We start from the raw sequence: 114,838 nt of genomic DNA on the forward strand, positions 1-114,838 counted from the left end.
ATCAATGAAAGCGAGGGCGAACACGGCGGCTTTAAGGAAATGATTGCCCTCGTGGCTGGCACCGGTGTGTACGGTGCGCTGAAGTTCGAGTCCGGCGCACATCGGGTACAGCGGGTGCCGGAAACCGAGTCCCAGGGCCGCATCCACACATCGGCGTGTACCGTCGCCGTTATGCCGGAAGCGGACGAAGCCGAGGCCGTCGAGATCAACAAGGCGGACCTGCGGGTCGATACGTTCCGCTCCTCCGGGGCGGGTGGTCAGCACGTCAACAAGACCGATTCGGCTATCCGCATCACCCATTTGCCGACGGGCATTGTGGTGGAGTGCCAGGAAGAGCGTTCGCAGCATAAGAACCGCGCCAAGGCCATGAGCCTGCTGGCCTCGCGGCTGCAGAATGACGAAATTGAGCGCCAACAGAAATCCCGGGCGGAAACCCGCAAGAGCCTGGTGGGCAGTGGTGATCGCTCCGAACGTATCCGCACCTACAACTTCCCCCAGGGCCGGGTGACCGACCACCGTATCAACCTGACGCTGTACAAGTTGAATGAAGTGATTTCCGGTGATCTGGACGCTGTAGTGGTGCCCCTGCAACAGGAGCACCAGGCCGAATTGCTGGCGACGTTGTCCGATGAGTGAACCATCGCTTACCTGTGACTCGTTGCTGCGAAAGGCAACCATCTCCATCGCCGGGGAGTCGCCGCGGCTGGACGCCGAATTGTTGCTTGGCCAGGTTACCGGTTTGTCCCGCACCAGTTTCCGGGCCTGGCCGGAACGGCAGGTTACCGCCACCGAAGCGAGGCGCTTCGAAGCGCTGGTTCAGTTGCGCGCTATCGGGCACCCGGTCGCCCACCTGTTGGGTGAGCAGGAGTTCTGGTCGCTTCCTTTAAAAGTAAATGCGTCAACGCTGATTCCCCGGCCGGATACCGAGTGCCTGGTAGAGGCGGTGCTGGGGTTGGCTGTAACGGATACGGCGCGAGTGCTGGATCTCGGAACCGGCACCGGTGCCATTGCTCTGGCACTGGCCAATGAGCGCCGTGGTTGGCAAATATTGGCGTGCGATGCCGAGGCATCGGCGGTGGAGCTTGCCACTGACAACGCGCTGCGCCTGAATCTGCCGGTGACCCTGGTGCTGAGCGAGTGGTTTGACCAGCTGCCGGCTGGCCGGTTTGATGTGATTGTTTCCAACCCACCGTATATTGCCAGTGACGATCACCACCTGGGTGAGGGCGATGTGCGGTTTGAACCGGCGTCTGCACTGATTTCCGGAGAAGAGGGTCTGGACGATATCCGGGTGATCGTGGCGGCCAGTCCGACGTGGCTGAACGCCGGTGGCTGGCTGGTGATTGAGCACGGTTATGATCAGGGTGACGCGGTGCGCCGGCTGTTCGGACAGGCGGGTTTGGTCGCGGTTGAAACCCGCAGGGATTATGGCGACCGCGACCGGTTAACGCTGGGGCAGTGGCCGGCTTGAATGCTCGGAGATCAGCGACGTGAAAGGGAGATAGGCTATGCTCAGCGATGAAGAGCTGATGCGGTACAGCCGGCAGATTCTGATGCCGGCGTTTGATATCGCCGGGCAGGAAAAACTGAAATCTGCCCGCGTGCTGGTGGTCGGTGCCGGTGGCCTGGGATGCCCCGTCGCGCTTTACCTTGGAGCCGCCGGAGTGGGGCATCTCACGCTGGTAGACGATGACGCCATTGAGCTGGCCAATCTTCAGCGCCAGATTGCCTTTAGTCAGGATCAGCTTGGCGAGCGAAAGGCGGAGCGCTTGGCGGATCGGGTAGGGTGTGTGAATCCGCAGGTGTCGGTGGAGGCGCTTGCTTATCGCCTGGAGAGCGAGGCGCTGGTTCGGCAGGTGGGCGAGTCGAGCCTGGTGGTGGATTGCACGGACAATTTCAGTACCCGTTTCGCTTTGAACCGGGCCTGTGTGGCGGCGAGGGTGCCGCTGGTGTCTGGCGCGGCGATTCGCGGTGAGGGGCAGTTGTCGGTCTTTGATTCCCGTGATCCGGAAAGCCCTTGTTATCACTGTTTGTACCCGGAGCAGGGCAATGAGGATCTGTCCTGTTCGGAGGCGGGTGTGATCGGGCCTTTGGTGGGTATGATCGGGGCGAGTCAGGCGATGGAGGCGGTGAAGGTGATTTCCGGGGTTGGTCGTTCTCTGGTGGGGCGGTTGTTGATTCTGGATGCCTGGCGGATGGAGTGGCGGGAGATGAAGCTGGCGCGGGACCCTGGCTGTCCTGTGTGTTCTTGCCCCTGACTCTGCAGCTTTGGAGTAGGGCGTAGCCGTCAACCAGTCCCTGCCCAAAACACGCCGTGGATACATCCCTGTAGGCTCCGCTCCGCCATCCCTGGCTCCGCAGGGTTTTGGGCAGGGACTGGCCGAAGGCTACTCTCGACTTTTAAGTCAGTCCTTTAATGCCTGGAACTTGGCGATGGCCTCCTTTCTGCTTTCCTTTAGATCCACAATCGGTCGTGGATAACCCTTTGGAATTACGCCACCTTTGCCGCCGGGGTCGTGGATGCGTTTGTTGTCCAGCTTCCGCAGCTCCGGTACCCATTCGCGGATGAACTCGCCTTTCGGATCAAATCGCTCACTCTGGGTCACCGGGTTGAACACGCGGAAGTAGGGGGCGGAGTCGGTGCCGGTGGAGGCGCTCCATTGCCAGCCGCCGTTGTTGGACGCCAGGAAGCCGTCGACCAGTCTGGACATGAAGTAGGCTTCGCCGAGACGCCAGTCGATGAACAGGTTTTTGGTCAGGAACATGGCGGTGACCATGCGCAGGCGGTTGTGCATCCAGCCGGTCTGGTTGAGTTGGCGCATAGCCGCGTCGACGATGGGGATGCCGGCGTGGCCGGTTTTCCAGGCCTGGAAGTGGTCGCCTGGGCTGTTCCAGTCGAGGTGTTCGGTTTCGGGTTTGAAGGCACGGTGCATGCTGACCCGGGGGTAGTGGTAAAGAATGTGGATGTAGAAGTCGCGCCAGGCAATTTCGTTGACCCAGGTGCTCAGGCCTTCCTGGTTACCGCCGCCTCCCTGCGCCTGGCGGGCGGCGATCAGGCATTGCCGGCCGGAGAGGACGCCGTTGGCCAGGTACGGTGAGAGCTGGCTGGTGCCGTCGAGGGCGGGGAAGTCACGTTGTTCTTTGTAGTGGCCGCCGTGTTCGCCCAGGAAGGCGTCGAGTTGGTCGTGGGCCGCGTTTTCTCCGGTTTCAACCAGGGCCGGGGGTGCGTCAGTGAAGCCCTCTGGGAGGGTGTGGTACTGCTCGGGTTTTACGGCCTTGTCTTGGGGCTCGGGAATCGGGAAGACGCTGGGTTGGGTCTCTTCCACCCAGCTGTGCCAGCGGCGGGAGAAGGGGGTGAAAACCGAGTAGGGTTCCTGCTGCTGCGTGAGGATGTCGCCGACCGGGGCCACGGTCTGATCGCGGTATTTGTTGACCTTGATGTCATTGGCGGTCAGTCGTTCCCTGATGGCTTTGTCCCGGTGGCGCTCGTTGATGCCGTACTCTTCATTGAAGTGCAGCGCGGTTATGCCGTTGTCGCGGCAATGGTCGGCGAGTGAATCAATGCTGTCGCTGAATGTGTGAGCGTCAATAAAGGTCAGCGGTATGCCGAGCTTGGCGAGTTCAGTGGCCAGGGCATTGGCGTGGGCGATGACGAAATGTACCCGGGCGGGGGACCAGTCGTGTTCCTGCCATTGGTGGGGGGTGACGATAAAGCAGGCCTTCACGGCCCCGCCGGCCTTGCAGGCCGCAGTCAGGGCTGGGTTGTCGGCGAGGCGGAGGTCGTTACGGAACCATACAAGCTGGGTCATGGGGCGTCCTTTGCAAAGCAGGTCTGGCCGGCGTAGGGGGAATGATACGCCGGCCAACGGTAAATTCATTACCAGGGATATTCGCTGGAAGACATTGATTGGATTATAGTTAAAACTGTTTTACTGCGAGAATGTTCAGGGTCGAACTGCTTCGGCCGCAAAGCTCTACCGAAAAGGAATTGCCTGATGTCAGCGAAAACGGATAAGTCCGCGAATTCGCCCGAATACCCGGCAGTGGAGGGTAGAATCAATCTTGGCTGGCGGGAATGGGTTGCTTTGCCGGATCTGGATATCGCACGGCTCAAGGCTAAAGTGGATACCGGGGCCCGCACGTCCTGTCTGCATACTTTTCGCACTGAGCCCTATACCCATAACGGAGAACGCCGGGTTCGTTTCTGGGTACACCCGGTTCAGAATAATCTGCATCAGGTTGTGGAGTGCGATGCCCTGATACTGGATGAACGAAATGTGTGTGACTCTGGCGGCCACCGCGAATTGCGGCTGGTGATCCAGACCCGGCTGGTGATCGGCGACGCCGTCTGGCCGGTTGAAATGACATTGACCAATCGGGACTCAATGCGGTTCCGTATGCTACTGGGGCGTACCGCCATGGCGGGGCGCTCTGCTGTTTATCCTGAAGCTTCTTACCTTGCCGGTGAGCCGGCCCTAAGGACCCTTAAATGAAGATTGCGATTCTGTCGCGCAACCGCCACCTCTACTCTACCCGCCGCCTGGTTGAGGAGGGCATCAACCGTGGGCACGAAGTCCGGGTCATCGACGGCCTTCATTGTTCCATGAATATTACGTCGTCCAATCCCCAGATCCATTACCACGAGGAAGTGCTGGAGGATTTCGATGTGGTGATACCTCGAATCGGCGCATCGGTGACTTTTTACGGCACGGCGGTATTGCGTCAGTTCGAGATGATGGGCGTTTTCCCGGTTAACGAGTCGGTGGCCATTACCCGCTCCCGGGATAAACTGCGTTCGTTGCAGCTGCTGGCGCGCAAGGGCGTGGGCATGCCGGTGACCGGTTTCGCCAACAAACCGGATAACGTGCCGGAACTGCTGAAAATGGTGGGCGGCGCGCCGGTGGTGATCAAACTGTTGCAAGGCACCCAGGGCATCGGTGTGGTGCTGGCGGAGACCCGCAAGGCGGCAGAAAGCGTGATTGAGGCCTTTATGGGCCTGAAAGCGGACATTCTGGTGCAGGAATTTATCAAGGAAGCCGGCGGTGCTGACATCCGCTGCTTTGTCATTGGTGACAAAGTGATCGCGGCGATGAAACGTCAGGGTGCGGACGGCGAGTTTCGTTCCAACCTGCACCGTGGCGGTACCGCCTCACTGGTGCGGATCACGCCGGAGGAGCGTCGCACGGCGATCACCGCCGCCAAGGCCATGGGGCTGAATGTTGCCGGTGTCGACTTGCTGCGCTCCAGCCGCGGGCCGCTGGTGATGGAGGTGAATTCGTCACCGGGGCTGGAAGGCATTGAGAACGCCACCGGCAAAAACGTGGCGGGCATGATCGTCAACTGGATCGAAAAAAACCAGAAGCCCTGGAAAACCGGCACCAAAGGAGGCCGGGGCTGATATGGCGCGCGCTCCGTTCGTTATCGCGGGTACCGAAATCAAGGCCGGTACCCGGCAGACCGTGGAAGTTCCGGTCGCCAAGCTTTACACCCACACACCGCTGCATATCCCCGTTGAGGTGGTGCATGGCCGCCGGGACGGTCCGGTACTGATGGTCTGCGGTGCCATTCACGGGGATGAAATCAACGGCGTGGAAATTGTACGCCGGGTGCTGACCAACTCTTCGCTCCGACATCTCCGGGGCACCCTGGTCGCGGTGCCGATCGTCAACATTTTCGGATTTGTACAACGTACGCGTTATCTGCCGGACCGGCGTGACCTTAACCGCTGTTTCCCCGGTAGTGAGACCGGGTCGTTGGGCGGGCGCATTGCTTACCTGTTACGCACGTTGATTATGGAAAAGGTCACCCACATTATTGACCTGCACACCGGCGCGATTCACCGTTTCAACCTGCCGCAGATCCGTGCGGAGCTGAAAAACCCGGAAACCACCCGCATGGCGGAAGCCTTCGGTGCCCCCATCATCATCAACGCCAGCTTGCGGGAGGGCAGCTTGCGTGCCTATGCGGATTCTCAGGATATCCCCGTGGTCACCTTCGAGGGCGGAGAGGCCCTGCGTTTTGATGATGTGGTGATCAGCAGTGGCGTAAAAGGGGTTATCCGGGTGATGCGTGAGCTGGAAATGGTACCGGCCAAAAAAGGCCCCAAGGCACCCCGAAAACGCTCGGAAATCGCCGCCAACTCCCAGTGGGTGCGGACCGATACGGATGGCATCATGCGGCCAGTGGCCAGCCTGGGCCAGAAAGTTCGCAAGGGCCAGAAGCTGGCCATGGTGGCAGACCCGTTTGGCGAGTCGGAAACGGCCGTGCTTTCGCCCTGCTCCGGCATTGTCATCTGCGTGAATAACCTGCCGCTGGTCAATGAAGGCGAGGCGATCTATCACATCGCACGGTTCGACGAACTTGGTCAGGCGGAAAAAGCCATGGATTATTTCCGCAGCAGCTACGAGGGGGACGTAGGTGATGAGGTGGTACCCGTGCACCCTTGGGATGATCGGCAGAAATAACCGCGAGGAACCATCATGATCTGGGATCAGACCTTTATTGAACTGGCACCTCTGCCAAGGGGAGTCCACCTGGTGACCAATGAGGTTCTGGCCCAGGCACCGGATCTGAAGAACTGCGAAGTGGGTCTGCTGCATCTGTTTATCCAGCACACCTCTGCGTCACTGGCGCTCAATGAGAACGCCGACCCGGATATGCCTGCCCACGTAAAAAACGTGTTGATCGGTGCCTCCCTGACCCTCCCGGTAGCGAACGGCCACCTGGCGCTGGGAACCGGGCAGGGCATCTACCTGTGTGAAGACCGGGACAGCGCCGGAGGACGGCGAATTGTGGCGACGTTGCAGGGGCGCTGGTGAGTCTTTTTGACCGCAGCGGTGTCTGGGCTGCCAGGGCTCTGAATGATCCTTTTGGGGGTTAGGCTCAATGTTTTTCTCCCGTTTGTCGCGCCCCTCACGGGGTCGAATCGACAAGCCGTCGCTCCTTGGCAGTATCTGGAATATTTTGTGGAAGTTAACCTGAGAAAAAACACAAAAACCGTCTTTCTTCCAACTGTGCCTCATGCAATGTCGTCGCCTTGAACCGCAACCTGGTTCCAGGTGGCCTCTGGGCCAGGGCGTCCAGGCTTCGCGGCGTTACGGCACCCAGTTTCGGATAGCCGCCGATGGTTTGCCTGTCGTTAAGCAGGATGATGGGTTGGCCGTCGGCGGGTACCTGAATGGCACCCAGGCTGGTACCTTCTGAAATCAACGATGAGCCATGTATTTCCAGAGCTGGGCCCTTCAGTCGGGCACCCATGCGGTCTGTTTGTGGGGATAGGGTGTAGTCATCGGTGAAAAACGTGTGCAGAGCCGGGGCGGGGAATCGTTCGATCTGGGCGCAGGGGATGACCGAGAGGGTGAGTTCCCGTTTGTAATCCGGTTGCCAGTGTTCGGGCACTTTCCGGCTCGGAATGGCGCGCTGGCCGGTCATGCAGGGCAGGCGGTCGCGTTCTTTCAGTGGGCGGCCATCCCCCGTTACGCCACCGATGCCTTCTCGCACAAAGTTGGCACTGCTGCCGCCCAGGCCTGCTTTTATCTGGAATCCACCCAGCACCGCCAGGTAGGAGCGAATGCCTGTTTTGGGGGCTCCGATGGAGACGGTATCGCCGGTTTTAACGTGGAGCGTGGACCAGAGCGGTTGCGGTTCGCCATTGATGGCGCAAGGGGCGCTGGCACCGGTGAGGGCAATCCAGGTGTCTAGCTCGCTGGTGAACTCAATGCTGCCGAAGGTTATTTCCAGGGAGGGTGAACCATAGGGGTTGCCCAGAAGCCGGTTTGCCCAGGCCCAGGCATGGCGATCCATGGCACCTCCGCCGGCCAGACCCATGTGCATAACCCCTCGGCGTCCGCCATCCTGGAGCAGGCTGAGAAAGCCCGGTTTGCTGAAAACGAAGCCGGCTTGTGTGGTCATCTGGCGTCTCCGGATTGTTGTTCGGTTCGGTCCTCTTCCCAGGGCAAATCGTCAAGTCGCCCGCCCAGCTGGAGATATTCTTCGCGCCCTATGGAGCGGAATCGAACCCGTTGGCCGGCCTCCAGCAGCGAGGGCTGGTCACGTTTGGGGTCAAACAGAGTCAAGGGCGTGCGGCCGATCAAGTTCCAGCCTCCGGGCGAATCCAGCGGGTAAATGGCGGTCTGGGTGTCGGCAATGCCCAGTGTTCCCGCAGGTACTTTGGCCCGTGGTGTGGCTTGCCGGGGCGTGTTCAGTTCGCCGGGCACCTGCCCCAGATAAGCGAACCCGGGTGCAAACCCGATGGCAAACACGTTGTAGGTTTCCCGGCTGTGCTGCTCAATCACCTGTTCTACAGAAAGACCCGCGCGGGTGGCGATAGCACTCAGATCCGGGCCGACACTGGGGTGGTAGAACACCGGAATCTCGATGGTCTCGCTGTCGGCACTTTCGGCGATCGCATCCGGCAGGTCTGCGAGGGTCTCGGTTACCGTGGCAATCAGGGAGGACAGGTCGTCGTGCGCCAGGTCGTAGCGGAGCAGCAGTGTGGTGTAGGAAGGAACGGTGTCGATCAGCCGCCCGGCCAGCGGGCCCTTGAGTGCTTCCGCTGCCCGATGAATCCGCTCAACCAGCTGAATATCGATGCGTTCTCCAAAATGCAGGGTAACGGTATCTACGCCGGTAATTTCGTAACGCCAGAACATCAGCCCCTTGCTCCCAATGCTTTCCGGATGGCTTTGACGGCCGCGACGGAGTCTGCGTTATCGCCGTGTACGCATAGGGTGTCCGCCTCAAGGTGAAGCTGGGTGCCGTCTACTGTCCGGATGGTTTTGCCTTCTGACAGGTTTTTGGCTTGTTCAACGATGATCTGCTGATCTTTGTGCACGGCACCGGGCTGGCTGCGGGCAACAATATAGCCGTTCTGATCGTAGGCCCGGTCGGCAAAGGCTTCCAGCATCAGCGCCACGCCGTGCTTGTGGCAGGCGGTTTTTAAGGGTTGGTTATCGGCGGTGGTCATGGCCATCAGCGCCAGCGGCTGAGGCGAGCTCTGGACTGCGACCAGAACGGCATCGAGAATCGCCTCGTTGCGCATCATGTCGTTGTACAGTGCCCCGTGAGGCTTCACGTATCTGAGAGAGCCGCCCTCCGAGGCGGCAATCTCGCATAGGGCGCCCACCTGATACCGGATGAGCGCGCTGATTTCTTCGGTGCTGAATGCGATAGAGCGTCGGCCGAAACCTTGTAGGTCAGGATAGGCCGGGTGGGCACCGAGTGTGACGCCGTGCGCCAGCGCAAGGCGCACCGTTTTATGCATGGTCATCGGGTCCCCGGCGTGAAAGCCGCAGGCGATGTTGGCCTGGTCTATGTAGGGCATGACCTGTTCGTCCATGCCCATGGTCCAGGCTCCAAAACTTTCTCCCAGATCGCAATTCAATAACATAACCGCCTCCGTTTGTTCTTGTGAGACAGGTGGTCGCTGCCTGAAAAACACTCAATACAAACAAATTATAGATAAAATGAGGATAAATCAATGTAAAAATACGGATAGATTTTATGCAAAATGTTTGACACGAATTATTTCCGGCGCTAATTTGGTTAAATAAAGCACACATTTTCATTGTGTGCTTGTCAGTCGTTAGTCGTTTGATCGTGGTTTTTGAGCTTACAAGAACAATCATCAGTGATTCGCCCGGGGTTACGATCTCGCGGCACGGGAGGAAGCTATGAAGGTATCAATGAAACACCTGGCAGCGGTTGCTTTGTCTGTGGTGGTGGCCAATGTGCAGGCAGAAACCAAGTGGGATATGCCGACGCCGTATGGTGACTCCAATTTCCACACCGTTAATATCAGAGAGTTTGCAGAGGACGTTGGTGACGCCACTGACGGTGAGTTGAACATCGTCGTTCACAGCGGTGGTTCACTGATTAAACACCCCGAAATCAAAAACTCGGTTCGCCGTGGGCTGGTGCCCATCGGGGAACTGATCATGTCGCGTTTGGCAAATGAAGATCCGCTTTTTGAGGTGGACTCGGTACCCTATCTGGCCAGTAACTACGATGAAGCCTGGGAGCTCTGGCTAGCCTCCCGCGACCTGCTGGCACAACGCCTTGAGCGCCAGCGGCTGAAGCTGTTGTTTGCTGTGCCCTGGCCGCCACAGGGCATTTACACCAGCTTTCCGGTAGAAACCGGCAAGGAACTGCGGGGTGTGAAAATGCGCGCCTACAACAAGTCCAGTGAGCAGCTCGCAGAACTGTTTGGTGCCGTGCCAACTCAGGTAGAGGTGCCGGATATTCCCACGGCGTTCGGAACCGGCCGTGTCGATGCCATGATCACCTCTCCGTCCACCGGTGCGAACACAAGGGCCTGGGATTACCTGACGCATTTCAATCATGCGCAGTTGTGGTTGCCCAAGAACATGGTGGTGGTGAATGCCCGAGCGTTCGAGCGTCTTCCCGAGTCGGTTCAGAATGCCATTGAAACGGCGGCTGTCGAGGCTGAAAAACGTGGCTGGGAGGCCAGCAAAGCTGAAACCGAAGCCAAGATCGCCATCATGGAAGAGAACGGCATTGTGGTGTCTGAGCCCAGCGAGGCGCTGGTACAGCGGCTGCAAGAGGTGGGCGCGACCATGGAAAAAGACTGGCTGGAGCGTGCCGGCAGCGACGGTAAAGCGCTTGTTGAAGCCTACCGCGCACGCTGATTGTTGATGGTGCCACACGAATAACAACACGGGAGCATTCCCATGCGTAGGTTTCTGGACTCTTTGTACCGCCTTGGCGGCTATCTTGCGGCGTTACAGCTGACAGTCATCATGGTCATGGTGGTGCTCCAGGTGTTGGGTCGAATTCTTGACAAGGCCCTGCTGACGCTGGGGATGGATTCGCTGGGCCTTCAGGTGCCCGGGCTGGCGGAGCTGGCAGGTTTCCTGTTGCTGGGGGCTACTTTTACCGGTTTGTCCTACACCTTGACGGTGGGCGGCCACATCCGGGTTGATCTGTTACACAGAACTTTGCCCGCAGCGGTTCGTCGGGGGCTGGACGTTCTGGTGGCGCTTGTGGCACTGGCCATCACTGGCTTTGCCATCTGGTTTAGCGTTTTGCTGGCCTATGACAGCTACGATTTTGGCGATGTTTCGATTGGTATGGTTCCGGTGCCGCTGTGGATTCCGCAAGCGGTCATGGTAGCGGGGTTGGTGCTGCTTGCGATTGCCTTACTTGATGTGATGATCGGGCTGCTGACCGGTCGCCTCAACCAAATCAAAGACGAAGCCCCCCAGGAGTAAACCATGGATATGATCTGGATGAGCCTGCTGCTCCTGACCGGTCTTCTGATTCTTCTCGGCGCGGGGCTCTGGGTTGCCTTTGCTCTGACGGCCACCGGCCTTGCGGCTTTGCATTTTTTAAGCAGTATTCCGGTGGGGGACAGCCTGTCGACATCGTTTTTCAGTGCCAGTGCTTCCTGGGAGCTGGCGGCCCTGCCGATGTTTATCTGGATGGGGGAGGTGTTGTTCCGCTCCCGTCTGTCTGAACAGATGTTCAGTGGTATTGCTCCGTGGGTTGGCCGCATTCCGGGCAGGCTGCTGCATACCAATATTATAGGCTGCGGTATTTTTGCCGCGATTTCCGGATCGTCGGCTGCGACTGCGGCCACCATCGGGAAAATGTCGGTCCCTGAGCTGACCCAGCGCGGTTACGACCGTAAGCAGATTCTTGGCACCTTGGCGGGGTCTGCCACACTGGGATTGTTGATTCCCCCCTCCATTATTTTGATCGTTTACGGGGTCGCCACGGAGCAGTCCATCGCCCGACTGTTCGTGGCGGGCATTTTGCCCGGCTTACTGCTGATGCTGATGTTTGCAGTCTATGTGGGCATCTGGTCGAAATTGAACCCCTCTGGCGTGCCGGCTGATGAAGAAGAGGCGTTGCCATTGGCCGAAAAAATCCGTCGCAGTAAACCGCTGATTCCGGTGGTGTTACTGATCGTGGGTGTGATCGGCTCCATTTATGCCGGGCTGGCCTCGCCCACGGAATCCGCGGCCATTGGCGTGGCACTGGCGCACCTGTTGTCCTGGCGTAGTGGCTCACTGAGCAGGGAGACCTTTGGTCAGGCTCTGATGGGCACGGTGAAAACTTCGACCATGATCGCCTTTATCCTTGCCGGCGCGCACTTCCTGACGGTCTCCATGGGCTTTACCGGTATTCCACGGGATCTGGCGACCTGGATCAATACGCTGTCGCTGTCGCCTTACGTTCTGCTGTTGGCGCTGACGGTGTTTTTTGTTCTTCTTGGTTGTTTCCTGGATGGTATTTCGGTGGTGGTACTGACTACGTCGGTGGTTCTGCCGATGGTCCAGGCGGCGGGCATCGATCCGCTCTGGTTTGGTATTTATCTGGTGATCGTGGTTGAAATGAGCCAGATAACGCCGCCGGTGGGGTTCAACCTGTTCGTTATTCAGGGGCTGACCGGAGATAACATTATCCGGGTGGCACTGGCGGCGCTGCCGTATTTCCTGTTGCTGCTCGCCGGCGTGGTGCTGATCACTCTGTTTCCGGACATTGTCACCTACCTCCCCAATCAGATGGGTAATTGATAGACTCACGGCCCGCCGGAAAAGCCCGGCGGGTTACCCGTTTTCCAACAGTAGAGTTGTGGTGAGGCTATGAGCAAAATCGCAGACGAGAACCAGGTCGCGCAGGGTGGTGAATTGCCTCAGGCAAGAAAAACGGTGGGGCCGATTGTGTCTTCGGCTCATCTGTCTGGCCGGGCAGCGGAGCTCTCCGAGCTCGAATTCGGTCTGATAGTTGCGGGCAATGCCTTCAATCGCTGGATGGTGCGGTGCATGAATGCCACTGGGCTGCCCGACCTGAGCCCATTGGATATTCTGGTGTTGCACAGCGTCAATCACCGGGGCCGTTCAAAGAAAGCCGGGGATATCTGCCTGGTGCTGAACGTGGAGGATACCCACACGGTCACCTATGCACTCAAAAAACTGTTGAAGCACGAGGTAGTGGCGTCGGAGCGCAGAGGTAAGGAAACGTTCTATTCGATCACAGAGCAGGGCGAGGCGGTGTGTAAGGCTTATGCCGAAATCCGTGAGAACTGCCTGGTAGACTCGCTGCGCACGCTCGGATTTTCGAACACCGACCTTGGCTCCGTTGCCAGTTTTTTGCGGGGTATTTCGGGACTGTATGATCAGGCAGCCCGATCGGCTGCGTCGTTGTAATGGCTGCGCTGACGGAGGTTCGGGAATCCCTCCGCCAGCCCCTGGCGAAGGGAGATATCCTAGTTTTGCCCAATCGATGCCAGTTGTGCCTGGCCGTCGGAGGTCAGAATCGGCAGTGCGACTTCGCCGGAAACCTGAACCGTTGAGACCACAAGATCCCGTGAGAAGGCACCGGCAAAGGTTGGGTGCTGGCCATAGATCATCAGCACCAACTGGTCACCCTCGTTCAGTCGCTCAGCGATGCCAGTCATTTGAACACGATGTTCACCCAGTCCACGGATGGGCTGTACCTGCTCATCGATCAGCTCCGGCACACTGAAGCCGTTTTTGATCACACCAACACCGACAAACAGGATGGCATCGCAGGTACCAAGGCTCAAAATCAGGTCAGAACTTTCGAGACAAGCCTCATCCAGAGTGTCTAACCCCAGGCTCACACTGATATCGATGGTGGGTATGCCCGCAATCACACCGCCTTCCGCCATGGTGGTCAAGGGAACGAGGGTGGGGAGCACGCCAGCAGGACCAATCAGCGCGGAAACCGGCAATGAGGCACCGAGTGTGTCATTGGCAATCGGGAAGTTTTGGCCGCCCACGGTCACTTCCGGTGCGGATATCGCATCCCCGGGCGACAGGGTATAGCAAATCTGCTGGCCCGTGGTGATGACATTATCCGCATTACCCTTGGCGAGCAGCTTTTCGTTGAACCAGGCCACGGTGGCTCGGTTGACCTCGATATCGCCACAGCTGGATAAAGCATTAAGGCCCTGAGAGGGGAGTTCGGGCAATGCATCCACATAAAAATCGAAGCTGGCGAGGGTTTCCTGAATCAGCCCCACGTTCGGTGCCAGGTAATGATGGCTGAACGGGTAAGTCAGGAGGCGCACATCGCCTCCGGATTCTTTCATGGACAGATAGTTTTCGTAAGCCTCGTTAAACGGAAACAGGCTGTCGCGCATACCCTGGAACATCAATACGTCGACCGGATAGGGAGTGCTTTGGGGCGTCTTGATGACATAGCGCCCATCACTGGTGATCGGTAGCCGTCCGGTGATCGGATCCAGCAGGTATTCCTGGCTGTTACCGCTGTCGAACAACTCCAGCCCACGCTCGTTATCAGAGAAGTAGCTGGGGCTGTGATAGTGTAAAAAGTCCAGGGCCGCCTCAGGGAAGCGGTTGCCCAGAATGCCGTCTATCAGAGTGCTTCTGATGAACGGATCCATGGAGCCGCCGGTGCCGGTGTCGCCTGTGAGCGACAGGAAGGCCGCCCAGTAGTTCTTGGTGACACTGCCCTGATTCAGGCTGTAGGTGAGATCATGCCAGGTGATCTGCGGCACCATGGCGTCCATCCGCTGATCCGGGTCCACGTTGTAAAGCAGATACTGGAAGCCACCACCGTAACTGCCCCCGACACCACCCAGCAGCAGGTTGTCATCGCGGTATTTCAGGTAATCGAGGTGGGTTTCCGCCCAGTCGACAATCTGGACCAGATCTTCGCCTTCAAAATCGGGGTCCATGACCCGGACGGTGCCGCCACTCTCGCCATGGCCACGTTGGTCAATACTTATCACGGTAAAGCCGGCATTGATCAGGGGAGCAATCGGGGCGAGTGGATCGTCGCCGGCTTCGGTCGAGCGGGAGCCGCTGAAACCATGGCCTTGAAGGATCAGCGGGTGCTCGGTGCGGCAATCGAATTGAGCCGGTTCGAAGACTTCGAAAACGATGGCAGCGCCGTCTACCCTTGAGGGCATTTCGACACGGTAATGTCGGCCGCCACTGAGGTTGCTATCGTGCTCACAGGAAGCGTGATCGAGTGAACTGTTGCTGGCGGTGAGCGGGCGGTCGATGGTGCGTGTGGTCACGTCCTCAGGACGTGTTCCCGGTGTGGAGCTGCGGCTATCGGTATCGCCCTGTACGCTACTGTTGGTTTCGGAATCTGAGTTGCCACCATCACCGCCACCACAGGCAGAAAGCAGGAGTGCGCTGGCTCCGATCACCAGGGTTTTGGTCAACGTGTTCATGGTCTCACCTTTGTTCGTTTTTGTTATCATCGTTTACATAATGTGACATAAGTCACCTTACGATGGTGGCGAGCGTTGAACGATGGCCAAGATGCCCTGGGGTCATGGCGGGGTGGTCAAATACTCGATGGGTGAGGGCAAATCACGGCGCTGGAGAGGCATGGAAATTGAAAGGAAGGGGCCGGGAGGAGAGGCCCCGGCCGCCCTGAAAGCTCAGAGATTGGCTTCGGCGTATTCCGCCAGCACCGAACGCGGCACACCTTGCAGATGGATGTGCCCACCATGGCGGAAGCCCTTGAAGCGTTCGGTCATGTAGGTCAGGCCTGAACTCAGGGCACTCAGGTAAGGGGTGTCGATCTGCGCCAGGTTGCCCAGGCAGATGACTTTGGAGCCATTGCCAGCCCGGGTGATGATGGTCTTGATCTGGTGTGGCGTCAGGTTCTGGGATTCGTCAATGATGATCAGGCTGTGCTGGAAGCTGCGCCCGCGAATGTAGTTCATCGACTTGAAGTGCAGTGGCACCTTGCTGAGGATGTAATCGACGCTGGCGGACATGTTTTCATCGTCTTCGTGGAGCGCTTCGAGGTTGTCCACGATGGCACCGAGCCAGGGTTCCATTTTTTCCGCCTCGGTACCGGGCAGGAAACCAATGTCTTCATCCAGCCCTTGGGTGCTGCGGGTTGCGATGATGCGCTTGTAGAGCTTGCTGGCGACGGTCATTTCAATGCACGCAGCCAGCGCCAGGATGGTCTTGCCCGAGCCGGCGGAACCGGTGAGATTGACCAGGTGGATATCCGGGTCCAGCAGCAGGTTGAGGGCCAGGGCCTGGTGGATGTCCCTGGGCACCAGGCCCCAGACTTCCTCGTTCATCAGGTCGTGCTGGTGGAGGTCCTGCATGACCAGCTTGTCGTCTGACAGGTCGACCACCTTGCCGACAAACCCCTGTTCATCCACCACAAACTCGTTGATGTTGAGTCGGGCGAGTTCGCCTTCGCGTTTCAGGATGTGTTCGGTTATGCCCTCGCGCTGAACGGTTTCGACTTTGGCGATGTTGTCCCAGAAGGAGTTGGGAAACTCCTTGTAGCCCCTGGGCAGCAGATCGATGTCATCCAGTAGCTGGTCGTTCTGGTAGTCCTGAGCTTCAACACCAAAGCCCCGGGCTTTCAGGCGCATGTTGATGTCTTTACTGACCAGAATGATATCGCGGGATTTGTGGTGGTTCTGCAGCGCTGCCAGCGTGTTGATGATCTTGTTGTCATTGAGGTGCTCAGGTAGCGCGTGGTTGCCGTGGTGCTCGGTGCTCATCAGGATGGTCAGGGTTCCAAGCGGGGCCGCTTTCTTGGCGCGAACGATAGGCACGCCTTTCTCGATCTCCTTCGGGCTGGCATCGCCCAGCAGTTTGTCGATGGTGCGGATGGCCTGGCGACAGTCAGCGGCAACCGCCTGCTTGCCGGATTTCAGGCTGTCGAGTTCTTCGAGGACCGTCATCGGGATGATGACGTCGTGTTCTTCAAAATTGAGGAGGGCGTTGGGATCGTGAATCAGCACATTGGTGTCGAGAACATACATTTTTCGGCGAGCTTGCGATGCTCCTGGCATAAGGCGCGTTACCTCTCTGGTGGCTCGGTCGTTTCAGGCACAGCGGCTGGCGAGTTCCTTGTCAGATATCAGTTTTAACATGTCGTAAGTGGTGATGATACCGGTGATTCTGTCGGCTTTTGTAACAAAAATCCGGTGCAGGTGTTCGCGCATCATGATGTCGGCAATATCGCGTACCGGGGTGTGTTCGTCCACTGACCGTACGCTGGGGGTCATGATGTCTCTGACTTCGACCGGCACCTTGCCCATTTCCTCAAAAATGGCCATTCGCAGGCGTCGTGCCTCCTGTTTTTCTTCCGTTGTCAGATGCGCTTCGGAGTTATCGCGGTCGGCGTTCCAGCGGAATTCGGTAATGTCTTTGAGGGTGGCGATGCCGACGATGTCGCCGGTGTCATCGGTCACCGGGCTGCCGGTGATTTCGTTGTCGGTGAGGAAGCGGGCCAGCCTCTCCATCGTCCATGATTGCGGTACGGCCTTGATGCTGGGCGTCATGATCTCGTGGGCGAGAACCGTCATTTACCGGGTCCTGTTCTGTTAAAGGGTCCGTTTCAACAGAGCTTAGCCTGTCCGTTACGGTGAGTCATCCCCCGATTGCGATGGGGGCGTCACGCCGGTAAGTTGGCCGGCATCGTTGTACTCAAGAGTGTGGCCCTGATACCGGTCCTTGCGGGTGACGCGCTCCAGTTGCTCAAGGGATCGCAGCGGAATGTCCACCAGCAAGGTGTTCACCAGCCAGCCTGGAATGGAACCGTTGGGATCGGTGTGCTGAACCCAGATCATGCGGGTTTTGTCGCCCTCGGGTACAAACCGGTAGAGGGTGTCGGAGCGATCAACACGGACGTGGCCGTCAATCTCGTCACGGCGGTCCGGCACGGCGTTGAGATCCATGGTCACTTCGCCACTGGACTGATCGCCGTGGGTGCGGATGCGCAGCACGTAGTCCCGGTCGGTGACCGGCCAGGGCATGTCATTGACGGAGTAGGCATATCGGTCGTGAAAATCACCGTCTCCGAAGGCGCTGGATTCCGTGCAGTTGTGCACCCATTCCACGCAGGACTCGGGGTTGACCATCACCGCCAGCAGGTTCTCCATGGTGGAGTCCAGCAGGGCTTCGGCCTTGAAGGCCTTGAAGCTGGAGTCAGTCTGGCTGATGGTATAAACGCGGATGTTGTCGGCTTCCTTGCGGAGGGTCCAGCCGTCGGCGTCCTCTGGTGGCAAGTCTGCGGCCGACGCAACTACAGACAGGCTGACACCAGCGAGCAGTGCGCCAAGGCCACTTACCCAGCCTGAAATGCCTCGGGCTCTGGGGTTCTGCATAATGTACACTTTCTTGAATACGATGCAGCGATTCTAACATGGGCATTCGCGCGGACGTGATGCCGAATCAAGGGTTTGTGAACTGGGTAGCTGCCTTGTGATCCCAGCCAGGAAAATGGCCTGAATTGACGATGACGAAGGTAAAAAAATCCCCATAGCGGGACTACGGGGATTGATGGAAGACCACTTTGCCCGCCGGGGTCAGCAGGCATGCAGCGATCAGCTCTCCGGCAGGGTAACGTTCAGTTCCAGTACCGAACAGCTGTCATTGCGGTCCACCTCCACCTGGACCATGTCGTCGCTGATCTGCACGTATTTGCGAATGACCGCCAGCAGCTCCTGTTGCAACTGGGGCAGGTAGTCCGGCTGCTCTCGCTGGCCCCGTTCATGGGCAACGATGATCTGCAGGCGTTCTTTAGCCACGTTGGCGGTGTTGTTGCTTTTCTTGCTTTTAAAGTAATCGAGGAGTCTCATCCCTCAGTCCCCCTTGAACATCCGTGAGAAGAAACCTTTCTTCTGGGAGGTCATGAAACGGTGTTCCCGCTCCTCGCCCAACAGGCGTGCAACAGCGTCGTCGTAGGCCTGGCCTGCGTCACTGTCTTCTTCCAGAATCACCGGCATGCCCTGGTTGGAAGCATTCAGCACAATCTGGCTTTCCGGAATGACTCCCAGCAGGGGGATGGCAAGGATTTCTTCCACATCGGCCACGGACAGCATTTCCCCGCGTTCAACACGGCCGGGGTTGTAGCGGGTGAGCAGCAAGTGTTCCTTGACCGGGTCCTGGCCCATTTCGGCGCGCCGGGACTTGCTTTGGAGAATGCCCAGAATTCGGTCGGAATCCCGCACTGAAGACACTTCCGGGTTGGTGACCACCACAGCCTCATCAGCGTAGTACAGAGCCATCAATGCGCCATGCTCGATACCGGCCGGAGAGTCGCAGACGATGTAGTCGAAGGTTTCCGACAGTTCGTTGATGATTTTCTCTACGCCCTCACGGGTCAGCGCTTCTTTCTCCCGGGTCTGGGATGCCGGTAGAATGTAGAGGGTGTTCACCCGCTTGTCGCGGATCAGGGCCTGGTTGAGTGACGCTTCACCCTGGATGACGTTGACGAAGTCATACACCACCCGGCGTTCGCAGTTCATGATGAGATCAAGGTTGCGCAGGCCTACGTCAAAATCGATAACCACGGTCTTGTGACCGCGTTTGGCCAGGCCGGTGCTGATTGAGGCGCTGGTGGTGGTTTTGCCTACGCCACCTTTTCCTGAGGTAACGACAATGATTCTAGCCAAGGTTACATTCCTGTTTCGCAGTGGATTCGTCGTTTATGCCGAAAAAATCCGGTCGTTATAATTTGATCAGGCCTTTTCCAGTGGCGTAACCACCAGCAGGTCATCCCTGAGCTGGATCTGTACGGCGGTCTTCCAGCCGTGATCCTGGAGATCTTCGGAGATTTTATAGTGTCCGGCGATGGACACAAGCTCCGCCTCCAGTGACTGGCAAAAAACCCGGGCGGTGTGCGCTCCGTGAATGCCAGCCAGCGCCCGGCCCCGAAGTGGCCCGTAGACGTGGATATTACCCGCCGCCAGCACTTCCGCGCCAGCCTGTACCGGGGCCAGAATGATCAGGTCGCCTTCCGGCGCATAGACCTGCTGGCCGGACCGCACCGGTTGATTGATGATGCGGGCCGGGGCGGGATCGGCAGGGGCGTCCGCTGCCGGGGCAGCGGCCAGTTCAGGAGCCGGGGCGGGCTCGTTGGCGGCGGCTGCGTTGTTCTCGGCAGGCTGTGCCTGCCGGTCGCGCTGGTTGCCACCCGGCATCAAAGCCAGTGCCGCACCCCGCGCCAGCCGGCGCTGGTCGTCGTTGCCACCGCGAACACCAATCACATGGATGTTATGGCGGCGGCAGGCACCGATAATCTTGAAGAAATCCAGTTCGCTGCTCAGGCCTTCGTATTTTTCCAGGCTGATGATCAGCGGAATATCTTTGAAGAACCCGGGGGCCTGGCTGATCTTGTCCCGCAGGGTGTCCTCGAATTCGTCGTTATCGAAGTAATACAGTTCCAGGGCCGTCATGGAGACGCTGGCGCTTTTCAGTTGAAAGCAGTGTTGTACCCCTGAGGTGGCGGTATCGCTCATGAAAGCTTCTCTTCCTTGGAGTCAGTCCGGGTGTCGGCAGGGCGGGCGCGGAGAGGGTTGCCCTCAAAACGGATTCCGGACCAGCCGCTGCTGATGAACTGGCGAATATTACCATGGCTATCGCCCACAGGGTCATTCAGTACCTGTTGGTAATGTTCGGCGAACAACCCAAGGGTATCGGCCTCGCTCAGGCTGCAATACTGCCCGAGGGCAAAGACCCGGCAGGAGCCGGCGTTCTCGCCAGCCGCGTTGAACAGAGGGCCGTTCCGGAAGTCGGTGGGCTGGTACTCGAAATAACCATCAATAAGCGCGAGGGTGTCATCGAAGCTGGCGTGCCCGCCGCTCAGGGAGGCCAGGTGAATTCGTACCGCCTCGCTCACCTTCATGCGTTGTGATCCTGTTTCGGGCCTGTCTGATAGCGGGATTTCCAGTCTTCGTAGGGCATGCCATAGATCACCTCGCGGGCGTCCGGGTCGGACAGTTCAAAGCCGCGCTCGGCGGCTTCCGCCCGGTACCATTTGGACAGGCAGTTGCGGCAGAAGCCGGCCAGGTTCATCAGATCCAGATTCTGCACCTCGGTGTGGTCGCGCAGGTGCTGCACCAGGCGGCGAAATGCCGCGGCTTCGATCTCGGTTTGTGACTGCTCGGGAATGGGAGTTGTCATGGTCACTCGCTTGTTGGGCTGAAGATGGAAGTTGAGAGCTCCTGACATTCTCGGCATGTTACCGTAAGATACAAGGCTGTATATATGTACAGATTGTCGACCCGAGTTGTTGCCCATGCCCCAGCGCAAAATCATTCATGTGGATTGCGATTGCTTTTATGCCGCCGTGGAGATGCGGGATGATCCCTCCCTGAGGGAGGTGCCGCTGGCTGTCGGTGGGGAAGGCGGGCGCGGGGTGGTGACCACCTGTAACTATCGCGCCCGGGCGTTTGGGGTGCGCTCGGCCATGCCCGGCGGTGAAGCTCGCCGCCTGTGCCCGGGGCTGGTCACAGTACCGCCGGATATGGCGCGATACCGCGCGGTGTCGCAGCAGGTCATGGCCATCCTGCGGGAGCTGACCGATCTGGTGGAGCCGTTGTCGCTGGATGAAGCGTTTCTGGATGTCAGTGATATTACCGACCATAAGGGCAGCGCGACTCTTATGGCGCAGCACCTTCGCCAGCGGGTGCTGGACGAAGTGGGCATCACCATTTCCGCCGGGGTAGCACCCAATAAGTTTCTTGCCAAAATTGCCAGTGACTGGGAAAAACCGGACGGGCTGTTCGTGATCCGCCCTCAGGATGTGGACGGTTTCGTTGCCGGGCTGCCGGTGGAAAAACTGTTCGGGGTGGGGCAGGTAACGGCGGGTAAACTCCACGCCCTGGGGGTGGCCACGTGTGGCGACCTGCAGGCGATCGGAGCGGACGTCCTGATGGAGCGTTTTGGCAAGCAGGGCTACCGTTTGCATGAGATGGCGTTTGGTCGTGATGAGCGCTCGGTGGTGGTGTCCCGCATTGCCAAATCCCTCAGTGTGGAGCGCACCTTCTCTCAGGACCTGCCCGACAAGGCCGCGTGTGAAACCGTGATGGCATCGCTGGTGGCCGATCTGAACCTGCGCCTGAAACGCAAGGCCCGTGACAAGCCGATCCACAAGCTGTTTATCAAGATCCGCTACAGCGACTTCTCGACTCACACGCTGGAACGGGTCAGAGAACAGGTGCGGGAACCGGGGGTGGAGGACTATGGTCCGCTGCTGGATGAGTTGGTAACCGACTCTTCGCGCCCGGTGCGCTTGCTTGGTCTGGGGGTCAGGTTTCGCAATGACGATTCACCGGTTATGCAGCTGTGCCTGTTTGAATGAACAACGCCGGGCGGGCTCAGAGCGCCATCATGGCCAACGCTGAGGGCCCGACGCCGATGACGGCGAGGATGCCAAGGCCCCCGCCGATCACCGCTCCGGCCACCACATCACTTGGATAGTGCAGGCCCAGTATGACGCGGGATGCCGCCACGCTCAGAGTAAACGGCAGCAATAGCCAGAACAGCTCCGGAGCCGTTAACGCCAGAATCGTGGTAAAGCACACGGCGTGCAGGGTGTGACCGGAGGGAAAACTGTAGCGGTCCAGTGGTGGGGTGCCGCAATGGATGCTCGGGAATGAGATGAACGGTCGTTCCCGGATCAGCCAGCGCTTGAGCAGCTTGTAGGTGAGGGTGCAGGCGAGCCCGGTGGCGACCATCAGCAGAGCCAGCGCCAGGCCGTCATCAGGGCGGATCACTGGCATCGCCAGAATCAGGGCATACCACAACCAGCCATCGCCGAGGCGGCTGACCAGCTGGAAATAGCCGTGCACCGGCCGAAACCTCAGGCTGCGATTGATTGCCTGGCAGAAGGCGTATTCCCGTTGATCCACCAGATTAAAGAAGCGAGACGCTTTGGTTGTTGATGGCATGGTCATTGGCCTTTATTGGCTGATTGAATACCAGCTGTTCAAACTGCTCGATCTGGCTGGCCCAGTTCAGTTCCAGGGCGTCCAGGCGTGCCTGGGCGCGGATGCGGTTCAGTAGCGTGGGTTGATCGGCCAGCTGCAGCAGCAAGCCTTGGCAGAGATGCCGGAGGGTGTTGGCCACGCCATTGATTTCCGGAGGAAAGGTTTCAGAAACAATGGTAATGTGGCTGGTGCGCCTGACGGTCGTGGGTGTTGTGGTCACGGTGTGTCCTGCCTGTCTCTGAGTCATGCCTCCACTATGAAAAGTCGCTGTGACAGTTGTGCGACAGCCGCATGACAATCTGTTTACCTTTTGATCAGACCACCCGGAGATTCCATGGAGAAGCGTAAGCTTGGCAATACCGATATTGATGTCAGCCTGATCTGTCTCGGCACCATGACCTGGGGCCAGCAGAATACCGAGCAGGAGGCCTTCCAGCAGCTTGATCTGGCGATGGCGGAAGGTGTGAATTTCATCGATGCTGCCGAAATGTATCCGGTGCCGCCCCGCCCTGAAACTCAGGGTCTGACGGAGCAGTATCTTGGCAACTGGCTGGCTCGTCGTGGCCGCCGGGATGATCTGGTGGTTGCCTCGAAAGTGGCCGGCCCCGGCAACGGCCTGACCTATCTGCGCAACGGCCCGCGGCTCACCCGTGATCACGTACGGCAGGCCTGTGAGCAGAGCCTGAAACGGCTGCAAACCGATTACCTTGATCTGTACCAGGTGCACTGGCCGGACCGGAATGCCAATTTTTTCGGTAAGTTGGGCTATGCGCATGATCCAGAAGAGCAATCAACGCCGATCGAGGAAACCCTGTCGGCCCTCAATGAGCTGGTCCGGGAAGGTAAAATCCGGCACATCGGGCTGTCTAACGAGACGCCGTGGGGCGCGATGGAATACTGCAGGCTGGCCGGTGAGAAAGACTGGCCCCGGCCGGTGAGCATCCAGAACCCTTACAACCTGCTCAACCGCTCCTATGAAGTCGGCATGGCAGAGATTTCCCATCGCGAGCAGACCGGGCTGTTGGCGTACTCGCCGCTGGCGTTCGGTATGCTCTCTGGTAAATACCTGGGTGGCCAGCGCCCGGCAGGTGCCCGTATGACCCTGTTTGAGCGTTTCAGCCGCTACACCGGCCGCCGTGGCGAAGCGGCGACTCAAGCCTACGTGGATCTTGCCCGTGAGCACGGCATTTCGCCGGTTCAGGTGGCATTGGCCTGGGTCAACAGCCGGGAGTTCGTCACCAGCAATATCATCGGGGCTACGACGTTGGCGCAGCTGAAGGAAAACCTGGGGTCGGCTAATGTGACCTTGAGTGAAGACGTTATCACTGCCATCGAGGCCATTCATCAGGACTTCACCTATCCCTGCCCGTGAAGCGGATTCTTCTGTGTTGACGCAGTGGTGTTAACGCGCTGAAACAAATGGAACTATAATTTGACAAAAATGCGGTGATTTGGTGACAAAAATCTGACCTTATTGTGTGCGATTTCACATCTTTCAGGGCTCTAATCGTTAGACTTTAGCCTTATACGAACGTAGAATCCCGCTCAAATAAAAAAAGGTCATCTGACATATCATGATTATTCGCATTTTTGCAGCGCTGCTGGCGCTTAACATGGTGGCATTTATGGTGCGGGCCGAGGCAGGCGAGCGCATCATCGCTGACAAGGTCATCGCCGAAGACGTCTATGAATTGCAGGAACGGATGGCCGGCAATTTCGACAATGAAAATCCCGACGAAGCGTTTGCCGAGATCGGCTCCCGGTTGCTGAGCCTTGGTTTGGTTCGCTCTGAGTCTGATAAAAAGCGCTATGCGTCGGATCCGGCTCGCCCGGACCATGGTGTTGCCTTACTTGAAGAAGGTGCCGCGCTGAATCTCAAGTGGGATTTCTGAGTCTCCAGAGACGCGTTCGAACCTTTTTAGCCCCGAATATCCCCGAATGACTGCGCGGGCTCATTGCCTGTATCTATCCGTCATGTGATTATCCTCTCCGGAACCCTCGTTGAAGGTTATAAAGGAGTATGGATATGGCAGCAGACGCGCCGTTACGCCTGAGTGATACCAATGCCTGTGTGGATGCCGTCATCGAACGGGTCGGCAGGGACATCACCCTTGGGTTACCTCTGGGGCTGGGGAAGCCTGTTCGTTTTGTGAATGCGCTCTATCAGCGCGCCAAAGATGATCCCTCTATTAACCTCCATATTGTGACGGCCTTGTCACTGCTCGCCCCGACCGGCGCGTCGTCGCTGGAAAAACGGTTCATGGGGCCGTTCAGTGAGCGCCTGTTTGGTCGGATTCCAGAGCTTGCCTACGCCCGGGATGTGACCGCCAACCGTTTGCCGGACAATGTCCGGGTGTCGGAGTTCTTCTTCAAGGCGGGCTCATTCCTCAATAACACTGACCAGCAGCGGAACTACGTCTGTACCAATTATACCCACGCAGTGCGGGATCTGATGGCGCTGGGGGTAAACGTCGTTGGCCAGATGGTCTCGCCGGGGGCGGACTGCGGCCAGCCGGGGAAGGTTAGCCTCAGTTCAAACCCTGATTTGTCGCTGGATCTTTTGCCCCGTCTTCGTGAACGTGAGGCCGAAGGAACTCCGGTTGCGGTGGTGGCGGAGTTCAATCGGGAACTGCCGTTCCTGGGCAATCATGCGGTTATTGGTGAAGAGCGGTTCGATGTGGTGCTGGACCATCCAGCCACGGACTATCCGTTGTTCTCAGCGCCGCAGATGGCGGTCAGCCCTGAGGATCACTTGATCGGTTTCTACGCCAGTGCACTGCTCAAAGACGGCGGCACACTTCAGGTGGGCATTGGCTCCCTTGGCGCGGCTCTGGTCCACAGCGCGATTTTGCGCCATAAGGACAATGACCGCTGGAAAGCGGTCTACCAACACCTAAAGGTGGCGGAGCACTTTCCTCTGGTTGAGCGTGAAGGCGGCACGGAGCCGTTCAGCGAGGGGTTGTACGGGTGCAGCGAAATGATGGTTGATGGCTTCTACTATCTGCTCGACGCCGGTGTGCTCACGCGTGAGGTCTTCGATCACGCCGGTCTTCAGGAACTTATCAACCGCGGCGACATCGCCAATCAGGTGTCGCTGGATACCCTCGATGTGTTGCGCCGTGAGAAACTGATTGACTCGCCCCTGCGTGCGAGAGATGTGCGCTGGCTGGCCCGCTTCGGTGTGTTGAGACCGGAGGTGGAATTCAAGGGCGGGCGGCTCCGAGTGGGGGAGCAGTCCCTGGACCCGGATCTTGATAACGAAGAGTCCCGGGAAGCCATCCGCACCCTCGCTCTGGGGGATCGTTTAAGCGGCGGTGTGGTCATGCACGGTGGCTTTTATGTCGGCCCGGAACGGTTTTACCAGGCGTTACGGGACATGCCGGAGCAGGACCGCGAACGCCTGTGCATGACCAGCGTGAATTACATCAACCACCTGTATGACCATGAATTTGGCAACCAGCGGTTGAAAGCCGCCCAGCGGGTACAAGGCCGGTTTATCAATTCCGCGATGATGTACACCCTGAATGGCGCGGCGGTGTCCGACGGCCTGGAAGATGGCCGGGTGGTGAGTGGCGTGGGTGGGCAATACAACTTTGTTGCGATGGCCCATGAACTTCCCGGCGCGCGATCCATCCTGACGCTCCGCAGCACGCGGCAATCCCGGGGGGAGACCGTGTCCAACATCGTGTTCAGTTACGGGCATTGCACCATTCCCCGGCACCTGCGGGATATTGTCATCACCGAATATGGCATTGCCGATCTGCGTGGGCAGCCGGATGAACAGGTCTATCTGCGGCTGATCCGCATTGCCGATTCCCGTTTTCAGCCGGAGTTGCTGGACCAGGCCAAAAAGGCCGGCAAGGTCTCACGGGGTTTCAGGTTGCCGCCGCACTGGCGTGACAACACTCCGGAGGCGGTGCGCGATGCGGTCAGTGCTGGCGGGCAGCATGACCTGTTTCCGGCGTTTCCGTTCGGCTGCGATTTCACCGGGGAGGAGCTGACACTGGGTAAGGCGCTGACATTCCTCAAGACCGCAACGGCGACCCGACGTGGTAAACTAGTCACGTTGTGGCAAGCGCTTCGCGAGAGTGATGAAGAAGGCCAGTACGCGGCGCTTCTGGAGCGTATGGGGCTTGCCAATCCGCGCGGTCTGAAAGCCAAGCTCGATCAGCGGCTGGTGATTCACGGGCTGCGCAAAACTGACACACCACCGGATACAGGAAGCCAAGAGACCTGATGCAAAAGCCTGACGTATTTACCGTTCATTATGTCCTGAAGAACAAGATCGGAGAGCTGGTCGATACTTCGGAGGGCAGTGAGCCGCTGCATTTTCTGCACGGCAGCCCCGGTATCGTTGCCGGAGTTCAGGAGGCGGTAAAGGACCGTAACGTAGGAGACTGTCTGGAAGTGACGGTGCCGCCCTCCATGGCCTACGGCGAGCACAACCCGGAACTGATTCGCACCGTTCCCCGGTCGATGTTCGAGGGCATCGAAAACCTCGCGGTCGGCATGAAATTCCAGACCAACACCGGTGACAACGCCCAGATTGTTCAGGTGGTGAGCATTGATGGCAACCTGGTGAAGGTCGATGCCAACCATCCCCTGGCGGGATTCACGCTCTATTTCGACCTTGAAATCGTCGGTAAGCGTGAGGCAACGGAAGATGAGGTCGCCCAGGGGCGTCCGCTGGATTGATACCCCGCCCGATCCTGATAAGCCGTCTGAACACCACCGGCAACCGTTTGCCTCAGTGTCTCCGCCAGATCAGCCAATGATTGGTCGTTGCTCACCGGTACCGCTGGATGAAAGACGACGGTCACTTCCACGGCGGCCTGTCTGAGCATGCGTGGCAGGTGGTGCTGAAAATCGTCATCGCCGATAAACGGTGCCAGTTGGTCCGGACGTCCATTGCGCGTGTAGGCAATGCTGATGGGCTGGATAGCCACACCGGCCTGCGGCGCGGCCTGGAGCAGGCGGCTGTGGAACGGTAAAACGCTCAGGCCGCTGCTGGTGGTGCCTTCCGGAAACACCAGAACGGACTGGCCGGACACCAGCGTGGCCGAAATCTCCGCCTGCGCCTCCCGGGCGCGACCGCCACCCCGGGTGATGAACAAAGTGCCGGCCTGCTGCGCGAGCCAGCCAATGACCGGCCAACGCCCCACTTCAGCCTTCGACAGGAACCGCAAGGGAACACGACCGCCGAGCACGGGGATGTCCGACCAGGAAACGTGGTTACTGACGAACAGAACGTTGTTTTTCGCCGGCACGCCTTGTTGGCGGATGCGAAAGCCCAGGCAGCGGCTGGCGTAGTCAAAGCAGAAGCGGGCGATGGGTGCCCGATTGATGGGCCTGCGGGTTACCGTCTCCAGTGTCAGGCACGTGGCGGCGATCAGGCCGGTGACGATGAGGAAACCGCAAAATAACGTCAGCCGCAGGCTCAGGCGGAGTGTGCCCATGGTAATCCTCCTGATTTAGCGTTGACCCATGAAGTGTCGACTGTACCGGGACGCCAGGTGGCTCACCTCCAGCACAACTAACAGATCGGCACAGCGGAACTCCGGGTCCCAGCAGGGCTCCCCGCACACCCTCGCGCCCAGCCGCATGTAGGCCTTGATCAGCGCGGGCACATCCACCGGTTTTTCGACGTGGGTTGGGTGAGCCAGGTGCGGTAATTCCCGCATCGGCGTGACGCGAAAGGCGTCCTCCGCCATGAATTCCCGTTGCAGGTAACGGGCAATATTCCAGGCTTTCAGGCCGCCATCCGCCATGCTGATGCTGGCACAGCCCATCAGGTATTCAACATCGTGCCGGACCAGATATTCGGCCAGGGAGGCCCACAGCAGGGTAATGGTTGCCCCGTTGCGATAATCCGGGTGGACGCACGTCCGTCCGAGCTCCGCTACGTTCCCGGCCAACTGTTTGATCATGTCGAGGTTGAATTCGCCCTCAGAATAGAATCCTCCGGCGTCCTGAGCCCGGTGCTGGTGAAGCACCCGCGTTGTTGCCACAAGCTCGCCGGTGATTTCATCGGTGACGACCAGGTGATCGCAGTGCCGGTCAAAGCTGTCGGCGTCGATGCCCGGGATGACAGCCCCGAGGTCTGAACCATACTCCTCGGAAAATACACGGTAACGCAGCCGTTGCGCAGCTTCTACGGTGGCTGCGTGGTTGGTAATGCCAGCCCTGAGTTTGCGGGCGGGGCGACTGACGGGAACGGATTGTGGGCTCATGACCAAGTCTCATTGTTGCCGTTTCCAGACAAGGCTATGAACCCGGTATGACAGGGGAATGACGCCACGGTGACGACTCTGTGACAGTTCGCGGCCCGCCCCCAGAGAGGTCGACATTGTCACCGGCTGTAACAGCGTGGGGGTTCCATGTATATTTCTGAATAGCATGTATAATTGCTGTTACAGCAGGTTGCCTGTATTGTCAGGTTTTGAGTGCTTCTTCTGAAACCGGAATAACAAAACCAGAGATGGATGGCGTGGAACAGACAAACGAAAGTTGGCGAATTCTCATTGTCGAGGATGACGAGCGGCTGGCAGAACTGACGCGGGAATACCTCGAGAGCAATGGCCTGGCCGTTACTCTTGAAACCCACGGCGGTCAGGCAGTTGAGCGCATCCGCAACGAGCAGCCTGACCTGGTTGTTCTTGATCTTATGTTGCCAGGGGAAGATGGCTTGTCCATTTGTCGCCGGGTGAGGCCGTTTTACCAGGGGCCGATCATCATGCTCACCGCCCGCACGGATGATCTTGATCAGGTGCTGGGTCTGGAAATGGGCGCGGATGACTACATCGGCAAACCCGTGAAGCCCCGCGTGCTGCTGGCCCGGATTCGCGCCATGCTGAGGCGGATAACCGAGGGCATTCAGGGTGGTGCTGACGAGGCGAAGGGTGAGGAGCCGGTCAGGCTCCAGTTCAATGACCTGGTGGTGGATCGCTCCATGCGTGAAGCCTGGCTGAATGACGAGAGTATCGATCTCACCAGTGCCGAATTCGACCTGCTTTGGCTGTTGGCAAGCAACGCCGGGCGCGTACTCAGCCGCGAAGAAATATTTACCGCTTTGCGTGGCATTGAGTATGACGGACAGGACCGCTCCATCGATGTCCGGGTATCGCGAATCCGCCCGAAAATCGGTGATGACCCGATTCACCCCAGGCGCATCAAAACGGTTCGCAGTAAAGGCTATTTGTTCGTAAAAGAAGCCTGAACCATCCGCCTCTGGCGCGGGCCTTTCTGCTTCGGCAGCCGGGCCCGCGTTCCTCGTCAGGGTTAATGCAATGCCCCTGAAATTCTTCTTCAAACTGTATCTGCGTCTGGTCGGCCTCACCGGGCTGGTGCTGGTGCTGTGCGTCGCGCTGTTTACGGGCATCAACTCCGTTCGCGAACAGTTCTGGAGCGAACGTTACCCAGAACCTCTGATGCGCTGGCTGGCTGCCGCGCCTGCGCCGGCTGAACAGTATCATTGGCTGGCATCCCTGTACGATTTTCGCGTGTCGTCGCCAGACCTGTCGCTGTCGTCTGTTGACCTTGAGCGGCTCGGCTACGGCCAGGTGGTTGCCCGGGAGTCTTCGGTCGGGCAGCAGCTTCTGGTGCAGCGATTTGACGGTGCCATTCTCACTCTCCGGTTTCGTGACACCTATCGGGATGTGGCCGAAGCGACGGCGCTGGTGGTCCGCTCCCACCTGAACCAGGCGCAAGGAATGGGTGAGGAGGACAGGGCACATATCCTGCAACAGCTGGCAGAGGCGCTGGACGTTTCCTTGCAGCCAATCCGGAACCCGAACGAGGTGCCTGACGGCGAGGTGCTGGACCGCGTGTCTGAGCGTGGGCTGGCGCTGTATCAGCATGGCTCTGGTGGTGTGGCCAGCGTGATGATCCGGCTTGAAGATGGATCGCTGGTTAATCTCGCCATGCCATCGCCTTTTCAGGGCTGGGCCTGGCCGGTCGTGTTGCTGCTGATGATTGTAAGCGGTGGCGTGTTGGCTCTCGCGCTGCATCTGACGCTGCGGGATCTGGACAGCAATCTGCGGGCGGTGGAATCGGTGGCGGTGCGCATTGCCCGGGGCGAAATGGGGGCCCGGGTCGACGGGGGTGACAGCAACCTGGTCTCGAGGCTGGCGGCCGCGTTTAATGGTATGGCAGAACACATGCAGCGGCTGGTGGGGGTGCAGCGGGAAATGATCCATGCGGTCTCCCACGAGCTGCGGACGCCGGTTGCGCGCATACGGTTCGGCGTGCAGATGATCGAGAACGCGTCCAGTCCTGAAGCCCTGCAGAAGCAGTTGGATGGCATTGACGGAGACATTCAGGAACTGGACGAGCTGATCGACGAAATTCTCACTTACGCCCGTCTGGAACAGGGTGGCCCCGTGTTTGCCCTTGAGGAGACCTCGGTCACGGACATCGTGCGCCAGGTGGTTGGCGAGCAACAGCGGGTCCGCGTCGAGTTGGCCATTTCCGAGATCATTGACAGTGAATCCGAGCGTTGGGGGTTGTCCGACGTTGAGCCTCGTTATCTCCATCGTGCCATCCAGAATCTGGTGGGCAATGCGGGCCGTTATGCCAAAAGCAAAGTGGTGGTGAACTGCCATTTCGACGATGACAACTGCCGGGTTGATGTCGAGGACGATGGCCCGGGCATTCCGGAGGAGGACTGGGAAAAAGTATTCACCGCGTTTGCCCGTCTGGATGACAGCCGCACGCGGACGTCAGGTGGCTATGGGCTGGGCTTGTCGATTGTCCGCCGCATTCTGTACTGGCATGGAGGGCAGGCGTTTGTCAGCCGTAGCGAGAAGCTGGGCGGTGCCCGTTTCAGCCTGGTGTGGCCCCGCAAAAAGCCGGACGACGCCATTGTGTGAACCAGGCCTCACCCCCTAACCAGATGTAACAATCGGCATACATAACCGCAACTGAACGGCCCTGAAGCTTTGCCCATAATTCGCAGTGTAAGGGATGACTTTTGAGGTTGTAGTTCTTACGAACTTTCCTTGTTTCATTCGTCATTTGAGGGCCGGTTTTTCCGGCCCTTTTTTTTGCTTTTTTGTTGTCCTTCCACGCCTGCCCCGCTCTCCGCTGTTAGAATCACCAGAAAACAATGGAGTGCTGAACAAAATGCCTGACTACATTCTCGCCATTGATCAGGGAACCACCAGCTCCCGCGCCATCGTGTTTGATGAGACCGGCACCAGTGTGGCGGTGGCCCAGCAGGAATTTCATCAATATTTCCCCCGGGATGGCTGGGTGGAGCACGATGCCACGGAAATCTGGGAAAGCACACTGGCGGTCTGTCGTGAGGTTCTGGGTAAAGCGGGCATAGACGCAGCCCGGCTCGCCGGCATCGGCATCACCAATCAGCGCGAGACCACGGTGATCTGGGACCGGGAGTCTGGTGAGCCGATCCATCATGCCATAGTCTGGCAGGATCGCCGAACCGCGTCCATTTGTACCAAGCTCAAGACCGACGGTCATGAAAGCAGGGTAGTTGAGCGCACCGGCCTGTTGATTGACCCGTATTTTTCCGCCACCAAGATCGCCTGGATACTGGACAACACCGACGGGGCGCGAGCTCGGGCGGAAGCCGGCGAGCTTGCCTTCGGTACCATCGACAGCTGGCTGCTGTGGAACCTTACGGGCGGGCGCTCCCACCTGACTGACGCCACCAACGCGTCACGCACGGCGTTGTTCAACATTCATGAGCAGGACTGGGACGCAGAGCTGCTGACGCTGTTCCGGGTGCCGAAAGCGCTGTTGCCCGGGGTGATGGATTGTGCGGCGGACTTTGGCCATACCGAAGCACACTGGCTGGGCGCAGCCGTGCCGGTTGCCGGCATTGCGGGTGATCAGCACGCGGCGCTGATTGGCCAGGCCTGTTTCGAGCCGGGCATGGCGAAAAGCACATACGGTACGGGCTGTTTCCTGATGCTGAATACCGGGGATCAGGCACTGAGATCCGAGAACCGTCTGCTCACGACCATGGCTTACCGGCTTGATGGCAAGCCGTGTTACGCGATGGAAGGCAGCATTTTTGTCGCGGGAGCCGCCATGCAGTGGTTACGAGACGGGCTGAAGCTGATTCGCGACGCCAGCGAATCTGCCGCTCATGCCGAGCAGGTCGGCGTGGACAATCCGGTCTATCTGGTGCCGGCGTTCACCGGGCTGGGTGCCCCGCACTGGGACCCTCACGCCCGGGGTGCCATCATGGGGCTGACCCGTGATACCGGCATCGCAGAGATCGTGACGGCGGGACTGCAGTCCGTGTGTTATCAGACCAAGGACCTGGTTCGGGCGATCCAGAACGACGGTGCCAGCCTGCAAGCGCTGCGCGTGGATGGTGGTATGGCGGTGAACGACTGGGTCATGCAGTTTCTGGCGGACATTCTCAACGTCACCGTTGATCGCCCCAGAGTGACGGAAACCACGGCTCTGGGAGCCGCCTACCTGGCGGGGCTGCACGTCGGCGTGTTTCGCAGCCTGGAAGACATTGCCGGTTTATGGGAAAGGGAACGCCGCTTCGAGCCTGCCATGAGGCCTGCGTTGAGGGAATCGCTGTATGCCGGCTGGCTCGATGCGGTTGAGCGAATCTGTAACAACTGAGCGGCAGCTCAGGCGGTGCGCTCGAACGCGATGAGGTGATCAGCTTCGACGCGCACCGGCACATGCTCGCCCAGATGGAAATCCAGATGGCTACGGAATAGCGCCTCGAACTCGGTGTCCTCCGAGCAACGGAATCGGTAAAGGGTTGACGTGCCTGCAAAGGTTTTTTCAATGACCTTGGGTTTAAGACCGGAATCGGCATCGTAGACAATGTCATCCGGCCGGATCAGCACGTCAACCAGTGTGCCCGGCGGCCACTGGTAGGCTCGGTTGCCATGGATGGTGCCGAGTTCCGAGTCAATGGTGTCCGGCCCCAGTGTCTTGCCGGGAATAAAGCCGCCCTGGCCGACAAAGCTGGCGACAAAGCGATTGGCAGGCTCGTGATAGAGGTTGTAGGGCACGTCCCACTGCTGAATGCCCCCGCCTTTCAGAACGGCGACCTGATCGCACATTGCGAACGCTTCCTGCTGGTCGTGGGTGACCAGAATGGCACTGATACCGAGGGTCTTCAGAATCTCCCGTACATCCAGGCTGAGCCTGCGCCGCAAGTCCGTATCCAGGTTCGAGAACGGCTCGTCCAGAAGAATCAACGTCGGTTCCGGTGCCAGAGCTCGGGCCAGGGCCACCCGCTGTTGCTGGCCGCCGGACAGCTCATGGGGGTAGTTGCTGGCAAGATCCTGCAGGTGCACTAGTGTCAGCAGCTCCATGACCTTTTGCTGTCGTTCCTTCCTGCTTTGTTTGTGCAAGCCGAAACCCACATTGTCGGCAATGGTGAGATGCGGAAACAGCGCGTAATCCTGGAAGACCATGCCGATCCGCCGTTTTTCCGGCGACAGCGTGCGCCCCGGCAGGCTGATTGACTGCGACTGCAGACGGATCTCGCCGCTATTGAGTGGAAGGAAACCAGCCAGCGCGCGCAGCACGGTGCTTTTCCCGCAACCGCTGGGCCCCAGAAGACAACCAATGTCGCCGTGGCTCAGGGAAAAGCTGACATCCTTGACCACCGAACCGTTGCCATACCCACAGGACAGATTGTTGACTTCCAGCAGCCAGTCAGCGGTTAAGTTGGGGTTAAGGGGCACGGGATCAGTCCAGTTTGTTGAGGATCAGGAATTCCAGCAGGGCCTTCTGGGCGTGCAGACGGTTTTCTGCTTCATCCCAGACCACGGAGCTGGCATGGTCCATCATCTCGGCGGAGATTTCTTCACCCCGGTGGGCTGGCAGGCAATGCATGAACAAGGCGTCTTTGTCTGCCAGCGCGAGCAGTTCGGGATTGATCTGGTAGCCCCGAAACGCTTTTTCCCGCGCTTTCTGTTCGTCTTCCTGGCCCATGGACGCCCATACGTCGGTCACCAGCAGGTTGGCTCCGCGGGCGGCTTCGGCCGGGTCACGAATGACAGAGACCTGGTCGCGGTGCGCCTGCAGAAGCGCCTCGCTGGGTTCGTAACCTTCCGGACACGCGACACGGAGGTGAAAACCGAACTGCGCCGCCGCGTTGATATAGGAGTGGCACATGTTATTGCCATCACCCACCCAGGTTACGGTGGCACCGCGGATGCTACCGCGATGTTCGCGGTACGTCTGCATGTCCGCCAGTAGCTGACAGGGATGGAAGTCGTCAGTCAGGGCATTGATGACTGGGGCGCGGGAGGCGCTGGCGAATCGCTCTACGGTGTCGTGGGCAAAGGTACGGATCATCACTGCATCGACCATGCTGGAGATGACCCTGGCGGAATCCTCGACCGGCTCGCCGCGGCCCAGTTGGGTATCACGGGGTGACAGGAACAGGCCAGCGCCACCGAGCTGTGTCATGCCAGCTTCAAAAGAAACCCGGGTACGGGTGGATGATTTCTCGAAAATCATCGCCAGTACCCGGTTTTTCAATGTGTCCCGGGTGATGCCACTGCGCCATTCCTTGCGTAGCCGGCTGCTGTGATCCAGCAGGCTTTCCAGCTCGCTGGGCGTCATGTCATTCAATGTCAGAAAGTGTCTGGCTGCCATATCCTGGCCCTTTATAAAACGAAAACCCTGCGGCTCCGAAAAAAAACAACAACGCGACGGGCTGCGGATAAACCGCACCGGCGAGTGAACGTGATGGGAGCTACACTGGCTGTCTGGAAGACAGAGGTTCAAGTCTAGCCCGTCGGACAGGTGAAGACAACGGCGGGGTTTGGTGCCCCTGGCGCGGCGCGTGTACAATAGCAGTCAGGTAAGTTGCTTCCAGCAATCCCGTCTTCAATCAGAGGTAAATGTTCATGGACATTAACGAAACCATCAAGAGCCAACTTGAGGAAAACCCGGTCATTCTGTACATGAAGGGTACCCCCCAGGCTCCCCAGTGCGGCTTCTCGGCGAAGACCGTGCAGGCGCTGATGGCCTGCGGGGAGCGTTTTGCGTTTGTCAATATCCTTGATAACCAGGAATTGCGCGAGGCCCTGAAGGTCTATTCCAGTTGGCCAACCTATCCGCAGCTGTATATCAGCGGTGAGCTGGTGGGCGGTTGTGACATCGTTCTGGAAATGTCTGAAAGCGGTGAGCTGACAACCGCCGTCAAGGACGCTGCCAAGCAGGCTGAGGCCTGATCTAGGAGCCGGTTATACGCTCCGGGGAGAACACCAGTTCGACCCGGTAGCGTTTCCCGTTATGGTCATCCGGTAGTTCCGGGTACGGGCTGGCGGCGAGAGCGGCCCGGTAAGCCGCCCCATCAATTTCTTCCACCCCGCTTGATTGTGCCACCACGGCGCGCGTCAACGTTCCGCCTTCCAGCAAATGCAGTTCAATTTCCATCGTCACGGATTGTTTCAGGCCGCGGAGAGCTCGAATGCGGCTGCGTTTCAGCTCACCGGCAATTTCCGAGGCAAGCCTGACGATGTAGTCGTCCGTCTGTTCCGGTGTTTCGGTTATGCGCGTAACCTCAGCCGCGGGTTCTTCGGGGTGAGCGTTGGTCGGTGAGCCCTCCGCCACCGGAGCGGATTTTAGCGATGCCGTTTGGCTCTGCGAGGAAGAAGGCGTATCCGCCGGTCTCGCTGTCTTGCTTTCTGCCTCCGCAGCGGCTGTTTGTGTTCTCGCTTGGGCTTCGGTTCTGACCATGTCTGGCGTTTTCTGGGCCGGCTCTGGCACTGATGGTTCACTGGCGTGTTCTACCGGCCTGGCCGGGCTTTGTTGCGTGGGTGCGCTGCCGGGAGGGACCAGCTCGAAGGTGAGGCTGGACGTGGCCCGGTCGTCACGATCAAACATCAATGGCAGGCTCGATAGCACCAGAGTATGGAGCATCAAGGCAATGGAAATCGCCAGGGCAATACGATATTGCGCTGGCGGGCTTGCGGTGCTGCCTGGGTCCTGCATGAGGCGTCAGATACTCCGGGGTGGTGACGTGAGGCTATCCAGCCTTGCTTCTGAGACTGCCGACCACCGCATCCAGAGCCCGGTCAATCAAGGCTCCCTGTTCCAGTACCGTTAGCCGGCCACGGCGCATTTCATGGGCCAGATCCGTACGGCTCTTCTCAATGACTTTGAGGCCCATGCGGTTCACGAATACGAAGCAGTCCGCTTCCTCGATGATGGCGGAAAGTTTGCAACGGAAGCTGGCACCGTTCACCAGGTTGAACTCGACCCAGTTGCCGATTTCAACGGCATCAATCTGCGCAACGTATTCCGCTATGGCTGCCTCTTCGAGCTCCTGTTGCCGCTCTATAGCGGTTGGCAGCGAGGCTTCGGCCAGCCCCGCCGTTTCCGGCGCTGCGTCGTCCTCGCGGGCTTCAACCAGCGCGTTGGCGCGGAAGGCGTGGGTCAGTTCGTGCTTGAGTTCGCCCATCATTTCATCGAGTTTCGAGGAATTGTAAGAGACCTCTTCGAGCCCGGCGCGAAGCGCCTTGATCAGGCCTGGTACAACCCGGACCCATTGGTCGCGTTCTTCATCTTCCTGGTGGGGGTGAAGACACCAGATCAGATCGTCCACAACCCGTACGGAGTCCTGCCACCGATGTTCCACATCGTCTCGCAGGTAGGCGAGGAACATCACGCGGCTCCAGCCGTTGATCAGGATATTGCGGATGGCCTCCGGTAACCGGTAGCGCCCGGTCTTCTCCTGCAGGGTCTGGTCCACCGTTTCCTGGGCTTTCTCGGACTTGATGCGGCCCCGCTCAGATTCTCGGGTGCGCTGCTCTACCAGCGATGCTTTGCGGTTCTCGCGGGCAAGGTACTGGTCGAATTCTTCGCCGAGTGTCTCGAACAGTGACAGTTCGCCATCAAACTCGTTGAGGATGCGTTGAACGATGGTGTGAATCTGGTTGTACAGTGTGTCTCGGGTTTTTTCGTCGCTGTCGCTCCAGCCAATGCCGGCTCGAGCCAGTGAGTTCAGTAAACGGCGGGCCGGATGAGTGGAACGGCTGAAAAAGCTTCTGTCCTTTATCACCACCTTCAAAATGGGGATCTGCAAACGGCTGATCAGCACCTGTATCGGGGCCGAGAGGTTGTAATCGTCAAGGATGAATTCAAACAGCATGGATACGAGGTTGATCAGGTCCTCATCCATTTCGTTCAGTGCCGGCTTTTTTCCACCTTGGGGGGCGTTGCCAGCCAACAGCTGTTCGACGACCTGTCGAAGATCAACGGTGACGGGCTCACCCGCGCTCAGGTTCTCCGAGTGGGTGCCTGAGGAGTGCTGCGGCAAAGCGCTGAGCAGGCCGACCAATTCTGCCCCTCCAATAATATGAATGTTCGGGTCGGATGCCCTGGATGGTATGCCAGCGTTCGCTCTTTGCAGCGATAGCATCTGGCGGATCTGTTTGAACATGGCCGCGTCGCCGCTCAGGGCGGGTTGGCCGGAATACTCTGCTGTTTCCTCCGCAGCCTGGCTATCCGGGCCTGACGGCTTGGATTGGCTATGCTGCTGGCCAGGCTTGCCATGGTAACGGAAGTTTGGAATGACGCCGGCCTGAACCAGTATTCGGTTGGCTTCGTCCAGCAGCATGCCAAGATTGGACACCACGTAGCGGTCAAACTGCTTTAATAGGATCAACCGTTCCCGAATCTGGATTTCCAGGGTCTGGATGGCTTCGATAAAGGCACTGCAAAGGTGTTCCGGTGCCATTGGATTGACCGGCGACTCGTCACTGGCTTCTGGGTAAACGGCGCTGAAGCGCGCCTGAAGCTGAAGCAAAGGGCCCTGGAAGTGAGCCTTCGCCTTGGTAATCATGGCGTTAAGGGCAACCTGTTCTTCCAGGTCGTCGTTGCCGACCAGCGCAAGGTTGTCTGCGGACGGCTGAGCGGCCTGCTGTTCCTCATCAGGAACGCTGTTGCCGCTGCGTGGCGGGTTTGAAAAATTCTGCGCGACAGCGCTCTGAAAGTGCCGTTCAACACCTTTGCGTTTGATGCGAATTTCCCGCATCGCTTCAAAGTACCGGTTCTGCTCGTTGTTGCTGCGGGCATTGTTGGCCAGCTCGAACAACGTATCATCAACCGCGTCGAAAGCCCCCTGGAGCAGATCCCCCAGGCCAGCGATCACGGTTTCACGAATTCGGGTCACCTCGGCGGGGGCGGGCCTGGCACTCCCCGCCTCCCTGTGCTCGCGGAGATAATGTATGCCGGACTGCTTATTCATGGCCGACTCCTGTTTACGCCTCAACCGGATACATGACCGAGCTTACTGCCTTATATTTTCGTTATTGGTTAAATCTACCGCATTTTTACGTTCTGTAACACGTTTAAATGATAACAGAAACACGTTTCACAAACTTTTCGGGGTACCTTTACAGGTACCCCGACACGGGAGCATTTCGGGCCCCACCAAGAGGTCTCTAGCTAGTGTAAACCGGCCCGACGCCAACGCTCCAGATCACGACACTGATGGCCAGTAGGGCGACCAGCATGACCAGACCGACGGTCAGCACCGAGGAGGCAAACATGAACCCCCGGTCTTCCGGGATCTTCATCAGAATGGGCAGGCCTTCATAGAGCAGATACACCGCATACGCGGCTGCGACCAGGCCGACCAACATGTTTACCCAGATGTTGGGGTAGGCGGCAATCACGCCAAGTAAAAACATGGGGGTAGCGGTATAGGCTGCCATGGTCACGCCGCGGGGGGTGCGATCCTTGACTTCATAGGTGGCTGCGAAAAAATCGATGAATTTTCCCAGCACGTAGATGCCGGACAGCATGGCACCATAGAAAAGCAGGGATAACTGAACCCCGCTGGAAACTGTCAGCTTGGTGACCGCCCCGTCGCCGATTTGCCAGCCGACCTGGGTGGTACCGATAAATCCGGCCACTGCGGGTATCAGGGCGAGAATCAGAATATGGCCCAGATAGAGTTTACCAACGGATTCAGAATCCTGGCGAATGGCTTCCCATTCACGATCAGGATGAGTAAGCAAGCCAACAGTGTGTGACAGGCTCATTGAACAGACTCCTTGTGATTGTTGTTGTGTCGCACGACTGCCCAGTTTTCGTGTAATACCGGTGGCGGTCAAGGAGAGGGTTAAATTTTGATCTTCTAAGCCTGAGATTAATATAATCTAATGTTCTAAGCAGGTGGGCGCTATCGGCGGGCGCGTTTTTTCCGGCGCATGGGGTGTACGATTGCGGCCTTCACCACGTTGTCCTTGATTTGCAGCACCTCGACCCTGTGGCTTGCCACTTTCAGGCAAACGTTCGTTTCTGGGATGTTTTCCAGGGTTTCGGTGATCATGCCGTTGAGGGTTTTCGGGCCGTCCGTTGGTATTTTCCAGCCCAGGGTTTTATTGATGGTACGCAGTGCGGTGGCGCCGTCGATAATAAAGGTTCCATCGTCCTGAGGGATGATGTCCGGGCTGGTGGCCGCGTAATCCGTGGTGAACTCGCCAACGATTTCCTCAAGGATGTCTTCCAGGGTGGCCAGCCCGAGGACATCACCGTACTCGTCGACCACGATGCCAAACCGGCGTTTTCCTTTCTGGAAATTGATCAGCTGGGTGTTCAGGGGTGTGCTTTCGGGGATGAAATAGGGTTCCTGGCACAGCTGCATGATCATGGCTTTATTGATGTCTTCCTGGAGCAGCAGCTTGGAGACGCTGCGCAGATGCAGAATGCCCTGTATTTTGTTGATGTCGCCTTTGTAGACCGGCAGCCGGGTATGCTGGCTGCTGCGAAACTGCCGCAATATGGTATCCAGGTCGTCTTCCAGGTCGATGCCGACCGCGTCGTTGCGGGGCACCATGATGTCGTTGACAGTGACGTTCTCGAGGTCAAGAATGCCGACCAGCATGTCTTTGTGCTTTGCCGGGATCAGCGCGCCGGCTTCATTTACGACGGTGCGGAGTTCCTCCCGGCTGAGGTGATCGTTGGCGGCGTCGTCCGGCGAAATTCGCAGCACTTTCAGGATGGCACCGGTAAACAGGTTGACCGCCCAGACCAGCGGGTAAAGGATCTTGAGCAATGGCCCGAGCACATGGCTGGCCGGAAAGGCGATTTTTTCGGGGAACAGTGCGGCCAGCGTTTTGGGTGTGACTTCAGCGAAAATCAGGATAACCAGAGTCAGCAGCAAGGTAGCAATCGCGATGCCGGCATCGCCCCAGATGCGGATGGCAATCACTGTGGCTATGGACGACGCAAGAATGTTGACGAAGTTGTTGCCGATCAGAATCACGCCGATCAGTTGGTCGGTACGCTGAAGCAGGCCCTGGGCCCTTTTGGCACCTTTGTGGCCGGTTTTCGCCATGTGTTTCAGCCGATACCGGTTCAGTGACATCATTCCGGTTTCAGAGCTGGAGAAAAATGCAGAAAGGATGATCAGGCCCGCAAGAATGCTGAACAGGGCGGTGAGCGACGTTTCATTCATCGGTTGAAGACCAGTTCCAGTACAAATTTACTCCCGTAGAAGGCCAGCATCAGCAACGCACAGCCGGCGAGCGTCCATCGGCTGGCCGTTATGCCTCTCCAGCCTTTGGTGTAACGGCCTGCCAGCAGGGCCACAAAGACCACGAGAGAGAGCAGAGAGAACAGCGTTTTGTGCGCCAGGTCCTGGGCAAACAGGTCGTCGATAAACAGAGCCCCGGTGACAATCGCGAGGACCAGCATGACCACGCCAGCCCAGACCATTTCAAACAGCAATGATTCCATGGTTTGCAGGGGTGGCAGGTTACGGACCAGCGCGCTGTTGTAGTTGCGCTTGAGCTGCCGGTTTTGCAGGTAGAGCAGGGTTGCCTGGGCCGCCGCTAATGTGAACAGGCTGTACGCTGTCACTGACAGGGCGATGTGTGAGAGCATGCCATAGCTGTCTTCGGAGACCAGTCGAGACGGCGTGTGTGTCACCAGGGACAGGATAATGGTCAGTGCGGCCAGCGGGTAAGCCGCTATAAACAGTGTCTGGACTGGCTTGCGAAGATTGAGCCCTAATAGCAGGAACACAATCAGCCAGGAAATCAGCACTGAGCTCTGAAAAAAGCTGAAATCAAAGCCGCCTGCGTGATGAACCGTTTGGGCGATCAGCAGGCCGTGGCCAGTCAGGGCGAGAAGGCCAATCAACGTGGTGATGGCCAGATTGGACTGCAGACGGCCTCTGAAACTCAGTGCCTGCAAGGCGGTGCCGATGCTGTACAGAAAAAGAGAGGTGACCGCGAGAATCAGCGTTCCCATGACTTCCTTTTAACCACTGTCTGACTGGGGATCGGTGCAACAATTCACCGATTTGACCGGGCTGGTCGTTTCAAGGCGATAGTCTGGTTATAATGTCGCGATTATGCAACAGGAATCAAGGAGCTGTTCTCGGCTTCGTGGTTCGTGCACTCAATTTATTCGGGGTACGGAAGAGCAACATGTTTGAGAACCTCCAAGACCGACTTTCCGGCAGCCTGCGCAAAATTTCCGGCCAGGCGCGGCTGACCGATGACAATATAAAGGACACGCTGCGCGAAGTGCGGATGGCGTTGTTGGAAGCGGATGTTGCCCTGCCGGTCGTTAAGGACTTCGTTGAGGGCGTTCGTCAACGTGCAGTGGGGCAGGAGGTGCAGCGCAGCCTTACGCCGGGCCAGGTTTTCGTCAAGGTCGTCCAGCAGGAGCTTGAGCGGGTGATGGGAGACGGCAACGAGTCTCTCAACCTGTCTGCCCAGCCCCCGGCAGTGATCATGATGGCTGGTCTGCAAGGCGCGGGTAAGACCACCACGGTCGCCAAGCTGTCGCGGCTGCTGAAAGAGCGCCACAAGAAGTCCGTGCTCGTGGTGAGTGCCGATATATACCGCCCGGCGGCGATTCGTCAGCTCGAAACCCTGGCTGGAGAGGTCGGTGTCGAGTTCTTCCCGAGTTCCGCCGACCAGGACCCGGTAGCGATTGCGGAAGGGGCTATCGCTGCTGCGCGCAAGAAGCATATAGATGTGGTGATTCTGGATACCGCCGGCCGTTTGCACGTGGATGAGCAGATGATGGGCGAAATCGGGCGGCTGCATAAGGCGGTCAACCCGGTGGAAACCCTGTTTGTGGTCGACGCCATGACCGGCCAGGACGCCGCCAATACTGCCAAAGCCTTTAACGATGCTTTGCCGCTGACCGGTGTGGTGCTCACCAAGACCGACGGCGACGCCCGTGGCGGTGCCGCGCTGTCTGTGCGGCACATCACCGGCAAGCCCATCAAGTTTCTCGGTATTGGCGAGAAGTCCGATGCCCTGGAGCCCTTTTATCCGGACCGGGTAGCGTCGCGGATTCTGGGTATGGGGGATGTGCTCTCCTTAATAGAGGAAGCAGAGCGGAAGCTGGACCAGAAAAAAGCCCAGAAGCTGACGAAGAAGATCAAAAAGGGAAAGAGCTTTGATCTGGAAGACTTTCGGGATCAGTTGCAACAGATGAAGAGTATGGGTGGAGTTTCCGGGCTCATGGATAAGCTTCCTGGCATGGGTCAGATGGCGCAGGTCGCTCAGCAACAGGTGAATGACAAGTCCATGGGGCAGATGGAGGCCATCATCTGTTCGATGACGCGAAAGGAGCGTCGCTATCCGGACGTGATTAACAACGCCCGCAAGCGTCGCATTGCGGGCGGCTCAGGCACTCAGATTCAGGACGTGAATCGTCTGCTGAAGCAGCATAAACAGATGCAGAAAATGATGAAAAAGTTCGGCAAAAAAGGCGGTATGGCCAACATGATGCGCGGCCTTGGTGGCATGATGCCGCCGGGTGGCGGAGGCGGTGGTGCGCCGCCGTTTGGCCGTATGTAGAAAGCCGTACACAGAAAACAGGGAATCACTGTGTTTCCCTGTTTTCATCGGCGCTGATTTAGCATAGAATAGCGCCCCTTTCGAGTATGGGTCTTCACGCTGGCTGGTTTCCGGCGGGTGTGAATCGTACAAAGTTCGTAAAACAGAACAGGATATTGGTTAAATGGTAACAATCCGTTTGGCTCGCGGCGGCTCTAAGAAGCGCCCGTTCTATCACCTTGCAGTCACCGACAGCCGCAAATCTCGCGACGGTCGTTTTATTGAGCGCGTTGGTTTCTTCAACCCGATTGCCCGTGGTCAGGAAGAGCGTCTTCGCGTTGATCGTGATCGTGTTGAGTTCTGGCTGGGCCAGGGCGCTCAAGCCAGCGATCGCGTTGCCCAGCTGCTGAAAGTCGCTGAGTAATAACGTTTTAATACCGGGGTTCCTGGCATGACACAGCATTCGCAGGAAACTGTGATCGGTCGGATTACCTCGGTGTTTGGGGTCAAGGGGTGGCTGAAAGTCTATTCCTATACAGATCCCAGGGAAGGAATACTGAACTACCGTGACTGGACGCTGGTCCTCAACGGCAAGCGCATTCCGACCCAGCTTGAGGAAGGTCGTCGCCAAGGGCAGGCGGTCGTTGTCAGGCTGAAAGGTATTGATGATCGTGATCTGGCTCACACCTACAGTGGTGCTGAGGTCAAGGTTCCGACCACTGAATTGCCGGAACTTCCTGCAGGGGAGTATTACTGGCATCAGCTCGAAGGCCTTGATGTATTCACAGCTGAGGACGAATGCCTCGGCGTGTTGGATCATATGATCGAGACGGGCTCCAACGACGTTTTGGTGGTGAAGTCCAGTGAGGCTTCCATCGACCAGCGCGAGCGGCTGATTCCCTACCTTCCGGACCAGGTGGTTCGGCAAGTGGATCTGACCGCTGGGCGCATGGTCGTTGACTGGGACCCGGAGTTCTGACGGGTGTGGATTGGCGCAGTCAGTCTGTTCCCGGAAATGTTTGGTGCGGTCACGGATTATGGGATCACCAGCAGGGCAGTGCGTGACGGTCTTCTGACCTTCCGGAGCTGGAATCCGCGGGAATTCACCCATGATCGCCACCGCACGGTGGATGACCGGCCCTATGGGGGCGGCCCGGGTATGCTGATGAAAATTCAGCCACTGCGGGACGCAATCCATGCGGCCCGGGAAGCGGCCCCTGGCGAGGCCTGTGTGGTGTATCTCTCACCACAGGGGGAGACGCTGAATCAGGCATTGGTTGAGTCGCTTTCAGCGCACGAACAACTGATTCTGGTGGCGGGTCGTTATGAAGGTGTTGATGAGCGCCTGATCTTGGCGGAAGTCGATCGGGAAGTGTCGCTGGGAGACTTTGTGCTGTCCGGCGGCGAGCTGGCAGCCATGGCTGTCATTGATGCGGTTACGCGCCTCATCCCCGGAGCGCTGGGTCATGCGCAGTCGGCGGAACAGGATTCATTCGCCGATGGTTTGCTGGATTGTCCGCACTACACCCGGCCCGAGGTTTACGAAGGTCAGGCGGTGCCGGATGTTTTGTTAGGCGGTCACCATGATCAGATCCGGCGTTGGCGGCTCAAGCAGTCGCTGAGGCGAACCCGGGAGCGACGCCCCGACCTGCTGGAAAAGCGGGTATTTACGGACGAAGAGCGTGTGCTGCTGGAAGAAATATTGAACGAACCGGGTGCCTCTGAATCATCAGGGCATTAAAAGATTGGGTATCAGGAGTATACGATGAGCGGCAAGAACAACATCATCAGTCAACTTGAAACAGAACAGATGGCCAAGGAAATCCCTGCGTTTGCGCCGGGCGATACCGTGGTTATTCAGGTTCGTGTAACTGAGGGCAACCGTGAGCGTCTGCAGGCGTTCGAAGGCGTTGTGATCGGTAAGCGTAACCGTGGCATGAACTCGTCCTTCACTGTTCGTAAGATCTCTTACGGTGTTGGCGTAGAGCGTACTTTCCAGACTTACTCCAAGCTGATTGATAGCCTCAGCGTGAAGCGTCGCGGCGATGTGCGTCAGGCCAAGCTGTACTACCTGCGTGATCTGTCTGGTAAGGCGGCTCGCATCAAGGAGAAGCTGGGCTGATCAGCGAAAGCTGCACAGCGCGCTTGATGAAAAGGCAGCCAGTGGCTGCCTTTTCTGTGTCTGGCTGATATAAGTACGGCTTCAATGTCGACGGCTTCCGGGTGTATCGATGGTAGTAAAACGCAGACTCCGCCCTGAACTCCGGCCAGAGGATGAGGCGGTCGTCGCACGTTTTACCGATGTAATCTGGCTGGAAGACGGTCTCGGTGAGAAAACGCGGATGGCTTATCGCAGCGACCTCGAGCGGTTTGCGGGCTGGCTGGTCAGTCAACCGGGGCGGCCCTTGCTGACAAAGGTGCGCCGCGCAGACCTGCTCGCGTGGATATCCAGGGGCCTTGCGGACGGCGCGAAAACATCCACCGCCGCGCGCCGGCTGTCAGGGTTGCGGCGATTCTATCGCTACCTTCTGCGGGAAGGTGTCATCAGTGAAGACCCCACGCTGCAGATCGATAGTCCGCGCCTGCCCCGTCGTCTTCCGGATTCACTCTCCGAGGAAGATGTGGACTCCCTGCTGAGGGAGCCTGATCCAGAGGTGCCCATTGAGCTGCGTGACAAAGCCATGATGGAAATCCTCTATGGCTGCGGCTTGAGGGTATCGGAGCTGACCGAGTTGCGGGTGGACCAGGTAAATCTCCGCCAGGGCGTGGTGCGGATCACCGGCAAAGGTGGCAAGGAGCGACTGGTTCCGCTGGGGGAAGAGGCGATTGACTGGCTCTTGCGCTACATGAAAGAGGGTCGTGGCGAGCTGCTGAAAGGGCGGCCATCCGACGCGCTGTTTCCCGGCAACCGCCCGGTAGCGATGACCAGGCAAACGTTCTGGCACCGAATTCGTCATTACGCATTGCGTACAGGCATTCGAAAGCACCTGTCACCACATACCTTGCGGCATGCGTTTGCAACCCATTTGCTTAACCACGGTGCCGATCTGCGTGTGGTCCAGATGCTGCTGGGCCATTCTGACCTGTCCACCACTCAGATATACACCCATGTCGCGCGGCAGCGCCTTCAGGCCTTGCACGAAGCGCATCACCCGCGTGGCTGACGGCCTTGCTTTCGGGTAAGGTGGTGAGCCTGAACTATACCGGTAAATGGGTGTCCCACGGGCAGGCTGACAATGCTCCGGGCACTTTGGCCGGGTGCGCCAGTAAACTGAAAACGGAATTAATTATGTTTGCCAGAAATCTGATCAAATCCACCTTAATGGTTGTCCTGCTGATGGCGTGCCTGGTCGGCGTCCATGCCGCGACCGCCGGGGAGACGGAAGACAACATTGCTGAGCGGTTGAGCAAGGCCATTCCCGGTCTTCGGGTGTCGGAAGTTCGCAAGTCCGTCGCGCCGGGCCTGTACGAAGTCGAGAGCAGCAGTGGTGACATCATTTATACCACCCCGGATGGCGGTTACTTGCTGACGGGCGATTTGCTTCAGATTACCGAGAGTGGCATTGCCAATGTCTCGGAGAGCAATCGCACGGAGAAGCGCCTGCGTGAGATGGAGGCGTTTGAAGCCAATGGGGTGATCAGTTTCCCGGCGGACGGGGAAGAAAAAGCCGAAATCGCGGTGTTCACTGACATCGACTGTCCTTATTGCCGGAAACTGCACGACGAGGTACCGGAGCTGAACAGTTACGGTATTACGGTCCACTATTATGGTTTCCCGCGTTCCGGCCCCGACACTCTCTCGTGGAACAAATATGTATCGGTATGGTGTAATGACGACCCGCAAGGAGCCATGGACGATGCAAAATCTGGAAAAACGGTGGCCCGAAAAAGCTGCAATAATCCGGTAAAAGCCCAGTACGATCTGGGACAAAAAATAGGTGTAACCGGAACCCCGGCGATTGTTCTGGAAGACGGTAATATGGTCCGTGGTTATGTTCCTGCGAAGCAGCTCGCGGAAGGACTCGGCCTGCGGTAATTCGGGGCTTATTCAGTGTGCCCTTAACCGGTATACTATGCGCCCTTGCGACAAGCCCAAGAAAACCCAACAGCACCCCAATGGGGCCAGAGGTGAAAGTTTGAAAGACGTCAGTGTCGGAATCTGCGGATTGGGAACCGTCGGCGGCGGTACGTTCAATGTACTGACCCGGAACGCCACGCTCATTGCCGGTCGCGCCGGCTGCAACATCCGGATCGGCCGGGTGGCCAGCCGAACCCGCCGTGATGATATTGATCTGGGCGACATTCCGTTCAGTACCGACATTTTTGACGTGGTCAACGACCCCGCTATTGACGTGGTGGTGGAGCTGATCGGCGGTTACGACACCGCGCGCGAGCTGGTGCTTTCGGCCATCCACAACGGCAAGCATGTCGTCACGGCCAACAAGGCACTGATTGCGGTTCATGGCAATGAGATTTTTGAAGCGGCCGAGAAAGCCGGGGTTATTGTTGCCTACGAAGCGGGTGTTGCCGGTGGTATTCCCGTGATGAAAGCGATTCGCGAAGGCATGGCCGCCAACCGCATCGATTGGATCGCCGGTATCATCAATGGCACCGGTAATTACATCCTCACGGAAATGCGTGCTGGCCGCGAATTCGCGGAAGTGCTCAAGGAAGCCCAGGACCTGGGTTATGCCGAAGCGGACCCCACCTTTGACGTCGAAGGTATCGACGCGGCCCACAAGCTGACCATTCTGGCGTCCGCCGGTTTCGGTGTTCCGCTGCAGTTTGAAAAAGCCTACACCGAGGGCATCGCGCAGATTACGCCGTATGACATCGCCCACGCCGAGTTGCTTGGCTATCGCATCAAGCACCTGGGCATTGCCCGGCGCCGCGACGACGGCATCGAGCTGCGGGTTCACCCGACCCTGGTGCCCCGAAGCCATCTGATCGCGCAAGTTGATGGTGTACTCAATGCGGTGCTGGTGGATGGCGATGCCGTCGGCCAGACCATGTATTACGGCCCCGGTGCCGGCGATGAAGCGACCGCCTCGGCCGTCATTGCCGATATCGTTGATGTGGCGCGGAGCGTGGCCGCGCAAAGCAGCCAGCGGGTGCCGTACCTGGGATTCGCCCCCTCGGCACTGGAAGATCTGGACGTGCTGTCCATGGAAGACATCCAGTCCGCGTATTATCTTCGCATCACAGCGCTGGATCGCCCGGGCGTATTGGCCAAAGTGGCGTCGATCCTCAGTGAGCACGGCATCAACATTGAATCGATCATGCAGAAAGAATCGGAGCTGAAAGATGGCCGCATTCCGGTGATTATCCTGACCCACACGGTTCAGGAGCGCCAGATGAATCGCGCCATTGAAGAGCTCGAAGCCCTGACCGACATCGATGGGAAAGTTGTTCGCATCCGCGCTGAAAACTTTAACTGACAGGTACCCACGTGAGATACATCAGTACACGGGGCGAAGCACCCGCCCTGGGCTTTGAAGACGTTTTGCTGACCGGGCTGGCCACGGATGGTGGCCTGTACGTGCCGGAGTCCCTGCCGCACTTCAGTCTGGAAGAAATTCGTAGCTGGCGCGGCCTGTCCTATAGCGAGCTGGCGTTCAACGTCATGTTCCCGTTTGTGGACGATGCCATCCCGGCCGACGATTTTCGCGCCATGCTGGATGAGACCTACAGCGTGTTTACCCATCAGGCGGTTGCGCCACTGGTTCAGTTGGATACCAACGAATGGGTGATGGAACTGTTCCGTGGCCCGACTCTGGCGTTCAAGGATTTCGCGCTGCAGTTGCTGGGCCGCTTGCTGGATTACGTGTTGGAAAAGCGCAAACAGCACGTAGTGATCATGGGGGCTACCTCTGGCGACACCGGTTCCGCCGCTATTGAAGGCTGCCGTCGCTGTGAACACGTGGATATCTTCATTCTCCATCCGCACGAGCGGGTGTCTGAGGTGCAGCGCCGTCAGATGACCACGGTCAAAGGTGACAACATCCACAACATCGCGGTGCGCGGCAATTTCGATGACTGCCAGCGCATGGTGAAAGAGAGTTTCGGCAATCAGTCTTTCCTCGGTGGCAAGACTCAACTGGCCGCGGTGAATTCCATCAACTGGGCGCGGATCATGGCCCAGATCGTCTACTACTTCCACGCGTCACTGGCGCTTGGCGGTCCAGACCGCAGCATGGCATTCTCGGTGCCAACCGGTAATTTTGGTGATATTTTTGCCGGCTACCTGGCCAAGAAAATGGGCTTGCCGATTTCCCAACTGGTGATCGCCACCAACCGCAACGACATCCTTCACCGCTTCATGAGCGGCAACAGGTACGAGCAGCAGCAGCTTGAGCACACCTTGTCGCCCAGCATGGATATTATGGTGTCCAGCAATTTCGAGCGCTTGCTGTTCGACCTGCACGGTCGTGACGGGGCGGCGGTCAAGCTGCTGTTGGAAAATGCCGCGAAAGGTCCGGTCAGTATCGAAGATTATCGCTGGCGGCACGCCCGCAAGCTGTTTGACAGTGACGCGGTGGATGATAAGTCCACCTGCGACACGATTCGCGAGGTCTTCAATCACAACGAATACCTGCTCGACCCCCACACCGCCATTGGCGTTCGCGCGGCCCGTAACTGTCGTCGCGACCCGGCCGTGCCGATGATCACTCTGGGCACCGCGCATCCGGCCAAGTTCCCGGATGCCATTGCCGAAGCGGGCCTGACCATCAAGCCCGAACTGCCGGCGCACATGGTCGACCTGTTCGAGCGGGAGGAGCGTTACACGGTGCTGGATAACAACATCGCGGGCGTTCAGGAATTCATCGTCAAGAACTGGAAGAATACCTGACCCGGTATGCCGCCAAAAAAGATCCTGCGTCGCCCCCAGCCTGATACCTCATCAGGTTGGGGGCACAACCTGCCCCCTCTGCTTCGTCGGCTTTATGCCGCACGGGGTGTCACCTCTGATGAACAGTTGAGCTATACCCTCAAACACCTCGCGTCGCCGCTTGAGTTGCGCGGTATTGAGCGGGCGGTGTCGTTGATGGCCGAAGCCATTGCCAATCAGCAACGGGTGATGATCCTGGGCGACTTCGACGCAGACGGTGCGACCAGCACCGCCGTCGGCATGCTGGGGTTGTCCATGCTGGGGCTGGAAAGTATCGATTTCCGCGTGCCCAGCCGATTTTCCGATGGCTATGGACTGACCCCGGGGATTATTCATCGGCTTAAAGACGAGGGTGAATTGCCGGACCTGTTAATCACGGTGGATAACGGAATTTCTGCGGTAGAGGGCGTGGCGGCGGCAAAAGAACTGGGTATGCGCGTGGTCATCACCGATCACCATCTGGCGGGCGAGACACTGCCGGACGCCGACGCCATCGTGAACCCCAATCAACCGGGATGCCCGTTTCTCAGCAAAAACGCCGCCGGTGTTGGCGTGATGTTCTACGTGCTGACGGCCTTGCGCAAGCACCTGCGAGAGCAGGGGCGGTTACCTGATCCCCAGCCGAATCTTGGCACCCTGCTGGACCTGGTGGCGCTGGGAACGGTGGCCGATGTTGTGCCTCTGGATCACAACAACCGAATCTTCGTCGAGCAGGGCCTGCGCCGCATCCGCCAGGGCGAGGCCCGGCCGGGTATTCTGGCCCTGCTGGAAGTGGCCGGTCGCGATCACACGGCCATCAGTTCCACCGACCTGGGTTTTGTGGTCGGCCCGCGCCTTAACGCCGCCGGTCGACTTGATGACATGAGTGTCGGCATTGCCTGTCTACTGGCGGACAGCCCTGACGAAGCGCGCAGGCTGGCCAGTGAACTGGACACCTTCAATCGCGAACGCCGCACCATCGAGAAAGACATGAAGGCTCAGGCCCAGGACCTGTTGGCATCCATGTCTCTGGATCTGGAGGGGCTGCCCTGGGGGCTGGCGCTGTTCGATCCGGACTGGCACCAGGGCGTGATTGGCATTCTCGCAGCCCGTATCCGCGAACAAACCAATCGTCCTACGGTCGCGTTTGCGGCCGACGACAACGGCGAAGACATCAAAGGCTCCGCCCGCTCCATCCCCGGCCTGCATATCCGCGATGCCCTGGCGGTCGTGGACGCCCGTCACCCCGGGTTGATGAAAAAATACGGCGGCCACGCCATGGCGGCCGGCATGACCCTGGCCAGAGCAGACCTGGACACCTTTTGCGAAGCCTTCGACAAAGCCGTGCGGGCCACCCTCACCGCGGAAGATCTGGAAGCCGGCATCGTCACCGACGGCGCACTGACCACTCAGGAATTGTGCCTCGATACCGCCGCGTTATTAAAGAAAGCCGGGCCCTGGGGGCAGCATTTCCCCGAACCTCTGTTCGACGGCGAATTCCGCGTAGTCAGCCAGCGCATCGTCGGCGAAAACCACCTGAAACTGGTGCTGCAACCGGCGGATGGCAACGGCATTGTCGATGGCATCGCCTTCAATACCGGCCCGGAAGTGCCGGATTACACCACAACCGGTGCAAGAGTGGTCTACAAGCCCGATTCGAATACGTTCAGGGGCCGAACCAACCTGCAGTTGCTGGTGGATTATCTGGAGCCGCTGACCTCCTGATTTTCGGTGGGGTTGTCGGATTACGAGGCGCTGCCTCTAATCCGACCTACGGTCAGGTGCCCAGCTGTTCTAACCGTAGGTCGGATTAGCGAAGCGTAATCCGACAGGCATAGAACGCCGGAACCAGTCTCCTCGCCCAACAAAACCACAGGCTGATTTACTAACAGAATTCCGGTAGAATCTCGCCTCTGTTTTTACTCTCCATTTTCAAGAGCGAGTAAGGGTTTCATGGAAATTAATCCCATTGTGACGAAGATTAAAGAGCTTCGTGAGCGCACTGAAGCGCTCAGGGGGTATCTTTGACTACGATCAGCGCAGCGAACGGCTGGTTGAAGTAGAGCGGGAACTGGAAATGCCCACCGTGTGGGACGATCCCGAGCGTGCCCAGGCTTTGGGGAAAGAGCGTTCGGACCTTGAGCTGATCGTGCGCACCATCGACAACCTCACCTCTGGCGTGGAAGACGCCGAAGGCCTGCTGGAAATCGCGGCCGAAGAAGAGGACGAGGGCACCGTTGGCGAAATTGAAGCCGATCTGGCAGGTCTCGATAAGGAACTGGAAAAGCTGGAGTTCCGCCGCATGTTCTCCGGCGAGATGGACGCCAACAACGCTTACCTGGACATCCAGGCAGGCTCCGGCGGTACTGAAGCGCAGGATTGGGCTAATATGCTGCTGCGCATGTACCTGCGCTGGGCCGAGCGTCGAGGATTCAAGGCGGAAATCGTCGAACTGCAGGAAGGCGACGTGGCGGGCATCAAGAGTGTCACCATCCATGTGCAGGGTGATTACGCGTACGGCTGGCTGCGCACTGAGACTGGGGTTCATCGCCTGGTACGAAAATCACCGTTTGATTCCGGCAACCGTCGTCACACCTCTTTCTCGTCTGTGTTTATATCACCGGAAGTGGACGACAGCTTCGAGATTGAAATCAACCCGTCCGATCTGCGGGTGGATGTTTACCGCGCCTCCGGTGCCGGTGGTCAGCACGTCAACCGGACTGAGTCGGCGGTGCGTCTGACCCACGGCCCCTCCGGCATTGTCGTGGCCTGTCAGGCTGGCCGAAGCCAGCATCAGAATAAAGACAAGGCGATGCAGCAGCTCAAGGCCAAGCTCTTTGAGCGCGAGATGCAGGAGCGCAACGTCGAGAAACAGAAGGCGGAAGACGCCAAAGCCGACATTGGTTGGGGCAGCCAGATCCGTTCCTACGTGCTGGATGACGGGCGAATCAAGGATCTGCGTACCAAGGTCGAAACCAGTAGCACCCAATCGGTGCTGGACGGTGACATCGACAAGTTCATCGAAGCCAGCCTGAAGATGGCGCTGTAACCAGCGCCTGCCACGCTACCCCGGAAACCCCGATTTTTTAGTGAGCCAACATGACTGATCAAACCCAGAATGCACCGCACGACGACAACAAGCTGATTGCCGAGCGCCGCGCCAAGCTGTCAGAGATGCGCGAGCAGGGCAACGCCTTTCCTAACGACTTCCGCCGGGACACCACCGCCGCCGAGCTTCAGGCCAGGTATGGTGACAAAACCAAGGAAGAGCTGGCGGAAATGGGTATTCAGGTGGCCATTGCCGGCCGCATGATGCTGGATCGCAAAGCGTTCAAGGTGGTTCAGGACATGACCGGCCGCATGCAGATCTACGCTTCCAAGGATGTGCAGAAAGACACCAAGCACTGGGACCTGGGGGACATTGTGGGGGTGCGTGGCATCCTGTCGAAGTCCGGCAAGGGCGACCTGTACGTGACCATGGATGAGTACGTGTTGCTCACCAAATCCCTGCGTCCTCTGCCAGAGAAGCACAAAGGCCTGACCGACACCGAAGCCCGCTACCGTCACCGCTATGTTGATCTGATGGTCAACGAAGACAGCCGCAGGGTGTTCTATGCGCGGTCGAAAATCATCAGCGTGATGCGGCAGTACTTCACCGACCGGGACTTCATGGAAGTGGAAACCCCGATGCTGCAGGTGATTCCGGGCGGGGCTACGGCACGGCCGTTCGTCACCCACCACAACGCCCTGGGTATCGACATGTACCTGCGGATTGCGCCCGAGCTGTTCCTCAAGCGCCTGGTGGTTGGTGGTTTTGAGCGGGTGTTCGAGATCAACCGCAACTTCCGTAACGAAGGCCTCTCCACGCGCCATAATCCGGAATTCACCATGGTGGAGTTCTATCAGGCCTACGCCGATTACAACGACCTGATGGACCTGACCGAAGACATGTTGCGCACCATCGCCCAACAGGTACTGGGCACCACCACGGTGGTGAATACCCGCACGCTGGCTGATGGCGAAGAGGAAACCATTGAATACGATTTCGGCAAGCCCTTTGAGCGCCTGACCGTGGTGGATGCGATCCTGCGCTACAACCCGGATATGAAAGCCGATCAGTTGGCTGACGAGGCCAGTGCCCGCCAAGTGGCGAAGGACCTGGGTATTCATCTCAAGAACGGCTGGGGACTGGGCAAGGTGCAGATCGAGATATTCGAGGCCACCGCCGAGCATCGCCTGATGCAACCGACCTTTATCACCGACTACCCGAAGGAAGTGTCTCCGCTGGCGCGCTGCAAGGACAACGACGCATTCGTCACCGAACGATTCGAATTCTTCGTCGGTGGGCGCGAAATCGCCAACGGCTTCTCCGAGCTGAATGACGCCGAAGATCAGGCGGAACGCTTTCAGGATCAGGTCGCGGAAAAAGACGCCGGTGATGACGAAGCCATGTTCTACGACGAAGATTACGTTATGGCGCTGGAATATGGCCTGCCGCCAACGGCCGGCGAAGGCATCGGCATTGACCGGCTGGCCATGCTGCTGACCGATTCCGCCTCCATACGCGACGTCATTCTGTTCCCCGCCATGCGCCCGGAGCACAAGCCAGACAACCGGAAAAACGAGGCCTGATCCATGCGCCCGGTTGAGACACTGGCCAGCCAGCTCCGGTCTGACCGGGGCTGGCGCGAGCATCTCGAACCAGAATTCCGCCAGCCCTACATGCAGGCGCTGGCGGATTTTCTGGCATCGGAAGAGCAGGCGGGCAAGACTCTGTTTCCCGCCAGCCATCATTGCTTTAATGCCCTGAACACCACGGCTCTGGACGACGTGCGCGTCGTCATCCTGGGGCAAGATCCCTACCATGGTCCCGGCCAGGCCCACGGCCTGTGCTTTTCCGTCCGACCGGACGTCACCACGCCGCCGTCGCTGGTGAATATCTTCAAGGAAATACGCGAGGATCTCGGTATCGAGCCGCCAGACCACGGCTGCCTGCAACCCTGGGCGGAGCAGGGCGTGTTACTGCTCAACAGCGTATTGACGGTCGTTCAGGGCCAGGCGGGCGCGCACCAGGGCAAAGGCTGGGAAATCTTTACCGACAAGGTCATCGAAACCATCAACCGGGAGCGGCAGGGCGTGGTGTTTATGCTCTGGGGCAGTTACGCCAAAAAGAAAGGGCAGCACATTGATCGTAGCCGCCATCATGTGCTTGATGGGCCGCACCCATCACCACTGAGCGCCTACCGGGGCTTTTTCGGCTGCAAGCATTTCTCCAGAGCTAATGAGTGGCTAAAACAGGAAGGCTTACCAACTGTGGACTGGGGGCTACCCACTAAAGCCAAACTTCTGGAGCGCTATCGCCAAGGGTCGCAAGCGTAAGCGAGAGGCCCGCGCCTCCCAAAACCGTGCGGAGCCATGGATGGCGGAGCCGAGCGTACAAGGACGTATTCACAGCGTGTGTTGGGAGGCGCGGGCTTCTCGCTGGAGCTACCTCCCACTGTGAGCTACTTAAGCAAAGCCATAGCCGCTTCCATCTGAGCGTTGAGATCCTCCTCCTCGCTCATGTCGGCATTCGGATCAATACCCAGGCGGCCAAACGCCGTCACGGTATTCCTGTCAATGTCCGTCCAGGCGTGGTCTGAACCGGCGACCAGTTGCAGATTCGCAATCATCACCAGGTCTGCATAATCCGCGGCGGGCACCTCACGCTGGAAATTGGCGTACTCCAATGGCACGTTCTGCAGCTCTTTCGGAAAATCCCACTTCTTGAGAATTTCCGCACCCAGGCGAGGGTGCAGCTCTTCAATCACGTTATCCAGCATGATGCCGCTGACCTGGATGTCCTGGTCTTCCACATAGCGCAGAATGGGTAGCACACCAATCTGGTGCACCAGCCCGGCAAGTGTTGCCTGATCGGGCTTCAGCCGGGTGTATTGCTGCGCCAGTACATGGCATATGCCTGCCACTTCCGTGCTGGTTTGCCAGGTGGCACGAAGCCGCTTGTCGATCATATCGGAGGTGGCCTGGAACATCTGCTCCATCGCCAGGCCCATGGCCAGGTTGCTGGTGTAAGCCATGCCCAACCGGCTAACGGCCATGTTGAGGTTTTCAATGGCGCGGCTGCCGCGAAACAGCGGGCTGTTGCAGACACGAATGATGCGTGCCGACAGCGCGGTGTCATTACTGATGACCTTGACCAGATCCATGATGGCCGAGTCCTCGGACTCGGCAATGTCGCGCACCTGCAAGGCCACTTCCGGCAAGGTGGGCAGTACCATTTTGTCATTGTCGATCGCGCTGATCAGATCATTTTTGATGGTTTCAACAATATTCGACATGGTCAGATAAGGTCCGTTGTTTGGAATGCTTCTGCCCGCCAGATGGTTGGGCGAGCATTAAAATAGTCAGGAATATGAAGTACTTTATAGCAAAAAATCACCCAGATGCCTGTCAACTTATGTATCTGGGCCGCCAGCGGCGTCCTGTTCCGGTACCGGGTAAGGCAGGGTGAGGCGCTGCAGCGGGGTATCCGGCGTCGTTTCCAGATGCAATGGTGTGCCCACCATGTTATGACGTACCACGGCCAGATACTCACTGCTCCCGTCGTTCAACTGGACGCTGTTCACCACGTTCCCGACCGGCTTTTCACCGGCCATGACGGCGGTGCCGGGTGGTGAGGCGGCACCTTCAGCGCTGAAGCGGAACAGGCTTTTTTTCAACTGCCCGAGAAAATGCATCCGCGCGATGACCTCCTGCCCGGTGTAACACCCCTTCTTGAAGTGAACGCCACCCACGTGCTGCCAGTTAAGCATTTGTGGAACGTAGGCTTCAAAGGAGGCGTCGGTCAGCATGGCGATCCCGGCGGCTATCTCCGAGGCTTGCCAGTTGATGGCGGCGGTGTCGTCATCGGCGGCAAAGATCGGGGCATGCTCGGCTGAAGGTTCACCGATCTGCCAGTATTCGAAGCGGTCCAGCCCTTCGGCGGTGCTTTCTGTGCGAATCAGATGGTGGCGGCCCAGCACGATGCTGGCTCCAGGCTGATTAAGCGCATCCAGCTGGCCTGGGCTCAGGCGCGTGGCCAGGGTGCTGCCAAGGATACCAAAGATGCGGGCATCGTCGAGGACGTCCATGGAGGTGCCACGAAACAGCATCAGGTATTTCCGAAGCTGGCCGGAGATAGTGTCAATGAGATCCGCGGGCACGGACATCAACACGTCCTCACCGGCGCGCACGAGCCGTGTCAGGCAATAGGCCCGGCCCTTTGGCGTAGCGGCTGCCGCGCGAGGGGAGAAGGCGGCTGTTACGTCGGCCAGGTTCTGGCTGAATTGGCCCTGGAGGAACTTATCCGTTCCCGGGCCGGTAATGCGCAAAATCCGCTGGTTTTCGTCATGGGTCCAGGCCGATGAAGGCAGCGGCTGGCTGGCGCGCGGGTTGGCTGAATCTGTCATGGAACACTCCCGGTTCAGGTAGTACTGGCGAGGTTGCGACTGGCCCGGCCCAGTCTGAGCCACATCCGCAAGCGACGAAAGCCCTCCGGTGTAACGTTGCGTAGATACGGGCCAAAATCGGCCAGAACCACCGTGTGTGGCTGGGATCTGGCGTCGGCGGTGCGGATTTTTAAGAGGGTTAGCCGGCGGCCGACACGGCTTTCGGCTGCAATGGAAACCGGCGCTGACCTACCAGTCCCGAACTGGGCGTGCAGTTGGCCCTGGTCAACGGTGAGCTGGGTCACTGTGTTGCACGCCCGTAAACAGGTGGTCAGCCAGCCCCGGCCACCTATGGGCTGAAGGCGAAGGTCAATCCGGTTGGACACGGTTCACTATCATGGCCACGATGCGTTGAAGATCGGGATCTTCCGGACGACTGCGCTGCATGAACCACTCGAACATGTCGGTATCTTCGCAGGTTAGCAGCTTCTCGTAGCGTGCCTGGTCGTCTGCAGGCAGGTCGCGGTATACCTCTTCCACAAAGGGAATCAGCAAGACGTCCAGTTCCAGCATGCCACGGCGGCTGTGCCACCACAGGCGTTTGTATTCGGTGTTGTCAGACATTCGGCTTCTCTTTCCGGCGGTCGGATGGGTCAGGGTGATAGCTTTCTGTAGGTTGTGGGAAACAGCACGGTATCCTGCGGCTCGTTGAGCAGCCCCGGATAATCCAGCGTGAAGTGGAGCCCTCGGCTTTCCTTGCGCTGCAGCGCGGAGCAGATGATCAGGTCTGCGACCGTTACCAGGTTGCGCAGCTCAAGCAGGTCATTGGTGACCCGGTAGTTGCTGTAGAACTCACCGATTTCCCGCGACAGCAGATCCACGCGATGCTTGGCACGTTGCAGGCGTTTGGTGGTTCTGACAATGCCCACGTAATCCCACATGAAGTGTCGCAGTTCGTCCCAGTTGTGGGAGATTACCACGTCTTCGTCGGAATCCCGCACCTGACTTTCGTCCCAGTCAGGCACCGGAGGCGGTGGCGGAATGTCCGCCTCGCGGCGGGCAATGTCGGCAGCGGCCGCGCGGCCATAGACCAGGCACTCCAGCAGCGAATTGCTGGCCATGCGGTTGGCTCCGTGCAGTCCGGTGAACGCGGCCTCACCCACCGCGTAGAGCTGGTTAATGTCGGTGCGCGCGCGGTTGTCACTGACAATGCCGCCACAGGTGTAGTGAGCAGCCGGGACAACGGGAATGGGTTCGCTGGTAATGTCGATGCCGAATTCCAGACACTTTTCATAAATGGTCGGGAAGTGATGCTTGATGAAGTCAGCCGGTTTGTGGCTGATGTCCAGATACAGGTGGTCGGCACCGAGGCGTTTCATTTCGTGGTCAATGGCGCGTGCGACGATATCCCGGGGAGCCAGCTCCCCCCGCTTGTCGAAGCGCTCCATGAAACGGCTACCGTCCGGCAGTTTCAGTACCCCACCTTCGCCCCGCACGGCTTCGGTGATCAGGAACGATTTGGCGTGGGGGTGATACAGGCAGGTGGGGTGGAACTGGTTGAATTCCATATTGGCCACCCGGGCCCCAGCACGCCAGGCCATCGCTATGCCGTCACCGGAGGCACCGTCCGGGTTGGTGGTATACCGATAGGCTTTGCTGGCTCCGCCGGTGGCAATCACGGTGAAACGGGCGCGCACGAGCTCAACGTGATTGTCGTCGAGATTAAGAATGTAAGCACCAACGCAGCGGTTACCGGGTAGTGACAATTTGCGGTTGGTGATCAGGTCCACCGCGACACGCCGCGAGAGCAGGGTGATGTTGTCTCGCGCCTGGGCCTGTGAGGCCAGGGTGGTAGACACCGCGTGTCCGGTGGCATCGGCGGCATGAATGATTCGCCGATGGCTGTGCCCGCCTTCGCGGGTCAGGTGGTACTGGGCCTGCTCATCCCGGGTAAAATCCACACCGGAATCAATCAACCAGTTGATGCTGTCCTTGCCGTGTTCAACAGTGAACTGAACGGCGTCCGCGTGGCACAGGCCCGCCCCGGCGTTCAGAGTGTCCTGGACATGGTTTTCCAGGGAGTCTTCGTCGGCCAGAACGGCTGCGATGCCGCCCTGGGCCCAAAGCGTTGCCCCACTGCTGATGTCTGCTTTACTCACTACGCAGACACGAAGATGGTCGGGCAGGTTCAGTGCAACGCTAAGGCCGGCAGCGCCGCTGCCGATAATCAGGACATCGAATTCGTGAGACTGTGGCATTGGGTCGTTATCGCGGGCCATAATGTGGATGTGTATTGAACTAAACTTTGTGCCTGCTGTCTATTTGCCCTGACAAGGACTGGCCCAGGGGCCACCGCCTATAACCAGAGTGGATGCCGGACAGCAGCATGACGAAGACCCAATCGAGGCAGGCAGGCCAGTTGGCCACACATTATGAACCTCCCGGCACTCCGTCCATGAATCCGGATACTGAACAGAAAAAAGGGGAAGCCCCTGATGGTCAGACGGACCTCCAGTTGGTCCGTAAGGTCCGCCATGGTGACCGGCCGGCCTTTGACCTGCTCGTTGTCAAATATCAGTCCCGGGTGGCTTCCATCATCAGTCGCTATGTATACGACAGCCAGGAAGTGCTGGACCTGACCCAGGAAACCTTCGTGAAGGCATTCCGGGCCATCGACCGGTTTCGTGGCGACAGTGCGTTTTACACCTGGCTCTACCGAATCGCGGTCAATACCGCCAAAAACTACCTGGAATCCCGTGGGCGTCGCCCCCAGGGCAGCGCTGACTCGGCCGATGCGGAAAACTTTGAAGATGGAGGCCGGCTGCAGGATAACGCATCGCCTGAAAAGCTGCTTCAGCGTGAGCAGTTGCAACAGGAATTCAACCGGGCAATATCGGCTCTGCCAGAGGAACTCCGCTCGGCTTTCCTGCTCAGAGAGTATGACGGGTTGAGCTATGAAGACATCGCGCGCATTCTCGAATGCCCGATCGGTACGGTCCGATCCCGGATTTTCAGAGCACGGGACGCAGTTGATCGGCAGCTTGGGCCGCTGCTTAATAATTCCCCGACGTAATTGAGGTTGCATCCCATGGATGATCGTCTCAGAGAAACGCTGTCTGCCATGATGGACGATGAAGCAGACGAGCTCGCGGTTCGCCGCCTGTTGTCTCATGGTGAACAGCGTGATGTCCGCTCCCAGTTGCAGCGTTGGCAGCAGGTGAGGGACCTCATGCACCAGGGACATGTACCTGCCGACTCAGTGGATGTGAGTGCCGGTGTCAGGCGTGTATTGTCGGGGCAAAGGTCGTCACAGTCGGAGACGCCGGAGGTGGACGTGCTCGCGCGCAATTGGCGTTGGCCGGCGGTCGCCATGGTTAGTCTGGCGTTAATTGTGGGTTTCGGTGCCGGAGCCGGCTGGGAATCTTCGGAACCCGGGGGCGGTGGCGCGGAATTTGCCAGTGCGGGCGCTACGATGACGGGCGACAGCGCTGAGAGCCCGGTTCAGGAAGTGGCATTGCAAGGCCTGGATGAAGAGCAGTGGGAGCACGTTAGCCGTTACCTTCTGGAACACGCTCAACATAACAGTGTCGGGGCCGGGCGGGGATCGGTTGGCTACGCGCGGCTGGCCAGTGCGTCTGCACCCGCGTATTAGGATTCAGGAGTGGATGAATTGATGTTGAGCTGGCTGTCGATGATCGGGTATGCACAGGTGCGCAGAGGCCTTCTCGTGGTTGTTGCTGGCCTGTGTCTGTCCGTATCCGCCATTGCCGATTCCCAGGGAGCACAGGAGCCGGTGCCAGCGTCACCCGCGCCTGAGACGGCGGAACAGTGGCTTACTCATATGGGGCCTGCCCTGAACATGACCTCGTATCGAGGCGTCTTTGTGTATGCCCGGGGAGATCAGGTCAGCTCCTTGCAGATTGCTCACCGCTACCGCAACGGGATGGTGGAAGAGCGCCTTGTGCTTCAGGACGGTGGTAGCGGTGAAATAGTTCGTAAAGGCATGAAAGTGGTCTGCGTTCTGCCGGACCATGGGCGCGTGCAGCTGGACCAGGTGATTCCTTCCGGGCCCTTTGCCGAAGCATTCACCAGCCAGTTGGTGCCGGTGATCCGGTGGTACGCGCCCGAATTGCTGGGGGAAGATCGCATCGCGGGTTATAACGTGGTCAAGATAGGCCTTAAGGCCAGAGACCAACATCGGTATAGCCACCGGTTGTGGCTGGAGAAATCCACCGGCTTGCTGGTGAAAAGCCATGTTCGGTCGGGCGGGGGCGATGTCCTCGAGCACTTTCAGTTTACCAGCCTGGAAATTACCGACAATATCCCGGATGCCGAGCTGGAGGTGCAGTTCCAGGGGCACGAAGTTGAGCGGGATCTGACAGCAGAACAAACCGACTCTCCAACGCCGCGAATGGACGGCTGGGTATTGCGCTGGCAACCGGAGGGATTTGTGCCAGCGGCGGCCCCTCGGTCGGGCACAGGGCAGGCGGTGGCTTTCTCCGATGGGCTGGCGGCATTTTCCGTGTTCGTCGAGCCAATGGGGCGAATGTCGATGCCCACGGGGGCGTCCAGAATTGGCGCTACGACTGTTTACATCAGCCAGCTGGATGCCGGGGATAAACCGTTTCTGATTACTGTTGTGGGTGAGGTGCCGCCGGCAACCGCCAGGAAGGTGGCCGAATCCGTGGAAATTGATGACGCCATGGCATTTGAGACGGCCGGCCGATGATTACGGAATCTGGGAAAGTCGTTGCAATTGAAGGGCACCGCGCCTGGGTCCAGACCATTCGTAACAGTGCCTGCCAAAGCTGTTCTGCCCGCCACGGCTGCGGCCAGAAAGTGCTGGCCAGCGCAAGTGGCGGCAAGGCGAATCAGGTTCTGGTGTCGAATGGCTTGTCCGCGGTGGTCGGTGATGAGGTCATACTGGCTATTGATGAAGCGGCTTTGCTCCGGGCGTCCATGCTGGTGTACGCCGTACCCCTGGTTCTGATGGTGGTCGGCGCGGTTATTGGTCATCAGTGGTCGGGCGGCTATGATCTGGCGGCCATGGCAGGTGCGGCCGCTGGCCTCGGATCAGGATTTCTGGTTGCCCGTCGCCAGCAGCGAAAATCGGCTGGGGACTACGAACCCCGAATGGTCCGATTTGCCACGGCTGCCGTTGTTGACGTGCGCACCAATTCTACCGTTGTTTAAGTTGATAATCGCCAGGATGACCACAGAATGAACGTAACGTTCTGATAAGCAGAGGTTCCATATGTTAATAACAGACAAAAAGCGCGAAGCGCTGGTCTTGAGTCGAGGTGGTGTCAGTGCCAGCCCTTTGGCGCTGATGCTTATGATGAGTCTGCTGGTATTCCTGGCGTGGTCTCAGACGGTTGCGGCCCGTAGCCTTCCGGATTTTACCGAGTTGGTGGAGAACAATTCCGGAGCCGTGGTGAATATCAGTACCACCAGCGCGCCGTCTCAAAAACGCAGTGGGAATTATCCCGGGCTGCCGTTTGATGAACGCCAGCTGGAGCAGCTGCCAGAGTTCTTTCAGGACTTCTTCCGTGGCCCCCAATCTCCGTTCGGAGGCGGTCCCGGGCCAGCCGAGCCCCGTCGTTCCATGGGCTCCGGCTTTATCGTTTCCAGCGATGGTTATGTGTTAACCAACAATCACGTTATTGAGGGCGCGGATGAAATCGTGGTCCGCCTCAGCGATCGTAGAGAGTTGCCAGCAACACTGGTCGGCACCGACTCACGCTCCGACATGGCCGTGTTGAAAATTGAAGACGGTGATGACCTGCCCGTCGTCAAGGTAGGCCGGTCACGTGAACTGAAAGTGGGGGAGTGGGTGCTCGCCATCGGCTCGCCTTTTGGTTTCGACTACACGGTGACAGCCGGCATTGTCAGCGCGTTGGGACGCTCGTTACCCACCGAGAACTACGTCCCGTTTATTCAGACCGACGTTGCCATCAACCCGGGGAATTCCGGGGGGCCGCTGTTTAATCTCGATGGCGAGGTCGTTGGCATCAACTCCCAGATTTATACCCGCTCCGGCGGGTTCATGGGGGTGTCTTTTGCCATCCCCATCGACGATGCAATGAACGTGTTTCGGCAGATTCGGGACAACGGCACGGTGGCCCGTGGATGGCTCGGCGTGCTGATTCAGGAAGTGAACCGGGATCTGGCTGAATCGTTCGGGCTCAAACGGCCCCGGGGTGCCTTGATCGCTGAAGTTATGGCCGGCTCACCCGCCGAGGATGCTGGTTTGGAAGCAGGCGATATCGTTCTTGAGTATGACGGCGACGCTGTTGAGCTATCGTCGGACCTGCCGCCGATGGTGGGCCGGACGGCTGTGGGTGACACGGCAAAGCTGACCGTCCTCCGGGAAGGCGACGAGATCACGCTGGATGTGGCCATCGGTAAGTTGCCGGCGCAGGATGGCGAGCAGGCAGGCGTTCCCTCTGGTGGGCAGGGCCCCTCACCCGCGCCTTTGGGTCTGGCGGTTGAGCCGGTGCCATCGGAGCTGGCGGATTCCGCCGGTCTCACCGGTGGTGTGATGGTGGCGAGTGTCGGCCGTGGGCCGGCGCAGGATGCCGGTATTCGTCCCCGGGATGTGATCACTGAAATTCACAGAAAGCCGGTGCATTCCGTTGAGGAATTTCGGCAAGTGGTCAGTGAACTCCCGGACGGCCGCGCGGTATCGGTGCGGGTTGTGCGACAGGGGCGGGCCATTTATCTGGTCATGAAACCCTGATCTCAGACAGGATACGTAGCCCCGAGTGGGTGTTCATCAGGACAGGACCCGGGGCTTTTGGTATGCTCGCAGGATAAACAAGAACGATGGCCACGGACTGGACCTGCCAGAATGATGAACAAAAAGGAACTCCCCCTCCGGACGCTTCTGCAATTCCGACACGCCTGGGTTGCCTGGCTCTTGTTGGCTGGCTGCATTGCGGTCACCCTTCTGCTTTGGCAGGTTTCTATCCGGCTGGTCGATGACCGCACTGAAGCCCGGTTTCGTACCCAGTCACTGCAGCTGAAAACAGCCATTGAAGAGCGTTTGCTTAACTATGAGCAGGTGCTCGCTGGCAGTGCGGGTCTGTTTGCTGTTGCCGGGAATATATCCCGGGACCAGTGGCGCGAGTACGTTGATAAAGTTGATATCGACCGCTATTACCCGGGTATTCAGGGGATTGGCTACGTCGAACGGATCGGCGTCCGAAGCATGGCAGACCACATTGCATCGGTGCGGACAGAGGGCGTTCATAATTACCTGGTGACGCCCCTTGGGTCCGGCCCCGACTATTACCCGATGGTTTATCTGGAGCCGGGCACGGACCGTAACCGGCGTGCGCTGGGCTACGATGCCTTCAGCGATCCGGTGCATCGCCGGGCCATGGAAGAAGCGCGGGATGACGCAAAGCCCACGGTTACCGGTCGAGTTATTCTTGTGCAGGAAGAAGTGGCGGAAGACCAGGCCAGCTTCCTGATGTATTACCCGGTCTACCAGGGTGGTGGGGTGCCCGAGATTCGTGCCGAACGCCGAATGATGCTGGCAGGGTATGTGTTCAGTGCTTTTCGGATGAACAACCTGATTGACGGCATCGTGGGCCTGATATCGCCCTTTCTTGATGTGCGCATTTATGACGGCGAGCGAATTGGCCGTGACACTCGGATGTACGGTTCCAATCTGGGCTCGCTCGACAACGATTTCAGTTTTGATATGAACCAGACCATTCACCACGGCGGCAGGAACTGGCTGCTGCAGACTCGCTCCACACCGGCATTTGACTTCCTCGCCTCCGACCCGAGGCCGCCTATTGTGCTGGGCAGTGGCCTGATCATCAGCGCGCTGATGTTCCTGTTTGTTCTCACCATGATTCGTTCCCGCATCATGGCTCATGTCAGTGCCGGTCGTTACCGGGCAATTACCGAGGGTGCCGCGAACGTCACGCTGGTGTTCAGCCGCAAGGGGAAACCCTTGTATGCCAGCCCGTCCAGCACCGATATCCTGGGCTTTGATCCCGACCGGCTGCAATCACTGGATTTCGAAACCATTGTCCACAAGGATGACTGGCCTCTGCTGATGACCGGTTTCGAAGACGCGGTGAGTGCGCCGGGCAAGCAGATGGCGGTGATCCGCGCCCGCATTCAGGATTCAGACGGCCAGTGGCGGGACATGGAAGGAACCTACACCGCGATGCTCAATGTGCCTGGCGTGGATGGCGTGGTGCTGAGCCTTCGCGATCTCACCCAGTTGAAGGCCGCCCAGTCGGAGCTGCATCGACTTGCGTTTTATGATCCGCTGACCGGGCTGGCGAACCGCCAGCTTTTCCGTGACCGGTTGAACCATGTGGTGCGGCGATGTCGTCGCACCGGTGAACCGGCCGCACTGATGTTTCTCGACCTGGACGGCTTCAAACGCATCAATGACACCCTCGGCCATGACGCCGGTGATGAGCTATTGCAGCAGGTGTCGCAATGGCTGTCCGGCTGTGTGCGCGAGGAAGACTCGGTGGCCCGTCTCGGTGGCGATGAGTTTGTGGTTCTGCTCTCGCGGATCAGCGGTCCGGATGCTGCCGGCAAGGTGGCGGAAACCATTTTGCGGCGGCTCTGTCAGCGTATCCGGCTGAACGATCACGAGGTGGGTATCACCGTCAGTATCGGAATTACCATGGCCCCTCATGACAGTGAAGACCCTGGTGCCTTGATGAAGTACGCGGACTTGGCAATGTATCGGGCGAAAGAGTTGGGCCGCAATACCTACCAGTTCTTCACCCCGGCAATGAACATTCAGGCTGCGCGCCGGTTGTTGCAACAGGAAGAGCTGGCTACGGCGCTGGATGGTGACCGCTTTGTGTTGCACTACCAGCCCAAGGTGGATCTGGAAACTGATCGGGTAATCGGGGTCGAGGCGTTCTTGCGCTGGCACCATCCTGAGAAAGGGCTGGTGTCCGCCCAGCAGTTTATTGGCCTGGCCGAGGAAACCGGTTTGATTGTACGGCTTGGCGAAATGGCGCTAAGACAGGCCTGCATCCAGGTGCAGGCCTTGGAACGCGCGGGCTTTGAGTCACTGAAAATGGCCGTTAACCTGTCGGTTCGCCAGCTGACGGACTCCGGCTTTCTGGACATGATCCGCCAGGTTATTACCGAAACCGGTGTCTCTCCAGAACGGCTGGAGCTGGAAATGCCGGCGGAACTGCTTAACGAAGACCCCCGCATGCTGCGGGAACTGCTGGTTTCACTCCATGACCTTGGGGTGTGCCTGATTCTCGACGACTTCGGTACCGGCTCCTGTTCCATGGTATCTCTGCAGCAGTTGCCGTTGGATGTCATCAAGATCGATCACCGTTTTATCCGTGATATTCCCTACAATGTCAGCGCAACCGACGTCGCCTCGGCGGTCATCGCCCTGGCCAGGAAGCTGCACCTCACGGTGGTGGCGGAGGGTGTGGAAACGCCTCAGCAGCTGAGTTTCCTCAAATCGGCAGGCTGCACCCAGTGTCAGGGCAACCTGTTCAGCTACCCGTTGGACGAAGATGCCCTCATTGGCTTCCTGATTCGTCAGTACGAGCGGCCGCTGATGTCCTGATCATGGCAATGGCGGCCCTTAACCGGTAAAATCACGCCGTTCCCGGATCGCGGTAACGGCCTCTCCGGGCTCAACCCTTCGTCTTATATGAGTATTCATTGTCTGTGACTGAACTGAGCCGAATCCGTAACTTTTCCATTATTGCCCACATAGACCATGGCAAATCCACGCTTGCCGACCGGTTCATACAGGTTTGCGGCGGTCTCACCGACCGCGAAATGGCTGAACAGGTTCTGGATTCCATGGACCTGGAACGTGAACGCGGGATTACCATCAAGGCCCAGAGCGTCACGCTTCATTACACGGCGAGGGATGGTCAGGAGTACAAGCTCAACTTCATCGACACCCCGGGACACGTCGATTTTTCCTACGAAGTATCCCGTTCTCTATACGCCTGTGAGGGTGCTTTGCTGGTTGTCGATGCAGGGCAGGGTGTGGAAGCCCAGTCTGTGGCCAATTGCTATACCGCGATTGAACAGGGGCTCGAAGTCGTTCCGGTCCTGAACAAGATGGACCTGCCTCAGGCGGAACCGGAACGGGTTGCCGCCGAGATCGAGGACATCATCGGTATTGAAGCGGCTGATGCCGTTCGCTGCAGCGCCAAAAGTGGTCTGGGCGTGGAAGACGTGCTGGAAGACCTGATCCGCAAGATTCCGCCCCCCAAGGGAGACCGCAGTGCGCCTTTGCAGGCGTTGATCATCGACTCGTGGTTTGACAACTATCTCGGCGTTGTTTCTCTGGTACGGGTGACCGAGGGTACGCTGAAAAAAGGCGACAAGATCGTCATGAAATCCACTGGCAAGGCCTGGAATGCCGACAAGGTAGGTATTTTCAACCCCAAGCCGACCGACACCCACATTCTGGAAGCCGGTGATGTCGGGTTCGTGGTGGCCGGGATCAAGGATATTCATGGCGCACCCGTGGGCGACACCATCGTGCACCATAAATTTGCCGCTGACACGCCAATGCTGCCCGGTTTCAAGAAAGTGAAACCTCAGGTGTACGCGGGCCTGTTTCCGGTCAGCTCGGATGACTACGATGATTTCCGGGACGCCCTGGAAAAACTGACGCTCAACGATGCCTCGCTGTTTTTCGAGCCGGAGAATTCCGACGCGCTGGGCTTTGGCTTCCGGTGCGGATTCCTGGGCATGCTGCATATGGAAATCATCCAGGAGCGGCTGGAGCGGGAATACGACATTGATCTGATCACCACTGCACCCACGGTTATCTACGAAGTGGTGACCAATCAGGGTGAGACGTTGTCGGTGGACAACCCGTCGCGTCTTCCGGATATTGGGTCGATCGACGAGATGCGTGAGCCCATCGTGGAGGCCAGCATTCTGGTGCCTCAGGAACACCTGGGCAATGTCATCACCTTGTGTGAAGAAAAGCGTGGGGTTCAGAAGAACATGCACTTCATGTCAACGCAGGTTCAGCTCACTTATGAGTTGCCAATGGCAGAAGTGGTGATGGACTTTTTCGACCGGGTGAAATCAGCGAGCCGTGGGTTTGCCTCGCTGGATTACCATTTTACACGGTTTCAGGCTGCGAACCTGGTACGCCTGGACGTGCTGATTAACGGCGAGCGGGTCGATGCCCTGGCGTTGATCGTGCACAAGGAACAGGCGAACTACAAGGGCCGGCAACTGATTGAAAAAATGAAAGAACTGATTCCTCGGCAAATGTTCGATATTGCGATTCAGGCAGCCATCGGTAACCAGGTAGTCTCCAGGGTGACGGTGAAAGCATTGCGCAAGAACGTGACGGCCAAGTGTTACGGCGGTGACGTGAGCCGTAAGAAAAAACTGCTGCAGAAGCAGAAAGAAGGTAAAAAACGCATGAAGCAGCTGGGTAATGTTGAGGTGCCTCAGGAAGCGTTCCTTGCCGTACTGAAAGTGGACAAATAAAAGGCACCTGAATGGATATTGATTTCCCCCTTGTTCTGGTTGTACTGACGCTCGCAACGGGGCTGATCTGGCTGTTAGACCTTCTGGTTCTGCGCAAGCGCAGAGCGGCCAGTGCGCCGGCTCATGAAGCCGCAGACGGAACCGAACCGGCAGCGGCCAAAGAGCCCTACCTGGTGGACCTGAGCCGTTCCTTTTTTCCGGTGCTGGCCATTGTTCTGGTGCTGCGGTCGTTTCTGGTGGAGCCGTTCCAGATTCCTTCGGGCTCCATGCTGCCTACTCTCGAGGTTGGGGATTTTATCCTGGTGAACAAGTATGCCTACGGGCTGCGTTTGCCGGTGGCCGGTACCAAGGTCATTGAAATGGACGATCCCGCCCGTGGCGAAGTGGTGGTTTTCCGTTATCCTGAAGATGGTCGTACCAACTACATCAAACGCGTCGTCGGGCTGCCGGGTGATCACGTGCGGTACCGTGGCAAGGAGCTGTTCATCAATGGGGACCTGGTGGATACCCAGTTTGTGGCGAGGCTGCCACCGATGGAACTTCGCCGGGAAACTCTGGGGGAGACCGTCCATGATGTCTTTTTAACCCTTGGCCGCCCGGCCGGTTCCGGTGAAGGTGAATGGACCGTGCCTGATGGGCACTATTTCATGATGGGTGACAACCGGGACAACAGCAATGACAGTCGCTATTGGGGAACGGTTCCGGATGAACTGATCGTGGGTAAAGCCTTCGCCATCTGGATGCATTGGGAATCTCTCACCAGCCTGCCATCGTTTGATCGGGTGGGCGCAATTGAATAAGCCGGTTTGCAGTCGAGGAGTGCCGTCAGAATGAAGAAAAATCACCTGTCTTGCGCAGCGCGTCAGGGTGGCGCATCGGCACTCACCATGCTGGTGATGGTGCTGTTTTTTGGTAGCTTGCTAACGCTGGTGATCAAGCTGGGCCCGGTCTACCTTGATGACATCACCATCCAGGAGTCCATCGAAGGCCTTGAGGGCACCGAGGGGCTGTCCGCGATGGGGACGCGGGAAGTGCGCAGCCTTATCCGCAAGCGGCTCAGCGTAAACAATGTCCGCGGGTTTGACGCCAAGCAGATAGAGATCGAAACAAATGGTGACCTGGTGACCATCAAGGTGGAGTATGAGGTGCGTAACAACCTGTTCAGCAATGTGGATACCGTTATTCACTTCAAGCATGAATACGAGATGAAGGGCCAGTGAGTTCGCAACCGGATCTGGAACAGTTACAACGTCGCATTGGGTACCAGTTCAAGGTATCGGAGCGTCTGTTGCTGGCACTGACTCACCGCAGTTACGGCAACCAGAATAATGAGCGCCTGGAATTTCTCGGCGACTCCATCGTCAATATGGTGATTGCCGAACATCTTTACCGGCATTTTGAAAAGGCCCGTGAGGGTCAGTTAAGCCGATTGCGCGCGCGTATGGTCAAGGGCGTGACGCTGGCGGAGATTGGCCGGGAATTCGAGCTCGGCAAGTATCTGCGACTGGGCTCCGGTGAGCTCAAGAGTGGTGGTTTCCGGCGCGAATCGATACTGGCCGACGCCGTGGAATCGATCATCGGCGCGATCTATTTGGACAGCGATTTTGAAACATGCCGGGAGCAGATTCTGCGCTGGTTCGAGCAGAGACTGAAAAACCTGGACCTGCAGGATACCCAGAAAGACCCCAAAACCCGTCTTCAGGAGTATTTGCAGTCACGCCAGTTTCCACTGCCACGATACGATGTGATTTCGGTGGATGGCGAAGCGCACGCGCAGACATTTCATGTTAGCTGCGCAATGCCGTCGCTGGACCGTAAAACGTCCGGCATCGGCAATAGCCGCCGAATCGCAGAACAGCAAGCCGCTCGCAATGCGCTCAAGGAACTGGGTGTGGAGAATGACTGATGAATGATATTACCCGTCCTGAAAATCCGGACAGCCGTTGCGGTTTCGTGGCCATCGTTGGCCGTCCGAATGTGGGCAAATCGACGCTGCTGAACCACATTCTTGGACAGAAGCTGAGCATCACATCGCGCAAGCCACAGACCACGCGCCATCAGGTTTTGGGTATAAAAACCACAGGGCTGGTACAGGCGGTTTACGTGGACACGCCGGGCATGCACGAGGAAGAGCCACGGGCACTGAACCGGTACATGAACCGTGCAGCCACCTCGGCGCTTGTCGATGTGGATGTGGTGGTGTTCGTGGTGGATCAACTGACCTGGACCACCGCTGACGAACTGGTGCTGGAAAAACTGTCCTCGTTGAAGTGTCCGGTGATTCTGGCGGTCAACAAGGTGGACAAAATCGAGAAGCGGGAAACGCTGCTGCCTCACCTGGACATGCTGTCCAAGAAGCGCGCGTTTGCTGAGATTATTCCGCTGTCTGCTCTGAAAGAGAGCAATCTCGAGCCGCTGGAAACAGCGGTAAATGGCTATCTGCCAGAAAGCGTGCATTTCTATCCGGATGACCAGATCACTGACCGCAGTGAGCGGTTTATGGCGTCTGAGATGGTGCGGGAAAAGATCACCCGTCAACTGGGGGCCGAGTTACCCTATTCTGTGGCGGTGGAGATCGAAGAATTCCGGCGTGACGGCAAAACCCTTCACATCTCAGCTCTGATTCTGGTAGAGCGTGAAGGCCAGAAAAAAATCATGATCGGTGACAAGGGCGAACGCTTGCGCCGCATTGGTCAGGAAGCCCGCACCGACATGGAGCGGCTGTTTGACAGCAAAGTGATGTTGCGTTTGTGGGTCAAGGTCAAGCGTGGCTGGGCCGACAGTGACCGGGCTCTGAAGAGCCTGGGCATGAACGACTTCTGAGACTGCCATGGCAGCGGCAGTGCAGCAGGAACCGGCTTACGTTCTTCATCGTCGCCCCTGGCGGGAAACCAGTCTTCAGGTGGATGTGTTCAGTCTGAATGCGGGCCGGCTGTCGTTGATTGCACGCGGTGCCAATAGTGCCAGAAGCCCGCTCAAGGCGCAGTTGCAGCCGTTCCATCCACTGTTGCTGGACTGGACCGGTCGCAGCGATCTGAAAACCCTGACCCAGGCCGAGATTCGCAATGGCCCGGTTCCACGAGGCACCACGGCCTTGTACAGTGGGTTGTATATTAACGAGTTGCTGCAACGGGTTCTGCCAGCGGCAGACCCTCATCCTTCCCTGTTTGCCGCCTATATTGATGTGATTGCCGAACTGGCCGACACCGCCGACGTAGAACCGGTGCTGCGTCGGTTCGAGCGCTCGTTTGCCGACGCCCTGGGTTACGGTTTCGCCTGGGATCGGGCGATGGATCTGGCGGCAGACGTCGAGGCCGGTCAGACCTATTGCTACGATCCCCAGCAGGGTGTTGTGCGCACAGCGAGTGACGATGTGCGTATCACCAACCTGTCTGGCGCGGTGCTGCTGGCGCTTGCGGAGGGCGACTATCTATCGCCTGAGTGCCGCAGGGCCGCCAAGCGGGTCATGCGGGTGCTGGTGGATTACCTGTTGCAGGGCAAGCCGTTGCACAGCAGAAACCTTTTCAGTCACGGTCGGAGAGAATCCAATGAATCCTAGAGTGTTGCTCGGTGTGAATATTGATCATGTGGCCACCTTGCGCCAGGCGCGGGGCACCCGATATCCCGATCCGGTCCAGGCGGCGCTGATGGCGGAGGAAGCCGGTGCTGATGGCATCACCATTCATCCGCGTGAAGACCGTCGTCACATTCAGGACCGCGATGTGCTGATGCTGCGGGAGGTGCTGCAGACCAAGATGAATCTGGAAATGGCCGTCACCGATGCCATGCTGGCCTTCGCCGAGCAGGTGCGCCCGGAGTGTGTGTGTCTCGTGCCTGAAAAACGGGAGGAGCTCACCACTGAGGGTGGTCTGGATGTCGACGGTCAGGAAGCCCGTGTCGCCAAAGCCTGTGAACGGCTTGCCAGAATCGGGGCTGAAGTGTCGCTGTTTGTCGATCCCGATCCTGCACAGATTGACGCTGCGGTGCGCTGTGGCGCGCCGGTGGTCGAACTCCATACTGGCGAGTACGCCCAGGCCAAAGGGGCCGAGGCCGCAAATGCCGCGTTCAACGTGCTGGCCGAAGCGGTTGCCTATGCCCGCAAGAAGGGCCTGATCGTCAATGCCGGCCATGGCTTGCATTACCACAATACCGAGCGTGTGGCGGCCATCGTCGGGGTCAATGAGCTGAATATTGGCCATGCCATTGTTGCGCGGGCTGTGTTTACGGGGCTGAAAGAGGCGGTGCGGGACATGAAAACGATCCTGGACAGCGTCCGGGGTGGGCGCTGAGCCAGGTCCTCAACTGAGGCTGTCGGTGTTCTCTGAGCTCTGTTTCACTGAGCCCTCCTGATATTGCCGGAATAGGAGCTGCCAGTCGGTCTGTTCACTCCAGATCTGCAGGCGCTCGATGCCGGCAAGCAATTGATCTTTCAGGTAGGCGATGTCCGGGGCGGAGCATTTAAGTGCCGTCTCCAGCTGATTGGCCGCCGCTCTGAGCTCTGGCACGCCGCAATAGCGGGTAGCCCCGTGCAGCTTGTGAACGCATTCCAGCAACGCTTCCAGGTTGCCCTCGGCCCAGTGTCGCCGAACCTTGTCCGCATCCGACGATAACTGTTCCAGTAACATGCTGAACAGTTCCTCCGCGAGGTCCGCCTTGCCGGCGGCCAATTGAATACTTTCATCCACGCTGACGCAATCCTGCTGCAACTTGCGGGTAGAAGGACGAACCGCTTTGCGGGTATCCCTTACCTCGGGCACCATGTGCGGGTGAGCGGTCGGTGAGACCTCACAGCGGTACCCGGTGTACTCCTGAATGGTCTCTGTCAGCTGGCTACTGCTTATTGGCTTGGCAAGATAGCCATCGAAGCCTTGCCGGGAAAGGCGCTCCTGTTCGTCGGCAAGGGCATGAGCGGTGAGTGCGATAACCGGAGTGCGATGGCTCTTGGTGTCCATCGCCCGCAACCGTGAGGTGGTCTCGACACCGTCCATGCCGGGCATTTGCAGATCCATGAACACCAGATCAAACGGGTTGTTTCGTGCTTTGCTGATGGCCTCGAATCCGCTGGATGCGCCTTCGGCCGTTACCCGGCAATCATTGAGCAGAGTCATCACCAGTTTCAGGTTGGCGTCGTTGTCGTCCACGGCCAGAATTCGAGGCACGTTGCCGGCCGCCGGCTGCCATGCGAGTTGTGGCGAGTGTGGCGAATGCTCGATCAGGGTTTTCTGGCCAGAGTTGATACCGTGGACCAGCAGCAAGAGTTCATCGTAGAGCGCATCGCGGCAAATGGGCTTGGTCAGGTGCCCGCTGGCGAGGCCGGACAAAGGCGTATCGTGGGTATCAAGGGTGGGCGTCAGCAGTAAGGTGCGGCAGTCACGCTCCAGCTCGAGATTCCTGACCAGGCCACAATACTGGCTGGAATTCAGCAGGTGCCGGGTAATGCCAACGATGGCCAGGGCGTAACCCGACTGGCTGCGCTGCGCTTCTTCCACCTGTTCCTGCATCGCGCCTGGGGAGGCGACAGTGTCGACCACCATGCCCCATTCCCGGAGCGTATGCTCGACGGCCAGGCCGCTGGTTTTCTGCTGTTCGAGATACAGTATTCTTTCGCCACGCAACGCATCGCGGGGCGCGTTGGTGTCGCCCGCACCCGACAGTTCCGAGGTCAGGGTGAACCAGAATGTCGAGCCTTTGCCCAGCTCGCTCTGAAGGCCAATTTTGCCCCCCATTTCTTCCACCAGCCGCTTGGAGATAGCAAGCCCCAGCCCGGTGCCGCCATACTGCCGCGCTGTTGAGGCATCGGCCTGACTGAACGCGTTGAACAGTGACTGCTGTTGGGCCCGGGACAGGCCCACGCCGGAGTCGGTGATGCTGATGCGCAGGGTTACCCGGTTACTTTCCTTGTCTTCGTCCTCCAGGCTGGCGCGCAGCACCACTTCTCCGGTCTGGGTGAACTTGATGGCATTGTTGACCAGATTGGTGATGACCTGCTTGACCCGCAAGGGGTCGCCCATGATGTTATCCGGCACGTCGTTGTAGACCAGAGGTACCAGATCAAGGTTTTTGCCGTGGGCAGCCGGGGCCAGCATCACCATGACGTCTTCGACAATGTCCCGGAGCGGGAAGGGCACCCGATCGAGGATCAGCTTGCCCGCCTCGATTTTGGAAAAATCGAGTATGTCATTGATGATGGTGAGCAGAATTTCCGAGGACTTGCGAATAGTGCTCAGGTGGTCGCGTTGCTGTCGCGGCAACTGACTTTTGAGCAGCAACTCGGTAAAGCCAATAATGCCGTTCAGCGGTGTGCGGATTTCGTGGGACATGTTGGCCAGGAATTCAGACTTGATCCTGCTGGCTTCCAGGGCTTCCTTACGGGCGAAATCCAGCTCGATGTTCTGGATTTCGATGGTTTCCAGGGTCTCCCGCAGGTCTTCCGTGGCCTGATCAATGTTCTGCTGCATTTCGGCCTGGGCCTTGCTGAGCTCTTCGGCCATCGCGTTGAGGCCGGATTCCAGCTGCTCAAACTCGGGCCCTGCGCCGGTATACACCCGGGTGTCGAGCTTGCCCTCCTTGAGTTTGGCCACGGCTTCGTTGAGCTCGAACACCGGATCGGTGAAGGCCCGGCTCAACTTCAGGGCAATGATCAGGCTGAGGATGACGCCGCCAAGCACCAGTACCAGTGAAATCAGCAACGCCTTGTAGGTTTCTTTCTCGGTACGGATGTGCGCCATCTCAACCGCCGCCCAGCCAAGCGTTTGCCTGGTGCCGTTTGGGGCCTGGCTGAGGCTGTCTGGCTCGAGCATGTTCTCAATCATCAGGTCCTGCAGGTACACCGGAGTGACGAACAGCGTGCTGTCAGAGCGGAAAATCCGGTGCGGACGTTCCGTGGTCAGGTCCTCGGCAGGGATGGCGTCGGAGCTGCCCGGGCCGGTGTGGAGCAGGCGTTGGCGATGGCTGTCAAAAAAGGTAATCGAGCGCACATCCTGTTCTTCCAGGAGTGCATTGGACAGGCTGTTGAGAAGGCTGCGGTTGGTGGTGAAAAGGCCGTATTCCGAGCCGGCCGCGAGCTGGCGTGACAGCGATTGCCCCCGGTCCTGAAGCAGGCTCTCGATGTTGGTGACCCAGCTGTAGGTAAAAAACAGCCCCAGCACCAGCGTGGTCAGCAGGGTGGGGATGAGCGTCACCACCAGAACTTTTTTGCGAATGCCCCAACGCCGCATAGGTGTCCCTGTTTGTTACGTGTTCAGCCGGGTTGCCGGCCTTACTTCCCTGTCAGAATAGATGATCCGGGTAATCAATGCTGCGTAACAGACCGATTTATGGCCCGGATATAGCCGCCGGTCATGGATATAGCGAGAAGCTGTATTGGGAGACGGCGGCCATAACGCGTATCATGCGAACGCAAAAGTGTACCACAGGCTATGGCCGGTCTGGTTACCGGCTTGCCGGGTGAAGGCAGAATTGAGGACGATTTCCCTATGAATTTCCCCACCATAGAAGATTATGTCGGGCACACCCCCCTGGTTCGCCTGCAACGCTTGCCGGGGCAGACCAGTAACCTGGTGCTCGCCAAGCTGGAAGGCGACAACCCGGCAGGCTCGGTCAAAGACCGGCCAGCCATCAGTATGATTCAGGAAGCTGAACGACGGGGCGAAATCAAGCCCGGAGACACGCTGATCGAAGCCACCAGTGGCAATACCGGTATCGCGCTGGCGATGGCGGCGGCCATCAAGGGCTACCGCATGGTGCTGATCATGCCAGCGAATATGAGCGAGGAGCGCCGCGCCTCCATGCGCGCTTACGGCGCGGAGATTGTGACCGTCTCGAAAGAGGAGGGGATGGAAACCGCCCGTGACCTGGCCCTGCAAATGGCCGCAGACGGCAAGGGCACGGTGCTTGACCAGTTCAGCAACCCGGACAACCCTTTGGCGCATTATCGGACCACCGGGCCGGAAATCTGGGAGCAGACCGATGGGCGGGTGACACATTTCGTCAGCTCCATGGGCACGACCGGTACCATCATGGGGGTCTCCCGTTACCTCAAAGAACGTAACCCGGACATCCGTATCATCGGGCTGCAGCCAAGAGAGGGCGCGGCGATCCCGGGCATTCGGCGTTGGCCGGAGGCTTATCTGCCCAAAATCTACGAGGCCAGTCGCGTTGATCAGGTGCTGGACATTGGCCAGCAGGAAGCAGAAGACACCATGAGGGCGCTTGCTGAAAAAGAGGGCATCTTTTGCGGTGTTTCCTCTGGCGGCTCCATTGCCGCCGCCCTGCAATTGTCCAGTCAGGTTGAAAACGCGGTGATTGTGGCCATTATCTGTGATCGGGGCGATCGCTACCTGTCCACCGGCGTCTTTCCCGGTGCCTGAACCGCAGCAAGAGATTTGAGTATGAGTAGAAGACGCAGGAAGGTCCTTCCCAAGGAGCCCGTTCGTTGTGTGGTTGAAACTCTGGGGCACGATGGCCGGGGCATTGCCCGTCAGGAGGGCAAAGTCCAGTTTGTTGACGGCGCTCTGCCTGGCGAAACCGTGATGGCGAAAGTGGTAGGTTCGCGCAGCAAATTCGATGAGCTGCGCACCGTCGAGGTCCTTGAGGAGGCTCCGGATCGGGTAGTGCCGCCCTGTGATTATGCCGATCTCTGTGGTGGTTGCAGCCTTCAGCACATGACGGCCGATGCGCAGATCCGGTTCAAGGAAGACACCCTGCGGGAGCATTTTGCCCATTTCGGGGGCATTGAGCCGGAAGAGTGGGTGGTGCCGATGCGCTCTGCGGACGTACTCGGCTACCGGCGCAAGGCGCGCATGGGGGTCCGTTATGTTCAGGCTCGGGAGTCTGTTCTGGTTGGGTTCCGGGAGAAGCGCAACAGCTTTCTGACGGACATTGATCGCTGTGTGGTTATGGATCCCCGGATTGGTGAACGCATCACCCCACTGCGTGAGTTGCTGCATTCGCTTGATGCCTTCAGCCGGATTCCCCAGGTGGAGGTTGCCTGTGGTGATGATGCCGCGGCGATGGTGTTTCGCAACATGGATGCGCTCAGTGACCCGGACCGCGCGGCATTGATGGCTTTCGGTCAGGCCCACGAATTGCACATCTATTTGCAGCCGAAAGGGCCCGATACCGTGCATCGAATCTGGCCGGAAGGCGGCGAGGAACGCCTGAGTTACCGGCTCGACGAGTTCGACCTGACGATGAAATTCCACCCTATGGATTTCACCCAGGTGAATGCCGGCATCAATAGCACGATGGTGCACCGCGCAGTGGAATGGCTGGATATCCAGCCGGACGAGCGGGTGCTGGATCTGTTTTGCGGTCTGGGCAATTTCACACTGCCACTGGCGCGCAAGGCCGGTCGGGTTGTGGGTGTAGAGGGCGATGACGCCATGGTGGTCCGCGGTCGTGAGAATGCGGAACTCAATGGGCTGGACAATGTCAGTTTTCACGGCGCTGACCTTCAGGGGGACTTTACGTCTCAACCCTGGGCTCTGGAAGGGTTTGACAAAATCCTGATTGACCCTCCCCGGTCCGGCGCGCAGGAAGTCTGCGAATATCTGACCGCGTTCGGCGCAAAACGGATTGTGTACGTATCCTGCAACCCGGCCACGCTCGCCCGTGATGCGGGCGTCCTGGTGCGTAACGGATATCGGCTGGTCCGCGCGGGGGTCATGGATATGTTTCCTCATACCACTCACGTCGAATCCATTGCGATGTTTGAGCGCGCAGACCAGTAATACAACAGACCGGTCAGGGATGGCCGGGCCAAGGAACCGGGAATAATAAAACCGATATGGTAAAAGTTCGCGAAAATTACGCCGTTACCGGCGACGGTCAGGTTGACATTGAACGGTGGGTTCGTCAGATCGAGTCGCAGACCTACCTGGATAACGTTGATCAATTCCGCCTGGCCTGTGAGATGGCCGCTGAGATCGATTTGCAGGCGTTCCGCGAAGATCGCCTGTGGGCGCAGGGTGCCAGCAGCTTTCGTACCGGTCTCGAAATGGCGCAGGTGCTGGCCGAACTGCACCTGGACCAGGCCAGTCTCGTTGCCGCGATTCTGTATCGCGCCGTGCGTGAAGAACGAGTGCCACTGGAGCGCATTCGTAAAGAGTTCGGCGATGAAGTGGCCGGGCTGATCAACGGCGTTCAGCAGATGGCGGCGATCTCGTCCATCCACCATCCGCTTAAAGGCAACGTACTGGGCCAGAGCGAAGGCCAGTTGGACAACGTCCGCAAAATGCTGGTGACCATGATTGATGACGTTCGCGTGGCGCTGATCAAGCTGGCGGAACGTACCTGCGCGATTCGGGCCGTAAAAGACGGCTCTGAAGAAAAACGCATGCGGGTGGCCCGGGAAGTCTTCGACATCTATGCGCCCCTGGCACACCGCCTGGGCATTGGCCATATCAAGTGGGAGCTGGAAGACCTCTCTTTTCGCTATCTCCACAGCTCCGCCTACAAGAAAATCGCCAAGCTGCTCGATGAAAAGCGGCTCGACCGCGACGATTACATCCGGCGAGTGATTGGTACCCTCAAAACCGAGCTCAAGAACTTCGGCATCAAGGGCGAGCTGTCAGGCCGTGCCAAGCACATTTACAGCATCTGGCGGAAAATGCGCCGCAAGGGCATCGACTTTTCTCAGGTCTATGACGTGCGTGCAGTGCGAGTGTTGGTGCCGGAAGTGCGGGACTGCTACGCCGCCCTCGGCATTGTCCATACTTTATGGCGACACATCCCCAACGAATTCGATGATTACATCGCCAACCCCAAGGAAAACGGCTATCAGTCTCTGCACACCGCCGTGATCGGGCCGGAAGGCAAGGTGATGGAAGTGCAGATTCGTACCCACAAAATGCACGAAGAGGCGGAGTTGGGCGTATGTGCCCACTGGCTCTACAAGGGCACCGACAAGGGTAACCGCTCGACCGGTTACGAGGCCAAGATCAACTGGTTGCGCCAGGTGCTGGAGTGGCAGGAAGAACTGGGTGACCTGTCGGGCCTGGCGGATCACCTGAAAAGCGACGTCGCCTCTGATCGGGTTTACGTGTTCACACCGGAAGGGCACGTGGTGGACCTGCCTCAGGGCGCGACGGCGGTAGATTTTGCCTACCGTGTTCACACGGAAATCGGCCACGCCTGCCGCGGTGCCCGGGTTAACAATCGCATTGTGCCGCTGACCTACCCGCTGAAAACCGGGGATCAGGTCTCAATCCTGACGTCGAATAACCCCGCGCCGAGCCGTGACTGGCTCAACCCGAGCCTGGGCTACATCCAGACATCCCGGGCCCGGGCCAAGGTGACCCACTGGTTCAAACAGCAGGATCACGGGCGTAATGCGATCGATGGCCGCGCCATACTGGAAGACGAGTTCCGGCGGCTGTCACTGTACGAAGTGGACCTTGGCGATCTGGCCCGTAAAGTCAATTACCAGGATGCCGAAGACATGTTTGCCGCCGTGGGCGCGGGGGATCTCCGCCCGACTCATGTGGCCAATGTGGCTCAGCAGTTGCTGGAGCCGAAGTCGGAGCAGCTGGACCTGAAACTCAGCGGTCAGCGCCGCAAACCCTACGACACGGATGCCGATATCCGGATTCTCGGTGTTGGCAAACTCAAAACCCAGGTCGCCAGATGCTGCAAACCGTTGCCCGGTGATGATATCGGCGGTTACATCACGGTCGGGCGGGGCGTTACCGTCCATCGGCAGGACTGCCTTACGTTTCTGAATCTGAAAAACGTGGAGCCCAACCGGATTATCGAAGTGAGCTGGGGTGGTCAACCGGCTGCGGTTTATCCGGTGGATGTCGAGGTTGAAGCCTATGATCGCTCTGGCCTGTTGCGGGACATTACTCAGGTGTTGTCATCCTCCAAGAGCGATGTGCTTTCTTTGAATACCCTCAGTAACCAGGATGAGAACACGGCCACCATGACGTTTACCGTGGAAATCTCCAGCCTCGAGCAACTGGCAAAGCTGCTGGCTCAGATCCGCAATCTCCCCAACATTATTGATGTAAGGCGCAAGCGAGCATGACTTACTCAATCGACGACCTGAAGCACCTGATGGCCCGGCTGCGCGATCCCGAGACAGGATGCCCGTGGGACACCAGGCAAACCTTCCGAACCATCGTTCCCCATACGCTGGAGGAAGCGTATGAAGTGGCGGATGCCATTGACCGGGAAGATTACCCTCACCTGAAAGACGAGCTTGGGGATCTGCTGTTTCAGGTGATTTTCTACACTCAGATGGGGCAGGAGCAGGACCATTTCGATTTTGACTCGGTGGTGGACCACCTGGTCAGAAAACTGGTTCGTCGTCACCCGCATGTGTTCCCCGAGGGTACGCTGGAGAGCCGTATCGACCCGGATGATCGCCCGGATGAGGCCTGGATCAAGGCCAGTTGGGAGCGTATCAAGGCGGAGGAGCGGGCACTGACGCCCAAGCCCGAATCCTCACAAATCAGCCGCCTTGACGGTATTGCGCGGACTCTGCCGGCCATGTCGCGGGCCGAAAAGCTGCAGAAGCGTGCGTCAAATCACGGTTTTGACTGGCCGGACATTGAGCCGGTTTTCGACAAGCTCCACGAAGAAATCGATGAGCTCAAGGAGGCCTGGTACGCGTCGCAGGCGGGTACCGGACCAGACGATGCGGTGGAGGATGAGCTGGGAGACCTGCTGTTTGTGTGCGTTAACCTGGCCCGCTTCATGAAGGTTAACCCGGAGCAGGCGCTGAATCGAACCAATCACAAGTTCGACGCACGGTTTCGTGCCATTGAACAGCGCCTCGGTGACGAAGGCCGCGATCTGGACGATGAAACCCTGGCTGCACTCGATGCCATCTGGCAGCAGGTAAAAGGGGTCGAGAAGGGCTGAGAGGGTTGAAAACAGCGCGCTGAGCGGGCATTGCGGTAAGTACAATCCGTTACCAATTTGTTGCACCGGACTGGCCGGCCTTCGTCTACACTTCTGGAAACGGTTGCACTGACTCGGTGCACCGTATGCCGTCGAAAAGATGCAGGAGTGAAGGCACCATGAAAATCAAAGATCTGGTCAATTACTGGGATAAGCACGCACGGGGACGTTTAACCCGAGATGCCTATTTCATGGAGCTGTCTGGCCAGCATCACAAGCGACTGGAAAAACTGGCTGCTTTGTATCCGATGAAATCCCCGCAGGATCTGATGCGGGATTTGATATCAGCCTCCCTGGATGAGCTGGAAACCAGCTTCCCTTACGTGCAGGGCACCAAAGTGGTGGCGTTCGATGAGGATGGTTTCGAGATCTACGAGGACCAGGGCATGACCCCGCGCTTCGTGAGCCTCAGCCAGAAGCATATCCAGCGCCTCAAAGCCCGTCAGTTGGAATCGGTTGCCTGAGCTGACGATCGTCCTGAAGACAGGTCTCTGCTTCGGGGTGGTGAGGCCACCCCGAGACGGTAACGCCTGCGCTATTTGTCTTTCCCCTCCAGTTTCCCCTTCAGCGGGCTGTGCCTGACCAGGTCGTCCAGCGCCGCCCCGATCATATCGTTGAGAATGTCGCTTTCTGTCCGGTCAGGATAAAGTTCGGCCAGCGCGGCGATGCGTGCGGCATCTTCCAGCGGCAGTCGCAGGTTGTAGTCGTGGGTCCGCTCGACGTTTTCTTTCTTGCTTTCCCAGTGCTTGGGCAGGTCGGTAACTTTCATGAATTCTCCTTGCGACGACGGGCTTTAATCGTTATTAGTATCGTTAGTTTACTTCGCTTCCGTCAATTTAAAAGGACGTCAATGTGACCGAACTACATCCCGATCTTCGAGAAAACGTTCGCATGCTGGGTGAATTACTGGGCCAGAGCATCCGACGCTATCCGGGGCAGGCATGTTACGAGCGTATTGAAGAAATCCGCGCCGCCGCCAAGGCCGACCGTCGCCAGGAGAGTGGTTCCGGGCAGAGGCTGGTCAACCTGCTGGGTAAGCTGGGCGACGACGAACTTCTGCCGGTTACCCGCGCGTTTAACCAGTTTCTCAATCTTGCCAACCTTGCCGAACAGTACCACGGCATCCGCCGCAAGCGGGGCCATCAGTCGGACTTGATGGTGGAATCCTTCGGGGAGATGTTTGGGCGTTTGAACGCATCCGGTGTCAGCGCCGAAGAGCTGCACCAGAGAGTGACGGATCTGCGGATTGAATTCGTGATGACCGCTCACCCCACCGAGGTGGCGCGGCGAACGCTGATCATGAAGTACGACGAAATGTCCGATTGCCTGGCGCGGCTCGACCACGATGACCTGATGCCCGCCGAGCGTGACGAAGTGGTTGACCGCCTTGCCCAACTGATTGCCGAGGCCTGGCACACCGACGAAATACGACACCAGCGCCCCACGGCGGTGGATGAAGCCAAATGGGGCTTTGCCGTCATCGAAAACAGTTTGTGGCAGGCGCTGCCCCGGTTTCTGAGAAGTCTGGATACATCGCTAATCGATGCAACCGGGCAGGGCCTGCCGTTGCACGCGGCACCTATCCGTATGGCGTCCTGGATGGGGGGTGACCGTGATGGCAATCCCAATGTCACTCACGAGGTCACCCGCAAAGTGTTTGTGCTTGGCCGGTGGATGGCTGCCGACCTTTACCTCCGGGATATCCAGGCGTTGCGGGCCGAGTTGTCCATGTGGCAGGCCAATGACGAACTGAAAGCCCTGGCCGGGGACAGCCCTGAGCCCTATCGCCAGGTGCTTGCTGAACTGCGGGAGCGCCTCCTCAGGACCCGTGACTGGGCCGAGGCGTCGGTAAACGGCGAGCCCGCCGATGACCGAGGTATCCTGTTTGAAAATGAGGACTTTATTGCGCCGCTGGAGACCTGCTACCGCTCCCTGGTGGACTGTGGTCTTGAACACATTGCCAATGGTCCGCTGCTCGACACCATCCGCCGCGCCCACACGTTTGGGCTGCCGCTGATTCGCCTGGATATTCGCCAGGAAGCCTCCCGGCACGCCGAAGCGGTGGCGGAAATGGTGGCGTTTCTGGAACTGGGCGATTACCTGTCCTGGTCGGAACCGGAGCGTCAGCAGTTCCTGCTCAAAGAACTGCAGGGGCGGCGTCCTCTGGTGCCGAGAAACTGGGAGCCCTCGGAGGCGGTCCGGGAAGTGCTGGCGACCTGCGAAGTGGTGGCGCAGCAAACCCCGGAAGCCTTGGGGTCCTATGTTATTTCCATGGCCAGCAAACCTTCGGATGTGCTCAGCGTGATCCTGTTGCTGCGGGAATCGGGCATGACCTTCCCGATGCGGGTAGTGCCGCTGTTCGAAACCCTGGATGACCTGACCGGGGCTCCCGACAGCATGGCCGCGCTCTACGAAGTGGAATGGTATCGCGAATACTGCCAGGGCCGTCAGGAAGTGATGATTGGCTACTCGGACTCTTCCAAGGACGCCGGCCAGTTGATGGCGGCCTGGGCTCAGTATCAGGCTCAGGAAAAACTGACCGCTATCGCCAGTCAGTATGATGTTCACCTGACCCTGTTCCATGGCCGCGGTGGCACCGTGGGCCGTGGCGGTGGCCCGGCAAACCGGGCGATTTTGTCGCAGCCCCCGGGTTCGGTCAACGGCAGCTTCCGCATTACCGAGCAGGGCGAGATGATTCGTTTCAAATTCGGCTTGCCTCGTCTGGCAGAGCAAAGTCTGACGCTCTACACCACAGCGGTCATAGAAGCGACCCTGGCACCGCCGCCTGAGCCCGAACCGGCGTGGCGGGAAGCGATGGACTGGCTGACCGAGCGCTCACTGAAGGCGTATCGGGATGTGGTTCGCGATGATCCCGATTTCGTGCCCTATTTTCGCCAGGTCACGCCGGAGCAGGCCCTGGGCAAGCTTGCCCTCGGCAGTCGACCGGCACGGCGCAAGCCCTCCGGCGGCGTGGAGAGCCTGCGGGCGATTCCGTGGATTTTTGCCTGGACACAGATGCGACTGATGCTGCCGAGTTGGCTGGGCAGCGACGTCGCGCTGGAAGAAGCGGCACAAAACGGCAAGCTCCCCGTTCTGCGGGAAATGATGAAGGGCTGGCCGTTCTTCCGAACCTATGTCGACATGCTGGAAATGGTGCTGGCCAAGGCTGATTTACGCATCGCCAGCTATTATGAGCAGACCCTGCTCGATGACGAAGAGCTGAAAAAGTTGGGCGAAAGCCTGCGTTCCCGGTTGCAGGGATGCATCGAGCGATTGCTGGAGCTTAAGGAGCAGCAGACGCTTCTTGAGGCTGAGTCGGTGTTCGCCCATTCCATGCGAGTGCGGAATCCGTATACTGACCCCCTCCACTACCTGCAGGCTGAACTTCTCAAGCGGGACAGGGAAGGTGAAGGCAAGGGTGAAGGTCCGGACAGAGTGGAGCGGGCCCTGAAAGTCACCATGGCGGGTATTGCGGCCGGAATGCGCAACACCGGGTGATTCACCCCCAGCGGCAAGCGTGAACAACAGGAGTAAACAGGTGGCGGTAGCGGCGCGTCTGGACAGTTTTTTAACACGCAAGGGCGCTCCCTACCGGGCGTTGCCAATTGATGAGTCAGCCAGCCTCGATGCCGCTATGATGGCATCCGGACTGCCCCTGGAAGAGGCGGTGTGTGCCACCTTGCTGGTTGATATCAATGGCGTGGTGATGGTGGTGCACGGTTTTAACAACACCATCGACCTGGATGCCGTGCAGCAGCTGATCGGCCGCCGCCTGCAGCCGCTGACGGCGCGCCAGAGCAATCGGTTGTTCGGAGATTGTGACCCCGGCTTTCAGCCGCCGGTTGGTGCCGCCTACGATATTCCGGTGTTGGTGGATGAGGACGTACTGACTATGCCACGGGCGGTCATGACCGGTGGCACCAGGCACACCCTGATAGCACTGGATAACCGTGCGCTAACCCTGGCGTTGGCGGGAGCACAAGGCGGCCATCTGGTGATCCGGGGGCAGGGCAATGGTGAGCGTGAAGCGCTGACCCTCGACGAGGTGGCGGGCAAACTTCAGAAGCTGTACCGGCTGCCACCGATGCCAGCGCTGGCCATTCGGATTCTTAAACTGACCACCAACACCGAAGCCACTGCCAGGGAGCTGGCGGAGTTGATCGAATTCGATCCCAGCCTCACCGCCCAGATTATGCGTTATTCACGATCGGCCCTGTTCCATTACCCGGGCCAGATCAACTCCGTTCAGGAGGCGGTGACCCGGGTGCTCGGTTTTGACCGGGTCGCACACATTGCCTTGGGTATCGCAGCGGTTCGGGCGTTTGATGTGCCGCGCCACGGCATGCTGGGGATGGACAGCTTCTGGCGACATTCACTGCACTGCGCCTTCCTCTGTCAGCGCCTGGCGATGGAGTGCGGTGCCGATAAAGGGTTGGCGTATCTCTGTGGCCTGCTGCACAACTTCGGCCTGTTGCTGGTGGGCCACCTGTTTCCAGGGATGTATGACGAACTGAGCACCCTGCGTGAGACGAACCCGGATGTCAGTATGCACTCCCTGGAATTGCAGGTATTTGGTGGCGGCAACGATCAGGAATTCCTGGCCGTCGGCCACGGCGCGATTGGGGGCATACTGCACCGGTTGTGGCAACTGCCGGACCCGGTGGTAAAAGCTGCCGGCATGCACCAGCAGGCGGGTTATCACGGCGAGCATGAGCAATACGTGCTGATGGTCGAGCTTGCCAACAGCCTGTTGAAAGCGCGGGGCATTGGTGACGAATTCAACCCCGATGACACCCCGGCTCTGGCTGCCTCACTGGGGCTGGATGACGCTGCCCTGGCGGCGATTGACGGCGATATCGATGCTGTTACCCGCGAGCTGGACGATCTGGCCGCTTCCCTGTCATCCTGACGTCACCCGTTCTGCCAGGTATGGAATGTCATACTCTGTGGCATGATACGGAGGTCGGCTTTCTCTGAGCGTGCTGACTTCGTATAATGCGCCTTCGCCGGAAACGGCCGATGCCGTCACGGGTCGAGAGGTTATTGCAAAGGCACGGGTTTTTGCCATAACTTTTCAAAACGATAATGACGATATAATGGGAGCACAGCGTTATGCGAATCATCATGTTAGGCGCACCGGGGGCCGGTAAGGGCACGCAAGCCCAGTTTATTACCGAGCGTTTCGGTATTCCCCAGATTTCCACCGGCGACATGCTGAGGGCTGCGGTGAAAGCTGAGTCTGCTCTGGGGAAGGAGGTCAAGGAAGTCATGGCAACCGGCGGCCTGGTGTCGGATGATATCATCATCGCGCTGATTGAAGAGCGAACCCAACAGCCGGACTGCAAGAACGGCTACCTGCTGGACGGCTTCCCCCGCACCATTCCCCAGGCCGAAGCGCTGAAAGATCAGGGCATCGCAATTGATTACGTCGTTGAAATTGCCGTCGACGATGAAGAAATCGTCAGCCGTCTGTCCGGTCGCCGGGTCCATGAGGGCAGTGGTCGCATTTACCATGTGAAATACGACCCACCCAAGGCCGAGGGTAAAGATGATGAAACCGGCGAACCGCTGGTCCAGCGCCAGGATGATCAGGAAGATACCGTTCGCAAGCGCCTGAAAATCTACCATGAGCAAACCGCGCCACTGGTCGATTATTACCAGGATTGGGCCGTAAAAGATGCCAGCGCCGCACCCGAGTACGTGCGAGTGGAAGGTATCGGAAGTATGGACTCGATCCGTGATCAGATTCTGCAAAAGCTGAACTAAACCCCTGATACTGAGGCAGTGCAGCGTTCGTGAAACTATTGGCATTAGATACCTCTTCGGAAGGGTGCTCGGCTGCACTGATGGTGGACGGCCGTCTGACCGAACGCTTTGATCTGGCCCCCCGAGGCCACACCCGTCTGCTGATGCCAATGATCCGCGAGCTGCTGGCCGAGCAGGATCTGGCACCGACAGACCTGGACGCATTGGCGTTCGCCTGTGGTCCGGGATCGTTTACCGGGCTGCGGATTGCCACGGGTGTGGTTCAGGGCCTGGCGTGGGGGTTGGACGTGCCGGTTATTCCGGTGTCGTCACTGGCGGCGGTTGCGCTCGGTGCCATGGATGCACTTGAGTTGTCTGACGGTGACGGCGTCGCCGTTGCCTTCGATGCTCGCATGGGCGAGGTCTACTGGGGATGTTTTGAAGCCAGGGGCGGCCTGCCGGTGTTGCTTGGGGCTGAACAGGTCTGCCCCCCCGCTGCGGTTGCACTGCCAGAACGCGGGTGCGGTTGGGCCGGTGCCGGCCAGGGCTGGCAATTGCGGGACCAGATGCCGCCTTCGGTGGTTTCGGCCGCCTCCCCGGTGGACGATACGCTGGTGCCACGGGCCTCATGGGTGGCCCGTCTGGCCAGCGACCAATTCTCGGCCGGGGCGGGCGTCAGTGCAGTGCAGGCCCAGCCGGTCTATATCCGTGACGAAGTGACCTGGAAAAAATTGCCGGGCCGCTGAGCGCTCCCTAATCCCGTTTTCGGAACCTTACCGATGGAACTGTGGCACATCATTGCCCTGGCGGTGGTCCAGGGACTGACTGAATTTCTCCCGATCAGCAGTTCTGCCCACCTGATTTTACCGTCCCAGATCCTGGGCTGGCCCGATCAGGGGCTGGCGTTCGATGTTGCTGTGCATGTGGGCACGTTAGCAGCGGTTATCTGGTATTTCCGCAGGGAAGTCTACCGGTTGACGGTGGCCTGGGTTGGCGACACAGCTCGGGGCCGGGTCGCCCAGGACAGTGGGCTGGCCTGGGCGGTGATTGCGGGCACCATACCGGCGGGCCTGGCGGGTCTGCTGCTGAATGATTTCATCGAGACGGAGTTGCGCTCCGGGCTGGTCATTGCCGCTTCAACCATCGGTTTCGGACTGGTGCTGTGGTGGTCGGATGCGGTAGGTCGGCAGACCCGGGACCTTCCGGCGTTGACGATGAAAGATGCCGTCATCGTTGGCCTGGCTCAGGCATTGGCACTGATTCCCGGCACATCCCGATCGGGCATTACCATTACCGCAGCCCTGTTCCTCGGCCTGAAGCGAGAGGCTGCCGCGCGTTTCTCGTTTCTTCTGTCCATCCCGCTGATCCTCGCGGCGGGGCTGCTGAAAACGCTGGAGTTGATGGAGCAGGGTGGGACGACAGACTGGACCGCCATTGTGCTGGGAACCCTGGTGTCGTTTGTCAGCGCGGTTGTCTGCATTCACCTGTTTCTGAGATTTCTGGAGCGCCTTGGCATGATGCCGTTCGTGATTTACCGGTTACTGCTGGGCCTGCTCCTGTTGGTCATGTTGTGGTAGGTTGGTTAAAAAATGGGCTGCAGGCTTCAAATCCTTGCCGTGTTGTTTCATACTCAACTTCCACTAACGGTTCCGGTTTAAACTCATGATCGGCGGTTTCAACCCGAATAGCAGCGTCGCCTTCCAGTCCGGGAACAATACTCCCGTGCGGGAACGTAGTGACGTGGCGCGCGCGCCGGCTTCAGGCCCGGAAAAAAACGCGGATGGCGTCCGGCGGGATCTGGCCGATGGTCGCCCGGGTAATCCGCCACCCAGGCAGCTTGATACGGAATCCCTTGACCGTCGCGTGGAAGCTCGCCGTGCTGCGGAAGATGCTCGCCTGGAACGTTTTCGTGCCGATGAACTGCCGTTATCGACCTCTCGTGCGCTGGCCACCTTCACGGATATAGCCGCTCGCGGTGATTCCGGCGAGAACGGTCTGGCCGGAATCGATATACTGGCCTGATGCTCTCCGAACCCATCCCCTCACCCTCACATACGTCGCTTGCTGTGGCCTGCACCTCTTTGGGCGATCAGGTTGAGGCCCGCACGCTGGCCGAGACGCTCGCTATTCCATTTCTTGGCGTGGTCAAACCCCGTCAGGTGACCGGTTTTGGCATACTCATGTTGCTGGATGAGCAGGGGGTGAGCCTGCAGGTGACGGGAAAAGGCGCGCCGGGCCCGGTCCGGGCTGAGTTTGTTTCCGGCAAAGCCGGGTATCGCCGGGAGCATGGCGGGGGCGTGGGGCAGCTTGTCGCCAAAGCGATAGGCCTGCAGAAAACCCGGGCCCCGTTGCATGTGGTCGATGCTACTGCGGGCCTTGGGCAGGATGCCTTCGTGCTGGCCGGATTGGGCTGCCGGGTAACGCTGTTTGAGCGCAATCCGGTGATTCATGCGTTGCTCGCTGATGGGCTGGCCAGGGCGGCGCTGAATGTCGACTGCGCGCCGATTGTTGCGAGGATGACTCTGTGCCAAGGCAGCAGCGTTGAATGGTTGTCTCAGGCCCCGGAAGGGGCGGCTGACATTGTCTATCTGGACCCGATGTTTCCGCACCGCGACAAGTCGGCGCTGGTAAAGAAAGAAATGCAGGTGTTCCGGGCGATCGTCGGTGATGACGATGACTCCGAAGCGTTGTTGTCGGCAGCCCTGGCGGCGGCCACTTATCGGGTTGTGGTCAAGCGACCGCGCAAGGCTCCGGCGATTGCCGGCCCGGAGCCGGCAACCCGCATCGAAGGCAAAAGCAGCCGTTACGATCTCTACCCGGTGCGGGCGTTGCCCGTCACAGGGGCCTGACGGGCATCAGAGTCAGGCACCAAGCATGGTGACCTGCTGGATCGCCTGACGTTTCTCGACACTCAATACAAGGCGGGCATCTTCCGCAACCTCGTTCAACCCTTCGGTGTAACAGAGCAGACCGTCATCATCGGTGGTGATCACGCCGTTTTTCTGCATGTTGGCGATAAAGTTCCGGAACAGGGTCTTGTCGAAGAACTCCGGAGCATTCAGCCCGAACAGGATCGACATTCGCTCGGCCAGCAGTGTGCTCTGCTCCTCGAGTTCCGCAGCGCTGATCCGGCCTGAGCCGTATTTGCGCAGAATGCCGATGGCAATGTGGTAACGCTCCAGAGTCTGGATAATGAATCGCGACAACACCCGCAGGCGCAGCATCGCGTCGGTGCCTTCTTCGGGGCGGCAAATGCGGCCGTCCTGCTCGAAAATCAGACCTTTTACGAGCATCAGGTCGATCCACTGGTTCACCACGCCTTCCACTTCCTCGGGCTGATATTTGAGAAACAGCTCGGATTGCAGGTACGGGTAAGCCACGCTCGCCAGGAACACGATCTTGTCCCGCTGCAGGGATTCCTTGTTCTCGAACAGGCTGGCGATGAGCGATGGCAGTGCGAACAGGTGCTGGATGTTGTTGCGGTAGTACGTCATCAGGGTTGCGTTGCTGCCTTCCAGGGCAATAATGTCACCCAGCTTTTGAGGCTGACGGGTGATTAGCCCCATGTCTTCGCAGTAGGCTACCCAGTCCTTGCCGCTGCCTTCGGGCAGCGTCACCGTATCGGCATAGGGAAAGGCGCTCAGCAGCGCGGCGTACTGGTCCATCAACCGGATGAGCTGGCCTTCGTCCATCGCCAGCCTGTCGGTACCCAACAGCACCGTGGCGGTCATGCCAATGGGGTTAACGGCCACGGAGGCATTGATGTTGGCGGCTACCCGGGTAGCCAGTTGATCGACTGCATCCGCCAGCCAGGCCGGTCGGTACTCCGAATCATAGGCTTCTTCACGCCAGCTTGGGTGCACATCGTTCAGCACGTCCGCCAGAGGGATGGCTTCGCCAAAGTTGACAGCAACCCGGCCAAAAGAGTTGCCCAGTTTGCGCGCGGTTTTTGCAAGCCCGAACACGCTCTCCTTCTGTTTCTTGTTGCCCCGCAATTCGCCCAGGTAGGAGCGGCCTTCCATGACCTTTTCATAACCAACGTAGACCGGCACGAATACGATGGGTTTGCGATGATTGCGAAGGAAGCTGCGTACGGTCATGGCGAGCATCCCCGGGCGGGGCTGGAGCATGCGGCCGGTGCGGCTGCGACCGCCCTCGACAAAATATTCGACCGAATAGCCACGGGTAAACATCACGTGCATGTATTCGTTGAAAACGGTGGCATACAGCGGGTTGTCCTTGAAGCTACGGCGCATGAAGAATGCGCCGCCCCGGCGCAGGATTGGCCCTACCACCGGCATGTTGAGGTTGATGCCGGCAGCAATGTGCGGCGGCATCAGGCCATTTTTGTACAACACGTAAGACAGCAACAGGTAATCAATGTGGGAGCGGTGGCAGGGTACATACACCACGGCGTTGTCCTGGGCGACTTCCTTCGCTACGCGGATGTTATTGATAGCGATGCCTTTGTAGATGCGGTTCCAAAGCCAGGCCAGCACCACCTCGAGAAACCGTATGGTGACAAGGGACATGCTGGCGGCAATTTCATCGGCATACTTGTAGGCTTTCGCCCGCACCTTTTCTGGCGGGATATCATCCTTGCGTGCCGTCTCGCGAATAGCCTCCTTGACCGCCTGAGTGCGCACCAGTCCCTCAACCAGCGTTCGCCGGTGGGACAGGTCGGGGCCAAGCACCGCCTGACGCACACGGCGGAAATGGGTTCGCAGAAGGCGACCCAGCTTGCGGTTGGCCCGTTCCTCGCTGTGGCGGTATTCGTCAATGACCTGCTGCAGGGACAGTGGCTGGTTAAACTGAACGTAGGTGCTCCTGCCATGCAGCATGATAATCAGAAACTTCTGTAACCGCCCCGCCACAGACCAGGTGTCAGACAGCAACAGCTTGACCAGCGACTTTTCCTTGTCGGGCGAACGGCCCCAGAACAGCGACACCGGCACGATTTGTACATCTTTTTCGGGATTTTCCAGGCCGTAGCGAACCAGCGCCTGAAACTGGGACGTCGGCACCGGCGTTTGCCGAGTCCGGAACAGGCCACCAATGCGGCGATACAGGAAAAAGAAGGAATGTACCGGGCCATTTTTTACCGGCAGGGATTCTTCAGCCCCGGGCAGGCCGGAGCGGAGCACTTCCTGTTCCAACACCAGGCGGCTGGACATGGAGCTGTACTGCAACACATAACAAACAGGCTTGTCGGGGCTTAATCCAAGGGCTTCGCTGCTGTTACCACTGACATCCGTTCGGACCCAAAAAAAGAGAATCTTGCGGAAAAAAGTCAGAATCAGGCTGCGAAGGGCCTGGTAAATTCGCATAGGGTGTTGCTCCGGTTTCCTTGATTGGCGCTAAGTTTACTTGGTTGTGCACACAGCGCAAAGCTAACCTGTCGTTCTGCTCGCCAGCACGGTGTGATACATTTCCGGCTTATGAATGTCACTCTGCCACCGGAATAATTTTCTATGACGTCGTGGACACCGGGCTGGTCAACCGTTGCTCCCAGCCCCAGCAATCCTGTACTCGCCATCAGGGAAGATTGCGTGGTGCGAGTGGCTGGAGAATGGCTGACCTCCTGGGCAGTGCTGGAACCCTTCGTGACTGGCATCATTGCGCCGGTGAATCTGGGCGAGTGGGGCGGGCAGCCATTGTTCGTGGTTGAGATGGACGCAGATGCGGATCTCCCCGCAATGGAAAAGATCCCGCTGCGGGATGCGATCCTGATCATGGAGGATGCGCCGGCTGAGCTGCTTGGCACCGCATTCCAGGTCTGGCAATGGTGGCGCGATCATCGTTATTGCGGGCGATGCGGTGGTCCCACTCGCCTGCATGCACTGGAGCGGGCAAAGTGGTGTGAGCCTTGTGGCATTCCCTGGTATCCGCGGGTGGCACCCTGTGTGATTGTGGTCATTCGTAAGGGTAATCGCATGCTTTTGGCCCGATCGTCACGGGTGAAACGGCATTTTTACAGCCTGATCGCGGGCTTCGTGGAGCCCGGCGAAAGCCTGGAGCAGGCGGTGGTTCGTGAAGTAAAGGAAGAAACCGGCCTGGATGTGAATAACATTCGTTACCGGGCCTCCCAGCCCTGGCCATTTCCCCACCAACTGATGGTTGGCTATTTCGCCGACTACACCGGTGGCGAGCTGGTATTGCAGCAGGATGAGCTGGCCGACGCAGGTTGGTATCGGCCCGATGAAACACCTCCGGTGCCACCGGCCACCACCATTGCCGGGCGCTTGATCCGGGACATGGCAAAAGAGTTGAAAGGCCAGCATCCGGGGGAGGAAAAGGCGTCATGATGAACTCCCAGAAAGCGTGCTGACCGTGCCCCGCATCCTGGTATTCGACTCCGGTGTTGGCGGGCTGAGCGTGTCGGCCTGCATTCGCCAGCGGTTGCCTGCCGTGGAGCTGTTGTATGTGGCGGACAACGCCTGCTTTCCCTATGGCAACCAGCCTGAGTCCGTCGTGGTTAGCCGTTGCCAGGCGCTGATCGCCGGGGCGTTGCGGGCATTCCCCTGTGATCTGATTGTCGTGGCCTGTAACACCGCCAGCACCGTAGTACTGCCGGCTTTGAGGTCGATGACACCGATACCGGTTGTCGGCGTGGTTCCGGCGATAAAGCCGGCGGCCGCCTGTTCCATTAACCGCCGTATTGGTCTGCTGGCGACGCCGGCCACGGTGCGCCGGCCGTATCTGGATGAACTCATCCATGAGTTTGCCAGCGATTGCCAGATTGCACGCGTGGGCCAGCCCGACCTGGTTCGCTGGATTGAAGACGCGGTCGGCGGCAACGCCCTACCCACTCAGGCACTGAGCGATGCACTCGACCCCTTCCGCGAGGCGGGGGTTGATACCGTGGTGCTGGGTTGTACCCACTATCCGTTGATTCGGGAAGAGCTTGAAGCCTGCCTCCCCGATGTGCGTTTCTGGGTGGACTCCGGTGATGCCATCGCGCGCCGAGCACAGTGGCTGCTGGAACAGCAGAGGGCGGTGGGTGAGCATACTGTGGCAGATAACCCTGTGATAGCTAACAATGTAGCGGTGCGCGCCGTGCTGTTCTCCGGCGCGATTCCCGCGGGGCTGGCGGCGTATATGAGCAGAATGGGGTTGGCCCCGGAGGACGTCCGGGGCCACTGGCCAGACGCCGAAGGGGTTACAACAGCCGGGTCAGTTTGAACATGGCGAGAAATTCCAGCGCCGGAATGGTCCTGCGATGGCAGCAGTAGGTTTTGAAGCTGTCGCCGCGGAAGCGTGACTTGGTGAATTCCAGTCCTTTAAAGTTGTAAAGGAAGTTACCCTTCTCATAGAGGCCGTGGAGAATGCGTTTGAGCAGCCGGCTTTCCTGGTGCTCCGTTACCTGATCCAGTGACAGTGGAAGCAGGCCCAGGTCCAGACTAGGTACGCCTTCGGCCTTGAACACGCCTATGGCGTGCGCCATCAGTGTATAGAAAATGCCCTGCCTGAAGTCAGCGTTGGCCCGACTGATATTGGGGACATAGCTGACGATCTCGTTGTCCCTGTAGATCGGGTCGAAGTAAATGAAGCCGACCGCCTTGCCGTCCTGGTAGGCGTAGAAGTGCCGTTCGTTTTCCCGGTAATCCATCTCCATGGGGCGAATCAGGAACCGGATTTCCTTGCTTTTGCACTTACGGGTGCGAATCCAGGCGTCCGAAATCTCCCGGGTGTGGTCATCGCTGAACCGCTCTTTGACGGTGATGCCGTTCTTTTCCGCCTGATTCAGTGCGGTGCGCAGAATCTGCTTTTTCTTGCCGCTCAGTGACCAGTCCTTCAGGTGGATGCGAGACTCACTGCCGAACTGGGTGCCAAACAGCCCGAAACGCAGATGCAGGAAATCCACCACCCGTTTGGAAACCTGGATATAGCACGCGTTGGGAAACCGGGTGTGAAACTTCTCGAGGATCACGGCGAAATTTCCCGGTGCACAGACCGGGTCCGAGAGCACGAAGGTGCCACCCCATTTGCGCATGTACCCGATGTAGCCAATGCCGGGCAGATCGAAATACTGCATACCGGGCTGCAGGGTGGAAAAAGACTGAGAGTGCGTGCCGAACTGCTTCAGGTAGCGTACTCGCTCCGGAAAGCCGAAAGCGCCTTCGTCAAGTGGGCTGAGTCCGTCGAGTGCGAGTGCCTGGTCTGACATGTTCATGTTTCATGGTCCCCCGGGTTGTTCTTGTTCAGAGAGTGTCTGAGGGTGCCTGTTCAGGCCTGTTTCTGACCCAGAATTGACCAGTAGCAATTCATGTTCAGCAGCTTGAAGTGCTTTTTCTCCTGGACCTGAAGGCCTAGGCGCCGCATGTGTTCGGGGTAGTTGTAGATCTTGTGGAAAGCGTTATTGGCAAACAGCCAGAAGGTGAACACTGCCATGTACCAATACAGCTTTTTGAACATTCGGGCGAGGAGGTTGCCGGTGGGGTAGCAGAAATCGCCGACCACGACTTTGGCGTCTGCCTTGCCAAGGCGGATCAGGTGTTCCAGTACCCTGACCATCATGTCTTCGTCGAAGACGTTGAGGAAAAAGTTGGCCACTACCATGTCGTACTGCTCGAACTCTTCGACCTTCATGATGTCGCTGTGGATACGGCGAATGGTCAGGTGGGGAGCCTCGTTTTCCTGTGCTTCGGCAAATTTGCGCAGCATGGTCGCTGACAGATCAACCACGGTGACATCAGCACCCAGCTCGGCCGCGCGAATGGCGTCACGGCCATGGCCGACGCCGGCAAAAAGAATGCGTGCGCCGGGGCGAACGGTTTCTACGTCAAGCATGGCGGTTTTGCAGTGGTGAATATTTTTCCCGCTGTAAAGGTTGCTGAGGAAATCGTAAACCGGGCCGATGTATTTGTATTTGTCGCGCATGATCACTGCTGCCTGTTCAGATCCTGTGGTTGCCATCACCGTTCTTGTGATTGTTGGCTCGACTGCCTGTCGGCTTTCCGGTGACAACGCCTGGTGAGTATTACTTTAGAGAAGGAACCGGGGCGAAAGTGTGCAGCAGCGCGCATTTCGGGATACACAAAGTAACGCAAAGAAATACTTTGCAAACTAAATCAACATTTATAATAAGAATGTCCGACAATAGATTATCGGGAGTATTTCAGGAGGGAATCAGGTATGCGCAGGAATCAGCAGGAAACAGCTTTGGCCGGCAGTTGATCGAGAGTTTTCTCAATCACGCCCGCCGGTCTTGCCGGCCCATAGAAGAAGCCCTGAACCTGGTGGCAACCCAGGTTTTTCAGGTAGGCCAGTTGCTCACTGGTCTCGACCCCTTCGGCGACGATTTCCAGCTTGAGGCCGTGGGCCATGGCAATGATGGCATTGACAATGCAGGCCCCATCTTCACCACTACGGATGGCCTTAACGAAGGACTGGTCGACTTTGAGGGTGTGGATGGGCAAGCGGTGGATGTAGTTGAGGGAGGAGTAACCCGTGCCGAAATCATCAATGGCAATGCGAACGCCGAAGTCCGCCAGTTCCCGCAGTTTCTGGCTGATCTGTTCAAGGTCGTTCATGATCAGGTTTTCGGTAATCTCGATTTCCAGGTTCTCTGGCGGGAAGCCGTGAGCGCGCACCTGCTCCATCAAGGTGTCGACAAACCTGGGGTGCTCCACCTGCATCGGGGACAGGTTGACCGCCAGGCGGAGGTCGTCGTGCCCGGACCGTATCCAGTTGCCGACGTCGTGGCAGGCCTGGTCAAGCACCCGCTCACTGAGGCGCGCTATGAGTTTGGTTTCTTCAGCCAGTGGCAGGAAATCCCGGGGGTATAACAGGCCCCGTTCCGGGTGTTGCCAGCGCACCAGGGCTTCCAGGCCGACGACGCGGTTGGAGGTGGAGCAGACCTGGGGCTGATAGAAAACCTTAAGCTCATCTCGCTCGAGGGCCAGCCGAAGGTCCCGCTCAAGGCTCAGGCGGTGGGCGGTGTCTATGCTCATGCTTTCGGAAAAGAAACGGTAACCGTCCTTGCCCCGGGCTTTGACGTGATACATCGCAATGTCGGCGTTCTGAATCAGCTGATCCATATCGGCCCCCGCCTCGGGGAAGATCGAAATGCCGATACTGACACCCACAAAGACTTCGTGTTCACCCAGTTCAAAAGGGGCGCGAAGTGCCTTGATCAGTTTACGGGCGATCTGGCGCGCGTCCTCGTGGCTGTGGATCGAAGGCAGCAACAGGGTGAATTCATCACCACCAAAGCGAGAGAGGGTGTCCCCTTTGCGCAGGCATCGCTCCAGGCGCTGGGTGACGGCCTGCAGCAGCCGGTCACCCATGGCGTGTCCGAGGGTGTCGTTGATGACCTTGAAGCGGTCAAGATCCAGGAACATCACCGCCAGCTTCTGGCTTGATCGGCGGGCATGGGTAATGGCCAGTTCCAGCCGATCTTTGAACAGGGCGCGGTTCGGAAGCCGGGTCAGTAGGTCATGGTAGGCCTGGAAATTGATAAACGCCTCGGCCTCCTTGCGCTCCGTGACATCGCGGGCGGTGCCGTAATAGCGGGCTTCGCGGTTCTTACCGCGGCTGTCGCTGTGAGTATGGGGCCAGGTTTCAGGATCGATGGGGAACGCGGTGATCTCGAAATGCCGGTTGGCTCTGCGGCTGCCCCGGGTTTTCAGCCTGACTTCGAGCGTGCGGGGGTTGTCGGCGGTGATGTTCGGGCCATTGAGCGCGTAGGTGCCGCGGGTCACATCGCGGTCGTCCAGAATGTGGCGGAAGTGTCGCCCGCAGAGTTCCTGGGGGTGGTAGCCGAGCATGGTTTCAATCTTGCTGTTCACAAAACAGAAATGACCGGCTTCATCCAGCATGAAAACGATGTCAGGGGAGCTGTTAACGATGTAGCGGTGCAGAGCCTCCGATTTTTCCAGGCGCATCTGTATACGCTCGTGGGATCGCAGCAACGACTGTTTGCCCACCACGCCCTCAACGGTGGCCAGCAACTCATCCGGGTCGAACGGTTTGCGGATGTAATCCAGGGCACCGCGGCGCAACGCCCGGCTGACGGAGGTGAACGAGCTTTCACCACTGACCACGACAACGCCGCACTCCGGCTGGCTGGTGGCCATGCGATTCATGACGTCAAATCCGTCGACCTCGGGCATGCGCAGATCCAGCAAGGCGAGATCAAAGGTTTCACTGTCAATCAGTTGGCAGGCGCGCCGGCCACTCTCAGCCTCGGTAACCTGGTACTGTTGGCTCCGGAGCAGTGATGCAAGGCTTGCCAGTAGCCTCGGTTCGTCGTCCACCACCAGGATGCGTGGTGCTGCCCCGTTACTGAAAGAGTGATCCGGTTGTGCAGGTTTCATCAGTCTTCGCCCGTGGTTTCGTCGTCAATCGTTATCGTTCTTTTTATTACCCGCGGCCGGTAGCAATAGCCTGAAGGTCGTGCCTTCGTGCCCCGTGCGGCAAGCAATGATGCCCTCCATGTCATCAACCAGCTGTTTAACAATGCTCAGGCCCAATCCGCTGTGGCCCTTTCCTTTGGTGGTCTTCACCGGTACAAATAATTGCTCACGGATAGCGTCCGGAATACCGTGGCCGCTGTCCGAAATTTCCAGTTCGACCCAGGTACGGCTGTTTTGCAATACCGGGGCGGAGGTCCGCACCGTCACTTCCCCGGCTTTGCCCAACGACTCCACGGCATTGCGCACCAGATTGATCAGTACCTGCCGTATCACCGAAGGCGAGGCGGCGACCTGAGTGTCTTCGCTGCACAACTGTACGTTAAGGACCGTATTGGCATCGCTGAACAATCCGTCAAGGAAAAGGTCCTTGAGTGCACCAATTTCCGCGTTGAGCGGGGCGATGGAGACGTCTGTCGGTGGTTGTCCGCTTTCGGCGGGGCGGCTGATCTGCAGTAACATATCGCCGGCGCGGTCCAGCTCTTCGCGGATGATGTCGAGCTCGTTCTGGACATGGGCGTCGGTGAGCCGGTTGCGCAACTGGTAGATGTATTGGCGAATGATGGTCAGCGGGTTGCTGACTTCATGAACCTGACGCCTGAGGGCTTGCCGGGCGAGCTCTGCGTCAAGGTGGCCATCATCAGAAGAGTCTGTACTGCTCGGTGACAGCCTGGCGGCCAGTTCGCGGCAGAACAGGCTGGCGAGATCTTCGGCCACCTGTGCGCTGTGGGCGTCGGTCCCCAGGGCAAACACGCCGGGGCAGTCGTTAGCCGTCAACACCGGAATCGCCATCAGCGACGGTGTTTGCAGCAATGACAGGAGTTGGCGGTCCAGAACAGTGGGTATGCGGTCACCGAGATGAACCAGGTGCCGCTGGGTAAAGGCTTCGGTGAGCACGCTGGCCGCCGGGCTGGAGGACAGTGCGAGATCCGGGATGTCGCCGAGAGTACCCGACAGCAGCGTCAGGCCTTCGTCACGCTGGCCAAAGCACAGAGCGGGCAGCCCGGTAATCAGGGTCAGACTATTCACGGTCTCGGCCAGAATGTCTTCAAGCGGGCCCTCAAACGAAGAGAGTGTCAGTGCCTGGCCCGCCATGGCCTGTTTGAGAATGGTTTGTTTGAGCTTGAGGTTGGCGGCGCTGGCATCGTATTCGGTATTCAGCGGGATGCCGAGGGACACTGCAACGCCCGCCACTTCGCGGTCGATCCGCCGCTGGATTTCACGGGTCAGTTCCTCGCTCAGGCCGAAGACCGTGCCTGCGGCGGCGATACCCGCAGCATCGGATTGTGCCAAACGTGTGGCCAGGCTAATGAGTTTGACAAGATGCCCGGCATCCCGGATTTCAGACGGCATGGCGTGCTGATAGCGCATGGCGTCTTCCGCCATGGCTCCGAGGCCCCATGCCCGCACCAGTTCCGCCGCAATGTCGCACTGGTGATTAAAGTAATGCTGGCGGGTGTCACCCGGTGGTGTCTTCAGGGCAATGAGTTCACCGACGTTGTGCAGCATGCCCAGCATGAATGCCTGATCCGGTTCCGGGAACCGGGTGAGCGTTGCCAAAGCCCGCGCTGTCAGTGCGGTTGTCAGCGAATGCCGCCAGAAGTCCCGGACCTGTTGCCATTGGTCGGCACCCAGCTCAAACAGGAGTTGCCGTAGCGCGGCAGTGAGCACCAACGTATGAAAGCGACGGGTGCCCAGGCGCAACAATGCCTGATCCACTGATCGCAGTTGTGACGCGGGGCCGTAGAGGGCAGAATTGGCAAGTGCCAGAATCTGGGCGACCAGCGCCGCGTCCGTTGACACAATATCGCTGATGAGGCGATAGCTTTCATCCTGGTGGCATGCCTCAAGTGCCCGCAGTGTAACCTCCGGGAGACTCGGCAACTGAATGTCTGGGGCAATGTCCATGTGCTACCTGCGTGAGCCTGGTGTCGCCACACTCTGACGACATGTTCACTATTATTGTCCGTTTGGAGCTTAGACAATAAAGTGGATTTATTAAACAGTTATTGCTTTATTTTTGAACATTATGTTAACCGATCTGTGGTATGTGTACTATTTTTACAGGTTAACATTGGCGTTGGTGACCCCAGGTATGGATCAACTTAATTGGCTATGACAGCTGCCCGAAGCGCAAAACAGGAAGCGCGTCATCCGCGCACGGTGGCCATCACCGGCGGCAAAGGCGGGGTGGGTAAAACGTCGGTCGCTCTGAACCTGGCGCTGACCCTGGCGCGCGAGGGGCAGCGTGTGCTGTTGCTGGATGGCGACACCGATCTTGCCAACGTCAGTATCATGCTTGGCCGCTATCCGACGAAAACCGTTGCAAACGTGATCAATGGCGAATGCGCCCTGGAAGACGTTGTGATGGTCGCGGACTATGGCCTGCATATTGTCCCTGGGGCATCCGGTGTCCAGCACTGCATTGAGATGGATGCCGACGCCAGCCTGGCGTTATTGAAAGCGTTGTCCCGTCTGGAAAACCGTTACGATTACATCATTACGGATACAGCCGCTGGCCTCCAGACAACCGGTATGCACATGATTGCGGCGTCCGAGTTGGCTTGTGTTGTGGTCACTCCGGACCCGGCGTCACTCACGGACGCTTTCTCATTGATCAAGGTACTGGGTCGGCGGGGTTACAAGCGGGTGCCGAGCGTGCTGGTGAATATGGCTCAGGGAGCCAGCCAGGCCCGGTCGGTGTTCCAACGCCTGGAGGCTGCAGCTCAACGACACCTTGATTTACCCCTTCACTACCTTGGTGCCGTGTGGCGGGATGAGACGCTGCGGCAATCGGTTCTTCAGCAGCGGCCGGTGGCGTTGATGTCGCCAGGAGACCCGTCCTGTCGTCAGTTCCGGATACTGGCCGACATGCTGACCCTTCGCCTCGGGCAGGTTCCGCCACGAAAGACCGGCATCGCCGCCTACTGGCATCAGGTATCAAAAAAAGCGCCCCGTCGAAGAGCCAGCGATGAGTCTGTAAAAGTAAAAAAGACTCCCGCTGAAAGCGCAAGCGTGAGAAGCCTTCGACTGGTGGATCAGTTGGGCGATGTGTTAGCCGGGGAAGGGGACCCGCCACTGCTCCGTTATGAGGCGTTCAACCGCCTGTTTGCACTGATGGGGCGCACGCTGGACGACACCACCATCGAGATCATCCAGACCGGCCTGGGGTCATTGGAATGGGAGTCTCTGGCGTTGGAGCAGCGTCGTCACGTTGCCGCGCACCTGCGTCAGTTGGTTGACCGGGTGGCACCGCCGGTCTCCGTGCGCGAGCTACGCCGCACTCCATCGCAGGATCGGCCCAAACCCTATTACGATCGAGTCAGTTTTGGCGAGCAGGACCGGTTGGTCAGGGCGTTGAGGGAGCAGCCTGCTGACATTTCCCTCGACCGGTTGCTGCGGTCTTTGTCTGGCACGGGCGATGATCCCTCCTAATCCCATTGTCCTCTTTTTTTTATGGAACTGGTTCCTTATTTTTTCGTCATTTTATTACCGGTTTTTGTGGCGTAACTTTGCTGTATGTCACCGCACTGTCATGGAAGTTGTGCAAATATTAACCTTGATTTTTGGATAGTGGCCCACTTAATGCACCGCTCTCCCCGTACCCCGAAAAGGGGTGTCAGGTGGCTCGGGGTCGGAATAGGGCATGCGTGGCCACAGTTTGTTAAGAGAAGGAGTTCCCGACATGGTAGATCAGCTTCAAACTGCAGAATCATCTTCAAACGTGCTCGAACGGTTGCGCGGTAAGCACGTTCTGGTCACAGGTACGACCGGCTTTCTCGGTAAGGTAATTCTGGAGAAGATCATCCGCACCGTTCCGGACATCGGGGGTATTCACCTGCTGATCCGGGGCAACAAGCGCCACCCGAACGCCCGCGAGCGTTTTTTCCACGAGATCGCAACTTCCTCGGTCTTTGAGCGTCTTCGCAAGGACGACAATGAAGCGTTCGAAAACTTCATTGAAGAACGTGTGCATTGCGTTACCGGCGAGGTGACCGAGCCTCGCTTCGGGCTCTCCCACGAGCGCTTCGCAGCGCTTGCTTCCGGTGTTGATGCGTTTATCAATTCCGCCGCCAGTGTAAATTTCCGCGAAGAACTGGACAAGGCGCTTACCATCAACACCCTGTGCCTGAACAACGTGGTTGAGCTGGCGCGGCTTAACGCTGCCATGGCGGTGATTCAGGTTTCGACCTGCTACGTGAACGGCAAAAACGCCGGTCAGGTGTCCGAATCGGTGATCAAACCGGCGGGGAGCGACATCCCGTGTAGCACGTCTGGTTACTACGAAATTGATGAATTGGTGCGGCTGCTGGACGATAAGATCGCGGACGTTCGCTCCCGCTATTCCGGCAAAGCGTTGGAAAAGAAACTGGTGGACCTTGGCATTCAGGAGGCCAACCGGTACGGCTGGAGCGATACCTACACCTTCACCAAGTGGTTGGGCGAGCAGCTGTTGATGAAGGCGCTGGATGGGCGCGCGCTGACCATTGTGCGGCCGTCCATCATCGAAAGTGCCCTGGAGGAGCCAGCGCCGGGCTGGATTGAAGGGGTCAAAGTGGCGGATGCCATCATCCTTGCCTACGCCCGTGAAAAGGTCACCCTGTTCCCGGGCAAGCGCAGCGGGGTGATCGATGTGATACCGGTTGACCTGGTGGCCAACGCGATCATTCTGTCGTTGGCCGAGGCGCTTGTTGAACCGTCCCAGAGGCGTATTTATCAGTGCTGCAGCGGTAGCAACAATCCGATCTCCCTGGGTGAGTTCATTGATCACTTGATGGCGGAATCCAAATCCAATTACGGGGCTTACGAGCAGTTGTTTTACCGTCAACCGACCAAACCCTTCATTGCGGTGAACCGCAAGCTCTTTGATGTGGTGGTCAGTGGCGTGCGCGTGCCGCTCAGTTTGACGGTGCGCATGATGAAACTTCTGGGTCAGAACCGGGAGCTGAAAACCTTGCGTAATCTGGACACCAGCCGCTCGCTGGCCACCATTTTCGGTTTCTACACGGCACCGGATTACATTTTCCGTAACGACTCTCTGCAAGCACTGGCTTCCCGTATGGGTGAGCTGGACCGCCTGCTGTTTCCCGTGGACGCGCGGCTGATCGACTGGTCTGTCTACCTGCGCAAAATCCACCTCGCCGGGCTGAATCACTATGCCCTGAAGGAACGTAAGCTCTACAGTTTGCGCACGGCCAAAGCTCGCAAAAAAGCGGCCTGATCCGACCAGCGGTCCCGGCCATGATGGCGGGGGCTGCTGCTTCCTTCCTGCGCCACCGTTTACCCGGCATTGACCTTGCGATTCAGGGGGGCGCAGCTATCCTTTGTTCAGACTCCCACACAACGTGATTACCCGTTGTTTTTGTACGGATTCAGGCATCATTTCAGAGAAAAGTGCTGGCGCATTAGGACGTTAGTCTAATTCATTGTGTGGTGGCACACATGTTGAACTACTGCTATCCGTCTTCAGGGTCCCAGTGCCCGACAAGCTCTGTTTTACAAAACCGACAATGACAACAGACTCTAAACCATAGGGGGAGCACAATGACTGACAAACAGGTTTATCCGGTCAATCCGGAGGTGGCCAAACAGGCGCTGCTGAACCGCGATCAGTACGAATCGATGTATCGGCAGTCCATCGAGGACCCGGATGGGTTCTGGGGTGAGCATGGCAAACGTCTGGAATGGATCAAACCGTTTTCCAAGGTCAAAAACACCACCTACGATTACGACAACCTGTCGATCAAATGGTTTGAAGACGGCGAGCTGAACGCGGCTGCCAACTGCCTGGACCGACATCTTGACAAGCGTGGCGACCAAACGGCGATTATTTTTGAGGGTGATGACCCCGCCGATTCCCGCAACGTGACCTACCGCGAGCTGTACGAAGAAACCTGCAAGTTTGCCAACGTCCTCAAAGACCAGGGCGTGAAAAAAGGCGATGTGGTGACTATCTACATGCCGATGATTGTTGAAACCGGTGTTGCGATGCTGGCTTGCGCCCGTATTGGTGCGGTCCACTCTGTTGTGTTTGGCGGTTTCTCTCCGGAAGCCCTCGGTGCCCGGATTGCCAACGGCAATTCCCGTTTTGTGATCACCGCCGACGAAGGTTTTCGGGGTGGTCGGACGATTCCGTTAAAGAAAAACGTAGACGCAGCGCTCAGCAACGAAGCCAATGCCAAGGTCGACAAGGTCATTGTGGTCAAACGCACCGGTGGCGATGTGCCCTGGAACGATGCTCGCGATGTTAATTACGAAGAGCTCGTAAAGAACGCCTCAACGGATTGCCCTGCGGAGCCGATGAACGCGGAAGACCCACTGTTCATGTTGTACACTTCCGGCTCTACCGGCGCGCCGAAAGGGGTTCTGCACACCACCGGTGGTTACATGGTTTACACCTCCATGACCCACGAATACGTGTTCGACTACCACGACGGTGACGTCTATTGGTGCACAGCGGACTTTGGCTGGGTCACCGGCCACAGCTACATCCTGTACGGCCCGCTTGCCAACGGTGCCACCACGGTGCTGTTCGAGGGCGTGCCAAACTACCCGGATACATCCCGCATGGGCCAGGTGGTCGACAAGCACAAGGTCAACATTCTGTACACCGCGCCCACCGCCATCCGCGCACTGATGGCAGAAGGCGAGTCGTGCATGAATGGTACCACCCGGGAAAGCCTGCGCCTGCTGGGCTCGGTCGGCGAGCCGATCAATCCGGAAGCCTGGGAGTGGTACCACCGGGTGATCGGTAACAGCAAGTGCCCGATTGTGGACACCTGGTGGCAGACCGAGACCGGCGGTATTCTGATCTCCCCGTTGCCGGGCGCTATTGACCTGAAACCGGGCTCTGCCACGGTTCCGTTCTTCGGTATAAAGCCGGCGCTGGTCGATAACGACGGCAACATCCTGGACGGTAAAACCGAGGGCAACCTGGTTATTCTGGACAGTTGGCCTGGCCAGATGCGCACCATTTATGGTGATCATGAGCGCTTCAAGCAGACCTATTTCAGCACCTACAAAGGCATGTACTTTACCGGTGACGGTGCCCGTCGCGATGAAGACCGTTACTACTGGATCACCGGTCGGGTGGATGACGTTCTGAACGTGTCCGGCCACCGCCTTGGTACCGCTGAAGTGGAAAGCGCGCTGGTCTCCCACAGCAAGGTTGCTGAGGCGGCCGTGGTCGGTTATCCCCATGAGATCAAGGGCCAGGGCATTTATGTCTACGTCACTCTGGTGCAGGGGCAGGAGCCTTCGGACGAGCTGAAGAAAGAGCTGGTTCAGTGGGTGCGCAAGGAAATTGGTCCGATTGCATCACCGGATGTTATCCAGTGGGCACCCGGGTTGCCGAAGACGCGGTCTGGCAAGATTATGCGCCGGATTTTGCGTAAGATTGCAGCTAACGAGCACGACCAGCTGGGCGACACCTCCACTCTGGCAGACCCGGGTGTGGTGGATGATCTGATCAGCAGTCGTGCGTTCAAATAAGGTCTGAAAGCAGGCCAGAAACCTGTGAGGAATCTGTTGAATGGCACAAACAATTATCGTCGCCGATGATCACCCGCTGTTTCGTGCAGCTTTGAAGCAGGCGGTCAGTCAGGCGGTTCCTGATGCGAAAACGGTCGAGGTCGATAGCATCAAGGCGCTGCAGGCGGCGGTGGAGTCGCATCCGGATGCGGATCTGGTGTTGCTGGATCTCAATATGCCGGGTGCCCACGGCTTCTCCGGGCTCGTGTTTATGCGCGGGCAGTATCCGGGGTTGCCCGTGGTGGTTGTGTCGGGATCGGAGGAGATGCAGGTGATGCGCCGTTCGATTGATTACGGCGCGTCGGGCTTTATTCCGAAGTCGGCACCGTTACCGACCATTACCGAGGCGATTCAGGCGGTCCTGGCGGGGGATGTCTGGTTGCCGGAGGGGGTGGCGGATAAGATCGAGCGGATGCATTCGGACATGACGGATTTCTCCGAGAAGCTGGCGTCGCTGACGCCGCAGCAGTTCCGGGTGCTGGGGATGTTGGCCGAGGGGCTTCTGAATAAGCAGATTGCGTATGATCTGGATGTGTCGGAGGCGACCATTAAGGCGCATATTACAGCGGTGTTTCGCAAACTGGGCGTTCGCAACCGGACCCAGGCGGTGATTGCGATTCAGCAGATGGAGATTGATCCCTCGGATCAGTCCTTGTCTGGCAGCTGACGTTCACCTTTCTCGATTTGTGAAACGGGAGCCTGCGGGCTCCCTTTTTTTGTCCTCGATTTTCGGTGGTGGGTGCTGGGCGGGCGAGCCTTCCACGGGCACGCTACGAGCACATCCATGTGCGCTTCGCTTCGGCCTTCCCTGGCCGAAGAGATCCCGTGGAAGGCTCGCCCGCCCAGCACCTCCAACTACGGTGATCGTTTTTCTTAAAGAGTACATCTGTACGCAATTTTTTTCGTGGTCATTAAAAATTAATCTACCTGCCATTGTCATTAGGTATTTCATTCTGTAAATTCGGCTCACACATGTACGCTCAAATATAAAAAGCGTGCCGAGTTATTTTGTTTTCAGAACGGAAGGTGATGAATGAACGCTGCTGTGAAACCCGATTCAATGGGCAATGCCGTGTTTGGACAACCCGATGAGCGTGAGCTCCGGGACAGGATGAAGAAGGAGCTGCCGGCGGATACGTTCAAGGCGCAGACCTGGCGGGTGATCTGGTTTCTGCCGTTGCAGTTGATCATCTGGGGCGGGCTCGCGGCGATTCTGCTGGCGGGGTTGCCCTGGTACGCGAACCTGGGGCTTGGGCTGTTGGTCGGGCATACCCTTGGCGCTCAGGCGTTGCTGGCTCATGAGGTGCTGCACGGGGCGCTGGGTATGAGCAAGCGCTGGCAGAATTTCTTTGGCTGGCTCGGGTTCGGGCCGTTGATTGTGCCGCCGGAGTTCTGGCGTAAGTGGCATAACGTGGTGCACCACGGCAACACCAATGCCGGTGACTCGGACCCCGACAGTTTCGGCACCATTCGTCGCTATAAAACCGACCCCAAGCAGAAGAAGTTTACCAAGCTGGCCCCGGGTTCAGGCAGCTGGTACAGCTATCTGTTTCTGACCTATTCGTTTACCTTTCACGCGCAGTTGGTGTTGTGGTTCCAGGCGAGGCGTCGCAAGCAGTTTCAGGGGTTTGATCGCAAGAAGGCCATTCGCCAGACGTTCTGTTGCATGGCGGTGTGGGCGGTTCTGGCGGTGATTTCCGGGCCGTTGGCGCTGTTTACGGTGGTGATCCCGTTCATGGTGGCGAATGCGTTGGGGCAGGGGTATATCCTCACCAATCACTTCCTGCGGCCACAAACGGCCACCAATAACCCGCTGGACAACTCCATGAGCCTGCGTAGCAATCCCGTTCTGGATCGGTTGCACTTTCGTTTCAGCCATCATGTGGAGCATCACTTCTTTCCGAAGATGGGGCACAACATGGCACCGAGGGTGCGTAAGTGGCTGGAGGAGAATCATGGTGAGCGGTATATGGCGATGCCACACAGCACGGCGCTGAAGCTGCTTTATTCGACCCCACGGGTTTATAAGTCATCTACGGAGTTGGTGGACCCGAATAATCCTGAGCGGGTGTTTGATTTGATGCCGTTGCAGAGGGAGTTTGCGGCGAGTAATGCTCGGTAGCTCGTTGGGTTCTGTCGGATTACGCCTTTGGCTAATCCGACCTACAGTCCCGTCGTGAACCGAGCTGCGCCACGTACTCTGAGGAGCGGGCGGAAGACGCCCCTTCCGCTCGCTCCGGGCCAAGCTACTTGCTACCGGCGTACCCCAACTCCTTGTCCACCAAGTTGAACAACTCCTCACCGTCGTGCCAGCGGTCGAAGTTTTCCAGAAACTGATCGGTGAGGGCCCGTTTCCAGCCGATGAAGTCGCCGGCCATATGGGCCGTCATGATGACGTTCTCCATATCCCACAGCGGGTGATCTTCCGCCAGCGGTTCTTCCTCGAACACATCCAGGCCAGCACCCGCGATTTCGCTGTTACGCAGCGCGTCGACCAGATCATCGGTCTTGACGATCGGTCCGCGACCAATGTTGATCAGCCGGGCGTGGGGGCGCATGGCCTTGAACGCTTTGCTGTCGAACAGACCCTCGGTCTGCGGGGTTAGCGGCGCGGCGATCACCACATAGTCCGCCAGGGCCAACTGCTCGAACAGGTCGTCGTTGCTGTGCACGGCAATGAAATCCGGGTCGTCGTGGCGGGCCGTGCGGGCGATGCCGTGGGGCTTCATGCCAATGGCGCTGACCAGGCGACCAATCTGCCGCCCAATGGAGCCAGCTCCCACCACCAGCACCTGATTGCCCTGAGCGCGTTCAGTGTCCCGATGCTGCCACGTGTGATCCATCTGCAGGCGGATAGAGCGTGGGAAATCCTTGGCGAACATCAGAATGGTGCAGAGCACGTATTCCGCGATGGTGCGGTCGAAGATACCCCGGGCGTTGGTAACGGTCACACTGCTACTGGTCAGGGCGGGGAACATCAACGCATCCACGCCGGCGCTGGTGGCGTGAATCCAGCGCAGTTTGTCCGCGGTGTGCCAGGCGGCCTCCAGGGCTTCAGTGCGGAAATCCGTCACCATCATCACATCGGTGCCGGGCAGGCTGTCTCGGAGCGTCGGCTCATCGCAGGCAAACCGTACCGTGGCCCTCGCCCTGAGGGCGTCCATTCCGGGAGGCTCATTCTCGCCCGGGGCTGTCAGAACGGTGACGACCGGTTTGCTCTGTTGTGTCATTTTTCCTCCGCTAACTTGTGACCTGGGGTGGGTCGCGCGCAGCCCGAATGGAGGCGCGGCGACCCTGGCTTCTACAGTCTGGTTCGCGGCGCGCAGGCGGTCAACCTGCGTTGGTTCGACAAAAGGATGAGACCGGAAAGTGCCCCCCGATATCGCACTGAAATCTTTCTGGGTTTACGTCTTGTACGCCCTCTGTTTACTGGCTAACCTGCAGAGGTAGCTTCTTTTTTGCGCTGTTTGCAGGAGATAGATTTATGGCAGAAGCCGCCAACAACGAAACTGGCCAGTCCAAGCCGAGAAAGGTGAAGTATCGTAAGAGCAAGGCCAGTTGGAACCCCGCCATGCAGGCGGTTCCGGTTCCGGGCATTCGTCGCATGGTGAATATGGCGGCCACCATGAAGGATGTGATTCATCTTTCCATCGGCCAACCCGATCTGCCCACCCCGAAGCACGTGATCGATGCCTATGTCGATGCCCTGCATGCCGGGCAGACCGGCTATACCATGGATGCGGGCCTGCCGGAACTGCTGGTTGCGCTGCGGGACTACTACGGCAAGCGGTACAACCGGAAGCTGACCCGTGACAATATCCTGATTACCAGTGGTGCCACAGAGGCGATGTATCTGGCGATTTCCGCCACCTCCGCGCCGGGGCGACAGTTTATCGTGACCGATCCGTCGTTCCTGCTCTATGCACCGCTGATCCGAATGAACGGCGGCGAGGTCAAGTTCGTGCCCACCCGGGCGGAGAACAACCACCAGCTGGACCCGGACGAAGTCATTCGTGCCATGGGCTCGCGCACCTTTGCGCTGATCCTGAATAACCCGAACAACCCCACAGGGGCGGTTTACCCACGCAGCACCGTGGAGACCATCCTCGAGGAATGCGCCTATCGCGGTATCCAGGTGTATGCGGATGAGGTTTACGACCACCTGATTTTTGATGATGATGATTTCGCCAGCGTGCTCAACTGCTCGATGGATCTGGACAACATCATGTGCATCAGCAGTTTCTCGAAAACCTACAGCATGGCTGGGTTGCGCGTGGGCTGGGTCATTGCCAGTCAGGCGGCGATCAAATCTCTGCGCCGATTCCATATGTTCACCACGTCGGTCGCCAACACGCCTTCGCAGTTTGCCGGAGTCGCCGCGCTGACGGGTGATCAGCAGTGCGTCAAAGATATGGTGGACATCTACCGTGAACGTCGTGACAAGGTGGTGGAGCTGATTGATCAGACCCCACACCTGACCGGCTACAAACCCGGCGGTGCGTTCTTTGCCTTCCCGGATTTGCCGCCCCATGTGGACGGTTCCGATCTCGCATTGCGCATGCTCAAGGAAACCGGGGTGTGCATGGTGCCGGGGGACGCCTTTGGCGAACACTGCACCAATGCCGTGCGCATCAGTTTCTCGACCACCTGTGAGAAACTGGACGAAGCGTTTGACCGGGTGATCCCGTGGATGGCGAAACAGCAGTTCTGAGGTGGTTATGTCGGCCCTGGACTCAGTTCTCATACAATGTCCGTACTGTTGGGAGACGCTGGAAATCAGCGTCGACCCCTCGGTGGCGGAGCAGGAATACGTTGAGGACTGCCAGGTCTGCTGCAACCCGATCCTGCTGAAAGTGCTGCTGGATGAGGATCTGACGCCGCATGTGGAAGCCAGCGCAGAAAACGACTAGTGGCTTCCTGACAAATCCTTAACCTACCCGACCACCGGGATGTCTTAGTCTACCCCTTTCGTATGTGTGTTCACTCCGGAGAAATTTTCATGTCAGCCAAGCGTTCCTACTTTTTGCCTGCCGTTCTGATCATGGCCGTCAGCCTGGTCAGTGGCTGTGCCAGCCTGTCACCTTACTCAATTTCTGAAGGGCAGCTTGAAAGTCACTTGCAGGATGCGGTGACTACCTTTGATCGTGAGCAGTTACAAAGTGGCTCGCCGCTGAGCCTGAGCCTCAGCAATGCCGACATTACCCTGGGGCCCGATGGCCGCGATGTGGCAGTCATCGACCTGAGCGGGCAGGTTTCACTCAATGCCCTGATGACCAGGTTACCAGTAGACATTGCGTTGAAAGTGGAAGGGGCACCGGTGTATGACGCCGAAGAAAAGGCGGTTTACATCCGCCGGCTGCAATTGCTTGATAGCAGCATCGACTCGCCGTTCTTCAAGGGTGATCTCAAGCCGGTCACAGACACCGTCATGAGAGCGGTTGCCCAGATGCTGGAGACCATGCCGGTGTACCGTCTGGATGAGACCGACTTTGCCCAGCGCATGTTCGGCATGGTGCCCATGGATGTGAGGGTTGCGCCGGGACGGCTGGAATTCGTGATGTCGGAGTGACATCACGAAGAAGCGTTACGGTCAGATCTCCAGGCGCTTGCAGATAGCGTCACCAATCTCCCGGGTGCCTCTTTGTGAGCCGGCACTCTCGGCAAGGTCGGCGGCAACGGCATCGAACAGCGCCTTGCCGGCCGCGGCCAGTGCCGGGTCTTTTCTTCCCAGCCATTCCAGCATGCGCGCGGTAGTGAACAGCATCGCCGTCGGATCAGCCAGGCCCTGGCCAGCAATGTCGGGAGCACTGCCGTGGGTGGGCTCGAACATGGAAGGCATGTCGGGGTCAGTCGGATTCAGGTTGCACGAGGGCGCAACCCCCATGCCGCCAGACAGAACCGCAGCCAGGTCCGTCAGAATATCGCCCTGAAGGTTACTGGCAACGACGACATCAAATGTCCAGGGGCACTGAACAAACTTCATGCAGGCGGCGTCTACCAGCTCATGGTGGGTGGCCACATCCGGGTACTCCTGGCTTATTTCCTCGAAGGCCTCGGTGTACATGTCACCCCAGTAGCGCAGTGCATTGCGTTTGGTGATCACGCACACCTGGCTTTCGCAGCTGCGTCCGTCCAGGGTTTTGAACTGTCGCGTGCGCCCCTGCTGTGAACGCTCCGTTGCGCGAAGCCGGGCCTGGTCGAAGCCATAACGGATAATCCGGTCGGTGGCGCGTCGGGTAAACACCTCCATCTGGGTGGCAACTTCGTCCGGGGTGCCTTTGCGCAGTCGACCGCCCTGGCCGACGTACTCGCCCTCACTGTTTTCACGGATCACCAGCATGTCGATATCTTTTGCCCGCTCATCGGCCAGAAACTGACGAGCGCCGGGATGCAGCCGCGCGGGTCGCTCGCACACCCATTGATCGAACCCCTTGCGCATATCGAGCAGGGGGGCCAGAGAGATACTGTCCGGGAGCAGGTAGCGTTGTGGATCATCCATCGGTCCGGGGTCGCCCAGGGCCCCCAGCAGAATCGCATCAAACGCGCCAAGCTGCTCCAGCGCATCGTCCGGCATGGATTCGCTATGCTCTTCATGCCAGGCGTGGGAGGGCCAGGGAAAGCGAGTCCACTCCAGGGCCAGGTCGTGCTTTGCCCTCAGGGTTTCCAGGCAGCGTACTGCCTCGGCCACCACTTCAGGGCCAATGCCATCACCCGGGGTGACTGCGATTCGGGATTTCTGGGCCATTCCGCAAACTCCTGTTGGCTTTTAATCGTAGGGATCTGTCTGTGTCAGTGTAGTCTTGTGGGTGGTGGATGCCAGAGCTTTACACAGTCACACTTTTATCAAAAAGAGCTTGGCAGCTATAGTGGTAAGTATGATTTGGTTATCAACTGAGTTTGCCCGGCGCGAATTCGAGGCACATCCGGAGCCTTATTTCCCGGACTAACGACTGTCGAGGTACTGTTTTGTTTTATCGTCTGATTACTGTGGTTGGCGGTCTGGTTTTTGTCATTGTGCTGTTCGCGTTGATCTGGTTTTTCTGCAAGCAGTTTCTGCTGCGTCACGGGGTACAGGAGCAGGTTTCAGACCGGGCGACAGTGCTGGCCACCTGGACCTTTGCCGGTATCAGTGTCGGGCTGGTGTTTGCCGTTGTGGGCTCGTTCGTGCTTGGCCCCTGGGCATTCTATCGTACCCTTCGCGGGCAGGACGTATCGGTTTCCGACGGTGCCGCCATCTGGTGGGGGTTTGGAATTGTGGTTGCCGCCATGGCCATCACCGCCGCAGGCTTCTTCGGCTTCCTGATGTTGGTGGGTGCCTACTGACCGGCGCTTATGCGATGTGCTTGAGCTGTTCGCGGAACCAGAGCAGCGCTGGTTCCCGTTCATAGGCCTTGTGCCAGTATAGGTGAACATCCAGGTCTGGCAGGTCCGCCGGTGGTGTCAGTATCCGAATGTCCGCGCGCTCAGCGATGATTCGCGCATAGGTCTCCGGCATGGTCAGTAACAGATCCGATCCCTCAACCACCCGGCAAGCTGCGTAGTAATGCTGGCAACGTAGCCGAATGTGCCGTTGCACCCCGAGGCGCGACAGCTCGAAATCTTCAATGCCCGGGCCTTCGGTCCGTGACGACACCAGAACATGCTGGGCGGCAATGTACCGGTCCATTGTCAGCTTACCCTCGGTCAGCGGATGGCCCGCTCTGGCCAGTACCACCAGGCGATCCCGCCGCAATAATTCATGGGCGGTCTGTTTGCTCACCGGCAACAGGACGTCCACCGCGAAATCCAGCTTCCCGGCGGCCAGTTGGGTTTCCATGTCCCGCCGGGGAATACGCTGGCTGACGATTTCCAGTTCCGGGAATGGGTCAAGTCGTTGCATAAGCTGCGGCAGAAACGTTGATTCCAGAACATCCCGCAAGGCAAGCGAGTAGGTCTTGCGCTGGCTGGTGGGGTCAAAAGCGTGAAACTGGTTAACCGCACTCTGGATC

At 58.5% G+C, this 114,838-nt stretch carries 107 protein-coding genes and 1 pseudogene (1 of these 108 cut by a window edge); 69 read left to right on the forward strand and 39 right to left on the reverse strand.

Translation table 11 applies throughout. The annotated features are described in order from the left end of the window. From WD429_RS15285 to WD429_RS15295, 3 genes are all read left to right on the forward strand, one after another. Positions 1–636, forward strand: a 636-nt coding sequence (locus WD429_RS15285; RefSeq protein WP_368423048.1) for a peptide chain release factor 1, incomplete at its 5' end; no start/stop codon positions are given. Further along, positions 629–1,471: a peptide chain release factor N(5)-glutamine methyltransferase gene (gene prmC, locus WD429_RS15290; RefSeq protein WP_368423049.1), complete on the forward strand. Its 843-nt coding sequence runs from the start codon at positions 629–631 to the stop codon at positions 1,469–1,471. The genes WD429_RS15285 and prmC, both read left to right, overlap by 8 nt. Before the next feature lie 37 nt (positions 1,472–1,508). Further along, complete coding sequence (locus WD429_RS15295) at positions 1,509–2,258, forward strand: molybdopterin-synthase adenylyltransferase MoeB (protein WP_368423050.1); 750 nt, start codon at positions 1,509–1,511, stop codon at positions 2,256–2,258. A 147-nt stretch (positions 2,259–2,405) separates the two neighbouring features. On the opposite strand, the gene phrB is transcribed toward WD429_RS15295, so the two are convergent. Beyond that, positions 2,406–3,809 carry a deoxyribodipyrimidine photo-lyase gene (gene phrB, locus WD429_RS15300; RefSeq protein WP_368423051.1) on the reverse strand — a complete coding sequence of 468 codons (1,404 nt, stop codon included), beginning with the start codon at positions 3,807–3,809 and terminating at the stop codon, positions 2,406–2,408. A gap of 186 nt (positions 3,810–3,995) precedes the next feature. Between phrB and WD429_RS15305 the strand changes: the two genes are divergently transcribed. The 4 genes from WD429_RS15305 to WD429_RS15320 are packed head-to-tail and all read left to right on the forward strand — an operon-like array spanning position 3,996 to position 6,818. Then, positions 3,996–4,493 (forward strand): ATP-dependent zinc protease, encoded by a 498-nt coding sequence (locus WD429_RS15305; protein ID WP_368423052.1) that lies wholly within the window; start codon positions 3,996–3,998, stop codon positions 4,491–4,493. After that, positions 4,490–5,398, forward strand: coding sequence for a 30S ribosomal protein S6--L-glutamate ligase (gene rimK, locus WD429_RS15310; protein WP_368423053.1), 909 nt, complete (start codon positions 4,490–4,492; stop codon positions 5,396–5,398). Before WD429_RS15305 ends, rimK begins: the two co-directional genes overlap by 4 nt. 1 nt (position 5,399) lies before the next feature. Then, the gene (locus WD429_RS15315) at positions 5,400–6,464 is read left to right on the forward strand and encodes a succinylglutamate desuccinylase/aspartoacylase family protein (protein ID WP_368423054.1); all 1,065 of its coding nucleotides are present in this window, start codon (positions 5,400–5,402) and stop codon (positions 6,462–6,464) included. A gap of 15 nt (positions 6,465–6,479) precedes the next feature. Beyond that, the gene (locus tag WD429_RS15320; RefSeq protein WP_368423055.1) at positions 6,480–6,818 is read left to right on the forward strand and encodes a YjbQ family protein; all 339 of its coding nucleotides are present in this window, start codon (positions 6,480–6,482) and stop codon (positions 6,816–6,818) included. 154 nt (positions 6,819–6,972) lie between these two features. On the opposite strand, the gene WD429_RS15325 is transcribed toward WD429_RS15320, so the two are convergent. From WD429_RS15325 to WD429_RS15335, 3 genes are read right to left on the reverse strand one after another with little or no spacing between them, the layout of a single operon-like run. Next, positions 6,973–7,911: a biotin-dependent carboxyltransferase family protein gene (locus WD429_RS15325; RefSeq protein WP_368423056.1), complete on the reverse strand. Its 939-nt coding sequence runs from the start codon at positions 7,909–7,911 to the stop codon at positions 6,973–6,975. After that, positions 7,908–8,651: a 5-oxoprolinase subunit PxpB gene (gene pxpB / locus WD429_RS15330; RefSeq protein ID WP_368423057.1), complete on the reverse strand. Its 744-nt coding sequence runs from the start codon at positions 8,649–8,651 to the stop codon at positions 7,908–7,910. The genes WD429_RS15325 and pxpB overlap by 4 nt, the downstream gene beginning before the upstream one ends. After that, positions 8,651–9,388 carry a 5-oxoprolinase subunit PxpA gene (locus tag WD429_RS15335; RefSeq protein ID WP_368423058.1) on the reverse strand — a complete coding sequence of 246 codons (738 nt, stop codon included), beginning with the start codon at positions 9,386–9,388 and terminating at the stop codon, positions 8,651–8,653. The genes pxpB and WD429_RS15335 overlap by 1 nt, the downstream gene beginning before the upstream one ends. Positions 9,389–9,671: 283 nt before the next feature. On the opposite strand from WD429_RS15335, the gene WD429_RS15340 reads away from it, so the two are divergent. The 4 genes from WD429_RS15340 to WD429_RS15355 all read left to right on the forward strand — a co-directional run bounded on the left by WD429_RS15340 (position 9,672) and on the right by WD429_RS15355 (position 13,169). Continuing rightward, a complete protein-coding gene (locus tag WD429_RS15340) occupies positions 9,672–10,646 on the forward strand; it encodes a TRAP transporter substrate-binding protein (RefSeq protein WP_368423059.1) in 975 nt (324 codons plus the stop codon). 42 nt (positions 10,647–10,688) lie between these two features. Next, positions 10,689–11,228, forward strand: coding sequence for a TRAP transporter small permease (locus tag WD429_RS15345; protein ID WP_368423060.1), 540 nt, complete (start codon positions 10,689–10,691; stop codon positions 11,226–11,228). A 3-nt stretch (positions 11,229–11,231) separates the two neighbouring features. After that, on the forward strand, positions 11,232–12,536 hold the full coding sequence (locus WD429_RS15350) for a TRAP transporter large permease (protein WP_368423061.1): 1,305 nt from the start codon (positions 11,232–11,234) through the stop codon (positions 12,534–12,536). A 69-nt stretch (positions 12,537–12,605) separates the two neighbouring features. Then, the gene (locus tag WD429_RS15355; RefSeq protein WP_368423062.1) at positions 12,606–13,169 is read left to right on the forward strand and encodes a winged helix DNA-binding protein; all 564 of its coding nucleotides are present in this window, start codon (positions 12,606–12,608) and stop codon (positions 13,167–13,169) included. A gap of 59 nt (positions 13,170–13,228) precedes the next feature. Here the strand turns inward: WD429_RS15355 and WD429_RS15360 are convergent, their stop codons facing one another. The 9 genes from WD429_RS15360 to WD429_RS15400 all read right to left on the reverse strand — a co-directional run bounded on the left by WD429_RS15360 (position 13,229) and on the right by WD429_RS15400 (position 20,906). Continuing rightward, positions 13,229–15,190, reverse strand: coding sequence for a CocE/NonD family hydrolase (locus WD429_RS15360; protein ID WP_368423063.1), 1,962 nt, complete (start codon positions 15,188–15,190; stop codon positions 13,229–13,231). Positions 15,191–15,403: 213 nt separating this feature from the next. Beyond that, positions 15,404–16,759, reverse strand: a complete 1,356-nt coding sequence (locus WD429_RS15365; RefSeq protein ID WP_368423256.1) for a PhoH family protein — start codon at positions 16,757–16,759, stop codon at positions 15,404–15,406. 63 nt (positions 16,760–16,822) lie between these two features. After that, a complete protein-coding gene (locus tag WD429_RS15370; protein ID WP_368423064.1) occupies positions 16,823–17,305 on the reverse strand; it encodes an HPP family protein in 483 nt (160 codons plus the stop codon). A 54-nt stretch (positions 17,306–17,359) separates the two neighbouring features. Then, positions 17,360–18,106 (reverse strand): START domain-containing protein, encoded by a 747-nt coding sequence (locus tag WD429_RS15375; RefSeq protein WP_368423065.1) that lies wholly within the window; start codon positions 18,104–18,106, stop codon positions 17,360–17,362. 219 nt (positions 18,107–18,325) lie between these two features. Continuing rightward, on the reverse strand, positions 18,326–18,580 hold the full coding sequence (minE, locus tag WD429_RS15380; protein WP_368423066.1) for a cell division topological specificity factor MinE: 255 nt from the start codon (positions 18,578–18,580) through the stop codon (positions 18,326–18,328). Between the two features lie 3 nt (positions 18,581–18,583). Next, positions 18,584–19,396: a septum site-determining protein MinD gene (minD, locus tag WD429_RS15385; protein WP_368423067.1), complete on the reverse strand. Its 813-nt coding sequence runs from the start codon at positions 19,394–19,396 to the stop codon at positions 18,584–18,586. A 66-nt stretch (positions 19,397–19,462) separates the two neighbouring features. After that, complete coding sequence (gene minC / locus WD429_RS15390) at positions 19,463–20,242, reverse strand: septum site-determining protein MinC (protein ID WP_368423068.1); 780 nt, start codon at positions 20,240–20,242, stop codon at positions 19,463–19,465. Then, positions 20,239–20,628, reverse strand: coding sequence for a HopJ type III effector protein (locus WD429_RS15395; protein ID WP_368423069.1), 390 nt, complete (start codon positions 20,626–20,628; stop codon positions 20,239–20,241). Before WD429_RS15395 ends, minC begins: the two co-directional genes overlap by 4 nt. Next, complete coding sequence (locus WD429_RS15400; protein WP_368423257.1) at positions 20,625–20,906, reverse strand: DUF1244 domain-containing protein; 282 nt, start codon at positions 20,904–20,906, stop codon at positions 20,625–20,627. Before WD429_RS15400 ends, WD429_RS15395 begins: the two co-directional genes overlap by 4 nt. Positions 20,907–21,021: 115 nt before the next feature. Between WD429_RS15400 and dinB the strand changes: the two genes are divergently transcribed. Beyond that, positions 21,022–22,086, forward strand: coding sequence for a DNA polymerase IV (gene dinB / locus WD429_RS15405; protein ID WP_368423070.1), 1,065 nt, complete (start codon positions 21,022–21,024; stop codon positions 22,084–22,086). Between the two features lie 16 nt (positions 22,087–22,102). Here the strand turns inward: dinB and WD429_RS15410 are convergent, their stop codons facing one another. Both WD429_RS15410 and WD429_RS15415 read right to left on the reverse strand, forming a co-directional pair. Further along, positions 22,103–22,675 (reverse strand): phosphatase PAP2 family protein, encoded by a 573-nt coding sequence (locus WD429_RS15410; RefSeq protein ID WP_368423071.1) that lies wholly within the window; start codon positions 22,673–22,675, stop codon positions 22,103–22,105. A gap of 142 nt (positions 22,676–22,817) precedes the next feature. Further along, a pseudogene (locus tag WD429_RS15415) lies at positions 22,818–22,961 on the reverse strand (glycosyltransferase family 1 protein); the annotation flags it as partial. A gap of 87 nt (positions 22,962–23,048) precedes the next feature. Here WD429_RS15415 and WD429_RS15420 point away from each other — a divergent pair. The 4 genes from WD429_RS15420 to WD429_RS15435 all read left to right on the forward strand — a co-directional run bounded on the left by WD429_RS15420 (position 23,049) and on the right by WD429_RS15435 (position 27,409). Beyond that, entirely contained in the window at positions 23,049–24,086 is a 1,038-nt protein-coding gene (locus tag WD429_RS15420; RefSeq protein ID WP_368423072.1) for an NADP(H)-dependent aldo-keto reductase, read from the forward strand. A gap of 202 nt (positions 24,087–24,288) precedes the next feature. Next, complete coding sequence (locus WD429_RS15425; protein ID WP_368423073.1) at positions 24,289–24,606, forward strand: hypothetical protein; 318 nt, start codon at positions 24,289–24,291, stop codon at positions 24,604–24,606. Positions 24,607–24,740: 134 nt separating this feature from the next. Then, positions 24,741–26,951: an acetyl-CoA hydrolase/transferase C-terminal domain-containing protein gene (locus WD429_RS15430; RefSeq protein WP_368423074.1), complete on the forward strand. Its 2,211-nt coding sequence runs from the start codon at positions 24,741–24,743 to the stop codon at positions 26,949–26,951. Beyond that, positions 26,951–27,409 carry a peptidylprolyl isomerase gene (locus tag WD429_RS15435; RefSeq protein WP_368423075.1) on the forward strand — a complete coding sequence of 153 codons (459 nt, stop codon included), beginning with the start codon at positions 26,951–26,953 and terminating at the stop codon, positions 27,407–27,409. Before WD429_RS15430 ends, WD429_RS15435 begins: the two co-directional genes overlap by 1 nt. Here the strand turns inward: WD429_RS15435 and WD429_RS15440 are convergent. Further along, a complete protein-coding gene (locus WD429_RS15440) occupies positions 27,334–28,170 on the reverse strand; it encodes a lysophospholipid acyltransferase family protein (RefSeq protein ID WP_368423076.1) in 837 nt (278 codons plus the stop codon). The genes WD429_RS15435 and WD429_RS15440 overlap by 76 nt on opposite strands. Before the next feature lie 15 nt (positions 28,171–28,185). Continuing rightward, positions 28,186–28,944, reverse strand: a complete 759-nt coding sequence (locus tag WD429_RS15445; protein ID WP_368423077.1) for a GNAT family N-acetyltransferase — start codon at positions 28,942–28,944, stop codon at positions 28,186–28,188. Positions 28,945–29,192: 248 nt separating this feature from the next. Between WD429_RS15445 and WD429_RS15450 the strand changes: the two genes are divergently transcribed. The 3 genes from WD429_RS15450 (at position 29,193) to glpK (ending at position 33,316) form a co-directional block, all read left to right on the forward strand. Next, positions 29,193–29,930 (forward strand): response regulator, encoded by a 738-nt coding sequence (locus tag WD429_RS15450; RefSeq protein WP_368423078.1) that lies wholly within the window; start codon positions 29,193–29,195, stop codon positions 29,928–29,930. 70 nt (positions 29,931–30,000) lie between these two features. After that, positions 30,001–31,581 (forward strand): ATP-binding protein, encoded by a 1,581-nt coding sequence (locus WD429_RS15455; protein ID WP_368423079.1) that lies wholly within the window; start codon positions 30,001–30,003, stop codon positions 31,579–31,581. A gap of 253 nt (positions 31,582–31,834) precedes the next feature. Next, positions 31,835–33,316, forward strand: coding sequence for a glycerol kinase GlpK (gene glpK, locus WD429_RS15460; protein WP_368423080.1), 1,482 nt, complete (start codon positions 31,835–31,837; stop codon positions 33,314–33,316). An 8-nt stretch (positions 33,317–33,324) separates the two neighbouring features. Here the strand turns inward: glpK and WD429_RS15465 are convergent, their stop codons facing one another. Further along, on the reverse strand, positions 33,325–34,398 hold the full coding sequence (locus WD429_RS15465) for an ABC transporter ATP-binding protein (protein ID WP_368423081.1): 1,074 nt from the start codon (positions 34,396–34,398) through the stop codon (positions 33,325–33,327). Positions 34,399–34,402: 4 nt separating this feature from the next. Continuing rightward, complete coding sequence (argF, locus tag WD429_RS15470; protein WP_368423082.1) at positions 34,403–35,317, reverse strand: ornithine carbamoyltransferase; 915 nt, start codon at positions 35,315–35,317, stop codon at positions 34,403–34,405. Positions 35,318–35,571: 254 nt separating this feature from the next. Between argF and grxD the strand changes: the two genes are divergently transcribed. Further along, the gene (grxD, locus tag WD429_RS15475) at positions 35,572–35,898 is read left to right on the forward strand and encodes a Grx4 family monothiol glutaredoxin (RefSeq protein ID WP_368423083.1); all 327 of its coding nucleotides are present in this window, start codon (positions 35,572–35,574) and stop codon (positions 35,896–35,898) included. Between the two features lies 1 nt (position 35,899). On the opposite strand, the gene WD429_RS15480 is transcribed toward grxD, so the two are convergent. The 5 genes from WD429_RS15480 to WD429_RS15500 all read right to left on the reverse strand — a co-directional run bounded on the left by WD429_RS15480 (position 35,900) and on the right by WD429_RS15500 (position 41,932). Further along, the gene (locus WD429_RS15480; RefSeq protein ID WP_368423084.1) at positions 35,900–36,661 is read right to left on the reverse strand and encodes a TonB family protein; all 762 of its coding nucleotides are present in this window, start codon (positions 36,659–36,661) and stop codon (positions 35,900–35,902) included. 34 nt (positions 36,662–36,695) lie between these two features. Further along, entirely contained in the window at positions 36,696–38,918 is a 2,223-nt protein-coding gene (locus tag WD429_RS15485) for a DUF1631 domain-containing protein (protein WP_368423085.1), read from the reverse strand. A 196-nt stretch (positions 38,919–39,114) separates the two neighbouring features. Next, complete coding sequence (locus WD429_RS15490; RefSeq protein ID WP_368423086.1) at positions 39,115–39,717, reverse strand: Yip1 family protein; 603 nt, start codon at positions 39,715–39,717, stop codon at positions 39,115–39,117. 140 nt (positions 39,718–39,857) lie between these two features. Further along, positions 39,858–41,135, reverse strand: a complete 1,278-nt coding sequence (locus WD429_RS15495) for an HlyC/CorC family transporter (protein ID WP_368423087.1) — start codon at positions 41,133–41,135, stop codon at positions 39,858–39,860. Beyond that, positions 41,132–41,932 carry an inner membrane protein YpjD gene (locus WD429_RS15500; protein WP_368423088.1) on the reverse strand — a complete coding sequence of 267 codons (801 nt, stop codon included), beginning with the start codon at positions 41,930–41,932 and terminating at the stop codon, positions 41,132–41,134. The genes WD429_RS15495 and WD429_RS15500 overlap by 4 nt, the downstream gene beginning before the upstream one ends. 179 nt (positions 41,933–42,111) lie before the next feature. Between WD429_RS15500 and ffh the strand changes: the two genes are divergently transcribed. The 13 genes from ffh to ung all read left to right on the forward strand — a co-directional run bounded on the left by ffh (position 42,112) and on the right by ung (position 55,726). After that, on the forward strand, positions 42,112–43,500 hold the full coding sequence (gene ffh / locus WD429_RS15505) for a signal recognition particle protein (RefSeq protein ID WP_368423089.1): 1,389 nt from the start codon (positions 42,112–42,114) through the stop codon (positions 43,498–43,500). Positions 43,501–43,663: 163 nt separating this feature from the next. Next, positions 43,664–43,903, forward strand: a complete 240-nt coding sequence (rpsP, locus tag WD429_RS15510; RefSeq protein ID WP_368423090.1) for a 30S ribosomal protein S16 — start codon at positions 43,664–43,666, stop codon at positions 43,901–43,903. A gap of 27 nt (positions 43,904–43,930) precedes the next feature. Then, positions 43,931–44,458 carry a ribosome maturation factor RimM gene (gene rimM, locus WD429_RS15515; protein WP_368423091.1) on the forward strand — a complete coding sequence of 176 codons (528 nt, stop codon included), beginning with the start codon at positions 43,931–43,933 and terminating at the stop codon, positions 44,456–44,458. A gap of 3 nt (positions 44,459–44,461) precedes the next feature. Further along, entirely contained in the window at positions 44,462–45,220 is a 759-nt protein-coding gene (trmD, locus tag WD429_RS15520; protein WP_368423092.1) for a tRNA (guanosine(37)-N1)-methyltransferase TrmD, read from the forward strand. A gap of 24 nt (positions 45,221–45,244) precedes the next feature. Then, on the forward strand, positions 45,245–45,601 hold the full coding sequence (rplS, locus tag WD429_RS15525; protein WP_368423093.1) for a 50S ribosomal protein L19: 357 nt from the start codon (positions 45,245–45,247) through the stop codon (positions 45,599–45,601). Between the two features lie 109 nt (positions 45,602–45,710). Continuing rightward, positions 45,711–46,643, forward strand: coding sequence for a site-specific tyrosine recombinase XerD (xerD, locus tag WD429_RS15530; protein WP_368423094.1), 933 nt, complete (start codon positions 45,711–45,713; stop codon positions 46,641–46,643). Between the two features lie 125 nt (positions 46,644–46,768). Further along, positions 46,769–47,515: a DsbC family protein gene (locus WD429_RS15535; RefSeq protein WP_368423095.1), complete on the forward strand. Its 747-nt coding sequence runs from the start codon at positions 46,769–46,771 to the stop codon at positions 47,513–47,515. 100 nt (positions 47,516–47,615) lie between these two features. Further along, the gene (locus tag WD429_RS15540) at positions 47,616–48,917 is read left to right on the forward strand and encodes a homoserine dehydrogenase (RefSeq protein ID WP_368423096.1); all 1,302 of its coding nucleotides are present in this window, start codon (positions 47,616–47,618) and stop codon (positions 48,915–48,917) included. Positions 48,918–48,928: 11 nt separating this feature from the next. Then, entirely contained in the window at positions 48,929–50,329 is a 1,401-nt protein-coding gene (thrC, locus tag WD429_RS15545; protein ID WP_368423097.1) for a threonine synthase, read from the forward strand. A gap of 6 nt (positions 50,330–50,335) precedes the next feature. Continuing rightward, positions 50,336–52,072, forward strand: a complete 1,737-nt coding sequence (gene recJ / locus WD429_RS15550; RefSeq protein ID WP_368423098.1) for a single-stranded-DNA-specific exonuclease RecJ — start codon at positions 50,336–50,338, stop codon at positions 52,070–52,072. A 228-nt stretch (positions 52,073–52,300) separates the two neighbouring features. Continuing rightward, a protein-coding gene (gene prfB, locus WD429_RS15555) for a peptide chain release factor 2 (RefSeq protein ID WP_368423099.1) occupies positions 52,301–53,396 on the forward strand; the annotation gives its coding sequence in 2 pieces (ribosomal slippage) (positions 52,301–52,372 and positions 52,374–53,396; 1,095 coding nt in all). 50 nt (positions 53,397–53,446) lie between these two features. Then, positions 53,447–54,979 (forward strand): lysine--tRNA ligase, encoded by a 1,533-nt coding sequence (lysS, locus tag WD429_RS15560; RefSeq protein ID WP_368423100.1) that lies wholly within the window; start codon positions 53,447–53,449, stop codon positions 54,977–54,979. A gap of 3 nt (positions 54,980–54,982) precedes the next feature. Beyond that, entirely contained in the window at positions 54,983–55,726 is a 744-nt protein-coding gene (gene ung, locus WD429_RS15565; protein ID WP_368423101.1) for a uracil-DNA glycosylase, read from the forward strand. Between the two features lie 125 nt (positions 55,727–55,851). Here ung and WD429_RS15570 read toward each other — a convergent pair whose 3' ends face one another. The 5 genes from WD429_RS15570 to nadB form a co-directional block, all read right to left on the reverse strand. Beyond that, on the reverse strand, positions 55,852–56,685 hold the full coding sequence (locus WD429_RS15570) for an HDOD domain-containing protein (RefSeq protein WP_368423102.1): 834 nt from the start codon (positions 56,683–56,685) through the stop codon (positions 55,852–55,854). A 117-nt stretch (positions 56,686–56,802) separates the two neighbouring features. After that, complete coding sequence (locus tag WD429_RS15575; RefSeq protein ID WP_368423103.1) at positions 56,803–57,795, reverse strand: folate-binding protein YgfZ; 993 nt, start codon at positions 57,793–57,795, stop codon at positions 56,803–56,805. A gap of 14 nt (positions 57,796–57,809) precedes the next feature. Continuing rightward, positions 57,810–58,160, reverse strand: a complete 351-nt coding sequence (locus WD429_RS15580) for a hypothetical protein (RefSeq protein WP_368423104.1) — start codon at positions 58,158–58,160, stop codon at positions 57,810–57,812. After that, on the reverse strand, positions 58,144–58,398 hold the full coding sequence (locus tag WD429_RS15585; RefSeq protein WP_368423105.1) for a succinate dehydrogenase assembly factor 2: 255 nt from the start codon (positions 58,396–58,398) through the stop codon (positions 58,144–58,146). Before WD429_RS15585 ends, WD429_RS15580 begins: the two co-directional genes overlap by 17 nt. A gap of 29 nt (positions 58,399–58,427) precedes the next feature. Then, positions 58,428–60,032 (reverse strand): L-aspartate oxidase, encoded by a 1,605-nt coding sequence (gene nadB, locus WD429_RS15590; RefSeq protein ID WP_368423106.1) that lies wholly within the window; start codon positions 60,030–60,032, stop codon positions 58,428–58,430. A 128-nt stretch (positions 60,033–60,160) separates the two neighbouring features. On the opposite strand from nadB, the gene rpoE reads away from it, so the two are divergent. The 13 genes from rpoE to pdxJ all read left to right on the forward strand — a co-directional run bounded on the left by rpoE (position 60,161) and on the right by pdxJ (position 73,547). Then, positions 60,161–60,847 carry an RNA polymerase sigma factor RpoE gene (rpoE, locus tag WD429_RS15595; RefSeq protein WP_368423107.1) on the forward strand — a complete coding sequence of 229 codons (687 nt, stop codon included), beginning with the start codon at positions 60,161–60,163 and terminating at the stop codon, positions 60,845–60,847. Between the two features lie 15 nt (positions 60,848–60,862). Next, entirely contained in the window at positions 60,863–61,426 is a 564-nt protein-coding gene (locus WD429_RS15600; RefSeq protein WP_368423108.1) for a sigma-E factor negative regulatory protein, read from the forward strand. Between the two features lie 9 nt (positions 61,427–61,435). Then, the gene (locus WD429_RS15605; RefSeq protein ID WP_368423109.1) at positions 61,436–62,503 is read left to right on the forward strand and encodes a MucB/RseB C-terminal domain-containing protein; all 1,068 of its coding nucleotides are present in this window, start codon (positions 61,436–61,438) and stop codon (positions 62,501–62,503) included. Then, positions 62,500–62,967 (forward strand): SoxR reducing system RseC family protein, encoded by a 468-nt coding sequence (locus WD429_RS15610; protein WP_368423110.1) that lies wholly within the window; start codon positions 62,500–62,502, stop codon positions 62,965–62,967. Before WD429_RS15605 ends, WD429_RS15610 begins: the two co-directional genes overlap by 4 nt. Positions 62,968–63,103: 136 nt before the next feature. Continuing rightward, positions 63,104–64,513, forward strand: a complete 1,410-nt coding sequence (locus WD429_RS15615) for a DegQ family serine endoprotease (protein ID WP_368423258.1) — start codon at positions 63,104–63,106, stop codon at positions 64,511–64,513. A 111-nt stretch (positions 64,514–64,624) separates the two neighbouring features. Then, positions 64,625–67,351 carry an EAL domain-containing protein gene (locus WD429_RS15620; RefSeq protein ID WP_368423111.1) on the forward strand — a complete coding sequence of 909 codons (2,727 nt, stop codon included), beginning with the start codon at positions 64,625–64,627 and terminating at the stop codon, positions 67,349–67,351. A 104-nt stretch (positions 67,352–67,455) separates the two neighbouring features. Continuing rightward, positions 67,456–69,258, forward strand: a complete 1,803-nt coding sequence (gene lepA / locus WD429_RS15625; protein WP_368423112.1) for a translation elongation factor 4 — start codon at positions 67,456–67,458, stop codon at positions 69,256–69,258. An 11-nt stretch (positions 69,259–69,269) separates the two neighbouring features. Further along, a complete protein-coding gene (lepB, locus tag WD429_RS15630) occupies positions 69,270–70,058 on the forward strand; it encodes a signal peptidase I (protein ID WP_368423113.1) in 789 nt (262 codons plus the stop codon). A gap of 30 nt (positions 70,059–70,088) precedes the next feature. After that, positions 70,089–70,478, forward strand: coding sequence for a DUF4845 domain-containing protein (locus tag WD429_RS15635; protein ID WP_368423114.1), 390 nt, complete (start codon positions 70,089–70,091; stop codon positions 70,476–70,478). After that, positions 70,475–71,164 carry a ribonuclease III gene (gene rnc / locus WD429_RS15640; RefSeq protein WP_368423115.1) on the forward strand — a complete coding sequence of 230 codons (690 nt, stop codon included), beginning with the start codon at positions 70,475–70,477 and terminating at the stop codon, positions 71,162–71,164. Before WD429_RS15635 ends, rnc begins: the two co-directional genes overlap by 4 nt. Beyond that, on the forward strand, positions 71,164–72,081 hold the full coding sequence (gene era / locus WD429_RS15645; protein WP_368423116.1) for a GTPase Era: 918 nt from the start codon (positions 71,164–71,166) through the stop codon (positions 72,079–72,081). The genes rnc and era overlap by 1 nt, the downstream gene beginning before the upstream one ends. Before the next feature lie 7 nt (positions 72,082–72,088). Beyond that, positions 72,089–72,817, forward strand: coding sequence for a DNA repair protein RecO (recO, locus tag WD429_RS15650; protein WP_368423117.1), 729 nt, complete (start codon positions 72,089–72,091; stop codon positions 72,815–72,817). After that, positions 72,807–73,547 carry a pyridoxine 5'-phosphate synthase gene (gene pdxJ, locus WD429_RS15655; protein WP_368423118.1) on the forward strand — a complete coding sequence of 247 codons (741 nt, stop codon included), beginning with the start codon at positions 72,807–72,809 and terminating at the stop codon, positions 73,545–73,547. The genes recO and pdxJ overlap by 11 nt, the downstream gene beginning before the upstream one ends. Before the next feature lie 9 nt (positions 73,548–73,556). Here pdxJ and WD429_RS15660 read toward each other — a convergent pair whose 3' ends face one another. Then, positions 73,557–76,475, reverse strand: a complete 2,919-nt coding sequence (locus tag WD429_RS15660) for an ATP-binding protein (protein ID WP_368423119.1) — start codon at positions 76,473–76,475, stop codon at positions 73,557–73,559. 258 nt (positions 76,476–76,733) lie between these two features. Between WD429_RS15660 and cysM the strand changes: the two genes are divergently transcribed. The 5 genes from cysM to WD429_RS15685 all read left to right on the forward strand — a co-directional run bounded on the left by cysM (position 76,734) and on the right by WD429_RS15685 (position 82,625). Continuing rightward, positions 76,734–77,627 carry a cysteine synthase CysM gene (gene cysM, locus WD429_RS15665; protein WP_368423259.1) on the forward strand — a complete coding sequence of 298 codons (894 nt, stop codon included), beginning with the start codon at positions 76,734–76,736 and terminating at the stop codon, positions 77,625–77,627. 21 nt (positions 77,628–77,648) lie between these two features. After that, on the forward strand, positions 77,649–78,989 hold the full coding sequence (rlmD, locus tag WD429_RS15670; protein ID WP_368423120.1) for a 23S rRNA (uracil(1939)-C(5))-methyltransferase RlmD: 1,341 nt from the start codon (positions 77,649–77,651) through the stop codon (positions 78,987–78,989). Positions 78,990–79,045: 56 nt separating this feature from the next. After that, a complete protein-coding gene (gene relA / locus WD429_RS15675) occupies positions 79,046–81,283 on the forward strand; it encodes a GTP diphosphokinase (protein ID WP_368423121.1) in 2,238 nt (745 codons plus the stop codon). Continuing rightward, entirely contained in the window at positions 81,280–82,122 is an 843-nt protein-coding gene (mazG, locus tag WD429_RS15680) for a nucleoside triphosphate pyrophosphohydrolase (RefSeq protein WP_368423122.1), read from the forward strand. Before relA ends, mazG begins: the two co-directional genes overlap by 4 nt. A 158-nt stretch (positions 82,123–82,280) precedes the next feature. Beyond that, positions 82,281–82,625 carry a pilin assembly protein gene (locus WD429_RS15685; protein ID WP_368423123.1) on the forward strand — a complete coding sequence of 115 codons (345 nt, stop codon included), beginning with the start codon at positions 82,281–82,283 and terminating at the stop codon, positions 82,623–82,625. Between the two features lie 71 nt (positions 82,626–82,696). On the opposite strand, the gene WD429_RS15690 is transcribed toward WD429_RS15685, so the two are convergent. Next, complete coding sequence (locus WD429_RS15690) at positions 82,697–82,930, reverse strand: hypothetical protein (RefSeq protein ID WP_368423124.1); 234 nt, start codon at positions 82,928–82,930, stop codon at positions 82,697–82,699. A gap of 83 nt (positions 82,931–83,013) precedes the next feature. On the opposite strand from WD429_RS15690, the gene ppc reads away from it, so the two are divergent. The 7 genes from ppc (at position 83,014) to WD429_RS15725 (ending at position 90,755) form a co-directional block, all read left to right on the forward strand. Next, entirely contained in the window at positions 83,014–85,659 is a 2,646-nt protein-coding gene (gene ppc / locus WD429_RS15695; protein ID WP_368423125.1) for a phosphoenolpyruvate carboxylase, read from the forward strand. 40 nt (positions 85,660–85,699) lie between these two features. Then, positions 85,700–87,070, forward strand: a complete 1,371-nt coding sequence (locus WD429_RS15700; protein ID WP_368423126.1) for an HDOD domain-containing protein — start codon at positions 85,700–85,702, stop codon at positions 87,068–87,070. A 203-nt stretch (positions 87,071–87,273) separates the two neighbouring features. Continuing rightward, positions 87,274–87,927, forward strand: a complete 654-nt coding sequence (adk, locus tag WD429_RS15705) for an adenylate kinase (RefSeq protein ID WP_368423127.1) — start codon at positions 87,274–87,276, stop codon at positions 87,925–87,927. Between the two features lie 29 nt (positions 87,928–87,956). Continuing rightward, the gene (gene tsaB, locus WD429_RS15710; RefSeq protein WP_368423128.1) at positions 87,957–88,652 is read left to right on the forward strand and encodes a tRNA (adenosine(37)-N6)-threonylcarbamoyltransferase complex dimerization subunit type 1 TsaB; all 696 of its coding nucleotides are present in this window, start codon (positions 87,957–87,959) and stop codon (positions 88,650–88,652) included. A gap of 33 nt (positions 88,653–88,685) precedes the next feature. Then, positions 88,686–89,483, forward strand: a complete 798-nt coding sequence (locus WD429_RS15715; protein WP_368423129.1) for an undecaprenyl-diphosphate phosphatase — start codon at positions 88,686–88,688, stop codon at positions 89,481–89,483. An 85-nt stretch (positions 89,484–89,568) separates the two neighbouring features. Beyond that, positions 89,569–89,928: a UDP pyrophosphate phosphatase gene (locus WD429_RS15720; RefSeq protein ID WP_368423130.1), complete on the forward strand. Its 360-nt coding sequence runs from the start codon at positions 89,569–89,571 to the stop codon at positions 89,926–89,928. Further along, positions 89,928–90,755, forward strand: coding sequence for a class I SAM-dependent methyltransferase (locus WD429_RS15725; RefSeq protein WP_368423131.1), 828 nt, complete (start codon positions 89,928–89,930; stop codon positions 90,753–90,755). Before WD429_RS15720 ends, WD429_RS15725 begins: the two co-directional genes overlap by 1 nt. A gap of 12 nt (positions 90,756–90,767) precedes the next feature. Here WD429_RS15725 and plsB read toward each other — a convergent pair whose 3' ends face one another. Next, positions 90,768–93,233, reverse strand: coding sequence for a glycerol-3-phosphate 1-O-acyltransferase PlsB (plsB, locus tag WD429_RS15730; protein WP_368423132.1), 2,466 nt, complete (start codon positions 93,231–93,233; stop codon positions 90,768–90,770). A gap of 144 nt (positions 93,234–93,377) precedes the next feature. On the opposite strand from plsB, the gene nudC reads away from it, so the two are divergent. Further along, complete coding sequence (nudC, locus tag WD429_RS15735) at positions 93,378–94,211, forward strand: NAD(+) diphosphatase (protein ID WP_368423133.1); 834 nt, start codon at positions 93,378–93,380, stop codon at positions 94,209–94,211. 16 nt (positions 94,212–94,227) lie between these two features. After that, entirely contained in the window at positions 94,228–95,088 is an 861-nt protein-coding gene (gene murI / locus WD429_RS15740) for a glutamate racemase (protein ID WP_368423134.1), read from the forward strand. On the opposite strand, the gene WD429_RS15745 is transcribed toward murI, so the two are convergent. The 4 genes from WD429_RS15745 to WD429_RS15760 all read right to left on the reverse strand — a co-directional run bounded on the left by WD429_RS15745 (position 95,066) and on the right by WD429_RS15760 (position 101,228). Next, on the reverse strand, positions 95,066–96,079 hold the full coding sequence (locus tag WD429_RS15745) for a DUF2156 domain-containing protein (RefSeq protein ID WP_368423135.1): 1,014 nt from the start codon (positions 96,077–96,079) through the stop codon (positions 95,066–95,068). The two genes, murI and WD429_RS15745, sit on opposite strands and share 23 nt — an antisense overlap. Before the next feature lie 53 nt (positions 96,080–96,132). After that, entirely contained in the window at positions 96,133–96,786 is a 654-nt protein-coding gene (locus WD429_RS15750; protein ID WP_368423260.1) for a class I SAM-dependent methyltransferase, read from the reverse strand. Between the two features lie 266 nt (positions 96,787–97,052). After that, positions 97,053–99,224: an EAL domain-containing protein gene (locus WD429_RS15755; protein ID WP_368423136.1), complete on the reverse strand. Its 2,172-nt coding sequence runs from the start codon at positions 99,222–99,224 to the stop codon at positions 97,053–97,055. A 24-nt stretch (positions 99,225–99,248) separates the two neighbouring features. Then, positions 99,249–101,228, reverse strand: a complete 1,980-nt coding sequence (locus tag WD429_RS15760) for an HDOD domain-containing protein (RefSeq protein WP_368423137.1) — start codon at positions 101,226–101,228, stop codon at positions 99,249–99,251. A 207-nt stretch (positions 101,229–101,435) separates the two neighbouring features. Between WD429_RS15760 and WD429_RS15765 the strand changes: the two genes are divergently transcribed. The 5 genes from WD429_RS15765 to WD429_RS15785 all read left to right on the forward strand — a co-directional run bounded on the left by WD429_RS15765 (position 101,436) and on the right by WD429_RS15785 (position 108,972). Continuing rightward, positions 101,436–102,755, forward strand: coding sequence for an AAA family ATPase (locus WD429_RS15765; protein WP_368423138.1), 1,320 nt, complete (start codon positions 101,436–101,438; stop codon positions 102,753–102,755). A 250-nt stretch (positions 102,756–103,005) separates the two neighbouring features. After that, the gene (locus WD429_RS15770) at positions 103,006–104,541 is read left to right on the forward strand and encodes a fatty acyl-CoA reductase (protein ID WP_368423139.1); all 1,536 of its coding nucleotides are present in this window, start codon (positions 103,006–103,008) and stop codon (positions 104,539–104,541) included. A gap of 323 nt (positions 104,542–104,864) precedes the next feature. Beyond that, complete coding sequence (gene acs / locus WD429_RS15775) at positions 104,865–106,811, forward strand: acetate--CoA ligase (protein ID WP_368423140.1); 1,947 nt, start codon at positions 104,865–104,867, stop codon at positions 106,809–106,811. Between the two features lie 40 nt (positions 106,812–106,851). Continuing rightward, on the forward strand, positions 106,852–107,517 hold the full coding sequence (locus WD429_RS15780; protein ID WP_368423141.1) for a response regulator: 666 nt from the start codon (positions 106,852–106,854) through the stop codon (positions 107,515–107,517). 366 nt (positions 107,518–107,883) lie between these two features. Beyond that, positions 107,884–108,972, forward strand: coding sequence for a fatty acid desaturase (locus WD429_RS15785; protein WP_368423142.1), 1,089 nt, complete (start codon positions 107,884–107,886; stop codon positions 108,970–108,972). Positions 108,973–109,096: 124 nt separating this feature from the next. On the opposite strand, the gene WD429_RS15790 is transcribed toward WD429_RS15785, so the two are convergent. Continuing rightward, the gene (locus WD429_RS15790; protein ID WP_368423143.1) at positions 109,097–110,080 is read right to left on the reverse strand and encodes a D-2-hydroxyacid dehydrogenase; all 984 of its coding nucleotides are present in this window, start codon (positions 110,078–110,080) and stop codon (positions 109,097–109,099) included. Between the two features lie 254 nt (positions 110,081–110,334). Here WD429_RS15790 and WD429_RS15795 point away from each other — a divergent pair, with 254 nt between their 5' ends. From WD429_RS15795 to WD429_RS15805, 3 genes are all read left to right on the forward strand, one after another. Then, the gene (locus WD429_RS15795) at positions 110,335–111,561 is read left to right on the forward strand and encodes a pyridoxal phosphate-dependent aminotransferase (protein WP_368423144.1); all 1,227 of its coding nucleotides are present in this window, start codon (positions 110,335–110,337) and stop codon (positions 111,559–111,561) included. 7 nt (positions 111,562–111,568) lie between these two features. Then, positions 111,569–111,760, forward strand: a complete 192-nt coding sequence (locus tag WD429_RS15800; protein ID WP_368423145.1) for a CPXCG motif-containing cysteine-rich protein — start codon at positions 111,569–111,571, stop codon at positions 111,758–111,760. Between the two features lie 89 nt (positions 111,761–111,849). Then, positions 111,850–112,419: a DUF1439 domain-containing protein gene (locus WD429_RS15805; protein ID WP_368423146.1), complete on the forward strand. Its 570-nt coding sequence runs from the start codon at positions 111,850–111,852 to the stop codon at positions 112,417–112,419. Between the two features lie 21 nt (positions 112,420–112,440). Here WD429_RS15805 and WD429_RS15810 read toward each other — a convergent pair whose 3' ends face one another. Next, positions 112,441–113,595 carry an isocitrate/isopropylmalate dehydrogenase family protein gene (locus WD429_RS15810; protein ID WP_368423147.1) on the reverse strand — a complete coding sequence of 385 codons (1,155 nt, stop codon included), beginning with the start codon at positions 113,593–113,595 and terminating at the stop codon, positions 112,441–112,443. A gap of 221 nt (positions 113,596–113,816) precedes the next feature. Here WD429_RS15810 and WD429_RS15815 point away from each other — a divergent pair, with 221 nt between their 5' ends. After that, positions 113,817–114,173 (forward strand): hypothetical protein, encoded by a 357-nt coding sequence (locus tag WD429_RS15815; protein ID WP_368423148.1) that lies wholly within the window; start codon positions 113,817–113,819, stop codon positions 114,171–114,173. Between the two features lie 7 nt (positions 114,174–114,180). On the opposite strand, the gene WD429_RS15820 is transcribed toward WD429_RS15815, so the two are convergent. Beyond that, positions 114,181–114,838, reverse strand: partial view of a LysR family transcriptional regulator gene (locus WD429_RS15820; protein WP_368423149.1) — the 3' portion only. It continues 236 nt past the right edge of the window; the window shows 658 of its 894 coding nt (coding positions 237–894); its start codon lies beyond the right edge, outside the window; its stop codon occupies positions 114,181–114,183.

Origin of the sequence: Marinobacter sp., from assembly GCF_040904845.1 — a bacterium.
GTDB lineage: Bacteria > Pseudomonadota > Gammaproteobacteria > Pseudomonadales > Oleiphilaceae > Marinobacter.

Bases quoted from the DNA above. Each gene is read 5' to 3' on its own strand.
- WD429_RS15495 (WP_368423087.1), bottom strand. From the start codon at position 41,135: ATGAATGAAACGTCGCTCACCGCCCTGTTCAGCATTCTTGCGGGCCTG.
- rpsP (WP_368423090.1), top strand. From the start codon at position 43,664: ATGGTAACAATCCGTTTGGCTCGCGGCGGCTCTAAGAAGCGCCCGTTC.
- WD429_RS15400 (WP_368423257.1), bottom strand. From the start codon at position 20,906: ATGACAACTCCCATTCCCGAGCAGTCACAAACCGAGATCGAAGCCGCG.
- WD429_RS15440 (WP_368423076.1), bottom strand. From the start codon at position 28,170: ATGGGCACACTCCGCCTGAGCCTGCGGCTGACGTTATTTTGCGGTTTC.
- minE (WP_368423066.1), bottom strand. From the start codon at position 18,580: ATGAGACTCCTCGATTACTTTAAAAGCAAGAAAAGCAACAACACCGCC.
- WD429_RS15500 (WP_368423088.1), bottom strand. From the start codon at position 41,932: ATGGGAACGCTGATTCTCGCGGTCACCTCTCTTTTTCTGTACAGCATC.
- WD429_RS15375 (WP_368423065.1), bottom strand. From the start codon at position 18,106: ATGCAGAACCCCAGAGCCCGAGGCATTTCAGGCTGGGTAAGTGGCCTT.
- phrB (WP_368423051.1), bottom strand. From the start codon at position 3,809: ATGACCCAGCTTGTATGGTTCCGTAACGACCTCCGCCTCGCCGACAAC.
- WD429_RS15755 (WP_368423136.1), bottom strand. From the start codon at position 99,224: ATGAAACCTGCACAACCGGATCACTCTTTCAGTAACGGGGCAGCACCA.
- WD429_RS15490 (WP_368423086.1), bottom strand. From the start codon at position 39,717: ATGAGCCTGTCACACACTGTTGGCTTGCTTACTCATCCTGATCGTGAA.
- WD429_RS15610 (WP_368423110.1), top strand. From the start codon at position 62,500: ATGATTACGGAATCTGGGAAAGTCGTTGCAATTGAAGGGCACCGCGCC.
- lepB (WP_368423113.1), top strand. From the start codon at position 69,270: ATGGATATTGATTTCCCCCTTGTTCTGGTTGTACTGACGCTCGCAACG.
- ffh (WP_368423089.1), top strand. From the start codon at position 42,112: ATGTTTGAGAACCTCCAAGACCGACTTTCCGGCAGCCTGCGCAAAATT.
- WD429_RS15765 (WP_368423138.1), top strand. From the start codon at position 101,436: ATGACAGCTGCCCGAAGCGCAAAACAGGAAGCGCGTCATCCGCGCACG.
- WD429_RS15620 (WP_368423111.1), top strand. From the start codon at position 64,625: ATGATGAACAAAAAGGAACTCCCCCTCCGGACGCTTCTGCAATTCCGA.
- cysM (WP_368423259.1), top strand. From the start codon at position 76,734: ATGAATTTCCCCACCATAGAAGATTATGTCGGGCACACCCCCCTGGTT.
- WD429_RS15325 (WP_368423056.1), bottom strand. From the start codon at position 7,911: ATGACCACACAAGCCGGCTTCGTTTTCAGCAAACCGGGCTTTCTCAGC.
- adk (WP_368423127.1), top strand. From the start codon at position 87,274: ATGCGAATCATCATGTTAGGCGCACCGGGGGCCGGTAAGGGCACGCAA.
- WD429_RS15635 (WP_368423114.1), top strand. From the start codon at position 70,089: ATGAAGAAAAATCACCTGTCTTGCGCAGCGCGTCAGGGTGGCGCATCG.
- lysS (WP_368423100.1), top strand. From the start codon at position 53,447: ATGACTGATCAAACCCAGAATGCACCGCACGACGACAACAAGCTGATT.
- WD429_RS15420 (WP_368423072.1), top strand. From the start codon at position 23,049: ATGGAGAAGCGTAAGCTTGGCAATACCGATATTGATGTCAGCCTGATC.
- recO (WP_368423117.1), top strand. From the start codon at position 72,089: ATGGCAGCGGCAGTGCAGCAGGAACCGGCTTACGTTCTTCATCGTCGC.
- pdxJ (WP_368423118.1), top strand. From the start codon at position 72,807: ATGAATCCTAGAGTGTTGCTCGGTGTGAATATTGATCATGTGGCCACC.
- WD429_RS15750 (WP_368423260.1), bottom strand. From the start codon at position 96,786: ATGCGCGACAAATACAAATACATCGGCCCGGTTTACGATTTCCTCAGC.
- WD429_RS15480 (WP_368423084.1), bottom strand. From the start codon at position 36,661: ATGCAGGACCCAGGCAGCACCGCAAGCCCGCCAGCGCAATATCGTATT.
- WD429_RS15600 (WP_368423108.1), top strand. From the start codon at position 60,863: ATGGATGATCGTCTCAGAGAAACGCTGTCTGCCATGATGGACGATGAA.
- rplS (WP_368423093.1), top strand. From the start codon at position 45,245: ATGAGCGGCAAGAACAACATCATCAGTCAACTTGAAACAGAACAGATG.
- WD429_RS15435 (WP_368423075.1), top strand. From the start codon at position 26,951: ATGCAAAAGCCTGACGTATTTACCGTTCATTATGTCCTGAAGAACAAG.
- WD429_RS15315 (WP_368423054.1), top strand. From the start codon at position 5,400: ATGGCGCGCGCTCCGTTCGTTATCGCGGGTACCGAAATCAAGGCCGGT.
- WD429_RS15370 (WP_368423064.1), bottom strand. From the start codon at position 17,305: ATGACGGTTCTCGCCCACGAGATCATGACGCCCAGCATCAAGGCCGTA.
- WD429_RS15410 (WP_368423071.1), bottom strand. From the start codon at position 22,675: ATGCCATCAACAACCAAAGCGTCTCGCTTCTTTAATCTGGTGGATCAA.
- WD429_RS15340 (WP_368423059.1), top strand. From the start codon at position 9,672: ATGAAGGTATCAATGAAACACCTGGCAGCGGTTGCTTTGTCTGTGGTG.
- rlmD (WP_368423120.1), top strand. From the start codon at position 77,649: ATGAGTAGAAGACGCAGGAAGGTCCTTCCCAAGGAGCCCGTTCGTTGT.
- WD429_RS15785 (WP_368423142.1), top strand. From the start codon at position 107,884: ATGAACGCTGCTGTGAAACCCGATTCAATGGGCAATGCCGTGTTTGGA.
- WD429_RS15795 (WP_368423144.1), top strand. From the start codon at position 110,335: ATGGCAGAAGCCGCCAACAACGAAACTGGCCAGTCCAAGCCGAGAAAG.
- WD429_RS15305 (WP_368423052.1), top strand. From the start codon at position 3,996: ATGTCAGCGAAAACGGATAAGTCCGCGAATTCGCCCGAATACCCGGCA.
- argF (WP_368423082.1), bottom strand. From the start codon at position 35,317: ATGGCAGCCAGACACTTTCTGACATTGAATGACATGACGCCCAGCGAG.
- WD429_RS15690 (WP_368423124.1), bottom strand. From the start codon at position 82,930: ATGAAAGTTACCGACCTGCCCAAGCACTGGGAAAGCAAGAAAGAAAAC.
- WD429_RS15715 (WP_368423129.1), top strand. From the start codon at position 88,686: ATGGAACTGTGGCACATCATTGCCCTGGCGGTGGTCCAGGGACTGACT.
- grxD (WP_368423083.1), top strand. From the start codon at position 35,572: ATGGACATTAACGAAACCATCAAGAGCCAACTTGAGGAAAACCCGGTC.
- relA (WP_368423121.1), top strand. From the start codon at position 79,046: ATGGTAAAAGTTCGCGAAAATTACGCCGTTACCGGCGACGGTCAGGTT.
- WD429_RS15790 (WP_368423143.1), bottom strand. From the start codon at position 110,080: ATGACACAACAGAGCAAACCGGTCGTCACCGTTCTGACAGCCCCGGGC.
- WD429_RS15345 (WP_368423060.1), top strand. From the start codon at position 10,689: ATGCGTAGGTTTCTGGACTCTTTGTACCGCCTTGGCGGCTATCTTGCG.
- WD429_RS15445 (WP_368423077.1), bottom strand. From the start codon at position 28,944: ATGAGCCCACAATCCGTTCCCGTCAGTCGCCCCGCCCGCAAACTCAGG.
- WD429_RS15535 (WP_368423095.1), top strand. From the start codon at position 46,769: ATGTTTGCCAGAAATCTGATCAAATCCACCTTAATGGTTGTCCTGCTG.
- rimM (WP_368423091.1), top strand. From the start codon at position 43,931: ATGACACAGCATTCGCAGGAAACTGTGATCGGTCGGATTACCTCGGTG.
- WD429_RS15800 (WP_368423145.1), top strand. From the start codon at position 111,569: ATGTCGGCCCTGGACTCAGTTCTCATACAATGTCCGTACTGTTGGGAG.
- acs (WP_368423140.1), top strand. From the start codon at position 104,865: ATGACTGACAAACAGGTTTATCCGGTCAATCCGGAGGTGGCCAAACAG.
- WD429_RS15720 (WP_368423130.1), top strand. From the start codon at position 89,569: ATGATCGGCGGTTTCAACCCGAATAGCAGCGTCGCCTTCCAGTCCGGG.
- WD429_RS15685 (WP_368423123.1), top strand. From the start codon at position 82,281: ATGAAAATCAAAGATCTGGTCAATTACTGGGATAAGCACGCACGGGGA.
- WD429_RS15355 (WP_368423062.1), top strand. From the start codon at position 12,606: ATGAGCAAAATCGCAGACGAGAACCAGGTCGCGCAGGGTGGTGAATTG.
- WD429_RS15660 (WP_368423119.1), bottom strand. From the start codon at position 76,475: ATGCGGCGTTGGGGCATTCGCAAAAAAGTTCTGGTGGTGACGCTCATC.
- WD429_RS15770 (WP_368423139.1), top strand. From the start codon at position 103,006: ATGGTAGATCAGCTTCAAACTGCAGAATCATCTTCAAACGTGCTCGAA.
- WD429_RS15450 (WP_368423078.1), top strand. From the start codon at position 29,193: ATGGATGGCGTGGAACAGACAAACGAAAGTTGGCGAATTCTCATTGTC.
- WD429_RS15615 (WP_368423258.1), top strand. From the start codon at position 63,104: ATGCTTATGATGAGTCTGCTGGTATTCCTGGCGTGGTCTCAGACGGTT.
- mazG (WP_368423122.1), top strand. From the start codon at position 81,280: ATGACTTACTCAATCGACGACCTGAAGCACCTGATGGCCCGGCTGCGC.
- nudC (WP_368423133.1), top strand. From the start codon at position 93,378: ATGACGTCGTGGACACCGGGCTGGTCAACCGTTGCTCCCAGCCCCAGC.
- ung (WP_368423101.1), top strand. From the start codon at position 54,983: ATGCGCCCGGTTGAGACACTGGCCAGCCAGCTCCGGTCTGACCGGGGC.
- era (WP_368423116.1), top strand. From the start codon at position 71,164: ATGAATGATATTACCCGTCCTGAAAATCCGGACAGCCGTTGCGGTTTC.
- WD429_RS15425 (WP_368423073.1), top strand. From the start codon at position 24,289: ATGATTATTCGCATTTTTGCAGCGCTGCTGGCGCTTAACATGGTGGCA.
- pxpB (WP_368423057.1), bottom strand. From the start codon at position 8,651: ATGTTCTGGCGTTACGAAATTACCGGCGTAGATACCGTTACCCTGCAT.
- WD429_RS15360 (WP_368423063.1), bottom strand. From the start codon at position 15,190: ATGAACACGTTGACCAAAACCCTGGTGATCGGAGCCAGCGCACTCCTG.
- WD429_RS15485 (WP_368423085.1), bottom strand. From the start codon at position 38,918: ATGAATAAGCAGTCCGGCATACATTATCTCCGCGAGCACAGGGAGGCG.
- WD429_RS15350 (WP_368423061.1), top strand. From the start codon at position 11,232: ATGGATATGATCTGGATGAGCCTGCTGCTCCTGACCGGTCTTCTGATT.
- prmC (WP_368423049.1), top strand. From the start codon at position 629: ATGAGTGAACCATCGCTTACCTGTGACTCGTTGCTGCGAAAGGCAACC.
- rimK (WP_368423053.1), top strand. From the start codon at position 4,490: ATGAAGATTGCGATTCTGTCGCGCAACCGCCACCTCTACTCTACCCGC.
- WD429_RS15320 (WP_368423055.1), top strand. From the start codon at position 6,480: ATGATCTGGGATCAGACCTTTATTGAACTGGCACCTCTGCCAAGGGGA.
- WD429_RS15745 (WP_368423135.1), bottom strand. From the start codon at position 96,079: ATGAACATGTCAGACCAGGCACTCGCACTCGACGGACTCAGCCCACTT.
- WD429_RS15585 (WP_368423105.1), bottom strand. From the start codon at position 58,398: ATGTCTGACAACACCGAATACAAACGCCTGTGGTGGCACAGCCGCCGT.
- WD429_RS15570 (WP_368423102.1), bottom strand. From the start codon at position 56,685: ATGTCGAATATTGTTGAAACCATCAAAAATGATCTGATCAGCGCGATC.
- xerD (WP_368423094.1), top strand. From the start codon at position 45,711: ATGGTAGTAAAACGCAGACTCCGCCCTGAACTCCGGCCAGAGGATGAG.
- WD429_RS15780 (WP_368423141.1), top strand. From the start codon at position 106,852: ATGGCACAAACAATTATCGTCGCCGATGATCACCCGCTGTTTCGTGCA.
- glpK (WP_368423080.1), top strand. From the start codon at position 31,835: ATGCCTGACTACATTCTCGCCATTGATCAGGGAACCACCAGCTCCCGC.
- WD429_RS15810 (WP_368423147.1), bottom strand. From the start codon at position 113,595: ATGGCCCAGAAATCCCGAATCGCAGTCACCCCGGGTGATGGCATTGGC.
- WD429_RS15725 (WP_368423131.1), top strand. From the start codon at position 89,928: ATGCTCTCCGAACCCATCCCCTCACCCTCACATACGTCGCTTGCTGTG.
- WD429_RS15455 (WP_368423079.1), top strand. From the start codon at position 30,001: ATGCCCCTGAAATTCTTCTTCAAACTGTATCTGCGTCTGGTCGGCCTC.
- WD429_RS15805 (WP_368423146.1), top strand. From the start codon at position 111,850: ATGTCAGCCAAGCGTTCCTACTTTTTGCCTGCCGTTCTGATCATGGCC.
- WD429_RS15395 (WP_368423069.1), bottom strand. From the start codon at position 20,628: ATGAAGGTGAGCGAGGCGGTACGAATTCACCTGGCCTCCCTGAGCGGC.
- WD429_RS15575 (WP_368423103.1), bottom strand. From the start codon at position 57,795: ATGACAGATTCAGCCAACCCGCGCGCCAGCCAGCCGCTGCCTTCATCG.
- nadB (WP_368423106.1), bottom strand. From the start codon at position 60,032: ATGCCACAGTCTCACGAATTCGATGTCCTGATTATCGGCAGCGGCGCT.
- minC (WP_368423068.1), bottom strand. From the start codon at position 20,242: ATGAGCGATACCGCCACCTCAGGGGTACAACACTGCTTTCAACTGAAA.
- WD429_RS15760 (WP_368423137.1), bottom strand. From the start codon at position 101,228: ATGGACATTGCCCCAGACATTCAGTTGCCGAGTCTCCCGGAGGTTACA.
- WD429_RS15335 (WP_368423058.1), bottom strand. From the start codon at position 9,388: ATGTTATTGAATTGCGATCTGGGAGAAAGTTTTGGAGCCTGGACCATG.
- WD429_RS15430 (WP_368423074.1), top strand. From the start codon at position 24,741: ATGGCAGCAGACGCGCCGTTACGCCTGAGTGATACCAATGCCTGTGTG.
- WD429_RS15295 (WP_368423050.1), top strand. From the start codon at position 1,509: ATGCTCAGCGATGAAGAGCTGATGCGGTACAGCCGGCAGATTCTGATG.
- recJ (WP_368423098.1), top strand. From the start codon at position 50,336: ATGCCGCCAAAAAAGATCCTGCGTCGCCCCCAGCCTGATACCTCATCA.
- plsB (WP_368423132.1), bottom strand. From the start codon at position 93,233: ATGCGAATTTACCAGGCCCTTCGCAGCCTGATTCTGACTTTTTTCCGC.
- rpoE (WP_368423107.1), top strand. From the start codon at position 60,161: ATGACGAAGACCCAATCGAGGCAGGCAGGCCAGTTGGCCACACATTAT.
- dinB (WP_368423070.1), top strand. From the start codon at position 21,022: ATGCCCCAGCGCAAAATCATTCATGTGGATTGCGATTGCTTTTATGCC.
- WD429_RS15365 (WP_368423256.1), bottom strand. From the start codon at position 16,759: ATGTATGTTCTCGACACCAATGTGCTGATTCACGATCCCAACGCCCTC.